Here is a 111,444-nt window from a genome sequence, read left to right as displayed (position 1 = left end):
CGGCTCCGTGGTGCTGCTCGGCGACTCGATCACGGACGGCGTGAAGTCGACGCCGGACGCCAACCGGCGCTGGCCGGACGTGCTGGCGGACCGGCTGCGGGACCAGACCGACGTGCCGCGCTACGGCGTGCTCAACCAGGGCATCTCCGCGAACCGCGTGATCGCCGACCGCTACCCGGGCGACGGCGTCTCCACCGACACGGGCGGCGTGAGCGCCCTGCACCGCCTGGACCGCGACGTCCTCGCCCAGACGTCGGCGCGCACCGTCGTCGTCTTCCAGGGGGTCAACGACGTGCGGTGGGGCGCCTCGGCGGAGCAGGTGATCGCCGGGCTGCGGGAGATCGCCGACCTGGCCCACGCACGCGGGCTGCGCGCGGTGGCCGCGACGATCACGCCGTGCGAGGGCGAGTCGCTCTGCACGGCGGCCGCGAACGGACAGCGGGAGGCCGTGAACGCCTCTCTGCGCGCGGGCGGCGCGTTCGACGCCGTGCTCGACTTCGACGCGGTCCTGCGGGACCCCGCGCACCCGGCGCGGCTGGCGCCCGCCTACGACAGCGGGGACCATCTGCACCCGGGCGACGCGGGGCTCGCGGCGCTCGCGGACTCGGTGGACCTGCGGAAGCTGGTCCCCTAGGGCCTGTCCGGTGCCCTACACGTCCAGGTCGACGACGACCGGGGCGTGGTCGGAGGCACCCTTGCCCTTGCGCTCCTCGCGGTCCACGTAGGCGTCCGAGACGGCCTTCCCGAAGCTCTCGTTCCCGTACACCAGGTCGATGCGCATGCCGCGGTTCTTGGGGAAGCCCAGCTGGCGGTAGTCCCAGTACGTGAACGGGTGGGCGTACTTCAGGGGGCGGGGGACGATGTCCGTGAGGCCCGTCTCCCGCAGCGCCGCGAGGGCGGCGCGCTCGGCCGGGGTGACGTGGGTGGCGCCCACGAAGAGCGAGGGGTCCCAGACGTCCTCGTCGGTCGGCGCGACGTTGAAGTCGCCGAGGACGGCGAAGGGGCGCGGGCCCGCCGCGTCCTCGGCCACCGCCGCCTTCAGGGCCTCGAACCACTGCAGCTTGTACGCGTAGTGGGCGTGGTCGACCTCGCGGCCGTTCGGCACGTACACCGACCAGACGCGGACCGGGCCGCAGGTCGCGGAGATCGCGCGCGGCTCGTCGGCACCCTCGTACCCCGGGCCGCCCGGCAGGCCCTTGACCACGTCGTCCAGGCCGACCTTGGAGACCACCGCGACGCCGTTCCACCTGCCCGTCGCGTTGACCACCGACTCGTAGCCCAGCTCGCGGAGCTCGGCCGCCGGGAACTGCTCGGCCGTCGTCTTGGTCTCCTGTATGCACAGCACGTCCGTGCCGGTGCTCTCCAGCCAGGCCAGAAGCCTCGGCAGACGGGCGGTGATCGAGTTCACGTTCCAGGTCGCAATGCGCATGTCCTCAAACCTACCGGGCGCCACCGACAGTCAGAGTTCGGCCGACTCCCCCGGTGTCAGCCTGACGTGCTCGGCGCCGCCCAGCGCGCCGATCTGGTGGTCGTAGATGGGCCGCGCGAGGTCGGTGAGGAGCGCGTCGTGGATGTCGTAGGCGCGCTGCGGCTTGACCTCCCGTACGTACTCGATCACCTCGGAGATCTTGTTCCACGGGGCCATGACCGGCAGCATCAGCGTCTCGACCGGCTGGTCGGGGACGGTCAGCGCGTCGCCCGGGTGGAAGACCGCGCCGTCCACCAGGTAGCCGACGTTGGTGATCCGCGGGATGTCCGGGTGGATGACCGCGTGCAGTTCGCCGTGGACCTGGACGTCGAAGCCGGCGGCCGTGAAGGTGTCGCCGTGCCCGACGGTGTGCACGCGCCCGGGGAAGGCCGCCGAGATCTGGTCGGCGACGGACTTGAGCGTCCAGATCTCGGCGCCGGGGCGCGCCTCCATGGCGGCCCGCAGCCGGTCCTCATGGAAGTGGTCGGGGTGCTCGTGCGTCACGAGGATCGCGTCGGCGCCGAGCGCGGCGTCCTCCTCGCTGAAGCCGCCGGGGTCGACGACGAGCACGCGCCCGTCCTTTTCGAGCCGCACGCACGCGTGGGACTTCTTCGTGAACGTCATGCGCTGCGCGCGCGGGGAGAGGTTTTCCGCAGAAGGCGTCATCCCCCCATCCTGCTACTCCTGGGGCGTGGTTTCCTCGCGGATCACGGCCTGGGCGACCTTGAAGGCCGAGTTCGCCGCGGGGACCCCGCAGTAGACGGCGGCCTGCAGCAGGACCTCCTTGATCTCCGCGGGGGTGAGGCCGTTGCGCAGCGCGGCGCGGGTGTGGAAGGCCAGCTCGTCGAGGTGGCCGCCCGCGACGAGCGCGGTGAGCGTGACGCAGCTGCGGGAGCGGCGGTCCAGGCCGGGCCGGTTCCACACCTCGCCCCAGGCGTAGCGCGTGATGAGGTCCTGGAAGTCCCCGGAGAAGTCGTCGGCGGCGGCGAGCACCCGGTCGACGTGCGCGTCGCCGAGGACCTCGCGGCGGACCTTCATCCCGGTTTCGTACAGGGCGGGCGGCGCGGCGTCCGGGACGGCCTCGGGCTGCTCCATGGGGGCGATCTCGCCGACCGGCGAGACGGGCCCGGCGGGCGGCGGGGCGAGGACGGGCTTGACGGGCGGCGCGCTGATGGCCGACTGGCCGAGGGTCGCGTCGGGCGCGGCCTGCCAGGCCGAGGAGAAGTGCCGTACGAGCAGGTCGGTAACGGCGGCCGGCTGCTCCACGGGGGCGAGGTGCGAGGCGCCCGGCACGACGGCGAGCCGCGCGTCGGGGATCCCCGCGACGAGCGTGCGGGCCTCGCCCTGCCCGGTGACCTGGTCCTCCGAGCCCACGAGCACCAGGGTGGGCACACCGATCCGGCCCAGCTCGGCGCGGATGTCGAAGGCGGCGAGCGCCTCGCAGGCGGCGATGTAGCACCCCGGGTCGGTGGTGCGGACCATCTGCACGGCCCATTCGGTGATGGCGGGCTGGGCGGCGGCGAAGCCGGGGGTGAACCAGCGCTCGGGGGCGGAGCGCGCGATGGGGTCGAGGCCGTTGCTGCGCACGATCACGCCGCGCTGGCGGAACTCGTCGGCGGTGCCGAACCGCGGCGAGGCGGCGATCAGCCCGAGCGAGGCGACGCGCTGCGGGTGCCGGAGGGCCAGCTCGGCCCCGATGGCGCCGCCGAAGGCGCAGCCCGCGTATCCGAAGCGGTGCACGCCGAGCTCGTCGAGCGTGGCGAGCAGCCGGTCGGCGAGTTCCCCGACGGACCCGCAGGGGTGCGCGGGCGCGCCCCCGTGGCCGGGCATGTCGAACCGGAAGACCCGCCACTGCTTGATCAGCTCGGGAATCTGGCGGTCCCACATGTGCCATGTGGTGCCGAGGGAGGAACCCAGGATGAGGACCGGGGCCTCTTCGGGCCCGTCAAAGCGGTATTGCAGGGTGTTCTTCGGTGGCTCACTCACCCGCCCGACCCTCTCATCTGTCACGAGAAGTCACTTCGTCGGGGTGAACCTATCGGGACTGGGCTCCTCGCGACGGCAGGCCAGTCGCTGCCGGAACGAGAGTGTAGTGGCACGGACGAGGCTCACCGGGATCATCTGGAGACCTTCCCAAGCCCGCCCTGGCCCGATCGGAAGACTTGGCCACAGTTGGTTGGATCCCCCGAGGATCACGGTTGCTCCTCCGCCGCAACCCCGTGCAAGCCCTCCCAGGTCGTGGCGGCTCCACGAAGATCCTCTACGTCCGGCTTGACGTACCACCGCTTGGTCGTCTTGACGGCCAGGTAGGTGAAGCACGCTGAGCGCGCGAGGTAGAGCCTGACGCGACGGAGCCCAAGAAGCTGCATCAGCCGATACGCGCGTCGGCGAAGCTGCTTGATCGTGAAGGCGACACCCGTCTCGTGCACCAGCACGTAGCCGGACGCCGCGTACGCCTCCCCCGGAGCGAGCCTCTCTTCGGTCTGGAGGGCCCGGAACGCCTTCAGGGCATCGAGCACCGGATCCGGCAGCGGCAGCACCCGTTCACCCCCGAGAGACTTGGTGTCCTTCTCCACCACGTCACGGTTTCCCATCTCACGCCCTGCGGGGAATGGTCACGTTTTCAGCGACATTGACGTACACCAGTCGCCGGGTAACCGTCCTCCTAAGGGCTGTCCCGCTATTCCGGCCCAGCGGTGGCAGGGGCGTGGGGGCTGGCATGATGACCTCCATGACTGCACAACGAAAGGCCGATGCCGCGTAGACGGCCGGGCGCCCTGCGCGCCGAACGATGTGGCCCACGTACCTGGGAGGCCCTGTCCTCCAACCGGATCCACGGGCTTTCTGCCCCCACCAGCCTTGCGATACATCGGGTGGAGTGGCGTTCCGGCGACTACTACGTCTACCCCGGCGCCACTGAACGCGCATTGCGGCGGTATCAAGAGTTCCTGGCACCGCAGCGACGCGGCCCTCTCTATCCGCAGTACGCGCGGTGCTCGTGCCGCGGTTGTTCCTTCGACGACGTGCGGCATGCACGCGACGTGCTGGAACAGGTCCTTCAGGAGCTGCCACCCCGACCTCGCCTGGAGCTGAAACGCCAAGTGGTCTTCCTGGACGCCGCATACCTCGGGCGCACGTTGCCCGATCCATTCGCCCATCATCGACAGTGGCGCTCTGATCTGTGGTGGCGTCGCTGTCTCGCCGACGGCGAGGAGGGCGGATGACGGCCTTCTGCCCACCCCGCCACAGTGAAATGATCACAGCGTGGCTGGTGTCATCACGGCGTCGCAGCCGTCCTGGATAGCCCCGTTCACCGGGCTGAACCCGCGCTGCTTTGGCAAGTTGGTGAGCACACTGCGCCGTGAAGGGGCGGACTCGGCCCGGCGGGGCCGGCCATGGGGTTTGCCGTTGGAGGACCGGGTGCTGCTGGTCGCGGCGTACTGGCGCACCAACTTGCGTCCTCCAGCGGAAGGCTCCACAGCCGGCCTTTGCGGGCCATGTCCGCTCCCGCGCGCCGCAGAACCGTCACCAGCTTTCCGAAGGCGCGAGGGCTCAGCCCGGAGAAAGGAGTTATCCAGGACGGCTCCGCCGCCGTGATCACGCTAGCCACGTCAAGATCATCACATCAGGGTCGGGCGGAGGGCCCAGCCCAATTCTCGGAGCGGACACGACCCCTGGTCGCCTACGCCGCCCAACGCACCCGCCGGAGGATCCCCGTCGCGCCGGTTGGCCATAGTGCCCTGGCCCGCGGTTCCGCGCGGGCCAGGGCACCGGCGCCGGTGGGCGGTCGGTCAGCTGTCGAGGAGAGCGATACGGATGGCTCGTTCGACGTGTGCGGCGGTGTTGGCGTATCCCATGCCGTTGGGGTGGACCAGGGTGACGCGCTTGTTGATGAGACCGCAGTTCAGCGCGGTGCCGGCGAGCTTGGTGGGCCAGTAGTCCTCGGCGTCGCCGCAGATTCCCTCGACCCACTTGGTGCCTGCGGACTGGCAGGCGTCGTGGCCCACGCTGGAGGAGTAGACGTCGACGTAGCGGTCACCGAAGAACGACGTGGTCCGCTGGATCGTGGCGTTCAGCGGCTTGAGGACGTCGTCACGGAGCCAGTCGATGTCGGCGTGCTTGGTCGAGCTCAGCTCAGTGAGGGAGAGGCGGTTACAGGAACCGCCCTCCTCCGGCAGGACGGCCGGGTAGCCGACGGTGATCACCTTGGCGTTGGGTGCGGCCTCGTGCACCTTGGCCAGCATGTCGATGTACTCGTCCTGGACGCGGGCGAGCTTGTCCTGGATGCTCTCCTCGCCCGCGGGCGGGTTGGTGTAGTGCTCGCGGCAGGACTTGCCGACCTTCGGGCCCAGTTCGAGGCACTTGAGGAGCATGCCGCCGAAGGGCAGGCTGTTGCCGCCGACGCCGATAGTGACGACGTCGGTTCCGTCGTTCAGGTGGGCCCGCTGGATCTGCGGGTCGACCGCTTTCCAGCCGCCGGCGGGGGGCTGGACCGGACTGATCGGCGTCTGCTTGGTGTTGGCGATGTTGTCGATGGTGGCGTTGCCGCAGCTGACGTTGGTCAGGTGGACGGGCTTTCCCGGCGGGAACTCGTCGAGTTCCCGCTCGACAAGACCGGGGTAGGCGCCGGTGGTGCGGTCGCAGCCGTCCCGCGAGGCACTACCGAGCGCGGGCTGTGGGTCCCCGACGAAACCGCCGGCGGTGTACGAGTCGCCTAACGCGGCCCACTGGTACTGATCAGCCGCACCAGCGGAGCCCGCGGGTACGAGGGCGGCCACAGTCAGGGCGAGCCCGACCGCCAGCGCGTGCGTGCGCAGACGGGAGACAGGGTGTCGCATCGATCCTCCAGAATCGGCAAAAGACGCCCCGGAGCCGCAGTTTGCCCCAAATTGGCAGGCGCCTTGCGCAAGATCATCCAGGCCGGCGGCCCACCGCTCGACCGAATTGGATCCATCGGACTCGATCGAGCTAAGTAATCGGATCGTCGTGCTGCCACCTGACAGCTGCCGACACAAGCGCGGGATCGGCGAGCCGGTCGCGCGGGCGACCAGGCGCTCGACACGGTTTGCAGATCATTTACGGGACAGCCCTTAGGCGGAGGCTCTGGGCGGTCTCATCGACGCCGTCGATCTGCAGCAGGCGGGTCTCAGTGCTGGAGGCGCCATGCAGCAGAGCGAGCATGCCGACCAGGGCCTCGTGAGGATGCACGGTCTCGTCCGTGGTCCAGCACCGGAAGAGGCCGCGCTGCTGGTCAAGGGTGAGGGTCACGCCTTCGTATCGGAGACACTCCGCGTGTACGTCTGCGCGTCTTCGTCCTCGTCACAATATTTCTCGTCGTCCGTCGGGATGCTGTGCTCCCGCCGCCGTCGAACCCTTGTTGATCAGGGCGCAAGCAAGAGGGAAAGACCGTGACGCTGTTCAGCGTCACGGCCGGAGGCTGACCAAGCGCCCCTTCCGCCTGGTCAATCTGGAGGTGCCGAGCGACATCTCCAGATTGATGCAAACAGGTCCAAGCGTCAGACCTGCCGGTGAAGCGTCCAAATGACGGCGTCGTCGGCTGCCGCGCCGATCAGCACCTCCGGCTTCGCCTTCGATCCCGCACAATTCGAGAGAAGCTGAACTGGATCGCCACCGTACGACAGCAAGATAGCGCTGTCTCCGAATGCCCAGGTGCCATTGAAGGTTCCAAGGTTGGTTTCGACGGTTGCGGTGTTGTCATCACGGAGTGTCAGCTCCGTTTCCCCGCCGGCCTGGCCGAGGTAGGTGCCGATGACGTTGGGCTTGCCGATGCCGCACAGCGGTCCGTCTGCCTGGGCGGAGGTGGACAGTGTGACCAGGGCCCCCGTCAGGGCCGCCAGCGCCATACCAGCAGCAGTCAGGGACTTCTTCTTCGCGTTCATCGGAGATTTGAGCAAAGCAGCTCCTCTCATCGTCCTGCCGAGATGCAGGACTTCCCCCGACCTCCACGCTGCCTGACACACACCCGGCAGACATGGCCAAGGCGGGCTAAACCCCACCATGGAGTGAGAGAAGAAGGCACTCAGTGGCCGTACTGGCGGCGGCAGGCGGAGTGGTTGAGGGTGAGGTAGGTGACGGCGCGGGCGCGTTCGGCGTCGGGGCAGCGGTAGCGGTCGGCCGCCTGGGCGAGCCAGCGGCACTGGTCGGTGGTCCAGAGTCGGCGGCCGGGGGCGCCGGCGGCGAAGCGGCCGTTGTCACGCAGGGCGTGGTGGGTGCCCTCGGCGACGAGATGATGCTCTTCGGCCCAGCGGTAGAAGGAGCGGACGGCGGAGCTGGCGAATGACGGCCACAGGTTCCGCTCTCCTTGGCGGGGCCGGGCCTGACCGAGCGTTGGAGCCGTTGCAGAATGCGGTCGAGGAACGGCTACCTCTGCCACACGGGCACACAGAGCTCTGAAATGCGGCGTTGAGGAAGAGAGACACCTACTGAGGTGGTGGCGGCGACCATCCGATCCGGTTACACCTTCCACACGCTGCCGACCGCCTGAGGTGAGGTGCTCGGCCGTTTCGACGCGAACGCGATGCGGCATGCGACCGCCCCCGTCACCCTGGATCTTATGGGGGCCGCGCCGCCGCAAATCCCCGGATTGCGCGGGTGCATTGGACGGATTGGACGCGTAAGCCGCCTGCCGTCAAACGACAGGCGGCTTCCCGCCGCTGACTGCGATATCCGGGCCCGGGGTGGCCGCTCACCTTTCGGGCAACGGAATTCGGGCGGCCTGCTGCGCGGGTTGTGCTAGGAGTCCAGGTGCGCTTCCGCCGGGTGGCCTCAACTGTTCTGGAGGGCGGGGTAGTCGGTGTAGCCAACTGCGTCGCCGCCGTATGCCTTGCTCATGTCGGCTTCGTTGAGGGGTGCTCCGGTGGCCAGGCGGTGGGGGAGGTCGGGGTTGGCCATGAAGAGCTGGCCGAAGGAGAGGATGTCGGCCGCTCCGTCCTGGACGAGCGGCAGTTGCTCAGCGCTGGTGCGTGAACCGGGGGTGACGGGGTTGAGCATAAAGGCGCCGTTCCACTGCTCTCGCAGGACCGGGGTGAGGTCGTGGGCCATGGTCTCCATGACGTGGAGGTAGGCCAGTCCCAGGGGCTTGATGGCTTCGAGGAGCAGCGGGTAGGTCTGGGTGTAGTCGTCCTCGACGATGTCATGGAAGGGGTTCGCCGGGGAGATGCGCAGCCCACCTACCAAGCACGTCGCGCCCCGCCTCCCCTCGCATGGAGGTCACCATCATGGTGTCTCCAACGCCACCAGAGTTACTCCAGGACGGCTTACAGCCGATACCAGTCGTCTCCGCTGTCGCGCAGCGAACGACCGAGGTAGTCCCGCAGGTTGTTGGCTACCCATCTACGGCTGTCGCTCTCGTGTTCCCAGACGAACACATCTGGCCGTTCGGGCTTCTGCACGAAGGCGAACTGGTCACCACCTCCGTTGTCCCCGAAGAACAGGAGGGCGTCGAAAGGCATATACAGCTGGGCGAAGGACTCGTCAGACCAGAAGAGCAGGTTCTGCTCGACGATCTGGTCCAAGGTCCAGACGGTGTCCACGTGGGTGCGCCCGATCACCCCGTTGCTTTCGAGAAGCAACTGCTGGAGTTCCGCTGGCAACGCCCGCCCCAGCCGCTTCTCGGCTTCGACGATCCCGGGCGCCTGAGCAGGCTCCCCGAAGCCTGCCTCGGGAAAGACCTCCTGGACGACTTGTCTCCACATGATCGAGAGCTTAGCCAGGCGCAGCCGCACCTTCTGCAGGCCGGAGTCTTTAACCGCGTGGTCAGGGTCGCGGGAGGTCTGCCAGGTCTTCAGGCGTTGAAGGGTGACGCCTTCCTCGCGGAGCAGGATGCGCAGGCCCTCGTGGCTGATGTCGTCGACCATCCCTCGACGACCGGGAAGTCGGCCGGCTTGACCAGTCCAGGTCGAGAACGGCAGCCGCGCTCGATCGGCCTGGACTTGGCGGTCTCACCGTCGCGCTCGGGTCTGTTGCGTCTTGTGGCGCGTCTGCTTTGGTGGTCTCAGCATCGGGGACGCCCTGGTCCTGCTCTTCTTCGTTCCTAATCAACTTGGCTTCCTTGGGGGGGGTCCTTGATGGCCAACCCGCATCTGGTTACAGCGGGGGGGCAGTTGAGCACACTCGGACCGTGCGTCCCGCACTGAGCTCGTGAGCAGCTGACGGTTAGCGTGCCGGGTGTGGATGGTCATACGGCACGCGAGCAGAGCATTGAGTGGCGGCAGATTGAGGACGCCTGGCAGCGTATTGAGTCCTGGCTTGAGCGGAACGCTCCGGCGACATTCGCGAGCCTGCTGCCCGGCGCTTCCGACGCGGAGCTCGACGAACTGCAGGCGTCTTTGGGTGTGCGTCTGCCCATGGGGCTGAGGGCGTTGTGGAGCCGGCGGGCAGGTGTGGGACCGGATTCGATACCCGGGTTCATGCCGCTGGACTGTGTGCTGATGTCGTTTTCCGTCGTCCGCCGCGTCTACCAGCGAAAGATGTTTCTGCGTCAGCAAGATCTAGAGGACCAGCGTAGGACGGGTAGCACAGAAGAGATCACGGTGTGGCGGCCCTCCTGGGTCCCCTTTGCCGCGATGGGTGCAGATGCTCTGTCCGGCCTGTGCGTGGACGCTGAGACCGGCAGGATCTGGTACTGGTGTAGATATGCGGAGCGCAGCATCCAGTTCGAGTCACTGACGGACTACATGGAGGAGATGGCTGACGTCCTCGAAATCCCGTCGCTCGCAGAAGAGGCGCGGGTCGGCCTGATGAACGGCTTCTTGGTGTGGGGTGTGCCGCAGGATGCGGCCGAGCGAGCGGCGTGGGAGCCGTTGGGCGGTTGACGGTGTGCGGTGAGCGTGCGCCACGCGCAGGTGCTGGTGGTGGTGCAGTGCTGGTGGTGGTGCAGTGCTGGTGGTGGTGCAGTGTTCGAAGCCAGGGTTACTGAGCCGGCCACTCGGAGGCGGCCGCGTCGCGGTTGGCCGCCGCGAACAAGGCGACGACCCTCTGCACCGCCTCGATGTCGATGCCGCCGATCCGGCAGGCCCGCACGGCGATGCGCGTGGTGCCCTGCACAGGCCCGTCGAATTGACGTCCCTACAACACCCTGAAGTCGTATCGGTGGGTGGCCGGCCGGTGGCCTGATCAGCACCGATGCTCTGGAATGGCGTCCAGCACCCACCAGACCCTGGCTGCGGTCTCTGACGACGAGGAACGCTGGGCGGCGATCAAGAATCCGAGGGTCTGACCCGTAAGACCCGGTCCGCAGGCGTCCGAGCGGTGGGCCGGGGTAGACGACTGACCGGTCCGCCCACCGGCGCGGCCGAAACCCGGGAGAGGACACGATCAGCGTGAGCGACGCCGAGCACCGGAAGCAGACCCCCGACGGAGCGGCCGAACTCCTGGTGCGCTGTCTGGAGAACGAGGGCGTCGAGGTGGTGTTCGGCGTGCCCGGCGAGGAGAACATCCGTTTCACCAACGCCCTCGCCCGCTCGGAGAAGATCCGCTACGTCCTCACCCGGCACGAGCAGGCCGCGTCCTTCATGGCGGAGATGCACGGCCGGCTCACCGGCTCGGCGGGTGTGATGTCCGCGACGCTGGGGCCCGGCGCGATCAACCTGATGCTGGGCGTGGCCGACGCCATGACGAACAGCACGCCCGTCGTCGCGATCAGCGCGCAGGTCGGCAAGGAGCGCAACTACAAGGAGTCCCACCAGTTCGTGGACCTGGTGAGCATGTTCGCCCCGGTCACGAAGTGGTCGGCGGACGTCCCGGCCACCCGGGCCATCCCGGAGATGGTGCGGCGCGCGTTCAAGACCGCGGAGTCCGAGCGGCCCGGCGCCGTCTACCTCGCCGTGCCCGAGGACGTCGACGAGGCGACGGACGGCTCGGATCTGCGCCCGCTGCGCAGGAACGTCGTGCAGCCCGAGGCGCCGTCCCCGGGGCAGATCAAGCGGGCGGCGGAGCTGCTGCGGGAGGCCCGCCGGCCGGTGATCCTCGCCGGGCACGGCGCGGCGCGCGGCGGCGCCGGGGAGTCGCTGGCGGCGTTCGCCACCGCACTCGACGTGTCGACGGCGACCACCTTCCACGGCAAGGGCGTCCTGCCCGACGACCACCCGTGCGCGACCGGCACGTTCGGCTTCATGCGGCGCGACTACACCAATTTCGGGTTCGAGGAGGCCGACGTCATCATCGCCGTCGGCTACGAGTTGCAGGAGTTCGACCCGTCCCGGATCAACCCGGACGGCGACAAGAAGATCATCCACATCCACCGCTTCCCGGCGGAGGTGGACGACAGCTACTCGGTCGATGTCGGCATCATCGGCGACATCTCCGCCTCCCTCGACGCCCTCGCCACCGCACTCGACGGCCTGCGCTGGAGCATCGACGACGAGGACACCACGGCCACCCGCGCGCTGCTGGCCAAGGAACTCGAGCAGGGCGCCGCGGACGAGCGCTACCCGCTCGCCCCGCAGCGCGTCATCGCCGACACCCGCGCCGCGCTCGGTCGCGACGACATCGTGCTGGTCGACACCGGCGCGCTGAAGATGTGGATGGCCCGGCTCTACCCGACGTACGCGCCGAACACCTGCCTCATCTCCAACGGCTTGTCCACCATGGGCTTCTCGCTGCCCGGCGCGCTCGCGGTCCAGCTCGCCAGGCCGCAGACGAAGGTGCTGGCGGCGGTCGGCGACGGTTCGTTCCTCATGCACTCCCAGGAGATCGAGACGGCGGTCCGCGAGAACATCCCGCTGACCGTGCTGATCTGGCAGGACAACGGCTACGGGCTCATCAAGTGGAAGATGGACCTGGAGGTCGGGGAGAACTCCAACACCGACTTCGGCAACCCGGACATCGTCCAGTACGCCCGCAGCTTCGGCGCGAAGGGCTACCACATCGAGTCCGCCGGGGACCTGCTGCCGACGCTCCGTGAGGCACTGGCGGACCCGGGCGTGTCGATCATCAACTGCCCGGTGGACTACGCCGAGAACATGAACCTCATCGAGCACCTCGGGCACCTCGACTCGGCGCTCTGACCCGCCCGGACGGCGCGGCCCGACTCCCGTACGGGCCGCGCCGTCCGGGCCGCTGTCACGCTCGGACCGCTGTCACGCCTCGCGCGCAGCGTCCCGCCCCGAGGACGCCCCGGACAGGACTGCGCAAACTCGTGACGTCGCGTGCTGATTAGGCGGCAGTCGTCCCTCCGCATACCCGACGAGGGGGCAAGGACGTGCTCAGGCAGTGAGCAGCTCGGTGATCTCATCGGCGAGCTCGGTGCCGAGCGAGCCCCAGCCGTCCTTGTAGCCGTAGACGCTCGCCAGGGTGCGGGCGTCGTAGTCGCCGTTGAGGATGTCGATGTCGGTGGGGGTGATGAGCGAGGGATGGGCGACGCCGACGGCGCCCGAGACCCTCAGCAACTCCCTGCGCAGGGTGCGCAGGTAGCCCGCGGCCCGGATGGCCTTCGAGGGTGCGTCGATGCCGCGCGTCAGCCACGGGTTCTGGGTGGCGATGCCGGTGGGGCATGCGTCGGTGTGGCACTTCTGCGCCTGGATGCAGCCGATGGACAACATCGCCTCACGGCCCACGTTGACCATGTCGACGCCGAGGGCGAACGCGACGACGGCGTTCTCGGGCAGGCCGAGCTTGCCGGAGCCGATGAAGGTGATGTCGTCGGTCAGCCCGCGCTCGGCGAACACGCTGTAGACGCGGGAGAAGCCCATGCGGAACGGCAGGGACACCGAGTCGGCGAAGATCAGGGGAGCAGCCCCGGTGCCGCCCTCGCCTCCGTCGACGGTCACGAAGTCGACCCCTCGATCACCTCGCTCCATCAGGGTGGCGAGTTCCTCCCAGAAACCCATTTCCCCGATGGCGCTCTTGATCCCGACGGGCAATCCGGTCTCCGTGGCGAGCAGTTCCACGAAGTCGAGCATCGAGTCCACGTCGTGGAACGCGGTGTGCCGCGACGGCGACGCGCAGTCCTTGCCCGCGGGGATGTCGCGGATCCCGGCGATCTCGTCGGTCACCTTCGCACCCGGCAGCATGCCGCCGAGCCCCGGCTTCGCGCCCTGCGAGAGTTTGATCTCGATCGCCTTCACGGGCCCGCTCGCGACCACGGACTTGAGCTTGTCCAGGTTGAACGTCCCGTCCTCGTTGCGGCACCCGAAGTACGACGTACCGATCTGGAGGACGAGGTCCCCGCCGTTGAGGTGGTAGGACGACAGGCCGCCCTCGCCGGTGTTGTGCATCGTCCCGGCCAGCGCCGCGCCCTTGTTGAGTGCTGTGACGGCCGCGCCGGACAGCGAGCCGAAGCTCATCGCCGAGATGTTGACGACACTCGCCGGACGGAACGCCTTCGCGCGGCCTCGTGGTCCGCCGAGCACCTTCGCCGAGGGCAACGGCGCCTGCGCGTCGCGCAGATCGGGCAGCCGACCGGCGAACGTGCGCTGCTTCACGTACGCGTGACCCTGCTCATGCTCGACGTCGTTGTCGGTGCCGAACCCGAAGTAGTTGTTCTCCTCCTTCGCCGACGCGTAGATCCAGCTGCGCTGGTCACGGCTGAAGGGCCGTTCCTCGTCGTTGGACGTCACGACGTACTGCCGCAGCTCGGGGCCGATCTTCTCCAGCAAGTACCTGGCGTGCCCCAGCACGGGGAAGGTCCTCAGCAGTGCGTGCTTCTTCTGCACGAGGTCGCGGGCTGCCACCAGCGCCAATGCTGTGGCGGCTGACGCGCCTATGTTCCGAGCACGCATGAAAGACGTTCCTCTCCTCGACTGGCCGAACCTCACCACGACCGGCTACCCCACGCCGGCGAAATGCCACGTGAGGGCGGCGAAGGCTCTCCTCTTGCGCGCGGTCGGGGAGGCGGGCGCAGTCGACTTCCCAACGGTGTCGGGAGGGGGCCCTGATCCAGATCGAGTTGAAGTCCACCACGCAGAGGACGGGCCGGACACCACCCGTCGTACAGATGGTGGACTGGATCCGTCGTCGCATCACTGTCGCTCAGCTGGAGGCAGGCGTGGATGAGCGCATGCCGAGTCAGGCCGGCCAGCTGTTCCCGCCGGGCCGGATCGGCCGTAACCAAGACCGCAGCACAGCCGCAACGTGAACATCGCGATGCGTATCGACCCCGAGCACCACCTCATTTAGCGGCTGAGAAAAGCCCATAAAGCGGCCGGGGTTTGATGACTCGACGGCCACTCCCTTTCCGTTGACCGTTGCCCGCAGATCGGACCGCCGGGCCGAAGGAGCGGTCGTCGTGTGCCAGATCATGCTTACTCCTCCGCCGCAGCCGGAAGCACCGCGGCGGCGCGCGGGGTCTTCATCGTCTTTGAGGACGAGGCCGGATTCTCGATGACGCCGCCCACCTTCAACTCGATGCCCCGCTCGTCCTCGTCCGGGACAACTTGAACGTGCACCGGGGCGCCCGCCTCCGCGCGTTCAGGATTGGTCCGCTCTATCGCGCCTTCTTCGGCCGCGCGTCGTGCCGGCGCTCGTTGTGGTGAATCCGGGGTCTACCGGGCTGCGGGGTGCGGCCGGGCGTGATGCGCTGGCGGAGTTGGGCCGGGAAGGCGTCCCGGGCCCCTGAGAGCCGGAGGGCATCGTGACTGACCACGTGGACCGTATCGTCCCCTGTGAGGATCAGAGCGCGGAGGAAGTCGCGGAGGTGCTGTCGCAGGCGGCGGCCGAGCAGGGCCTCGTGGCGGAGGTCGCGGTCGACGGGGAGGAGGTCATCGCTCCGCGCGGCCTCATGACCGGAGCCTCCCCCGTGGTGGGTGCCGGGTTTCCGCCGCCGCCCCAGAGGCCGACCGACGGATCCTCCACCAGCGGCCAGCTCTACAAGTTGCAAGGTCCGATCGCTCTGGGCTGAGCGGGATTCAGCCGGCGTGCTTCTACCCCCGCCGGGCCCGATGGCTGGAAACCTCTCACCCTGTTGACCTGCGCCTATAGCGTGATCAGCGGCGGCCGCGCGCCTTCCGCGCGACGACTTCACGCATCAGGACGGGAGCGACACGACCATGGGCAGTGTCACGGGCAAGTTCGAGATGACCAGCAGTGATGACAACTATGACGCCTACCTGAAGGCGATCGGCGTGGGCATGATCCAGCGCAACCTCGCGGCCAAGGCCAAGCCGACCGAGGAGATGACCGAGTCGGGCGGCCGGTACACGTTGAAGACCCTCACCGCGCTGAAGAACACGGAGATCAACTTTGTCCTCGGGGAGGAGTTCGACGAGGACACGTTCGACAACCGCAGGGCCCGCAGCACGGTGACCCAGGACGGGGCGAAGTTCATCCAGGTGCAGAAGTACGGCGAGGACGAGGCCACGATCGTGCGGGCCTTCGCGGACACGAGCATGGAGGTCACCTACTCGGCCAAGGGCGTGACCTCTGTCCGGACATTCCGCCGTCTCTGAAAGCCTGACCGTTTCGGGGCCGTCCTGACCGTGCCGGGAGCCGCCCATGCGCGCGCACGGGGCCTGGCTGCACACCCGCTCGTGCCGGCCTGGCCGATGACGTTGCGCCCGGCTGACCGGATGGACCCGAGACCGGAGAGCATCTCGGCGCCCACCCCGTCCGGCGAGCAGCACCTCCCCTGCCATACGTTGCCCCCGCGCGTCCCCTCGGACCGCGTCCAGCACGTCGCGGCCACCCCGGGCCGCGGCGAAGCGCACGCCGGTCCAGGGGTGGCCCGGGGCGTTCTGATCTTGGTCCAACCGCAGATCCGGTCAAGTAGCGCTGACCCAGGCTCTCGACCAGGACGCCTTCGACGCTGGCTCCGCCAGACCCCGAAACGCGAACAGGACCTCCAGCAGTCTCCTGCGTCCCCTGTAGAGGTGGTTGAGCGGCTCGCTCCCGTCGGCTTGCAGGATGTCGAAGGCCGAAGCGCGCAGGTTCGCACAATCCTGAAGCCAGAACGGTTGGAACCCGCACACCGGTCCCACTGTTTGACGGACCGGGTGCGGGTTCCTGGTGCGGGACTGGTCAGCCGCAGCAGGTGGACGCGGGAGCGGTCGTGCTCGCGGCGGTGTTGGCGTGCGTGGCCGGGTTGCCGCACCCCAGCGAGGCGGCGATGGCCTCGGCGGGCAGTTCCTGGTGCTCGGACTCCGAACGCCGGGGCACGTGGGTGTACTACCGGCTGCTCCCGGAGATGACCGACCGTCTCGCGGCCGTCCTGACCCGCCCCGCCGCCCCGGCCGAGCCCGTCGGGACCGCCTCGTGAACGAGACGCCCGCACCGGGTGCCGGGCCGGTCGCGGCGCGCCTGTCCTTCCTGGACCGCTACCTCGCCGTGTGGATCGTGGCCGCGATGGCCGCCGGCCTCGGTCTGGGACGGCTCGTGCCCGGCCTGGGCGACGCGCTCGCGAAGGTCACCGTCACCGGTGTCTCGCTGCCGATCGCGCTCGGCCTGCTTGTGATGATGTACCCGGTCCTGGCCAAAGTCCGCTACGACCGCCTCGGCACCGTCACCCGCGACCGGCGCCTGCTCATCCCGTCCCTGGTCCTGAACTGGATCGTCGGCCCGGCCCTGATGTTCGCGCTCGCCTGGGTCCTCCTGCCGGACCTGCCCGAGTACCGCACCGGCCTGATCATCGTCGGTCTGGCCCGCTGCATCGCGATGGTCATCATCTGGAACGACCTCGCCCGCGGCGACCGCGAAGCCGCCGCCGTCCTGGTCGCCCTCAATTCCGTGTTCCAGGTGATCGCGTTCGCCGGACTCGGCTGGTTCTACCTGAGCGTGCTGCCCGGCTGGCTCGGCCTGGAACAGACCGCGCTGGACGTCTCCGTGTGGGAGATCGCCCGCAGCGTGCTCATCTTCCTCGGCATCCCGCTGCTGGCCGGGTTCCTCACCCGCCGCCTGGGCGAGAAGGCCAAGGACCGCACCTGGTACGAGACCACGCTGATCCCGCGGATCGGGCCGTTCGCCCTGTACGGGCTGCTGTTCACCATCGTGGTGCTCTTCGCCCTCCAGGGCGACGCCATCACCTCCAAGCCCCTCGATGTTGCCCGCGTCGCGCTGCCCCTGCTCGTCTACTTCGCGATCATGTGGGCCGGATCCATGGCCGCGGGCCGCGCGGTCGGCCTCGACCACCCGCGCGCGACCACGCTGGCGTTCACCGCGGCGGGCAACAACTTCGAACTGGCCATCGCGGTCGCCATCGCCACCTTCGGCGCCACCTCCGGCCAGGCCCTCGCCGGAGTCGTCGGCCCCCTCATCGAGGTCCCCGTCCTCATCGGCCTCGTCTACGTCGCCCTCGCTGCCCGCCGCTACTTCCCCCCGCCCCAACCGGCGGCCACCCCGGCCGTCTTCCCGGAAGGCTCTGCCCATGGCTGACCTCCGGCCCAAGCCGTCGGCGCTGTTCGTGTGCGTCCACAACGCCGGCCGCTCGCAGATGGCCGCCGCCTTCCTCACCCACCTCGCCCAAGGCCGCGTTGAAGTCCGCTCCGCCGGGTCGACCCCGGCGGACACGGTGAACCCTGCCGCCGTCGCCGCGATGGCCGAAGTGGGCATCGACCTGTCCGCCCAGACCCCGAAGATCCTCACTGCGGAGGCCGTGCGGGCGTCCGACGTCGTGATCACCATGGGCTGCGGCGACACCTGCCCCGTATTCCCCGGCAAGCGGTACCTCGACTGGAAACTCGACGACCCGGCCGGACAAGGACTTGAAGCCGTCCGCCCGATCCGCGACGAGATCGAGCAGCGCGTCCGCGGCCTGCTCTCCGAACTCCTGACCGAGCACGCCTGACCGCCCCGCCGTTCCAGCCGCTCGTCGCTATTCTCATGTGGTGTGGTGCGAGGCACTTCGTCGACCGCACCGTGGCTGACGCCCTTCCGAGGTGGTGGACGTCTCGGTCAAGTCGCCGAAGGGAAGGGTGTCTTGGAGTCGAAGGGAAGGGCGTCTTGGATGGGACTCAGCATCCGAGGCCCCATCACCCTGCTGCCGGCCTCGTCGCCGGGTCGATCGCGTGGGGCGTGGTCGCCGACGGCTACCGGCCCGAGCGCTTCGACGTCATCGGGCGCGCTGGTCTGCCTCGCCGGGATGGCGGTCACCATGGACACCCCGCGCGGCCACTGAGCCGGCCGGGATCATGCCACGGCCTGGACGGCGTACACCGCGCCGAGGGCACCCGCGAGGACTCCGAGCAGGAGCCGGAGCGCGGTCTCGGGCAGGTGAGGCTGGAGCTGTGCGCCGAGGTAGCCGCCCATCAGGCCTCCGGCGCCGCAGGCCAGACCCAGCCACCAGTCGGGCGCGACGGTCCCGGGACTCGTCAGGGCCAGCGCGGCGTACGTGGCGGCTCCGGCGACGGAGGTGGTGAAGGTGGCGGCGAGGGTGGCCGGTGCGAGGCGGGCCATGGGCATGCCGCGGGCGGCGAGGACGGGGCCGAGGAGGGAACCGCCGCCGATGCCGTAGATTCCGCCGACCACCCCGACCGTCATGGCGAGCACGGCGAGTACACGCGCCGACGGTTCGGCCGCGTCCGGCCGCCGACGGGCGGGGCGCAGGGTGAGCAGGCACAGCCACGCGCCGAGCGGGAGGAGGAAGGCGGCGACCAGGAGGCGGAAGACGTCGGGGCCGGGGAAGGCGAAGACGCGGATGGTGGCGCCGCCGATGACGCCGGGCAGTGTCCAGGCGACCAGGCGCCGGGCCAGTGTGCCGCGCAGAGCCCCGTCGCGGCGGTAGCGCCACAGTGCGCCGGGGCCGGCCACCACGTTGAACAGCAGGTTCGTCGGCGTGACGGCGGGACTGGGGACGCCGAGAAGGCTGAGCTGGACCGGCAGGAGGAAGACCGCGCCGGACACGCCGACCGGCGCGGTCGCCGTCGAGATCAGCAGGCCGGCCGTAAACCCGGCCCAGATCGTCCACTCCACTGTTGCCCCCGCCGCTCCGTGATGGCCCGGTCAGTATCGACGGAGCACCCGGAGGGAGGGCGGGGAGGAAATGAGATGTTCACGAGCAGCAGGTGCAGCCCGGCTTGCGGCCGCATACGTCCGGCTTGGCCATCTCGTGGTCCCGGCACGCGACCGCCGGCTTGCGGGCCAGCGGCAGCGCATCGCGCCACGCCGCGAAGAACTCGCGCATCGCCCTCTGCGAGGGAGGCACCCGCAGGCCGAAGTCACCACGATGACGTGGCCGGTTGAACGGATCGGCCGGAGACTCCCCCGGGGTGGATCTCCGCCGGGGCGGCCGTCCTCCTCGCTCCGCCCTTGGGCGGCACCGTCTACGGCACACCCCGGCCCCGTGTTCCTCGCGGGGCCGGGCGGTGTCGGACGTCGGTCATGTGCGCGGACGGCGTCAACCGTGGTTCATGCCGGTCGAGTCGTGGAGCATGCCGCAACTCGCGGGGGCGGTGGCTTCCTGGGGGAGCTTGGGGTCGAGGTCGCTCTTGCCCTTGCTGAAGTCGTACATCCCGTTGCCGTTGGGGTCGATGCCGTGCTGCACCACGTGCAGGTTGGTGATGTGGGCGGCCACGGCCGGGGAGACGGTGATCGTGCGCGAGTAGGAGACGTTGCCGTTCCTGTCCGCGACCGGCATCCGGTCCACGACGAGGCCGCTCGCCTTGGATGTGTCTCCCTTGGTGGTCAGGGAAATGTTGATGTCTCCGTAGGCGGGCAGGCCCTCGGTGGTGCTGACGATGCCGTCGCCGTTCTTGTCCGCGCCGGCGTCGGGACAATGGAAGTCGTGCCCGGAGGTCGAGCCGTGGATGTGCTGGGCGTGCGGCTGGCCGGGGACCAGGCCCTGGGCGTTGATCGTCACCGTGAGCCGTTGTCCGTGGAGACTGAGGAGTGCGGTGCCGCCGGCACCGGAGTTGTTCAGCTGCCGCAGATCGAACCTGTAGTCCTGGCCGTGCCGTGCCGGGGAACTGCCGTCGTGCCCGTCGTGAGCCAGTACGGGGGCGGCCAGGGCAAAGGTGAAGGCCGCCGGCAGCGCCATGAGTGCGGCGATACGGGCTGAGCGCTTGACTGTCATCGCAATGCGTCCCCTTCCGGGGAGGTAGCGACCGGCCAGAGGTCGGCCTCTTGCGGGGCACTTGCCCCTTTTACCCGTTATTCGTCGCTGCTGCTGTGGCGGATTGGTCGACCGGCGATGACAGAACCCATCCGCCCCCCCCTTCTTCCGGCTGGGCAGGTCGCTCAGGCAGCCGATCGCGGCCTCAGCAACCCGACCGTCCCCAAGGCGGCCACGCGGCCGGAGACCATGATGAGCACGCGGGCTCCTCCCGGCTCTGCCGCCACTTCGAGCAGAGCTCCGCTCGCAGGCACCGGGGCACGCAGTTCCACACCCAGTCCTGCCACCCCCGCGGTGGTCATGCCGGAGGTCAGCATCGTGGCCTGTCGCACGGCTTCCAGCGCCGCCAGGGCGGGTAGTTGGGCCGGGCGGTCGGCGAGCAGGACGGGGTGGCCGGGGTCGCGGGGGACGAGGACCAGGCGCCCCTGCGGCGCTCGCGCCAGCATGACGTCGGTGTCGGCGGCCGCGCCCACCGCGGCAGGTGGAGGGCGCAAGAGAGCGGGTGGGGGCAGCGCGATGACGTCGCCCAGGTCCGCCGGGCAGCCCAACCGCATGGTGCACGATCCGAAGGGCACTCCTTCGTGCTCGAACTCGGCGGTGATGCGGTAGGAGGAGAGTGCACCGGACCGGGTCGCGAGGTCACTGACGCTCACCCGTGCTACCACGTCAGTGGCGCTGTTCTGTTCCCTCGGCTGCGCCCATGGACGCAGGCCGAGGCTGACCGAGACGGGCTGGAGCGGGGCAGGTCGGCCCGCGGACAGGTGGCAGCGTTCCAGTGCGAGGGCGAGCTGACGGGTGGACTCCGCCATGATCAGCGGATGGTGCGCTACGGGGATCGCGCGCTCGTTGAGTGGATGGAGACGGGGCCACTGGCACCGGGCGGTGAAGCCGCGGACGCCCAGGCGGTGCAGGGACAGGACGAGCAGGGACGCCATCGTGTCCAGGCCGAGCGCGCGCCAGGTCGGCGACGTGTCCGCCGGGCCGGGCTCCGGCCCTTGGCGGCCGACGGCCGACGCGACTTGGTGTCCGGTGGCCGACGCGACTTGATGTCCGGTGGCCCTCGCCTGCCCCCTCGCCACACTGTCCACTTGATCCTTCACCACACTGTCCATGAGTGTCTCCTACTCGAAGGTCGAAGGTCGAAGGAGGCGGCCACGTCACCCGTCGTCGGCCCGGCGGCCCGGCGGGAGGAATGAGCGCGTGAGAATGCGGCGTCATTCATGGCGGGAGCGCCAGTAGGGGTTGTCGTGGGGCAGGGTTCCGCTGACTCTGCCGTACATCCCCCCGACCATCAGCAGCAGCCCCACGGCGAAGCTGAACAGCACATTCTGCATGCGGAAGTTGAGGATGTTGTATCGGCCGTCCAGGGTGAAGAGGCCGACGAAGCCCGCGAGGAGGAAGGCGATGCCGAACGTCATGGTCAGGGCGGAAGCGGTGTTGCCTCCACGGACAGCCGCTGCCAGCAGGAGCGCACCCGCCGCGATGGACAGGATGCTCAGGGCTCCGTTGGTGCTGAGTCCGAAGGTGGTGTGGCTGCCGGTGTCGAGGAAGCCGATGCGATGGATGAGCCCGAGGATTCCGAAGGCCGGCAGAAAGAGGCCCATGAGTCCTGCGGTGAACCTGTAGATCTGGCTGAGGCGGTGGTCGACGGGCAGATGCTCGTCGAGCTTCACGTGCCCCAGCAGGTTCGGCCGGGTGTGGATGGTGGCCATGGAAGTGACCTCCTTGCCCCCCGAGGGCTGATGGATGCGCGGGCGGCTGATGGGTACGCGGGGCGACAGGCAGGCGGCTGCCACGCAGAGGTCTGGACGTAAGCGGCGCTGGGGTCACCGGTTCGGCAGAAGAGTCGGACGTGCGCGTCGGCGGTTGGCGCGGACGTCACCTCCGGCACGGCACCCTCGTCTTCTCGTCGTGGCGCGCTTGCCTCCTCCACAAGGGACGCTTACCTCCTCCACAAGGGATTCGTCACTGGAGGGGTTACGGATTGGAGCAGACCGTGGACCAATCCGGAAAGCGTCCGGCGACGAATCACCGGGGCGAAGGCTCGTGAGGGGCCCTCGCGACGAAGACGTGGCGGATGTCGGTGATCTCGGCCGAACGCGAGGCGACACTGCTCCTCGGCCCGGCTCCCGCCGTCCACGTCTTCGGTCGGTGGGTGGGCTGCCGCGCGTACGCCAGTACGCGCGGCAGCTTGACGTCGACCGGAGCGCGCCGCGCTTCGCTCCGGTCCCGCAAGGCGCTCCCATGGATGTCCAGCGAGGGGCGGCGACGGAGTTCCAGCGGCGGCGGAGTTCCAGGCACTACAGCCGGTGATGGTTCTCGCGGCGCAGGATCGTGCGGAGCTGCAGCGCTGCCGTGGAGGGCTGCACGCCGACAAGGTCCGCCGCCTGCCGGTAGGTGTGGCAACCGAAGAGCACCAGCCCCAACAAGGCTCGTTCCTGGTCGCAGGCGAAGGGATGAGCCCGGCGGCGCGACACACCGTCCTTCTGTGCCGCCCCCACCCGATCGTGAGCGCATCGACGCCACACGTCTGCCGCGAGGTGCCGGCGCTCGTCGTCCGCGGTCGCTTCTCCTTCGGCCTCGGTCGCGGATGCCTCGGCAATCGTGGTGGCCACCGCATCGACGGCACTGTCGGCATCCTGGCAAAGGAGCATCGCCAGGGAGTACAGGGCCTGACTGTGGCGGTCGCACAGATCGAATGGTCTGCCCTCCCCCACCTGTGCGTCCCGCGGCTTGTCAGGGCCTGGGTCCGCCTGAGTGGCGCTCGTAGGCGTCTGGGGAGCACTGCGGTACGCCATTGCCTTCACCTGCCTCGACCGTCGGTCAGGGACCGCCGGGGGCCAGGGCGCACTTTCCAGCGTAGACGTCCGCTTGGGCGACGGCTACGCGTGGACCGGGGCGACTCGCGGGTTCCCTGGGTGCCGGCCGCGCCGCATCACCGCAGGAAGGGGAACGGGCCGACCAATCCGGCGGTACCGCGCCCTACGAATTACCTGTGAAGCAAGCAGGTGATGGAGATGACAGACGAAGAGTTCGTCGAACTGATCGCCGAAGCCCGCAGGGAGGCCCGTCGGCAGCACTTCGCTCCGCCTCCTCCTCAGAGCGAGGCAGCGAAAGACGCGTACGCCGCACGTGCCCGGCACGCGGAGTTCGGGGCCTGCGCCCACTGATCCGTGTCCCCGTTCAACGGACCCGCCCCCGTAGCGCAAAAATAAAAGTCTCCCGCCTCCTCTTTTCCGGCTTCACCAATCCGGACGCTCATCGGCGACGAATCACTGGTGCTACCGCGACAAATGCCCGCCCTGAGTACATCCTCCTCAGGGCGGTCACGATGCCCATATGAAGCAAGTGGTGTTCATCGGCGGCAAGCCGGAGGACACACCAGATCTTGCCGCACTGGTGAAACGGGTCGCTGACGGGGACGAGCGGGCCTTCAGCCACCTCTATGAGTCGGTCGCGGGGCCTGTCTTCGCATTGGTGAGGGCTGTGGTGCGTGACGTGGCGCAGTCCGAGGAGGTCACACAGGAAGTGCTGGTGGAGGTTTGGCGTCACGCCGCCGCCTACCGGCCGGAACGGGGAGCAGTGATGAACTGGGTACTCACCATCGCGCATCGGCGGGCGGTGGACCGCGACCGCGCGGTCGTGGCCTCCACCGCCCGTGAAGGACCCGCCGCGCTGCGCGACCGGCTGCCGGAGTTCGACGTGACCGCGGCGGAGGCCGAGGCCCGTCAGGAACGCGAAGACGTCCTGCGCTGCCGGGAAACGCTCACCGAAATCCAGCGCGAATCGATCATCCTTGCCTACTACCAGGGCCTGACGTACCGCGAAGTGGCCGAGCGCCTGTCCGCGTCACTGGGCACCGTCAAGACCTGTATACGCCACGGCCTGATCCGGCTCCGCGACTGCCTGGGGGTGACGACATGAGCACGGTCGAACCCCACACCCTGGCCGGAGCCTACGCACTCGACGCCCTGGAACCCGATGAGCGGGCGACGTTCGAGGAGCATCTGGCCCTGTGCCCGGAGTGCCGCCAGGAGGTGGCGGAGTTCGCGGCCACGGCCGGCCGGCTGGCCCACGCGGTCAGCGCCACACCGCCTCCCGCGCTCAGACAGTCGGTCCTCGGCAAGATCCCCACCGTCCGCCAGAAGCCACCGCGCACCGGACGTCGGGCACGAGCAGTGGTCCGGTCCAGGAGGATGCCGTGGCTGCGCCGGTTCATGCTGGCTGCCTGTGTGGTGGCCGCCGCCTTGGGCGGAGTGGCGACCTGGCAGCATCAGGAAGTCCAGCAGGCCCGCGAGCAGGCGAGCCGGGCACGGACCAGCGTCGATCAGGCGGCATCCGTGCTCGCCGCCGGTGACGCGCAGACGCATGCCGCGTCCTTGCCCGGCGGCGCCCGTGGCGCCGTGGTCACCTCGGCGAGCCGGAATCGCGCGGTCTTCACGGCCTCCGGCCTCGACGCGCCTCCCAAGGGCAAGGTCTACGCACTCTGGTTCAACGACCGCGGCACCGTGCGTCCCGCAGGGCTCCTCGACCGCGACCGGAGCAATCAGATGACCCTCATGAAGGGCACGCTCGGCCGGGCCACCGGTATCGGCATCACTCTCGAACCGTCGGGCGGCTCCACATCACCGACCCTGCCGCCTGTCGGTCTGATCGACTTCCCCGCATGAGCACCGGGCCGCACCCCGATGCCAGACGGTCAATACGTGATAATTCAAGACAAATTTTCACCGCGCACGCCAATCCGCTGGCCGGGCCGCCTCGAATTACCAGTGTGATAGAGGCGATCCGGTCGCCGTGACTCTCTTCGGGGACGAGTCATCGTCTGGGTTCTCTCGCCCCTCAACCCACGAGCTCCTCCGGGGGCTCGCCCCGTCCCGAGGAGGAACTGATCATGACCACCCGGAACATGATCCGCACTGCCGCTGTCTCCGCCGCGGCGATCGCCCTGCCCGTATCCCTCGGGCTCCTCGCCCCAGCCGCTCACGCGGACGACGCCAAGCCCTTCGGACCGGCATGCTCGTCGGTTCCCAAAGAGGGCGCGGGCAGCCTGAAGGGCATGGCAAAGGACCCGGTAGCCACGGCGGCGTCCCACAACCCGGCGCTGTCGACGCTGGTGACCGCCGTCAAGAAGGCCGGCCTGGTCGACACGCTCAACAACGCGAAGGACATCACGGTCTTCGCTCCCTCCAACGACGCCTTCAAGAAGATCCCGAAGGCCGACCTGGACAAGGTCCTCGCCGACAAGGCACAGCTCACCAAGATCCTCACGTACCACGTGGTCGGTGAGAAGGCCGCCCCGAGCCAGCTCTCGATGGGTTCGTTCAAGACCCTTGAGGGCAGCAAGCTCACCACCAAGGGATCGGGTGAGAACTACAAGGTCAACGACATGGCCAAGGTCGTCTGCGGCAACGTCCAGACGGCCAACGCGACGGTGTACATCATCGACAGCGTCCTCATGCCGCCCAAGTAGGCCCCCTCGGGGATCGTTTCGGGCTGTGGTGTCGTTCATGAGGCCACAGCCCGCACCGCGTCGCACCGATTTCTGCGTTCTCGCCCTGCGCCGCGCCGAACAGGCGCACGCCTCAACCGATCTGGAGCCTTGCCTGGGTTCGTGCCACAGTGCCGGCCATGGATTGGACCGCGCCGGTCAGTACGGCCCTGGGTGGACTCATCAGCGTGATCTCGGTGTTGGTGGCGCAGCGAGCGCAGTGGGGGAAGGAGGCCAAGCAGCAGCAGCGGGAAGAACTGCGGGCTTCGTGCATCCAGTTCTTGTCGGCGGTGACACAGGCCAGGGAGCAGATACACCGCTGCGGCCGGGACAGGGGCGACGATGAGAAGGCACGACGAGCTCAGGACGCGCTGACCGACCACGAGGTGTTTCCGGCACGCATACAGCTGCACCTGGTGGCACCGCCGCACCTGGCGGAAATGTCCCGTGAGCTCGTGCATCTGCTGATCGGCTACCGGGACGCCGTGACCGGCGGAGAGCCACACCAAGAGGCTGAACTCGCCTTCACCAACCATCGCAACGCGGTAACGCAGGCGATGCAGAAGGTCTTGTACGAGGCCGGATAGGCGGTCTCGGAAGCAGGTGAGGGCGGCCGCTCGCGCGGTGTGCCGGTCCGCAGCCGCGACGCGGCCGGGTCGACACACACGGCTGTCCAGTCGACGGCATCGCATCGCTGCTGAACGGGTGCGAGAAGGCGGCCCCAGACTCGCTGTCCGTGGAGAGGGGACGGCTGTCGAATGTCAGACGTGACCAATCCGTACGCGCCCCTGCTCCGAATGACGGTTACAAGTGACCGAACTTGACCTCATGGAGCAGGAGTTGAGGTCACCGGAAGGGGATGCTGGATCGTGACAGCTCAGCGCACCGCCCGAATGACAGCGTTGTTGGCCGTGCCCGCGGCGCTCTCCCTGGCCGCGGCGACACCCGCGCTCGCCCACGACGGACACCACTCCGGAGCCTCGACAGCCGGCTCTGCCGATCAGACGTACCAGATCAACCTCGAAGCGCTGAACAACTCCGGCTCACAGGGCACCGCTCTGCTCAGCCTGGACGGCACACGACTGACCGTGAAGCTCGAGGCCAAGGGGCTGGTGCCCGGTCAGCCGCACGCTCAGCACATCCACGGCTCGACGGACGGGCACGACTTCCACTGCCCGGACGCGAGCGCGGACAAGAACGGCGACGGCATCGTCACGACCGCCGAAGGGATCCCGTCGTACGGGGACATCAACATTTCCCTGACGACCAGGGGAGACACGTCGAAGAAGAGCGGTCTGGCCGTGGACCGCATGCCGGCCGCGAAGAAGGACGGCACCCTTTCCTACTCGCGCACGATCACGGTCTCTCCCGACGTGGCCGAGCACATCAAGGATCTGCACGTGGTCCAGCACGGCATCGACCCGAACGACAACGGCACGTACGACTTCGGCAAGGGCAAGAGCGAGCTCGATCCCAAGCTCCCCCAGGAAGCCACCGCCCCCGCCGACTGCGGGATGGTCAAGGGGGCGGCCGTGGGCTCCATGCCCGTCGGCGGCGTCGAGACCGGTACGGGCAGTACGCAGGGCTTGGAGTCGCCGGGCCTGATAGCGGGTGGCACGGCCGCTCTGCTGGCTGCCGGCGGTCTCTTCGCCGTGCGTCGCACCGCGGCTGGCCGCCGGCGGGTGCGCGAGAACGGCTGACCCGAAGGCACTCGGGGCGGGCTCATGACACGGCGTGCGAAGGCGGGGCGGTCCATGGACGACGCGGGGCGGTTCAGGCATGGTGACGCGGCGCAGCGTGTGCGACGGCGGCGCGTCAGCACGGCCATCGCCGTGTTCGTCCTGGTCCTCGTAGGTGGTCTCCTGCTGGCGGTCGGCTGCAGCCGGCAGGAGCCCGCCCCTCCCGGGCGAGCGGAGGCAGGCGGTGGCCCGGCGACAGCATCGAGCCGGGCCACCGCGCCCCCGCCGAAGGGCGATTCGGGACCGGGCGAGACGCGACGGCCCCTGGCACCCTCCGATCCCGTGCGGGTGTCGATCCCCTCCCTCAAGGTCTCCTCGACGCTCGAGAGGCTCGGCCTGGACGCGCAGAAGGCGATGGAGACGCCCCGCGATCCCGCGAAGGCGGGCTGGTACGCGCCAGGACCCGCACCCGGCGCGAGGGGCCCCGCCGTCATCGCGGGCCATGTGACATGGAACGGCACCCCCTCGGTCTTCTTCAAGCTCGCCGAGCTGAAAGCGGGGGACACCATCGGTGTCCGACGCGCGGACGGGGTGACCGCGGAGTTCACCGTCGACCGTGTCGCGCAGTACCCCAAGGACCGGTTCCCCACGGTCGACGTCTACCGCAACCTCGACCACGCCGGCCTTCGGCTCATCACCTGCGGAGGCGACTACTCCCGGGCGGGACGACGCTACGCCGACAACATCGTCGTCTACGCGACCCTCACCGGGACCCTTTCCTGACCCGGCTTCAGCAGCCGACTTGCGTCAGTCGACGGTGACGACGACGGACGGCCAGCCGCTGGCTCCGTCAGGGACCGTACCGGTGCGCTTCTCGGTCTGCACCTGCCCGCCGCGTTCGGTGGCACGGACCGTCAGGGTGTGGCTTCCGGAGGTCGCCTTCCAGGCATAGGACCACTGCCGCCAGGTGTCGATGTTCGCTTCGTCGGCGAGCTCGGCGTTTTCCCACGGCCCCTCGTCGATACGCACCTGGACCCGGTCGATGCCGCGGTGCTGGGCCCAGGCCACCCCGGCGACCATCACCCTGCCGGCCTTCAGCCGGGCCAGCGGTGTGGGGGTGTCGATGCGGCTCTGCGTCTTGATCGGCGCCTTCTGGGCCCAGTCCCGCTTGACCCAGTACGAGTCGTAGTCATCGAACGTCGTGAGCTCGATGTCCTGGATCCACTTGCACGCCGAGACGTACCCGTAGAGGCCCGGAACGAGCATCCGGACCGGAAAGCCGTGGGTGAACGGCAAGGGTTCCCCGTTCATTCCCACGGCCAGCATCGCGTCCCGGCCGTCCATGACCGCCTCGACCGGGGTGCCCAGCGTCATGCCGTCCACGGAACGTGCCACGATCTGGTCCGCGGGGCCACCCTTGGACGGAGGGCGTACGCCGGCTTCGGCGAGGATGTCGGACAGGCGCGCGCCGAGCCACCGCGCGTTGCCGACGTAGGGGCCGCCGACCTCGTTGGAGACGCACGTCAGCGTGATGTCACGCTCGATCAGTTCACGTTGCAGCAGATCGTCGAACGTCAGGTCGATGGGGCGGGCGACGCCCTTTCCGTGGATGCGCAGACGCCAGGTGTTCGCGTTGACCTTCGGCACGACCAAGGCGGTGTCGACACGGTAGAACGCCTTGTTCGACGTCGTGAACGAGCTGATGCCCGGAACTCTCAGCTGCGTTCCGGCCGGTAGCGCCGTAGCGGGTGATGCGGGAGCAGGCAGGCGCACCGCTGTGCGGGATGCGACCGCCGCCTCCGAAGCGTTGCCGTTGAGGTAGCGGCCCAGCGCACCCACGCCGAGCGACACGGCACCGGCCGCGGCTGCGGTGATGACGAAACCTCGGCGGTCCCACCCGGCCCTCTCGTCCGGTCCCGCTGCCGCGCGGGCGGGCCGCGCGGAAGCGGTCAACCGCCCGATGAGGAAGTAGAGCAGGGCCGCGCCCACGACCGCACCGGCCACCGAAGGCAGAGCGTCGGCGAATCCTGACGAGTCCGGCCGCGTCACGGCGGCGACCCCGCCGATCACCCCGAACAGCAGTACCCCCGCGGCGCCGACCCGCCGAAACCGCAGCGCCACGATGCCCAGCACCAGGGCCAACAACGCCAAGGTGCCGAGGATCCCCAGCTGCAGCACCAGCTTGTCGTCCTCGCCGAAGTGGCGGATCGCCCAGTCCTTGACCGGGGTGGGCGTGCGGTCGATGGCCGCGCCACCGACGGCGGTGATCGGCCCGGCCTCGGGACGAACCGCAGCCGAAACCAGCTCCGCCACGGCCAGCGCCGCGAACCCCGCCAGCAGACCGCTCAACGCGCTCAGCGGCAATCGCACCCACAACTTCGGAGATGTCGTCACCTCTCGATTCGACCCCAGGCCGTGCGGCCTCCCCGCTGGCGACGTCCTGACGCGCCGTCATCCCCACTCGCATGCACCACCGCGTACCGCCCGTGCGACGGGTGCACCTCCACGCCCTCGGTCAGGTGGGTGCCGACGCACACCGGTCAGGGCTTGGAAGCCGCAGCCTTCTCGGCTGGGCACGGCGCGAGCTTCGCTTGTCGGAGCGTGCGGAGCCCGTACCCAGGCGCCGGGTAAATCCGTTTGCGTCCCCGGCTGGCTGACCTACTCTGTCGGAGGTCATGTGCGGCGAAACCCCTGCCGCACCAGTCGGCGCGTTCGGCGTCGACGCGTATCGCGTGCCCGGCCGGGAGGAGGTGGGAAACATGGACTGGAACTGGACAACGAGTGTTGCGGCCATAGTTGCCCCCGGCCGTGTGCCCCCGATCGGCGCGCGGTAGGACTCTCTCCCCCCTTAGCGACACCTCATGGTGGTGTGCGCTGCTCTCGCGATCCCTTGTATCGCGTCCCGGGGTGTAGGACCGCGCGTCTGCTCCTCCACCTCCGACACAGAATGTGATCGCCTTGACCAAGCAGTCCTCCCCCGGGGACACCGCGCCCACGCCGGTCCCCCACACCACCGCGAACGCGGCCGAGCTGCCCGATCCGAAGCGGTGGTGGGCTCTCGCCGTCATCGCAGGCGCCCAGCTCATGGTGATTCTCGACGGCACGATCGTGAACATCGCCCTGCCCTCCGTCCAGAGCGGACTGGGCATGTCGGATGCGAACCGGCAATGGGTGATCACCGCATACTCCCTGGCCTTCGGCGGCCTGCTCCTCCTCGGCGGCCGGATCGCCGACCTGGTCGGCCGCAAACGCACCTTCATGATCGGCCTGGTCGGATTCGCCGCCGCCTCCGCGCTCGGCGGCGCGGCCGACGGCCCCGGGACGCTGTTCGCGGCGCGGGCCCTGCAAGGCGCCTGCGCCGCCGTCCTGGCCCCCTCCGCACTGTCACTGCTGACGACGACGTTCACCGACCCCGCCGAGCGCGGCAGAGCGTTCGGGATCTACGGCGCGCTCGCCGGGGGCGGCAGCGCCATCGGGCTGCTGGTGGGCGGCCTGCTCACCGAGTACGCGACCTGGCGCTGGTGCCTGTACGTCAACGTCCCCATCGCGCTGGCCGCCCTCGGCGGCGCGCCGGCCCTCCTCAAGGACAGCCCCGGCCGGCGCGGGGTGCGCCTCGACGTCCCCGGCGCGCTGCTCGCCTCCGGCGGGCTCGTGGCGATCGTGTACGGCTCCAGCGACGCCGAATCCGCCGGCTGGGCGGACCCGTTGGTCCTGACCCTGTTCGCGGCCGGTGTGGTCCTGCTCGCCCTCTTCGTGTGGTGGCAGTCCCACGCCAAGCATCCGATGCTGCCGCTGCACATCGTCAGGGTCAGAACCCGTGCGGCGGCGCTGGCGACGATGGGCCTGGCCACCGTCGCCATGTTCGGCGCCTTCCTGTTCCTGACCTACTACCTCCAGGCCGTCCTCGACTACTCACCCCTACGGACCGGACTGGCGTTCCTGCCGATGTCCGCCACGATCGTCATCGGCGCGACACAGATCGCCGCCCGACTCCTGCCCCACACCGCTCCCCGCACCCTGATGGCCCCCGGCATGCTCCTCGCGGCCGTCGGCATGCTGCTCCTGACCCGCCTGAGTACGAACTCCGCCTACACCACCGGGGTGCTGCCCGCGCTGGTGCTGCTCGGCCTGGGCATGGGACTGACGTTCATGCCGGTCTACGCGACGGCGACCGCCGGGGTCGCACCGAAGGACGCCGGAGTGACGTCCGCGACCGTCTCCACCTTCCAGCAGATCGGCGGCTCCCTGGGCACCGTCCTGTTGAACACGATCGCGTCGTCCGCCGCCACCCGCCACACCGACGCCCACCCGTCCCGAGGCCGGGGCCTGGGGGCGGGAGAGGGTATGGTGCACGGCTTCACCGTCGCGGCCTGGTGGTCGGCGGGCGTCCTGCTCGTTGCAGCGCTGGTCGCGGCCATGGCCAAGACGCCGGAGAAACCCTGACGAAGTGATCCCCGAGGCCGTTGGACCACTCCGGCCCGGATGGTGCTCCTGGGCATCCCGTTCGCGCTCCACACCGGGATCGCCCGGGAGCACCTGCCGCAGGGGGCGACGGATCTCCCGCTCCCGCGTTGAAGGGCGAGCCAGGACCGGACGAGGTCCCGTCGCCCGGGGCGGGACGGGCAGCAAACATCACCTGATGCGCCCGACGCCCTATCGGCGGCTTTCCGGTGGGGAGTCGAGGTGAGCAGGTCTGTCCCACCCCGAGCGCGGGGTGGGGAAGTTCAAGGCTGTGGCCCACATTTCGTGACGGTCACGTAGGAGTGTCGGTGTTCGAGTCATGCGCAGCAGATCTTGTGGGCGAGACCGCCTACAGCTGCGGGCGGCTCGACGGCTGGAGGGCATGTTCCGTCATGGCGGCTGGGCGAGTACGAGGGTCCGCAGCAGCGAGAAGGATGCTCGTCCGTATGACCTGCGCCTGATCAGCTTGATTCGTGTGACCTGCCGTTCAACTACCCTGGAACTCCAGGGGAGGCTGAGTCCGTTGGCTACCGCGTCCCAGTCGGGTTGGAGGAATACGGCGAAGGACTGGATCGGCTTCGGTCCGTCGGCCAGGGCCCGGGTCATCCACTGCGCCAGTTCGGTGCCCCGCCGATCACGTGCTATGGCGTTGAAGGCAACCCAGTGAGGCACCCAGGATCAGGACAGGAGCGTCCCCTGTCCCGTCAAAACGGCTATTGCAGGGTGTTCGAGGGTGTCTCACGCCCCAGTCCCCCTTACGTCTCACGAGCTCTCATAGAGGCGGGGGGAAGGACGCGGCCTGGCGCCGCGCGCCAGCGCCGCTCTGCCGACGGCAGAACACCGGCCGGACCGGGCTCGACGATCATTACAGTCCGGTCGCATGGCGACGATGACAACGCGTACGGTCGAGTACCCGGCCGACGGTCTGACGATGACCGGGCACCTCGCGCTCCCGGCCGGTGCCGGCCGCCGGCCCGCGGTGCTGCTCGGACCGGAGGGCATGGGGCTCGGCGACGTCGAGCGCCGCCGGGCCGATGCTCTCGCCGAGCTGGGATATGTGGCGCTGGCCTTCGACCTGCACGGCGGGCGCTATCTGGGTGAGCCCGAGGAGATGCTGGCCCGTTGCCTGCCACTGCTCGCCGACCCCGACCGGATGCGAGGCATCGGCCACGCGGCGCTCGACGTGCTGCGCACCGAGCCCCGGACCGACCCCGACCGGATCGCCGCCGTCGGCTACGGCACCGGGGGCGCCATCGCGCTGGAACTCGGGCGCGACGGGGTCAGCCTGCGCGCGATCGGGACAGTCAACGCGACCACCACGGGCCGACCGGGCGAGGCGGCGCGCATTCGCTGCCCGGTGTGGGCCGGGGTCGGATCGGAAGACCCGATCATGTCGCCCGCGCAACGGAACGCGTTCACCGCCGAGATGCAGGCCGCGGGCGTCGACTGGCGCCTCACGGTCTACGGCGGCGCCCTGCACGCCTTCCACCACCCGCCGGTCGACCACCCCACGGTGCCCGGCGTCGGCTACCACCCACGACACGCGCGACGAGCCTGGCGCGACGTCGTCGACCTGCTCGCCGAGTGCCTGCCCGTGACGGAGGAGTGAGGCTCGGACGGGTCGCCGGGGAACGGCAGGGGTTGGGTAACTCCCCGGAGAAGTGACACGTCGGCAGGTCCCAACAGCGACTGCTGGCTACTGCCCCCTTCTGCGACGAAGGAAGTCCCGGAAACCCTCCGACTGCATCCAACCGGCGAGAACCACCACAGCGACGGCCACCACTACGAGAATTACCTGCACCGGAGTACTCACTTCTGCCTCCCGTCCCTGGCCATGGAGTTCACCGTGCACCCGGGCCCGCGGTTGACGCCCGTGTCCGCACCGTACCGCCCACCCGCTCACCGAGGACGCCCCGAGGTGATGTGCGAGGGGCCGCACGAGGAGCCGCTCGCGCTGGACCGCGACAGGGGCGGCGCCCGTTGCGGACGCCGCCCCTCACCTGCCTTGCGTGACTGACTGCGAGTTACTTGACGTTGACGCCGGTCCAGGCGGCGGCCACGCGCTTGTACTCGGTGGAGTTCGCGCCGTACAGGTCCTTCGCGGCGCTCAGCGTGCCCTTGCGGGCCGCCTTGTAGTTCGTGGTCGAGGTGAAGTACGTCGACAGGGCCTTGTACCAGATCTTCTCGGCCTTGGCGCGTCCGATGCCCAGCACCTTGGAACCGTCGGCGGTGGGCGAGTTGTAGTCGACGCCGTTGATCCGCTTCTTGCCGCTGCCCTCGGACAGCAGGTAGAAGAAGTGGTTGGCGATGCCCGAGGAGTAGTGGACGTCCACGTTGCCGGCGTTCGCGCTCCACTTGTCCAGGGAGCCGCCGTCCTTGGAGGGCTTGTCCATGTAACGCAGCGGGCTGCCGTCGCCGTTGATGTCGATCTTCTCGCCGATGAGGTAGTCGCCGACGTCCTTGGGGTTCTTGGCCTTGAACTCCACGGCGGTCGCGAAGATGTCCGAGGTGGCCTCGTTCAGGCCGCCGGACTCACCGGAGTACTCCATGTTGCCGGTGGCCGAGGTGACGCCGTGCGTCATCTCGTGGGCGGCGACGTCGATGGAGGTGAGGGGCTTCTTGTTGCCCTCGCCGTCGCCGTACGTCATGCAGAAGCAGCTGTCGTCCCAGAAGGCGTTGACGTAGTTGTTGCTGAAGTGGACGCGCGAGGTCGCGCCCTTGCCGTCGCCGTTGATGCCCTTGCGGCCGTGGACGGACTTGTAGTAGTCCCAGGTGAGCTGGGCGCCGTAGGCGGCGTCGACGGCGGCGGTCTGCGTACTGGTGGGCTTGCCGTTGCCCCAGACGTCGTTGGCGTCCTTGAACAGCTTGCCGGTGCCGCTCTCCGCGTGCTTCAGGTCGTAGGTGCGGTGGCTGCCCCGGGCCGTGTCGGTCAGCTCGTAGCCGCTCGTCACCTTCTTGGAGCCGACCGTGACCTTGCCGCTGTACTGGCTGTTGCCCGTGCCGTTCTCAATGGCCTGGTACTGGTACAGCTTCTTGCCGGTGGCGGCGTCGGTGATGACGTGGAGCCTGCTGGGCGTGCCGTCCTTCTGCACCCCGGTGACGACCGTCTCGTAGGCGAGGACCGGCTTGCCCTCGGCCGCCCAGATCACCTTGCGCGGCGACTGCGCGTCGGCCTTGGCGGTCTTCGCCTTCGCGGCCGTCGACTCGGCCGACTTGGCGACGGAGGACGTGCCGAGCTTCGCGTCGGTGGAGGCGACCTTCACCGCGGCCTCGGTCGCCTTGGTGACGCCCTTCAGTTCACCGCTCTTGGCGGTGTGCACGACGAGGTCGCCGCCGAGGACGGGCAGACCGTCGTAGGTGCGCTCGTAGCGGGTGTGGGTGGTGCCGTCGGCGTCCTTGACGACGTCACGGACGACGAGCTTCTCCTTGGCGCCGAGGCCGATCTTCTCGGCGGTCTCCGCTCTCTCGGCGCTCGCGTCCCGAAGCAGGTCCGCGCGGGCCGACGTCGAGAGGGCGACGGGAGCGCCGGACGGCCCGTTGCCCTCGTCCGGCTGGGCGGAGGCGCCAGTGGTCAGTCCGGCGGTGAGCAGCGCTCCGGCCGCGACGGCGGTGGCGATCGCGAGCGTCGAACGCTTGCTGAATATGTCAGAGGTCACGCGGGCTCCATCTGTGGGGGTCCGGGAGGCCTGGGTGGTCGCCCGGAGCAGAGAAAGACGCGATGCGGGCGTGCAGCGTGGTGCTGTACGTGCAGCGTGTTGCGGGGAAGAGTGCCATTCCAACCAGGTACATGTCAGCATTTTGGTTAAATGTTGGCCGGATAAAGTCCGTTGAACGATGGTCGACATACGCAATGCGAACAGATCGTGAACGGGGGCGGCTTCGCCAACGCGCCTGCCACGCGGACGAGTTGATCGACTGCGGCGACGCCGCGACTCGGCGGGGGCGGGCACGGTCCGCCGCCCCCTCGGGCCGGAAGGCGGGGCCGCGGCCTACGGGGCCAGCGCCCCGCGCTGGTACGACTCCGGCACGAAGGCCCGCGCGCCGTGCAGCGGGAGGTCCACGGCGACGACGCGGTGCCCGAGCAGGGTCAACTCCTGGGCGATCGGCATCCAGTACGCCCCCGCGCTGTGCGTGCCGTGCACGAGTACGTACGTACACACGCCGCGCGGGGAGCCGGGCCGGGGCGGCGCGGAAGCCGCTGCCGGGGCGGCGACGACCGTGCCCGCCGCCGCCGTGCCGAGTCCCAGGAGGACGCCTCTGCGGGTCTCCGTGCCCCTGCCCGACGCCGGGCCGTCGCGCCGGACGCGGTCTTCGCCGCACTCTTCGGTCGCTGTCATGACCAGCACGGTAGAGACGCCGGTTCGCCGCGCGGAATGGGGCCGGACACCCGGTCGACGGTGTGCCCAGTACCCCTACGGGAAGGGGGTGCCGAACCCCGTCGGAGGGCCCTGCACGGGGTACGGCACCCCCGCCCGCACGCGAAACTCTGCTGCCCCGCCCGGTGCGCTTCCTACACCGGGTGCGCGGTGACGGTGCGCGGGTCGCCGCTGCCGGTGAAGATCTCCACCATCATCAGCAGCTGCTCGACGATCGGCTCGGGCACCGCCGCCGCGGCGCCGGCGCCGGAGAAGTAGCACCAGACCGCCTTGCCGTACAGGCCCGGCGCCGTCCAGCCCCACACGTCACCGGCCGCCTCCACGATGCGCAGCCCGACTCCCCTGGCGGACAGGCGCGGTGTCGCCGTGCCGGGGTCGAAGACGGCGCAGGCGAGGTCGCGGCCGTCGCGGATCAGGCTCACCATGCCGACGCTCGGGGAGGGTTCCGCGCATATCTGCTGCTGGCCGTGGGTGAGGGCGTTGCCGACCAGTTCGTCGACGGTCGCGCGGACGCGCGGGAGCTGGTCCAGCAGCTCCCACTTCTCCAGCGTCGACGTGACGAAGTCCAGTGAGCCTTCACGGGACTTGATGTCGTCCACCAGTAAGCAGCAGGCGGAGTAGGCCAGAACGTCGTACTCAAGAGCCGGCGCGCCGGCCCAACCCACGGTTTCCGTCATCTGAACTCCCACACCTGTGCCGGAACTTGGAGGAATGGGCCCCCACGCCCCATGGTGATGTGGCGCACTTACATCTGCAAGCACATCCGCAAGTACAATCGTAAGTACGCCTGCACGTGCAGATGTACTTGCATCCGGAACGGCCTCCCCCCGCCAGGTGCGGGCTCGGGGCGAGGTCAGGGAGCCCTCATGCCACCTGAGAATGACCACGACACGGAATATGACAACGGCATTCCTGCTGTGAACATTCTCGGAGCCGGCTGGCGGAAAAGCGGCCGCAGCAATCCCAACGGCGAATGCGTGGAACTCGCCGAACTGGGCGGCGAACAGGTCGCGGTGCGCAACTCCCGCTTCCCCGCGGGGCCGGCGCTCATCTACACCCGGGCGGAAATCGCGGCATTCATCCAGGGCGCCAAGGACGGCGATTTCGACGACCTGCAGCCGCCCGCGAGCTGATCGGATCGCTGTACAGGCGGACCGGGCCGATGCCACACTGACGCGACGAACGGGCGGTTGACCAGGATAGGGCGGGACGGCGCAATGTCCTCTGCAGCAGAAGGCGTTACGCCGAACGGCGAGTCCCTGGCGAACCGGCGGGGCGGCCCGACCGTGCTGCGCATCGTGCTCGGCACCCAGCTGCGCCGGCTGCGCGAGAGCCGCGGCATCAGCAGGGAGGACGCGGGCGAGGCCATCCGCGCCTCGCACGCGAAGATCAGCCGGCTGGAACTGGGACGGGTGGCGCAGAAGGAACGTGACGTCGCCGACCTCCTGACCCTGTACGGCGTCGCCGATCCCGCGGAGCGCGCCGGCTACATAGGCCTGGCGAAGCGCGCCGGGACGCCCGGCTGGTGGCAGCAGTACAGCGATGTGATGCCCAGCTGGCTGGAGACCATCCTCGGCCTGGAGGAAGCCGCCTCCGTCATACGCAGCTACCAGGTGCAGTTCGTCCCGGGCCTGCTGCAGACCGCCGAATACGCGACCGCGGTGGCGAGCCTCGGCGAGGCTTCGGGCTCCCTGCGCGAGATCACCCGCAAGGTCGAACTGCGCCTGCGACGCCAGGAGTTGATCACCCGGCCCGGCGGCCCGAAGCTGTGGTTCGTGGTGGACGAGGCGGCGCTGCTCCGCCCGATGGGCGGCCGCGCGGCGATGCGGGCGCAGATACAGCACCTCATCGAGATGTCCCGGCTGCCCGACATCACCCTCCAGGTGGCCCCCCTGGAGGCGGGCGCGGCCACCGCCGTCGGCGGCCCGGTGACGATCCTGCGCTTCCTCGAACCCGACCTGCCGGACATCGTCTACCTCGAACAACTGACCAGCGCGCTGTACCTGGACAAGCGCTCCGACGTCGAGCACTACATGCTGGTGATGGACCGGGTGTGCACCGCCGCACCGAACGCGGAGGACAGCATCGCCATCCTGGAGCGGCTGCGCGACTCGTACTAGCGGTGGCGCGGCTCGTACTGCCCCCGGCACCGAGCCCTCCGGACAAGGAACCGCATGAGCACATCGCCCCCCTCCCCCGCCGCCCCGCCCCACCTCGACGCCGCCACCATGGCCCGGCTCGTCCCGATGTCCGCCGCCGTGGACGCCCTGGAGGCGGTCCTGGCCGCCGGGCTCGACCCCGCGGCCGAGGCGCCCCGCTCCGTCGTCGACGTGCCCGGGGGCCAGCTGCTCCTGATGCCGTCGGCCACGGCGTCGTACACCGGCGTGAAGGTCGCCACGGTCACGCCGGACAACGCGGAGCGCGGCCTGCCCCGCGTCCAGGGCCTGTATCTGCTCCTGGACGGCGTGACGCACGCGCCCCTGGCCCTCCTGGACGGGATCGCGCTGACCTCACTGCGCACCCCCGCGGTGTCCGGCGTGGCGATCCGGCACCTGGCGGTGCCCGACGCCGGACGGCTGGTCGTCTTCGGGACGGGGCCGCAGGCGTGGGGGCACGTCGAGGCGGTACGGGCGGTGCGTCCCGCGCTGCGCCACGTCGACGTGGTCGCGCGGAACGCCGGGCGGGTCGCTGCCTTCGTCGAACGCTGCCGCGCCGCCGGACTCTCGGCCGCCGCGGCCGACGCTCAGGCGGTGGCGCGCGCCGACGTGGTCTGCTGCTGCACCACGGCCCGCGAGCCGCTCTTCGACGGTTCCCTGCCGCCCGGCCACGCGACGGTCGCGGCGGTCGGCTCGCACGAGCCGGACGCCCGCGAGGTGGACGCCCGGCTCGTGGGCCGCGCCACGGTCGTGGCGGAGTCCCGCGCGGTGGCCGAGCGCGAGTGCGGCGACCTGCTCCTCGCGTCCGCCGACGGCACCTTCGCCCCGGCCGAACTGCACACCCTCGACGCCCTGGTGCGCGGCGAGGTGCCCCTGGCGCAGGGCCGGCCCCGGCTGTTCAAGTCGGCCGGCATGGCCTGGGAGGACCTGGCGGTGGCGGCGGCGGTGTACGAGCGGTGGCATCGCCTCGGCTGAGCGCGCCGCGGCGGTTGTTGTCACCCGCAGTGCGTGGCGCCGGCCGTACCCGGCGCGGTCAGCGTGACGTCCTCGAGCCTGACGCTCATGGCCACCCAAGTGCCCTCATCCCCGTTCGCGGAGCCCACGCCCACGGAGCCCCTGGGATTTCCGGTGTTCGTAGCCCGCTGCTGGTAGCCCCACAGCCAGATACGTTCCCCCGTACTGCCGAAGGACAGGACGGGGCGGTCCGTCACGAGTGGGCCGTTGTAGACGGCGATGTCCTCGGACAGCGGCTTCGCACACATGAGCGTCCCGTGCAGGCCGTAGTAACCGGGCGGGTTGTGGCCGCTCCTGATGGCGGCGGCCGCGTCATCCCGGGCCGAAGCAGCCGAGATCAGGCCGACGAGCAGGGCCGTCACCACGTACAGCGTCGCGACGACAGGGAGGACGAACCCCGGGATACCGTCGCCCGGAACACGTCCCCAGTACGTATGGCGTGCCCATCCGGCGATCGCCACGAAGACGAGCGCGAAGGCTGCGGCGAGGCCGATCGGCTTCAGGGCCGCGTACGTCAGGGAGTACGTGGTGACCGGCACCCCCTCGACGGGTATGCCGAAGCCCGTCGTCAAGTAGAGGGTGTACAGGAGTCGTCCGAACCACGGCACGATGAAAAAGAGCGGCGCCGCGACCACCGGCACGATCCAATGAGCGTTCCTGCTGAACCAGGAAGGGACCAGAGCCCACCAGACTCCGGCCGCGGTCAGGGCCGCGCCCACAACACCCAGCACCGTCAACGAGGTCGCCCACAGCACGTCCTTGCCCTCGACAGGCAGCGCGAGCATCAGTTGGTGGCCGAGGAAGAGGAACATCGCCGCCATCGCCGTGCCCAGAGCGAGCCGCCGTGCACGTGTGAGATGGCGCCCCGCGACGAACCATCCGAGCGCGTCTCCGAGAACCAGGCCCGGCGCCAGCAAGGCCCATCGCCACGGGGTGTCGAGACGCTGCAGGGTACCGCCGATCGCCAGGCAGACCAGGGCTCCCGTGCAGAGGCCCACCACGCTGAGGCAGAGAGCGAGCAGGCCACTCGCTGTCGTGGGATCGAGGATCCGAGGTGCCTCGTCGGAATGCTCCGGCGGATCCGGGGGGCCGTGCACCTCCTCTGTGGACGCGTCGAACAGCGGGTCGCCGAAGCGGCTGGCGGTCAGCTCGGCGACGGCGGCGGCATGGTCCGGCGGGCCGGGTAGGGAGACCGCCCGCTGGTCGTGCGCGCCGTTCAAGTACCTCGCCAGGCGCAGCACCCGCTGTGCGACGGCGCCACCCTCCGCGGGCGGTCGGAGCCGGACGTGGTAGCGCGTGCGCCTTTCGTGGGGTGGGCTGCACAGCTTCGATTCCCGTACCCACAACGCGAGCGAACGCCGCGCGGCCAGGCGCTCGACGCGATGCACCGCTGCCTTGCGGGCACCACGGCGGGCACCTCGCAGCCTCACCTCGACGACGAGGCCCGCACGTCGAGGTCCGACGCGCGCCGCCTCCTGGCCGTTGGCTGCCCTGACCAGACACCCCTCGGCCAGGAGCAGTTGTTCGGCCAGCGTCAACTCGTCCGGATGGTCCAGCACTTCGACGAGCAGGCGAACTCGGCGATTGAAGTCGGCAACTCCGATGGTTTCGATGACCGTGTGGCCCTCTCGATGACGGGGGGTGAATGCGGAGCTCCGATCATCGCAAGGACCGCTGACAACGGCAGCCGCCGATGCACCACCGCGCGTCTCAAGGGCACACCGCCGCACGCCTCAGACGAGCGTCACCACGTGCCGCACCACCGCGTCGAAGAGGTACCCCTGGGTGTTGGGGACCGTCGTCTCCGGCTGGGTGCGACCCGTGGAGTCCGTGGCGCGGGAGAGGAGTTCGGCGGGGCCCGGCTTGCCGGGGGTCCACGGGGCCGACCAGCGGGTCCACGAGCCGCGGCGTGCGGGGTCGTGCAGGCGGGCCCGCCGCCAGGAGGCGCCGCCGTCCGTGCTGACCTCGACCCGGGTGACGCCGCCGTGGGCGGACCAGGCGCGGCCGGTGAGGCGGTGCCGGGTGCGCGCGGACAGGGTCGCGTTCCACGGGAGTTCGAAGGCCGACTTGAGGGTCTGGCGAGTGAGCGGGGCGCTGCCCCCGGGCGGGTACGCGTCGCCGTACAGCCGGTAGAACTCGGTGTTCCAGGGCGAGTAGAGCGGCGTGGTCGACACCTCGATGTCGCCGAGCCACTTGATGGAGGAGATGCCGACCCAGGACGGGGCGAGGAGCCGGACCGGGTGTCCGTGGTCGGGAGGCAGAGGTGCGCCGTTCATCTCATACGCGAGGATGACGTCGTCCAGGGCCTTGGAGAGCGGCATCGGGCGGCGTACGCGGCCGTAGTTCGTGCCGTCGGGCGTGACGTACTCGTCGTCGAGGCCGCGCGGCATCACGTCCACCGCGCGGGGGGACAGGCCCGCGCGGTGCAGGACGTCGGCGAGGCGGACGCCGCGCCAGCGGGCCGTGCCGATCGCTCCCGTCGTCCAGGGGGTGCCCGACGCCGGCTGGTTCTGCTGGGTCTTGAAGAAGTTCCGCGCGTTGCCCGCGCACTCGACGAACGCCGTACGGGTCACCGAGGGCAGGCTCTTCAGCTCCGCGAGGCCGAACTGCCGCTGCCCGCGCGTCAGTCCGTCGCCCCAGACGTTCAGCCGCCAGGCCGCGGCGTCCAGGCGCGGGGTCGTCGTGTGGTTGCGGACGAAGAAGTGCGAGACGGGGGTGAGGTATCCGGTGCCGGCGAGGGCCTCGAAGCGGGTCTCGGCGTTGGTGCCGTGCACGATGAACCGCTCCGGGGGCAGCGGTTTGACGATGCCCTCCCCCGCCGATGCCGCCGTCCACGGCGAGCCCGCCGCCGCGCTCGCCGTGGCGGCCGGCAGGGTCACCGGCACCGCCGTGACGAGGCCCGCGGCGGCCAGGAGCCGCAGCATGTCGCGGCGCCCGACCCCCTCGGCGCGGGCCTGCCCGGCCAGCCACTGGTTCCGTCTGCGCCGGTCGTAGGCCGTCTCTGCTTCCGGGATCCTGGTCATGGCCACACGCTAGGAGGCAGTGCGGCGGCTCGCCGGGGAACGCCCGCATTCTTCACACGGACGAAAGACTTCCGGACATCGGCGGGTCCCGGCGCCGCCGGGCCGTCAGGGCGTCGTCGTCGACACCACGTAGACCATCGGATGCCGCGGGTTGGAGCGGTCCACGACCACGTCCTGCGTCGGCGTGGGGTTCTTCCGCGCGTGGGTGAGGCCCGACCAGGGGCCGGGGCCGGTGAACTCCCAGCCGACGACGTTCCGGTCGCGCGCGCTGATGGTGATGTCGTTCGGCTTCAGCTTGTCCTCGGTGGTGCCGATCTGCTTGAGGAACCGCTTCAGGCCCGCGTTGCTGGTGAGGAACTGGACGTAGAGACGGCTGGTGCGCCAGTTGTTCGTCTCGTAGTAGGCGACCTCTTCGGAGTACGGCTGCACCGGCACGTCGTACAGGCGGCGCTGCACCTTGGAGGGCCAGCCCGCGGTGAGGCCGGTCGCGGAGTACTTGTCCTCCTTGTCGCGGCCGCTGTTGCGGCTCTGGTTCGCGGAGATCACCAGATAGCCGGCGGGCACGCCGATGAGCAGCACGATGATGATCGCCGTCAGCCAGCGGCGGCGGATCATGTGGCTGCGGTCCTCCGTCTTGCCGGCCCCGCCGGTGGCGCGGTCCGGCGGTTCGGGGGCGCCGGGGCGGTCCGGGGACGAGGGCTGGCGGGGCACGGTCATCTACTGGGTTCCCTGGGACGTGCGGTCATTGGTGCGGCGCGCCTCTGCGTAGCGCTCGTAACGTTCGTAGCGCTCCACGCGGCGCCGGTTGGCGCGGCGGAAGCGGCGGGCGACCAGGCGGGCCAGGTCGGCGGCGCCCACCATGCCGGCCTCGGGGCCGAGCTGGGCGCGGGCGATGCGGGCCTCGGGGCGGTAGCCGCGGCCGGTGAGGTGGCGGCGGAAGGCGTCGCGGGCGGGGCCGATCAGGAGGTCGTCGGCGGCGCTGACGCCGCCGCCGATGACGAAGCAGGAGGGGTCGAGGGCGGCGGCGAGGTTGGCGATGCCGACGCCGAGCCACTGGCCGATGTCCTGGAGGAGCTCGACGCACATCGCGTCGCCCTCGCGGGCGAGCTCGGTGATGAGCGGGCCCGTGATGTCGGGGACGTTGCCCTTGACCCGGTCGATGATGCCGTACGCGACCGGGGAGTCGGCGGCGGCGAGCTCGCGGGCCTCGCGGACCAGGGCGTTGCCGGAGCTGTACTGCTCCCAGCAGCCGCGGTTGCCGCACGGGCAGCGGTGGCCGCCGGGGACGACCTGCATGTGGCCGAACTCGCCGGCCACGCCGAACTTGCCGCGCTTGACCGCGCCGTCCTCCAGGATCGCGCCGCCGATGCCGGTGCCGAGGGTGATCATCACGAGGTGGTCCTCGCCGCGGCCCGCGCCGAAGCGCCACTCCGCCCAGGCGGCGGTGTTGGCGTCGTTGTCCACCATGACCGGGACCGCGAGGCGGCCGGAGATGCGGTCGCGCAGGGGTTCGTTGCGCCAGGACAGGTGGGGGGCGAAGAGCACGCGGTTGCGGTCCGCGTCGACCCAGCCGGCGGCGCCGATGCCGACGGCATGCACGTCGTGCCGGTCGGACAGGTCGAGGACGAGCTCGATGATGGTGTCCTCGACGACGCGCGGGCTCTTGGACTTGTCCGGCGTCTCCGTGCGGAGGGTCTCCAGGATGTTGCCGTCCGGGTCGACGACACCCGCCATCACCTTGGTGCCGCCGATGTCGATGCCGACGGTGTTGACGCGGGGCGCCGTCAGATGGGATCGGCGTTCGCGGGTGCCCACGGTCCGCAGGACGGTGGCTCGTGCGGAGCCGCGGTGCGCGAGGTCGCGGTAGGTGCTCATTGCGGCGATTCTGCCTCACGCTCGCGGGGGCGCGCACAACGGGACCCCGGCGCCGGGGTCGTCTCCCGGTGGCCCGGGGCCCGGTGACCTCAAGGGCGCGGGGACCTCCGCGCCCCGCCCGAAAAAAGCCGCAGACGCGTCTGCCGGGTCACCACTCCGGCGCGGCTGCGGCCCGTACGGGGCTGGCCGCGCAGTTCCCCGCGCCCCTTACGGGGCGCGCCCGGCGACGCAGGGCCACCACCCCAGGGGCGCGAGGAACTGCGCGCTCAGCCCGCAAAAAGCCGCAGACGCGTCCGCAGGGACACCCGGCATGCGTCCGCGGCCCGCATGTGGCCGCTCGCGCAGTTCCCCGCGCCCCTCACGCGGGCCGGAACCCGATGACCTCAAGGGCGCGGGGACCTCCGCGCCCCGCCCAAGAAAAGCCGCAGACGCGTCTGCCGGGTCACCACGCCGGCGCGACTGCGGCCCGTACGGGGCTGGCCGCGCAGTTCCCCGCGCCCCTTACGGGCCCCGGCCCCGGGCGGCACCCCGACGGTGACCGCAACCAACGCCCCCCCAAGCCCCCCGCTAAGGGGCCCCGCGGCCCTCGAGCTCGTGGCGGAGGTCGTCCAGTTCGCTGCCGCCCGCCATCTGGCGGGTCAGCTCGTCCAGGGTGATCTCGTCGCGCGCGTACGAGCCGGACATCACGCCCCGCTTCAGGAGGACGAAACGGTTGCCGACCAGGTACGCGTGGTGCGGGTTGTGGGTGATCAGGACCACACCCAGGCCCTGGTCCCGCGCAGCGGCCACGTACTTCAGGACCACACCCGACTGCTTCACGCCGAGCGCCGCGGTCGGCTCGTCGAGGACCAGGACCTTCGCCCCGAAGTGGACCGCGCGGGCGATCGCCACGCACTGGCGCTCGCCGCCCGACAGCGTGCCGATCGGCTGGTCCACGTCGCGCAGGTCGATGCCCATGCGCAGCAGCTCCGCGCGGGTCGTCCTGCGCATGAGGTCGACGTCCATGCGGCGGAACGGGCCCGTGCCCTTCGTCGGCTCCGAGCCGAGGAAGAAGTTCCGCCAGACCGGCATCAGGGGGACCACGGCGAGGTCCTGGTAGACCGTGGCGATGCCCAGGTCCAGCGCCTCGCGCGGCGAGCCGAGCCGCGTCTCCTCCCCCTCGATGCGGAAGCCGCCCGCGTCATGCCGGTGCAGACCGGCGATGATCTTGATGAGGGTGGACTTGCCCGCGCCGTTGTCGCCGAGCACGCAGGAGATCTCCCCCGCGTGCACCTCCAGGGAGACCCCTTCGAGGGCGCGGATGTTGCCGTAGTACTTGCTGACGCCGTCGAGCTCGACGAGCGGCGTGCGCTCCTCGCCCTCCGGCGCCGCCGCCGGCTTCGTCATGTCCGTGGTCACTTCGTCGCCTCCGCGCGCTTGCGGACCCAGTGGTTGAGCAGCGTCGCCAGGAGCAGCATCACGCCGAGGAAGAACTTGAACCAGTCGGAGTTCCACTCGGCGAAGACGATGCCCTTGCTGACCATGCCGAAGATCAGCGCCCCGACGGCCGCGCCGACCGCGGAGCCGTAGCCGCCCGTGATGAGGCAGCCGCCGATGACGGCGGCGACGATGTAGATGAGCTCGTTGCCGACGCCCTCGCCGGACTGCACGGTGTCGTAGCTGAAGAGCAGGTGCTGGCCGGAGATCCAGGCGCCGAAGGCGACGCCCATATAGAGGCCGATCTTCGTCGCGGCGACCGGGACGCCGACTGCGCGGGCCGCGTCCTCGCCGCCGCCCACCGCGAAGATCCAGTTGCCGACACGGGTGCGCAGCAGCACCCAGGTGGCGACCGCGATCAGGGCGAGCCACCAGACGATGGTGATCTTGAAGTCGACGCCGCCGACGGTGAGGGTGGAGGCGAAGACGTCCTTGGCGGACTCGAAGCCCTCCATGTCGGCGATCGACTTGGTGGAGACCGTGCCGCTGATCAGCTTGGTGAAGCCGAGGTTCATGCCGGTCAGCATCAGGAAGGTGCCGAGCGTGATGATGAAGCTCGGCGGGTCCGTACGGGTCAGCATGACGCCGTTGAAGACGCCGACGGCGAGCGTGACGAGGAGCGAGACGCCGACGCCCACCCAGACGTTCGCCGTCATCTGGTAGCTGAACATCGACGACACGAGCGCGGACGTCGTCACGAGCACGCCCGCCGACAGGTCGAACTCCCCGCCGATCATGAGCAGCGCGACCGGCACCGCCATGATGCCGAGCGTGGAGGCCGCGTACAGGACCGTCGCGAGGCTGGTGGCCTGGAGGAAGCTGTCCGCGACGATCGCGAAGAAGATGAAGACGGCGACGGCGCCGACGACCGAGCCGAGCTCGGGGCGGCCCATCAGCTTCTTCAGCGGCGAGGTCTTGACCAGGCGCTCGTCCGCCTCGGCGTCGGGGGCGGGCGCGGGTGCTGTGGCGGTCATCGGGTCCCTCGCTTCGCGTAGTCCTCCAGCTCGGAAGCCTGGTCCTTGGTGATGATCTGCGGTCCCGTGAGGACGGGGCGGCCGCCGCCGAGGACGTCGGCGTTGTACTTGTACAGCCAGAGCAGGTCGACGGCCTCGTACCCCTGGAGGTAGGGCTGCTGGTCGACGGCGAACCCGAGGGAGCCGGACTTCAGCCCGGCGGCGACCTTCTCGTTGAGGTCGAACGTGTCGACCTCGGCCTTGCTGCCCGCGCTGTCCGCGGCCTGCACGGCGGTGTCCGCGAACGGCGCGCCGAGCGTGACGACCGCGTCGACCGACTTGTCGGACTGCAGCTTGGCCTCGATGGAGGACTGCACGTCGGGCATGTTGGTGCCGGTCACGTACAGGTTCTGCAGCGTGCCCTTGAAGGTCTTCTTGGCGCCGGCGCAGCGCTGCTCGTGGCCGACGTTGCCCTGCTCGTGCAGGATGCAGAGCGCCTTCTTCTTGCCGCGCTTGTTGAGCTCCTCGCCGACGGCCTCGCCCGCGATGGTCTCGTCCTGGCCGATGTGTGTGAGGGCGCCGAACTTCTTGGACTCCGCGGAGCCGGAGTTCACCGTGATCACCGGGATGCCGGCCTTCTCGGCGCGGGCCAGGGCGCCCTTCATCGCGTCCGGCTTGGCCAGCGTGACGATGATCCCGTCGACCTTCTTGTCGATGTAGGAGTCGACGAGCTGGGCCTGCTGCTGGGCCTCGTCGTCGTGGGAGTACAGGAACTTGATGTTGTCCTTGACGGCGGCCTGCTTGGCGCCGCTCTGGACGATGTCCCAGAAGGTGTCGCCGTCGCCCGAGTGGGTGACCATGCCGAAGGTCCAGCGGGGCGTGTCGACCGCCGCCCTGCCCCCTGCGGCGGCGGCCTTGCGGGCGTCCTCCGCGCGCTTGCCGCCGGTGCTGCTGCATCCGGTCAGTCCCGCGGTGACGCCGAGCACCGCCACCAGCACGGCGCCCACCGTACGTACCCCTGTCTTCACCCTTGCCACGACGCCGTGCCCTTCTTGCTCTGCTGCTCTGTGCGGCCGGTCCGGATCCCCGGCCCCAGCCGCCCAAGTATCGACCACGCGGATCACGCGTGTGTTCATCGGGTACCGCGAGCGGTGTACTTCTCCAGCTTCGGCACGTCCTTCCCGGTGACGATCGCGGGCCCGGTGAGGACGGGCCTGCCGCCGCCCAGCACGTTGGCGTTGGTCCGGTACAGCCACAGTTCGTCGACCGAGAGGTACCCCTGCAGGTAGGGCTGCTGGTCGACGGCGAAGCCGACCTCCTCGGCCTTCAGCCGCTTGACGACCTCGGCGTTCAGGTCGAAGGTGTCGACCTCGGCCTCGCTGCCCGCCTCGTCCTTGGCCTTTACGGAGTACGCGGCGATCGGCGCGCCGAGCGTGACGACGGCGTCGATGTCCTTGGTGGCCTGGAGCTTCGCGCTGATGGAGGACTGCGCGCCGGGCGCGTTGGTGCCCTCGACGTTCAGGTTCTCGACCGAACCGTCGAAGGTCTTCTTCACGCCGGCGCAGCGCTGTTCGAGGGAGACGTTGCCCTGTTCGTGGATCACGCAGAGGACCTTCTTCCTTCCGCGCGTGTTCAGCTCATCGCCGACCGCCTCGCCGGCCACGGACTCGTCCTGGCCGATGTGGCCGAGCGCGCCGAACCGCGAGGAGAACTCCCCGCCCGAGTTGATGGTGACGACCGGGATCCCGGCGCTCCTCGCCTTGGCGAGCACGGCCCGCATCGCCTCGGGCTTGGCCAGGGTCACCACGAGCCCGTCGACCTTCTTGTCGACGAAGGACTGGACGAGTTCCGCCTGCCCCTTGGCCTCCTTGTCGCCCGCGTAGAGGAAGTCGACGTTGTCCTTGCGGGCGGCCTGCTTGGCGCCGCTGCGGACGATGTCCCAGAAGGTGTCGCCCTCGCCGGAGTGGGTGACCATCGCGATCTTGAGGCGGGGCGTGGTCACGCCCTTGCCGCCACCGCCGTCCCCGGACCCGTCCTCGTCGTCCTTGCCGCCGGAGCTGCTGCAGCCGGCGGCGAGCGCGATCACCGCCAGACAGGCCGTGACGCCCCTCGCCGTACGGGATGTGCGCATGATGGACCACCCCTTTGCCTTCCGGCCGCCTCGGTGCGGCTGGAGGAGTTCTAGCGGGGGGCGCGCGGGAGCGTCAATGGATTTGTCAGAACATTCTGACGACTGTTACTGACCGCCGGTCCCGCCGGTCCCGCCGGTCCCGGTCCTGACGACGGTCGTGTCGCGGCGGCAGGAGTCACGGCCGTACGAGGAGCTGGAACTCGAAGGAGTAGCGCGCGGCCCGGTAGACGTGCGAGCCGAACTCCACCGCCCGGCCCGTGTCGTCGAAGGTGGTGCGCCGCATGGTGAGCAGCGGGGCGCCGACGGGTTCGGCGAGCAGTTCGCCCTCGTCGGCGGTGGCGGCGCGGGCACCGACGGACTGGCGCGCGCTGTGCAGGGTGTGGCCCGCGGCGCGCATCAGACGGTAGAGGCCGGTGGCCTCCAGGCGCGCGGTGTCGAGGTCGAGGAGTCCGGTCGGCAGGTGGTTGCGGAGATGGGCCACGGGTTCGCCGTGGGCGAGCCGGAGCCGCTCCACACGGTGCACCTCGTCGCCCTCGCCGATGCCGAGCGCCGCCGCGACCTCGGCGGAGGCGGGTTCGAGGGTGTTGCGCAGGACGCGGGTCTCGGGGCGCTGGCCCGCGGCCTCCAGGTCGTCGAAGAGGCTGCTGAGCTCCAGCGGGCGCTTCACCTGGCTGTGCACGACCTGGGTGCCGACGCCCCGGCGCCGCACGAGGAGCCCCTTGTCCACGAGGGTCTGGATGGCCTGGCGGACGGTGGGCCGGGACAGACCGAGCCGGCCGGCGAGCTCGATCTCGTTGCCGAGGAGGCTGCCCGGGGTCAGGGCGCCGCGCTCGATCGCCGCCTCCAGCTGCTGGGCGAGCTGGAAGTAGAGCGGGACGGGGCTGCTGCGGTCGACGCCGAGCCGGAGGTCCACCGTGGGGTCCTTGACCGGCTTGTCCTGAGCTGCTTTGGCGACTGGTTTGGACACGGGGCGAGCGTAGCCCCAGGAGAGGATGACGGGAAGTTCTTAAGTTCTGTTGTCAGGACAAAGGATTGACAGGAGGGTCCGGCCTCGCGAGGGTGGATCCATGCGCATCGGACTGATCGGAACGGGCCGCATCGGCACCTTTCACTCCACGGCCCTCGTCCGCAACGCGGAGGTGTCGTCCCTGGTGATCGCCGACGTGGACGCCGCGAGAGCGGCGGACCTCGCGGCACGGACCGGCGTGACGGCCGTGTCCTCGGTGGACGAGGTCTTCGCGGCCGGGGTGGACGCCGTGGTGATCACGGCGGCGACGTCGGCGCACGCCGCGCTCATCGGCCGGGCCGCGCGGGCCGGGCTGCCGGTCTTCTGCGAGAAGCCCATCGCCCTCGACCTGCCGGGCACGCTGGCCGCCCTGGCCGAGGTCGAGGCCGCGGGGACGGTGCTGCAACTCGGCTTCCAGCGGCGCTTCGACGCGGGATACACGGCGGCGCGCGAGGCGGTGCGGGCGGGCCGGCTCGGCCGGCTGCACACCGTACGGGCGGTCACCTCGGACCCGGCGCCGCCGCCGGCCGCGTACCTCCCGCTCTCCGGCGGCCTTTACCGCGACTGCCTGGTCCACGACTTCGACATCCTGCGCTGGGTCACCGGCCGCGAGGTGACGGAGGTCTACGCGACCGGCTCCGACCTCGGCCCCGTCATGTTCCGCGAGGCGGGCGACATCGACACGGCGGCCGCGGTCCTCACCCTCGACGACGGCACCCTCGCCACGGCGACCGCGACCCGCTGCAACGGCGCGGGGTACGACGTCCGGATGGAACTGGCCGGAGAACTGGACCAGTTGGGGGTCGGCACGGACGAGCGCACGCCGCTCACCTCGGCGGAGCCGGCCGGCCCGGCCGCGCCGGTCAAGCCCTGGCCCGGCTTCCTGGAGCGCTTCGCCCCGGCGTACGAGGCGGAGCTCGCCGCCTTCGTCGACGTCGTCCGCGGGGAGCGCACGAACCCCTGCGACGGGCGCGAGGCGCTGCACGCGCTGCGGATCGCGGAGGCGTGCGAACTCTCCCGCCGCGAGCGGCGGTTGGTGCGCATGGCCGAGATCCCGGAGTCCCCGGAGGAGGAGTAGCCGCTCAGGCCGTGGAGAGCACCGTGCCCTGGGCGATGGCGCAGAGCGTCTCCGCGTCGTCGGCCCCCACGGCGTACAGCTCGCAGCGCACCGTCGCCTGGCGGCGGCCCGTGTGCACGACCACGGCGCGCGCGACCAGCCGGACGCCGGTCGCGGGCCGTACGTACTGGATGGAGAAACCCGAGGTCAGCACGGCGGGGCCGAGCGTGGTGCCGGCCGCGAAGGTGATGCCGTTGTCGGCCGCGTAGGCGAGCACACCCCCGTGCACGAACCCGTTCTGCTGCTGGAGTTCGGCCCGGACGTCGATCTCCAGCGTGGCCGCGCCCTCGCCGAAGCGGGTGATGCAGGCCCGGACGAGACGGCTGAACGGCTGGGCGTCCAGGACCTTCCGGGCCATGGCCAGATCGATGGGGTCGGCGACGGGATCGGCGGGCGGCTCGCCGAACCGGGCCTGTTCACCGGGCTGTTGGCCCGCGGGCGGCTCGACCGCGGAGACCTGGTCCGCGGAGGGCTCGGTCATGACCGCCTGCGCGCGGAGCGGGATCGAACGTCCATGTGCCCACCGTACGCGGCCGTCCACCGCCGCAGGGCCTCATTCCGCCGAGGGATCACGCGGCCACGGTGAGCGCCCGGAGAGGAAGGAGCGGACCGTCTCCAGCGTCGCCGTCGCGTCGAACCCCGGCGTGTTCCACAGGGCCGAGCGCATCGTGCCCCGGTCGCGGTACGAGCGCATGATGCGCAGGTGGTCGTGGCGGGCCACGAAGCCCTTCAGGTCCTTCTCGTCCCGCCAGACCGAGACCGAGCCCGACCGGGGGCGGCGCAGGTCCGGGTCCACCCACAGCCAGAGTCCGACGGCGCCGGTGACCTCGCTCCAGGATCTGCGCAGGGCCACGCCGGTGATGTTGACGCCCACCGCGGTCCAGGGCCGGTGCGGGGCGAACTCGGTGACGCTGACGACCGCCGCGCCCGTGACGTCCTGTTCGCGGACGGCTTCCGCCGCGGGTCCGGGCGTCCATGGCGCGAACCAGATGGTGGACGGCATCGCGTTCCCCTCGTGAGCGCCGGGGCCCGAGGACCCGTGGCGGTGGACTCTCGGACGCATGTGGACGAACTCCACACTAAAAGCACGGACGGTCGTGCTAATATACCACGTTCCTGTTGCCGCCGACCGAGGAGTACTGGACATGGGCCCCACAGAGACCGTTGTGAGTACGACCATCAATGCCGTCTCCCGCGTCTCGGGGCGGCTCGCCGGCGCCGGCGCCTACGCGCTGTTCCACATGCCGCTGGCCCGGAGCAAGATGCGCTCCACGGAGCGCGAACTGTTCGCGTCGGCGCACCGCGGGCGCATCAGCGTCAACGGCAAGTCCGCGGTGACCTACCGGTGGGGCACCGGCGAGCGCCCCGTGCTGCTCGTCCACGGCTGGCAGTCACGCGGCTCGCGCTTCGGCGACTTCATCCCCGGCCTGCTCGAGCGCGGCCACAGCGTCATCACCTTCGACGCCCCCGGCCACGGCGACGCCACGGGCCGCAGCACCACCATCCTGGAGTACCGGACGATCCTCGCCGAACTGCACGACCAGTACGGCACGTTCGAGGCCCTCGTCGCGCACTCCCTGGGCGCGCTCGGCTCCTTCCACGCGCTCACCAAGGGAGTGAAGGCCGAGCGGATCGTCGCCATCAGCGGGGTCTGCGACTTCGCCTACCTGGTCGACGCGTTCTGCACGGACCTCAGACTCCGGCCCTCCCTCAAGGACGAGTTGCTGGCCCGGATCGGCGAGAACCTCTTCCCCGGCGTACCCGCCGACCGCATGCCCTTCTCCGTCGCGCACGCCACCGAGGCCGTCACGGCGCCGGTCCTGGTGGTGCACGACGAGGACGACGGCCGGATCGGCGTGGACCAGGGGCGCGGGATCGCGGCCGCCTTCGGCGACCGGGCGCGGATGATCACTACGCGGGGTCTCGGGCACCGCAGGATCCTCGGCGACCCCGACGTGGTGCGCGCCGTCCTCGACTTCGTCGAGCACGGACCCACCGCCGAAGGGCGGGCGGCGGCGCTGCCCGGCGCCGTTCCCGCGGCGGACTGAGCGTCGCCCTGCGTCAACATCGGAGCACGCACGGTCGTGCCGTTACCGCCCCCACACGCTGACCGCACGATCGTCCACTTAATCGGTACACTGGTCACCTATCGGGCACCGCGAGCACCCGGCCCCAGGAGACAGGTAGGCACCACCATGGCAGCGACACACATCGACGGACGGGTCGCCCGCGGGAATCAGACCCGGCAGCTGGTCCTCAAGCGCGCCATGCAGGTCGCATCGGTCGAAGGCCTCGAAGGCCTCTCCCTCGGCCGGCTCGCGGGCGAGCTCAAGCTCAGTAAGAGCGGTGTGTTCGCGCTGTTCGGCTCCAAGGAAGACCTTCAGCTGGCCACGGTGCGCGCGGCGATCAAGGTCTATCTGGAGCACGTGGTCCAGCCGGCCCGGGAACTCCCGCCGGGGATCACCCGGCTGTGGTGCGTGTGCACCAGCTGGCTCACGTACTCGCGCGAGCGCGTCTTCCCGGGCGGCTGCTTCTTCTACTCGACGTCGGCGGAGTACGACGCCCGTCCCGGCAAGGTGCACGACACCCTCGCCGCGGCCCGTACCAACTGGTCGACGTATCTGGAGCAGACCATCTGGGAGGCACAGCAGACGGAGGAGATCCAGGAGGGCGTCGACGTCCCCCAACTCGCCTTCGAGCTGGTCGCCTTCCTGGAGATGGCCAACGCCGAGTCCGTGCTGCACGACGAGTTCGGGTGCTACGACAAGGCGGCCACCGCCATCCTGACCCGGCTGCGCGGCGTGGCCACCGATCCGTCCCTGCTGCCCGAGGGCATCGCGGCGCCGGCGGACAGTTAAAGCCACGGCCGCCGCCGGGACGGGGCGCGCCGCCGGGACGGACATGAGCGCCGTGCGAGGGCCCGCCCGGGGGTGACGGGCTCTCGCACGGCGCGTTCTGGGGGCGGGGTCAGGCCCCGATGGCGTGCACTCCGCCGTCGACGTGAACGATCTCGCCCGTGGTGCGCGGGAACCAGTCCGAGAGCAGCGCGACCACCGCGCGGGCCGCGGGCTCGGGGTCGGACAGGTCCCAGCCGATGGGCGCGCGCGTGCGCCACACCTCGCGGAACGTCTCGAACCCGGGGATGGACTTGGCCGCCATCGTCTTGATGGGGCCCGCCGCGACGAGATTGCAGCGGATGCCGCGCGGCCCCAGGTCCCGCGCCACATAGCGCGAGGTGGACTCCAGCGCGGCCTTGGCCACGCCCATCCAGTCGTACGCGGGCCACGCGGTCCGCGCGTCGAAGTCCAGGCCCACCACGGCGCCGCCCCGCTCCTCCATCAGCGGCAGGCACGCCATGGCCAGCGCCTTGAGGGAGTACGCGGAGACCTCGACCGCGGTCGCCACGGAGTCCCAGCCGGTCTCGAGGAAGTTGCCGCCGAGCGCGTCCTGCGGGGCGAAGGCGATGGAGTGCACCACGCCGTCGAGGCGCGCGTCCCCGCCCACGCTCTCCCTGATGCGGTCGGCGAGGCTGTCGAGGTGGCCCTTGTCCTGCACGTCGAGCTCGACCAGCGGCGCGGGGCGCGGCAGCCGCTTGGCGATGCGCTCGACCAGGCTCAGCCTGCCGTACCCGGTCAGCACCACCTCGGCGCCCTGTTCCTGGGCGATCCTCGCCGCGTGGAACGCGATCGAGGACTCCATGAGCACCCCGGTCACGAGCACGCGCTTGCCCGCCAGTATGCCGCTCATCCGGCCACCACCTCGGTCTTCCTGCCGGGCTCCGTGGCGCCGGCCGCGACGAACTCCGTTACGTGCCCGACGACTTCGGGTGCGCCGAGGATGCGCAGATGCCCGAACCGCCGCGTGGTGACCAGGCGTGCCCCGAAGAACTCGGCCATGCGCGCCCCCTGGCCGGGGTCCACCGCGCGGTCGTCCTCGTCGTGGACGACGAGGAGCGGTATGTGCAGCCCGGCGGTGCCGTGGAAGACGGAGAAGCGCGTCCACATGTCCGGCTCGCCCGGGTACACCTCGCGCTCGATGCGGCCCCGCAGTTCCTCGTCGGCCTGCGCGGACAGCCGGGCCGCCCGGGAGAAGCTGTCGACCAGGTATCCGAAGTCGGGGACCGGGCTGATCGCCACGATCCGGCCGGCGCGCACCCCGTGCTGGAGGGCGACGTAGGTCGCGGTCACCCCGAAGGAGTGCCCGATGATCGCCTCGAAGTCGCCGTGCGCGCGGTGGAGTTCGACGATGATGTCGCGGTACTCCAGCAGGGTCGTGCCGTCCCCGGTGGCCTCGCCGTGGCCGGGCGCGTCGAAGGCGACCGGGCTGTAGCCGAGTTCGACGAGCCGGGCGACGGTCTTGGCGTAGCGCGAGGCGCGCGATTCCCAGCCGTGCACCAGGAGCACCGGCCTCGCACCGTCACCCCACCGGTAGACGACGGCCGTCCTGCCGGCGACCGGCAGCTGTGAGGTCCGTGCGCTCTCGACGACGGTCCGCTCGTCGGGCCGGGTCCTGCTGCGGCCCTGAGGGCGGCGGAAGAGGTCGAACATCGCCTCGCCCCGGTCGCTCGGGGCAGCGTGTGCGGCTGCTGTAGCGGGATTCATCCCACGCCCTCCAGATGATCAGGAATGCCGAGATGTTAGCACGACCGTTCGCTCATATTGATTCCCGAGCACGGAGAAACGGTTCCTCGGGAGAAAAGTGAACGGACGGTCGTGCTAATGTTTGCCGCGTCAGCTCTCCCCTGCTTGGAGGACGCCATGACGCTCCCGCACCACGTGACGCAGCGCTCCGCCGACACGGACGCGACGGCAGGCAGCCACCCGGGGCCGAACCAGTCGTTCAAGGACGACTTGGACCGGCTGATCGACTCGGTCCTCCTGTCCGGCCGCACCGAGCTCGCCGACACCACCGACCAGCCAGGGAAGGGACGCAATGACTGACGCAGGCGCCACGGAGCGCATAGGCATCGCCGTCGCGTCGGGGATGCTCAAAGGGGTCTACGGCCACGGCGTACTGGCCGCGTTCGAGGAACGCGGGCTGCGCGCAGACGTCTACGGCACCGCGTCGTCCTCCGCGCTGTCCGGCGGACTCGCCGCGGTCGGCAGGGCTCGGCGCACCGGTGTGGACTACTGGCTCAAGGCCGCCGCGGCCGCCACGGAGAAGGGCATGAGCGCGGTCGTCCTGGACAGCATCGCGGAGTACGGCCCCGTCCTGCGCGAGGGCCTCTTCCGGGCGGACGCGCCGGAGTTCCTGCTGGCCACCGGGAAGGTCACCGATCCGGCCGCCGCGGAGGTCACGCAGGGGCCCGGCGCGAAGGCGCTGGGCAGGGAGCTGCTGCGCAACGTCTTCACCGGGGACCGGAGCTGGGTCGAGGAGAACCTCGCCACCGTCGTCTTCTCCTCGCGGGCCGAGCCCGGTGGCGCCGAGCCGCAGCTGACCCCGGAGAACTACGACGCCGTCTCCTACGCCTCGACGCGCATGCTGCACGCCTGGACCGTCCCGGCGGAGATCGACGGAGAGGCCTACGTCGACGCCTCGTACACCTGCTCCTGTCCCGCGCGTGAGGTCGCCGCCAAGGGCGTCGACGTGCTCATCGCGATCGGCTGCGATCCCTTCCCCCTCTTCCGTGACCTCTACGCGTCCGAGGAGATCGTCGACGGCTCCGTCGTCGGGCAGGCCCGGGTCCTGGTGATCAAGCCGGCGGACGACCTCAAGAACCTCGGCGTCGACTACGCGTCGGCGACGGCGGACGGGCTCGTCAAGGCCTACGAGCTCGGACTCGACGCGGGGCACCGCTTCGTGGACGGCCACGGCGAGCTGCTCCCGGCGCACGCCCCGGCGACGGCCGTCAGCGGCAGCGGAGTTCAGGAGGAGGGCGCGTGACACACGTGGTCACCGAGCAGTGCGTGCACTGCAAGTTCGCGGAGTGCATCACCTACTGTCCCGTCGCCTGCTTTCGGGAGGCCGGCACCTTCCTGGTGATCGACCCCGCGGACTGCATCGACTGCGGCAACTGCGTCGAGGCCTGCCCCGCCGACGCGATCTACCCCGAGGACGAGCTGCCGCCCGAACTCGCGCCCGCGCTCGAATGGAACGCCCGGCTCGCCACCGAACTCCCCCTGGCCACCACCCGCGTCGAGCCGCTGCCCGACGGCGAGCAGTGGCGGGACCGGCCCGGCAAGTGGGCCACCCTCCCCGTGGAACAGGCGCCGCGTGTCAGCTGTCCCTGATCCCGGCCGTTTCGAGGGATTCGACTTCGCGCGTCTCCTGCACGAGCGGGCGCGGCAGGCGCCGGACGTCGTCGCCCACCGGTTCGTGCACGAGGACGAGTCCGCCGACGAGCTCACCCACGCCGCGCTCGACGCCCGCGCACGCGCCGTCGCGGCGGGGCTCCTCGCGGCCACCGACGGGCGCCCGGAACCGGTGCTGCTCCTGTTCGCGCCGGGACCCGACTACCTCGCCGCGCTGTTCGGCTGCTTCTACGCGGGCGTGCCGGCGGTGCCCGCCTTCCCGCCGGACCCGACCCGGCTCGCGCGCACCCTGCCCCGGCTCGCCGCCATCATCGAGGACGCCGGGGCGAGCACCGTCCTGACCACGTCGGACATCGCGCCGCTCATGGCGGACTGGCTCACCGCCACCCTCGGCGGCCGGGCCCCGCGCCTGCTGGCCACCGACACGCTCGACGCGACGGGCCCCGGGGTGGCGCCGCTCGGGCCCAGGCCCGGCGTGCCCGCGCTGCTCCAGTACACCTCCGGTTCGACGGCGCTGCCGCGGGGCGTCGTCCTCGACCAGGCCAGGCTGCGGGCCAACTGCGAGGAGATCGCACGCGGCTTCGGGATCCACCCCGGCAGCTCCGGCGGTCTGTGGCTGCCGCCCTACCACGACATGGGCCTGGTCGGCGGCATCCTCACCCCGCTCGCCACCGGCATCCCGGTGACCCTCATGTCACCGGTGACGTTCCTGCGCCGCCCGCTGTCCTGGCTGCGGATGGTCTCCCGGTACCGCGCGACGATCATCGGCGCGCCGAACTTCGCGTACGACCTCTGTGTGCGCCGCGCGACGGACGCGGAGGTCGACGGGCTCGACCTGTCCGGGGTCGAACTCGCCTTCACCGGCGCGGAGCCCGTGCGGGCCGAGACGATGGAGCGGTTCGCGGCGCGCTTCGGGCCCGCCGGCTTCCGGGCCGCCTCGTTCCTGCCGTGTTACGGGCTGGCCGAGGCGACGCTGTACGTGACGGGCGGCAAGCCGCTGGGCGGCTGGCAGACGGTCTCGGTGGACCGCGAGGCGCTGGAGACGCACGGCGCGGCCCGGTCCGCGCGGCCGGGGCAGCCGTCGCGGTCGCTGGTGAGCTGCGGCAGGCCGGGGCCCGGCACCCGTCTCCTGATCGCCGATCCGGTCACCCGCGAGCCCCTCGCCAACGGGGCCGTCGGCGAGATCTGGGTGGACTCGCCGAGCGTCACCGACGGGTACTGGCGGCGCCCCGACGAGACGGCCGAGACGTTCGGCGCGCGGACCGCGACCGGCGAAGGACCGTATCTGCGCACCGGCGATCTCGGGTTCGTCCTGGACGACGAGCTCTTCGTCGCCGGGCGGCTCAAGGACCTCGTCGTCATCAACGGCCGCAATCTCCATCCGGTCGACGTCGAGCGGGCCTGCGAGGCCGCGGTCCCCGGCATCCGGCGCAACTGCGGCGCGGTGTTCGCGGTCGAGGGCGCGGCGGGCGGCACCGAGCGGCTCGTCGTGGTGTACGAGGCCGACGTCGCCGACGAGGAACGGTACGCCGAGACGATCGACGGCATCCGCAGGGCCGTGTCGAGGGAGCTGACCATCCGGCCGGGCGCCGTCGTCCTGGTGCGCCCCCGCACCATCCCCAAGACCTCCAGCGGAAAGGTCCAGCGCTGGCTGGCCCGCCGGCACTACCTCGCCGGCGAACTCGCGGAACTCGCAAGCACCGACGAAAGGGCCCGGCGATGATCGTCAAGGTCAGGGGCGTCCTGCTCCGCTTCACCGACTACGAGAACGAGATCGAGGTCGGCGGCGCCACCGTGCGCGCCGGCCTCACCGGGCTGACCGAGCGCTACCCGCGGCTGAGCGAGGTGCTGCTCGACCGGGACGGGACCGTACGTCCGACCCACCTCATCGCCCTCAACGGCGAGCGGCTCACCCAGGGCGAGCTGGACCGCGAGGCCGGCGAGGACGACCGGGTGGACATCGTCACCGCGATCTCCGGGGGCTAGCCGATGCCCCGTACCTCGTCCTACGAGACCGTGCTCGACGCCGGCCAGTTCACGCCCACGCAGCTGGGCACCACCGCCGTCGGCCGGCTCGCCTTCCAGGCCGGCGCACGCTGGATGCGCGACCACGTGCGCAGCCACCGCGCCCTGGTGACCGAGCATCAGGTCGGCTTCGTGCTGTGGTCCTGGCAGTTGGAGTACGTGTCGCCCCTCGGCTTCCTCGACGCCGACGCGGCGCTGGTGGACGTACGGGCACGGCTGCGCGGCCCCGCCTCCTCGCAGCTGGAGGTGGAGATGACGCTCCGCGGCCCGGCCGGTGTCGCGGTGCGTACGCGCGGCGCCTCGGTGCCGTTGCGGCTCGGCGGCGACCAGGCGCTCTCCGGCACGCCCGCGCCGCTGCCCGACACGCTCGTCGCCGCCTTCGAGGAGGACGAGTTCGAGCGCTCCCCGCACCGCTCCGCCGTACGCGCGCTGCGCGCCCGGTTCGAGCGGGACGGGGAGCGGCTCGCCGCCGGCACGACGTCGTACCGGGTGCACCGCCACCACTGCGAGGTGGCCGACCAGTGGTACTGGGCCGAGACCCTCGGGTTCGCCGCGGGCGCCCGGGAGGAACTCGTGCTCCGGCACGGCCGTTCGGCGCCCGAGCTGCGCCGCGCGCCGGCCGAGGGGATCCGCGCGGTGGACGTGACCTGGCTGCGCTCGGGTCAGCTGTGGGACCTCCTGGAGATCCGCAGCGCCGCGTACCGGCTCGGTGACGAGCTCGCCTTCGTCCATGAGATCGGGCTCGCCGATGACGACGGTGGGCCCTGCGCCCTCGTGGTGGAACGCATATGACCGCCACCGCCGGGGTCACGCCGCCCGCCTTCGAGGACGCGGCGCGCCTGGAGCTGGCGCTCGGCTGCCCGTTTGACCCCGGGAGCGGCATATCGCTGGCCGGCGGCATGCGCGCCGACGAACAGGAGAGCGCACCAACCGCCGCCTACGAGGCGGCCTGGGCGGCCGGACTCCACCGGCAGCTGGTGCCCGTCTCCGAGGGCGGCGCGCTCGCCTCCTTCGAGGCGTTCGCGGCCGTCGCGCGCGCGGTGTCACGCCGCGATCTCGCGGTCTCCGTGGGGTTCGGCTCGACGCTGCTCGCCGCGACGCCGGTCTGGGTCTGGGGCGCGCAGGAGCAGCGGCGCCGCGTCGCCGAGCTGGTGCTCGGGCGGGCCTGGGGGACGGCGGGCATCAGCGAGGAGGCGGCGGGCAGCGACCTGCTCGCCACCGCGACCCGCGCCGTCCCGAGCGCCGGAGGACATGTGCTGGACGGCAGGAAGTGGCTGGTGGGCAACGGCGGCAGGTCCGCCTTCGCCACCGTGCTCGCCGCCTGCGACCCGTCGTACGGCCTGTTCCTGCTCGACTTCGAGGCCATCGGCGGCCACGGCGTGCGGCGACTGCCGAAGGTCCGCACGCACGGGCTCCGCGGGCACGATCTGAGCGGCTTCGAGCTGGACGGGTGCCGGGTCGGCGCCGACGCCGTGCTCGGGCGGCCGGGGCGCGGCATCGAGATGGTCTCGGGGATGCTGCAGTTCACCCGGACCCTGGTCGGCGCGAGCAGCCTCGGCGCGGCCGACACGGCCCTGCGCACAGCGCTGCGGCACGCCCGCGACCGCGTCCTGTACGGGCAGCCCGCGCTCGCCCTGCCGCCGGTGCGCTCGCTGCTCGCCCAGGGCTTCACCGATCTGCTCGTCGCCGAGTGCACGGAGCTCGCGGCGGCGCGCGGACTGGATGTGGCGCGCCGCCGGATGGCGCTGTGGTCCGCGGTGGCGAAGTACGCGGTGCCGCAGCTGTGCGTGGACGCCGTGCACGCCTGCGGCGAGGTGCTCTCCGCCCGGGCCCATCTGCGCGAGGGCGTCGCGGGCGGCGCGTTCCAGAAGCTGTTGCGCGACGTGTCCGTCACGCCGGTGTTCGAGGGCACCGAACTCGTCCAGCTCGACACCGTGCGCGCCCAGTTGGCGGCGGCGGCGCGGCGTCCGCGGGGGCCCGCTCAGGTGCCGCTCCCGCTGCTCTTCGGGTTCGGCGACCCCGCGCCGTCCCCGGCCCCGCGCGAGCTGCGGCCCGCGCTGACCTTCGGCGGCGCCGACGAGATCGTCGACTGCCTCGACGAGGCCGTCCAGGACCTGGCCGACGATCCCGAACTTGAGCCCCTGGCCCGTACGTTGCTGACGGTCCGCGACGAGAACCGGGCAGCGTTCCGCGCCCTCGGCACCCGGCGCACGACTGAGGCGTACGCGGCGGCCCGCGCGCACTGCCTGGTGCACACGGCCGCCTGTGTCCTGCACACCTGGCGCCGGCGCGGTGAGAGTTTCGGCGGGCTCGCCGCCGAGCGGCACTGGGTCTCGCTCGCTCTGCGCCGTGTCCTGACCCGGCTCGGCCGTCCGGTCGCGCCGGACCCCGAGGCCGAGGACCTGCTGGTGCGCGATCTCGTCCAACTGGACGACGGGGACCGGGCGTTCTCGCTCGTACCGCTGCGGATCGCACCCCAATACCGCGGCTGACCCGTGGCCGGCCGCCGGCCGGCTTCGGCACGAATCCTGGGAGTACGCCATCACCACCATTGACCACGCCCATGCCGCCCCCGGCGCCGCGGGAGCCTGGCTCCCCGCGCTGATCGGGGAACTGCTCGGCATCGACGACGAGTTCGCCTCCGACCGGCCGCTCGGCGAACTCGGCATCGACTCGCTCACCGCGGCCCAGCTCTCCGTGGAGGTCGAGGAGCGGGTCGGCGCCGTCATCCCCCTCGACCGGTTCCTCGGCGACGAGACCCTCGACGACCTGGTGCGCGCGCTGAGCGCCGACGCGGGCCCCGGAGCTCCCGGCGGGACGGCGTGACGCGCCGGGCCCACGCGGTGGACGTGATGAACCGCGGGGACCGGGCCCACGTCACGCTCGACGACGAGGTGGAGCGGGTCAGGCTGGAGGCCCGGCACCGGTTCGGGGGCTTCGTCCTCGACCGGGTCAATCCGGGCTCGTACTTCCTCAACCACCGGCGTGAGCCGCTCGACCGACGCCTCTTCGAGGAGGCGGGCGAGCTCGGTCTGCTGCGCTTCTCGCTGCCGGTGGAGGCGGGCGGCGACGGCCGGGACAAGCTCGCCTGGGGCGTGGTGGTCGAGGAGGTGGCCCGGCTCTCGCGCGATCCCGGCTTCGCCGTGCTGCTCGACATCACCGTCGAGATCACCGAGTTGATCCTGTCCAGCGGCAGGCCGGAACTGATCGAGGCCTACGTCCCCGACCTGCTGGCCGGGCGGCGCTTCGGGGTGCAGGGCGCCTACGAGAACCGGGACCCGTACGACTACCGGTCCACCGCGCGCCTGGAGGGCGACACCTGGGTGCTGAACGGCGCCAAGCGGTTCCTCGCGGGCGCCCGGTTCGCCGATCTGTTCATCCTGTTCCTGCGCGACGAGGCGTCCAACGACATGCTCGCCTTCGCCGTCGAGAAGGACGACCCGGGGGTGAGCGCCCTGCACATGGACACCATGGGCCTGCACACGATGGGTCTCGGCCAGGTCGTCCTGCACGACGTGCGGCTGCCCGCGTGGCGTCTGGTGTGGCGGGCCGACGCGCTCAGCGAACTCAACACGTACGCCCGCATCCGCCGCACGATGAGCGCCTGCGGCGTGCTCGGCGCCCTGGACGGGGTCGTCGACGCCTGCGTGGAGTCGCTCGGCTCGCGCAGGCGCGGCGGCCGTCCCGTGCTGGACCACAGCAACGTGGAGCGGACGGTCGGCGAGATGCGCATGCTGCTGCAGAGCGCACGCGCGACCGTCCACCGCGCCCTCGACGGGACCCGCTCGCCCGGACGCGACCCGCACTTCGACGAGTTCGCGACCGTCGCCAAGCACCGGACCGCCGAGTGCGCGCTGCGGGTGGGCCGGCTCGTGATGGGTCTGCAGGGCGGCGAGGCGTACATGTCCGCTTTCCCCTGGGAGCGGTTCATGCGCGACATCCTCGGGCTGATCTCCGGCCAGGGGTCCCAGGAGACGCTCCTCATCCAGCTCGGGCAGCGCGCGATCGTCGACCTGGAGGGCAGACGGGCCCGCGAGGACGCCGCCGAGCGTTCCGTCGCCCGGTGCGCCGACGCCTGGTGGGCGCTGCACGCCGTCGAACAGCGGCACGCCCTGGGCACACCGGGAAGGGGGGCGCCCGCCGACGCGGTCCGCGAGGTGCTCACCGCCGCGGGTCTCGGCGCGGACAGCGCGCCCGGCCCGCTGGACGCGCTGTCCGCGCTGCTCGACCGCGCCCACGCCCTCCTTGCCGCCGTACGGTCCGGGCAGCGGCCCGACGCGCTGCCCCCGGGGCCCGCGGGCCTGTTCGAGGGGCGGCTCGCCGAGGTCGCGGAGCGGGCCTGGGCCCTGGTGGCGTGCGCGGTGGCGTACGAGACGGGGCTCCTGAACCGCCTCGTACGGCCCGCGACGACCGAGGAGGCGGCCGACGGCCTCGGCGAGGACCTGGCCGGGGGGCTCCTGCGGATCCTCGCCGACGCCTCGCTGACACACCGGGACGACACGGGGCGCCATGTCGTCACCCCCGGTCTGCGGCGGGTCCTCGTCGGCGGGCCGCGCGCGGCGGCGTTCGCGGCGCGGCTGCGGCGCACGGCCGTCGCGGGAGCCCGGCTGCGCGCCGGGACCCCGGACCCGGTCCGCACGATGGTGCCGGGCTGCGGCGGCGAAGCGCCGGTACTCGTCGACGCGCTCGTCGACACCCTGCTCGGGCGGCTCGAAGGGCTGCCCTGGGCGCTGGACGGGTCCGGCGCGCGGGTGGGCTGCGCGGCCGGCGACGGGGGCCGCACCGCCGCGCACCTCGCCCGGCACATCCCGTTCGTGCCGGTGCTCGCGCTGGAGCCGGAGCCGGGGCGGGTGGCGGTGGACTCGGCGGCCCGGGACGGTGTCCTCGCGCGGGTCGACGTGCGGTCCGGGGACCGGGCGCGCTTCGCCGCGGGCGACGGGCTCGCCCTGGCCTGGCTGCCCGCGGGCGGCCGTTCGGCCGATGGACTGCGGCGGGAGGTGGCCGACGCCGCGCGGGCGCTCCTGCCGGGCGGCTGGCTCGTCGTGCCGTGCCCGCTCCCGCCCGGGCGCCGGCTGGGCGCCGCGGCCGCGCGGCTCGAACTGACCGTCGTGGGCGGCGCGTTGGCGCCCGGCACCGACGTCGAGGAGTCGCTGAGGGCCGCCGGGTTGGGTCAGGTGCGCGCGGAGTGGGCGGACTCGACGCTCGGGCTGCGCCTCGTCGTGGGACGCCGGCCGTAGACCGTACGCAGGCGGTACGCGGGCCTTACGCGAAGTGCGGCGGGGGCGGGGTGAGGCGGGAACCGTCCCGCCTCACCCCGCCCCCGCCGCGGTCCCGTCTCCGTCCCCTCTCAGTCCCGGCCGAAGAGAGTGCGGGCGAAGTACTGGGTGTCGAAGTACTCGCGCATGCTCGTGATGCGGCCGTCCTCCACCGTGAACTGGGCGCTGATCTCCAGGGCGTAGGGCGCGCCGTCCCGGGTCGTGGCCCGGGTGACGCACTCGACCGACACCTCACCGCCCTCGGCGATGACATGACGGACGTCGACCGTGTAGTCCGCCGTCGGGTCGAAGCGCTCCCCCATGGGCAGCAGGAACTTCTCGGCGATCTCCGCGAGGCCCTTCCAGGTGCCCGCCACCGGGTGGTCGCCCGGTATGTGGAAGACGGCGTCGGCGGCGACGAGCCGCGGGAGGGCCGCGGCGTCACGCTCGCGCAGCGCCGTGAGGTAGCCGCGTACGACGTCCTTGGCCCGGGCGGCGGAATCGGGGTGGTGCATGGTGGCTGCTCCCGTGGGTCGGTGGGTCATGCGTCGAGCAATTGGGGGGTCAGGGCGCGCTGGAACGGCTTGAAGAGCACGGACTGGGGGGCGTAGCGCAGATAGAGGTCGCGCACGGCGCGCAGGGCGGGGTTCTCCAGCTGCTCGAAGCCGCCGAACTTGCGGGAGACCTCCACCATTTCCCTGGTGCGCTCGCGCCGCAGCCCCTCGTACGTGCGCAGGGCCGTGACCGGGTCCTTGCGCGAGGCCAGGCACTGCGCGAGGACGACGGCGTCCTCGATGGCGGTGCTGCCGCCCTGGCCGAGGCTGGGCAGCATGGGGTGGGCGGCGTCCCCGAGGAGCGTCACGGGTCCGTCGCCCCAGTTCTCCAGGAACGGCCGGTCCTGCGCCGGCACGGCGACGATGTCCTCGGCCGGCGTGGTCCTGATCGCCTCGCGCACCTCGTCCGCCCAGCCCGCGTAGGCGCGCGTGATGCGGTCCTTGTCGCCGTCCCAGGTGCGGGCGGCCTCGGCCGGCATGTTCACGGTGCCCCACCAGTAGGCGCGGCCCTTGCCCACGTCGTGGATGCCGAACCTGCGGCCGAGCCCCCAGTAATGGGCGTTGAACCCCTTGGTGATCTTCGGGTGGGAGAACGGGGTCACCGAGAGCCAGCACAGGAAGCCGCCGTAGGTCGGTGCCTGCGCGCCGCCGGTGATCCGGGCGCGGATCGCGGAGTTGATGCCGTCGGCGCCGATCAGGAGGGAGCCGGTGGCCTCCCTGCCGTCCTCGAAGGTGACGCGTACGCCGTCGCCGGTGGTGGTGTAGCCGGTGGCCACCGCGCCCGTGTGCACGGGCAGGCCGCCGAGCGCGTCGAGCAGGGCCTCCTGGAGGTCGCCCCGGTACATGGCGACGCTCGGGGCGCCGAGCCGGTCGCCCGCCGTCTCGACCGGCAGCGAGCGGAGCGTGCGGCCCTTGTCGGTCATGATCCCGGTGTGCAGGATCGTCTGCCCGCGCTTCTCCAGGCCGAGGTCGATGTCCAGGGCGCGCAGCGCGGCCACCGCGTTGCTCATCACGGAGATGCCGAAGCCCGCGGGGCGCAGTTCGGGCGCGCGCTCGTAGACCTCCACCTCCACGCCCACGCGGCGCAGGGTCAGCGCGGTCGCGAGGCCTCCGATGCCGGCTCCGATCACGATGGCGCGGGGGGCGGTGCGTTCAGACACGTCGGTGTCCCTTCTCGGCGGTGCTTTCTGAGGTGCTCTCGGCGGTGCGCGGCCCGGCCGGTCCGGCGATCGCGGCGGCCACGTCGGCCACGTGCGGCTCCTCCATGATCGAAAGATGGTCGCCGGGTACGTGGACGACCTTCACGTGACCGGTGGTCATGGAGCGCCACCCGTTCACGGGGTCGGTGTGCTGGGTGCCGCCCGCGCCGTGCATCGCCCGCAGCACCCGCGGCAGCGGCTCGACGGCCCGGATGAGGGTGATGTCGTCGGCGCCCGGTCCGGGGCGGTAGTCCTGGGTGGCGCGCCAGTTGGCCTCGTACACCCGGAACAGCCTTCCGACGAGCGAACCGTCGCTGTCCGCGGGCAGGATGCCCTCGTCCGCGGCCGTCCTCGCGATGAAGTCGAACTTCTCCTTCAGCGTGGTGAGTTCGGCGGGAATGGCCTCCAGCGGCGAGTCGCCGCCGCGGCCGAGCAGAAGCAGCTCCCAGAAGAACCAGCCGAGCAGCGCCTCGTCGGTGTACCCCTGCCGTTCCTCGACGGGGCCGAGGGCCACGGTGTCCAGGAGGATCGTCTCCGCCACCTCGTGTCCAGCGGCCCGCAGTTGGCGCGCCATCTCGAAGGCCACGAAGCCGCCGAAGGACCAGCCGCCGACGGTGTACGGGCCCTCGGGGCGCACCCTGCGCATCGCCTCGATGTAGCTCGCGGCGATGGCGGGGACGGAGCGCAGCGGCTCGGTGCCCGGGTCGCCGCCGGACGCCTGGAACGCGAAGAGGGGGCGCCCGTCGGGCAGATGGCGGGCCAGCGGCAGGTAGCAGAGGACGTTGCCGCCCATGGGGTGGACGAGGAACAGGGGTGCCCCGTCGCCTTCGCCGCGGATCGGCACCAGGGGGTCGAAGGAGAGTCTGGCTCCCCCGGCCCGCAGGATCTCCGCGAGCGCCGCCGCGGTCGGCGCCGTGACGAACCGGGAGATGGGGATGGAGACGCCGTAGCGCTGCTCGATGAGGACCACGAGCCGCATGGTGGTGAGCGAGGTGGCGCCCAGCGCGAAGATGTCGTCGTGGAGGCCGACGCCGTCGACGCCGAGCAGGCCCTCCAGCAGCTCCACCAGGGTCCGTTCGTACCCGTCCCTCGGCGCGGGACCGTCCGCCGTGCCTGCCCGGCCGAGGGGCAGGCTCCGCAGCGCCTTGTCGTCCCTCTTGCCGCTCGGTGTCAGCGGAAGTGCGGGCAGCCACGCGAAGTGCCGGGGCACCATGAACTCCGGCAGGAGCCCGCGTAGAGCGCCGCTCAGCGCCCCCACGTCGGTGGCGGCGGCGTCGCCGACCAGGAAGGCCACGAGTTCGGTGGCCCCGTCCGCGTCGGCGCGGGCGACCACGGCCGCTTCCTCGACGCCGGCGCCCGAGGGCCCGGACGCGAGGCGCACGAGGGCGAGCTCGGCCTCGGCCGGCTCGACGCGGTAGCCGCGGACCTTCACCTGGGTGTCGGCCCGGCCCGCGTACACGAGGGCGCCGCCCGGCAGCCTGAGCCCCAGGTCACCGGTCCGGTAGGCGCCGACCTCGCCGCCGGGCCGCGCGAGGCGTACGAAACGTTCCTCGGTCAGCGCCGGTTCGCCGAGGTATCCGTCGGCGAGCGCGGCACCGGTGAGGTACAGCTCGCCCTTCACTCCGGTCGCCACGGGGCGGCCCGACGGGTCGAGCACCAGCACGTCCGTGCCCGGCAGGGGGGTGCCGATCGGGACGACGGCGGGGAAGGCCGCCGGGTCGCCGGCCAGGGTGTGGGCGGACACCACGTGCGACTCGGTCGGTCCGTACTGGTTCTCCAGGATCGCCCCCGGCAGCGCGGCGAGCAGCGTCCGGATCTCGTCGGTGACCCGCAGCTGCTCCCCCGCGGAGCAGATCACCCGCAGCCCGCGCGGTACGACACCGAGCGCGGCCGACGCCTCGGCGAGCCGCTGCAGGACGACGTAGGGCAGGAAGATCCGCGCCACGCCCTCGCGGTCGAGCAGCCTGAGCAGCGCGGGCATGTCCCGCCGTTCGTCCTCCGGAACCAGGCGCAGGGTGCCGCCCGAGCAGAGCGTGGAGTAGATCTCCTGGAAGGAGACGTCGAAGCTGAGCGGCGCGTACTGCGCGGTGGGCTCGCCCGCGGCCGAACTGACCGCCCTGATCTGCCAGCCGATCAGGTTGGCGAGCGAGCGGTGCGGCATCACCACGCCCTTGGGGCGTCCGGTGGAGCCTGAGGTGAACAGGATGTACGCGGTGCTGTCCGGGTCGAGGCGGCCGGCGGGGGGTTCCGCGCGGGAGTCTTCCGGCGTCGCGGGGCTCTCGGATGCCCCGGGCGTCTCGGATGTCCCGGTCCCCTCGGGTGTCCGGGTGTCGAACAGCGACTCCGCCGTCAGCAGCAGCGCGGGGTCGCCGAGCGAACCGGCGTCCGCCCGGCGGGCGATGATCCGCAGCGGCCGCGCCTGCGCCACCATGGCGGCGATCCTGGCCGCCGGGTAGCCGGTGTCCAGCGGCACGCACGCGGCGCCGGCCATGGCGGTGCCGAGGATGGCGGCGATCGTCTCCGGGGAGCGCTCCATCGCGATGGCGATGCGTTCCCCGGGGCGGGCGCCGAGGGCGGCGAGGCGTCGCGCCACCCGTTCGGCGCGGTCCCTCAACTCGCGGTAGGTCCAGGTGGTTTCGCCGTCGGACAGGGCCGGCGCGCCGGGGGTGCGGTCGGCCTGCCGGCTGAAGAGGAGCACCACGTCCTCGTCGTGGGCGTCGTCGTCCGTCGCGCCGGCCCGCGTGTGCTCCGGGGCCCCGGCGAGGAAGCCGAAGTCGGGCCGCGCGTCCGGCTCGTCGACGATGCGGCGCAGCACCTCGGCGCAGGTGTCGCCGAAGAGCTCGGCCTGGGCCGGGGTGATGCCGCGCCCGTCGCCGTCGACGCGCAGGGTCACCGTGCCGTCGACGGGGTGCGTGAAGGCGTTGACTAGGAGCTGGAAGTCGGTCTCCTCCCAGGCCGTGAACTCCTTGAGGCGCAGGCCGGGCAGGCTGAGCACGTCGGAGAGGACGTGGAAGTGCACGTAGTTGAACGCCGTGTGCAGCACCGGGGCGCCGTGGTCCTCCTGGATGGCGCTGAGCGGATAGCGCTGGTGGGGGTGGCCGGCGCGCTCCTGCCGGAACAGCTCCCGTACGACGTCGAGCCAACTGCCCGCGCTGCCCTGCCCGGTTCCGTCCGGCGAGGGGCCGCCGACCCTGATGGGCACGGTGTTGAGGAAGAGCCCCGCCATCCGCTCCGCCCCCGCGCGCTCCGGCCGGTTGTGGGTGATCAGACCGGTGGTGAAGTCGTCCGCGCCGGAGAACAGCCGCAGCGTCAGGGCGTACGCGCCGAACAGCAGGGACTTGAGCGGCAGGGCCTGCTCCCGGGCCAGGGCGCGGGCGCGGTGCACGACGTCGTCGGGAAGGGCGACGAGGTGGACCACCGGCTCCTGCCCGCGCGGGGGTTCGGCGAGCGCGAAGCCGTCGAGCCGCAGCGCCTCGGCCCCCGCCGTGACCGCCTTCCAGTGCGCGCGCGCCGCCGTGTCGGCCAGCGCGTCGCGCTCGCCCCGCACGTGATGGGCGGCGGCGGGCGGATCGTCGTCCGTGACGGGTCCGATGCCCCCGCCGGGCGCGTGCAGGTAGTCCTGGAGGAGTTCCCTGATGAGGTTCGCGACGCTGCCGCCGTCGAGCAGCGCGTGGTGGAAGCTCAGGACCAGGTCGACGCCGTCCTCGCGGACATGGGCCCGGAACAGGTACAGCGGGGCGTGCCCGAAGTCGTAGGAGTGGAAGCGCCGTTGCTCGACGTGCGCGAGGATCTCGGCCTCGGCGTCGCGCGCGGTGCGGCCGCGCAGGTCGGCCACTTCCAGGCCGCCGGCCGCGTCCGCGTGGACGATCTGCAGGGGCTCGGTGAAGCCGCCGAGGTCGAAGGAGGAGCGCAGCGCGGGGTGCCGGGCGACGAGCCGTTCGAAGGCGGCGCGAAAGCGTGTCTCGTCCCAGGCCGTCGCCAGCTGATAGCGGAAGACGTCGTGATAGACGGCGGACCGCTCGCTCTGCCGGCTGTGGTAGACGAGGCCCAGCTGGAGGCGGCTGAGGGGAAAGGCGTCGACCGCGTCCCCGAGGCGGGCCCGGTCCACGCGGGAGACGAGCCCGAAGGGCGGCAGCTCGGCGACAGGCCCCGCGGGCCTCGTGGTGGCGTGGGCGGCGAGACCCGCGACCGTGGGGTGGTTCACGAGGTCGTTCAGCGCGAAGTGGACGCCCTGCCGCTCGGCGTCGGCGCGCAGACGCAGCATCAGGAGCGAGTCGCCGCCGAGCGCGTGGTAGTCGTCGTGGATGCCGACTCGTGCCACGCCGAGTACGTCCGCCCAGATGCCGGCGAGGACGCGCTCGGTCTCGGTGCGGGGCCGGGCGCCCGGCTCGCGGCGGCCCGCGTCCGGTGCCGGCAGTGCGCGCCGGTCCAGCTTGCCGTTGGGGGTCAGGGGTATCGCGTCGATCCGCAGGAGGTGAGCGGGAAGCATGAAGTCGGGCAGTTCGACGGCGAGTTGGCGCCTGGTCTCCGCCGGATCGAGGTCGTGGTCGCCCGTGTAGTAGCCGACGAGGTAGGTGCCGCGCCGCTCCGAGGCGCGGTCCACGACGGCGGCGTCCCGCACGCCGGGTATCCGGGCCAGGGCGTCCCGCACCTCGCCGGTCTCGACGCGGTTGCCGCGGATCTTCACCTGGCCGTCGATGCGGCCGAGGTATTCCAGGGTGCCGTCGGCGAGCCAGCGGGCGAGGTCCCCGGTGCGGTAGAGCCTGCCGCCCTCGACGAACGGCGCGGGAACGAACTTGTCCCGGGTCAGCTCGGGGCGTCCGAGGTAGCCGCGGGCGAGCCCGACCCCTCCGATGCACAGTTCACCGGGTACGCCGACGGGCTGGGGCGCGCCTCCGGTGTCGACCACGTACAACTCGGTGTTGTCGATGGGGCGTCCGATGGGGACCCGGGCGACGGGCCGCTCCGGGTCGGCCGGGCAGGTGTGGGCGCTGACGTCGACGGTCGCCTCGGTCGGCCCGTACAGATTGCTCAGCGTCGGCGCCCCGGCGAGACCGGCGAAGACGCGGTTGAAGCGGTCGACACGGCCCGGGGGCAGCGCCTCCCCGCTGCACACCACGTGGCGCAGCGAACCCGCCAGCTCGCGGTGGCGGGGCGACTCCTCAAGGAGGTCGAGGAAGGGGCCCAGCATGGAGGGCACGAAGTGCACGACGCTGACCCGGTGCCGGGCGATGGTCCGCAGGAGCAGGCGGGGGTCCTTCTCCGCGCCCGGCGGCGGCAGCGCCACCCGGGCGCCTTCGACCGCCCACCAGAACAGCTCCCACACCGAGACGTCGAAGGAGATGGGGGTCTTCTGGAGGAGGACGTCGTCCGGGCCGATCGGCAGGGCGCGCTGCATCCACGCGAGGCGGTTGACCACCGACCGGTGCTCGACCATCACGCCCTTGGGGCGGCCCGTCGAGCCCGAGGTGTAGATGACGTAGGCCAGATCGCGGGGGCCCGACACGGGTTCGAGCCGGTCCGCGGGGCCCCGCGTCAGGTCGTCGACGGGGCACACGGGCGTCCCGGCGGGCACCGGCAGGCCGTCGGAGGCGCCGGTATCGGTGACCACGACCTTGGCGGCGCTGTCCCGCAGGATGTGTCCGATGCGTGCCGCGGGGTGTCCTTGGTCGACGGGGACGTACGCGCCTCCGGCCTTGAGGACGCCGAGGAGGGTGGCGAGCATCCGCGGGCCGCGTTCCATCAGCACGGCGACCCGGTCGTCGCGGCCCACGCCGCGCGAGCGCAGCGACCGGCCCACTTGGTTGGACAGGGCGTCGAGTTCGGCGTAACCCATGCTCTCCCGGCCGTCGGCGGTGAGCACGGCCGTACGGCCGGGGTGGCGGGCGGCCCGCTCCTCGAAGAGGGCGTGCAGGGTCGTGTCGTCGGCGAACGGGACGCTCGGGCCCCGGGCGAAGCGCTGGAGGTCCTCCTGCTCGCGGGCGCCGAGCATGTGCAGCTCGTCCGCGGCCAGTTCGGGTTTGTCGAGGCCGTGCGCGATCAGCGCCGTCAGGTGCTCGACGAACGAGGAGACGCTCAGGTCGCCGTCGAACACGTCGGTGGCGTACCGCACTTCGACCCGCAGGTCCGAGCTGCCCCGGGCGCCGACGACGGCGACCGCGAGCGCCTCCTGGTCGTGCGGCGGAGCCGTGAAGGACACTCCGCCGCGCCGCACGCCGTCCAGCGGCAGCGGGTTGCGCAGCGTCATGTAGGAGAGGGTGACGTCGAAGAGCCTGCGCTCCCTGGAGCCGTCCGCCGGCAGTTCCCGCAGCAGGTCCCCGATCGGCAGCCGCTGGTGCTGCTGGAGCTTGTCCACCGACTCCTGGACGCTCGCGGCGACACCCGCGAGCGGCTTTCCCCCGGGCACCTCGACGCGCAGCGGCAGGGTGTTGGCGTACTGCGCGACGGCCGTCAGCTCGGCCCGGGTGCGCCGGTTGAGCAGGGGTACGCCGATCACGGCCTGCGTGGACCGGTGCACGCGGGCGAGCCAGGTGCCGAGTGCGGCCGCGAGGTAGGCGAAGGGGGTGCTGCCGCTCTCCTTGATGCTCTCGACCACGGTGCCCGGCAGTGTGAAGGAGTGCAGCCCGAAGGAGGAGCCGCCGGTCGGGACGCGCCGGGTGAAGAAGTCCGGCTCCATCAGGGCCAGTTCGGCGCGGTGATGGGCCCGGTCGTCCGCGTACTCCTGGCCGGTGAAGTAGTCGTCGCGGCCGGTGACGGCGGCGAGCACGGACGGGGCGGGGCCGCGGTCCCGCGGCTCCTGCCCCCGGGCCCGGCGCGCGTAGTCCTCGATCAGCTCGGTGTGCAGGACCTCCGCGCCCCGCCCGTCGAGCAGCAGGTGGTGCCCCTTCAGGAAGAGCTGGACCGCGTCGGCCCCTTCGCGCAGCAGCGTCGCCCGGAACAGGCGCCGGCCGCGCAGCTCGAACGGGGTGGCCATGGCCCGCTCGCGCCAGGCGCGGCAGGCCGCCTCGGGGTCGGGTTCCGCGGAGAGGTCGACGAGGTCGACGGCGGGTCCGCCGTCGTCGGTCAGGGCGTCGGCGAGCCACTGGCGCGGCACGCCGTCGGGATCGTCGAACCGCAGCCGGAAGGCGTCGTGCCGCTCCAGGACGCGGGTGAAGCACGCGCGCAGGAGCTCACCGTCGACGGCACCGGAGAACCGTTCGTAGACGGCACCGTTGAACTGCGGGCTGCCGGGCGCCCGGGATTCCGCGAACCAGATGTCTCGCTGGTACGGGGACAGCTGAACTCGGTCGGTACTGATGAGCTTGTCCTGTTCGCCGGTTGGTGCCGTCACGGAGGGTTCTCAGGAGTGCGGGGTTCTCGGGGGTGCGGGTCCGCGGGAGCGCGGGGCTCCCCTCAAGAGGCCAGGGCGGCCGCCCGCTTGGCACGGGAGGCCCGGATGCCCTCACGCCGGTCGGTGAAGGAGGTGGCCTGGGCGTCCAGCTTCGCCAGGAAGGCGGCGAGCTCCTCGCGGGCCGCCTCGCCCGCCGGGCCGAGCCCGTCGCGCTCGAAGACGCGCAGTTTGCGCAGGATCGGCATGACCACGCTGTCGTGGTGCAGCCGCAGGTCGTAGATGCCCGCGATGGCGATCTCCGCGGACTTGCGCCCGAAGTCCTTGATCGTGGAGCCGGGCATCTCGAATCCGGTGACGACGTCCCTGACCACCTCCATGGCGGTGTCGGGCGCCAGCTCGAACGTGGCCTCGACGAGGTTGCGGTAGAAGACCATGTGGAGGTTCTCGTCCGCGGCGATCCGGGCGAGCAGGGCGTCGCAGACCGGATCGGTGCTCACCTGGCCGGTGTTGCGGTGCGAGATGCGGGTGGCGAGCTCCTGGAAGGCGGCGTACGCGATCGCGTGCACGGCGCTGAAGTTGTCGGGGCGGTCGTAGCCCACCTCCATGTGCGCCATCCGGGCCCGCTCCAGGGCGCGCGGGTCGACGGCCCGGGTGACCAGGAGGTAGTCGCGCAGCGCGGTGCCGTGTCTGGCCTCCTCGGCCGTCCAGCGGTTGACCCAGTTGCCCCAGGCCCCGTCCCTGCCGAACTCGGCCACCGCGAAGTGGTAGCCAGGCAGGTTGTCCTCGGTCAGCAGGTTCACCACGAGCGAGGTGCGGGCGACGTCCGGGAGGGTCGCCTCCTGGGGCTCCCACGCGGCGCCGCCGAGCGGGCCCTCGAAGGTACGGCCCTCGCTCCAGGGGATGTACTCGTGCGGGAACCACTCCTTGGCGACCCCGTGGTGGCGGTGCAGGTTCTCCTCCACCACCGGCTGCAGGTCGGCGAGGAGTGAGTGCTCCACGCGCGCGGCGGCTCGGTCGGACCGGTCGATGGGTGGCATCGCTCTCTCTTCACGTCGTCGTTCTGGTCTTCGGGGAACGGGGCGGGTGGCCGGCCCGGGCGGGCCGGCCACCCGTACGGTCACTGCGCGCGGGCACGGATCCAGGGGGTCGCCAGCGCTGCCGCGACGGAGCCGACGGCGCAGGCGAGGAACACCTGCAAGTACCCGGTGTCGTCGAGGACGTCGTGGCCCTCGAGGATCACCGCGAGCGCCGCGATGCCGAGCGCGCCGCCGATCTGGCGCGTCGTCATCAGCAGGCCGGTGCCGGACGCGAAGCGGCGCGGTTCGAGCGCGGCGGTGGCGGCGTTGGAGATGGCGGTCAGCGCGGCACCGATGCCGAGGCCGCCCAGGACGCCGATGGGCAGCCAGACGGCCGCGTACTGCCGCTCGGTGCCGAGCAGCAGGTACATCGCGGCGCAGGAGGCGCCGAAGAGGAGGGAGCCGCCGGCCACCGCGGCCCACTGGGAGCGCGCGCCGACCCTGCGGCCCACCACGATCGCGCCGAGCGCCGCGCTGAAGGCGCCGGGCGTGACGGCGAGGCCCGCCTTCAGCTCGGAGTAGCCCCAGACGGCGTTGAGGAAGAGCAGCGAGCTGAGCAGGTAGGAGTACATCGCCGCGCCGAAGAGCAGCGAGGAGACGTTCGTGGCGGCGAAGGTGCGGTTGCGCCACAGATCCAGCTCGAGGGCGGGCGCGGTCCGGCGCGCGGAGAGCAGCAGCGCGACGGCGACGAGCACGAGGCCGCCGACGATCAGCGTGAGGACGGAGCCGCTGCCCCAGCCCCACTCCGTGCCCTGCGTGACGCCGAAGACGACACCGCCGATGCCCAGGGCCAGGGCCAGCGTGCCGACCGGGTCGGGCAGTTTGCGGCCGCTCGGGGTGTCACCGGCGAGGCGGAGGGAGATCGCCACGATGGCGAGGCCGATCGGCAGGTTGATCAGGAAGACGCTGCGCCATCCCCACACGTCCACGAGGAGTCCGCCGAGGCTCGGCCCGACGGCCGCCGCCATGGAGCCGACCGCGCCCCAGACGCCGACGGCGACCTGCCGGCGGGCCGGCGGGGTGTGCTGGAGGACCAGGCCGAGCGCCGAGGGGATCATGCCCGCGGCGCCGACGCCCTGCAGCGCCCGCGCCCCGACGAGCATCGGCACGCCGCCCGCGAACCCGCTGAGCACCGAGGCGACGGTGAAGAGGACCGTGGACCACAGGAACAGCTGCTTGCGCCCGATCACGTCGGCGACGCGGCCCGCGACCGCGAGCAGCGCGGCGAACACGACGGTGTACGCCGTGACGACCCAGGTCAGCTGGGACAGCGAGGCGTCGGTGAAGTCGCGGCGCAGGTCGGAGAAGGCGATGTTGACGACGGTGGTGTCGAGCACCGCGAGGAAGGTGGCACCGGAGGCGACGAACAGCGCGAGCTTCGCGGACGCCGACGCGCCGGCCGCGGCCTCGTGCGCCCGCTCGTCGCCGACACCTGCGACGTCCCTCTGCCCCGCCCCGGGCGAGGGAGGTGAACTGGTGGTCATGGGTGGTTCCCTTCGTGGTCGGACCGCAGCCGCATCGGATGCCCGATAAAACTAAACGACCGTGCGTTCATTTAAAAGGCCGTACCGGCTCGGACCGCGGTCGACCGGACTACCGGGCGATGAACTCCAGGGCGGTGTCGACGATCGCCGGCTCCCCGAGGATCTTCCGGTGGCCGAGCCCGTCGGTGATCACCAGCTCCGCCCGCTCCCCGTGGGCCGCCTGCAGCGCGCGGGCCTGTGCCACCGGCACCATGTCGTCGTCCGCGTCATGGATGACCAGCATCGGTACGCCGATCTCCTCCGGCCGGCGCGTGGCGTCGAACTCCTCCCAGGGGTGGGGCACTTCGGCGAACAGACGGTGCTCGATGCGGTCGCGCAGGTCCTCGCGCAGGCCTCCGCCGAGCCCCAGGATCCGGGCGAAGGCGTCGGGGAAGTGCCCGAAGTCCTTCACCGCGGCGACCGTGACCAGGCGCCCGGCCTCCACCTCGCCGCGCAGCGCCAGGAGCGCGCCGGTGGCGCCGAGGGAGTGCGCGACGACCGAGTGGAACGCGCCGTACGTCCGCTGGAGCCGGCCGATGATCTCGCGGTACTCGAGGATCGTCGTGGAACGGCCGCCCGAACTCCCGTGCCCCGGCGCGTCGAAGGAGATCGGTGTGAACCCGAGCGCCTCCAGGCGCGGCACGAACGCGGCGTAGCGCGAAGCCCTCGACTGCCAGCCGTGCACCAGGAGGACGGGGCGCTCGCCGGTGCCCCAGCGGTACACCCGCACCCGCTTGCCGTTGACCGACAACTCCTCGGTGGTGGCGCGCTCGTGGACGGCACGCTCCACGGGCAGGACCTTGCCGCGCCGCACCGGATTGCGGAAGAGGGCGAAGGCCATGCGGCCCGCGAGGGCGGGGGCCGGTCGCGCCACCGCGTTCAGCAGGGAGCCGGCGAACAGCTCGGCGCCGCTCATACGTCCCCCTCCCCCGCCCCTGCCGGGGCGGCGAGTGCGGCCCGCAGCCGCAGGGCCTCGTGCGCCAACTCCGCTGCGGCGCCCGTGTATCCGGCCGGGTCCAGGAGCTCGTCGAGCCTCCCGCCATCGAAGCGCGCGGCGACCTCCGGCTCCCCGGCGAGCACCTCCGGCAGGGAGCGGCCGGAGGCGGCGCACTCGCGGGCGGCCCGGCTCATGACGTCCTTGGCGGCCGCCTTGCCGAGGACGGGCGCGAGCACGGCCGCGAGCCGCTCGGAGACGATCAGCCCGCCGGTGATGCCGAGGTTCTCCCGCATCCGCTCCGGGTGCACCTCCAGACCCGCCACCAGCTCGCGCGCGGTGTGCGCGGCGCCGCCGGCCAGCCGCAGACACTCGCGCAGCGGCTGCCACTCGGCGTGCCAGGCACCGGCCGAGCGCTCGTCCTCCGACAGCATCGCGTGCGTCAGCACACCGGCGTACGCGGGGACTTGCAGGGCGGCCGAGCGGATCAGGGTGGCGAGCGCGGGGTTGCGCTTCTGCGGCATCGCCGACGAGACGCCCCGGCCCGCCGCGGCGGGCTCCGCGACCTCGGCGACCTCGGTGCGGGCCAGGGACTGCACGTCCACCGCGATCTTCCCGAGCACCCCGGTGACCAGGGCGAGTTCACCGGCCAGGGCGGCGACCGGCAGCCGGTTGCTGTGCCAGGGCAGGGCCGGGGCGCGCAGGCCGGTCTCCGCGGCGAACCGTTCGGTCAGGCGCCGCGCGTACCCCGCGCTCCCCTGTCCGCCGTGCCGGAGCCTCTCGTACTCGACGTAGCCGGCCAAGGTGCCCGCCGCGCCGCCCAGTTGCACCACGAGGCCGCCGTCCCGCAGCGCCCTCAGCCGGTCCGTCGCCTCGCCCACCGCGGTCAGCCAGCCCGCCGTCTTGAGCCCGAACGTCGTCGGCACCGCGTGCAGCGCGAGGGTGCGCCCCGCCATGAGCGCGTCCCTGTGCTTTTCGGTCAGCGCGCGCAGCGAACCGGCGATGTGCTCCAGGTCCGCCAGCAGGATGGCGAGAGTGCGGTCCGCGACCAGCATCAGGGCGGTGTCGAAGATGTCCTGGCTGGTGGAGCCGCGGTGCACGTAGTCGGCGGCCGCCGGGTCCTTGTCGGCCACCAGCCGGGTGAACGCCTGCACCAGGGCGACGACCGGGTTGGCGGCGCCCCTGCCGAGCCGGGCCAGCTCGCGCAGGTCGAGGAGGTCGGCGCGGGCCAGCTCGGTGATGGTCCCGGCCGCCGCCGACGGGACGGTGCCCAGCGTGGCCTGGGCCCGGACGAGGGCCGTCTCGGCGTCGAGCATGGCCTGCAGCCAGGCGCCGTCGGACGTCGCGGCCTCGGCGGGCGTTCCCGCGCGGACGGGGCTGAGCAGTCCCGCGTCGATGACGGGTGGGATGGGGGTCACCTCGTCAGCTCTCCGATCATCTCGCTGGGCCTGTGGGCGCCCGGGACCAGACCGAGGACGGCGAGGGCGACGGCGTCGGAGTCCTGCAGCGTCACGGAGTTCACGCCGGGCCGGATGCCCGCCGCGGTCGCCCAGTGCACGGACTCGGTGGGCACGCCGAAGACGAAGCGCCGCGGATGCGGCCTGCCGTCCGCGTCGATCAGGTGGAACGGCGCGTCGGTGACGGCGACTCCGCCCGTCTCGTACACGGACCCGTCGGGGTCCGTCACCTCGTACGGGCGGCACTGGCCGTCCTGAAGGAGCCGCAGCAGCAGTGGATCGGCGGTCGCCCGCAGGTCGATCTCCGGCAGGCGTGCCTCGATCAGGGTGGTCGCCCGGGTCAGCGAGCCGGGCACCGCGGCCGACTCGACGGTGAACGCCCGCAGCGACTCGTCCGCCGCCGCCCGCGTGTCGGGTCCGAGCACGCGCAGCACACCGGCCTCGATCAGGGCGATGGCCTCCTCGATGCGCCGGGCGGGCGGGCCGATGGAGAGGAAGGCGTTCAGCGGCGTGTACCAGGCGTCCAGGTCCTCGCGGTGCGAACGGCCCGTCAGACCGCCGTGATCGATGATCATGCGGAGTTCGTTGCGCAGGTCCCGCAGGACGTCGAGCGCGGCCTTGAGCGGCCCCGCCACGTTCCCCGCCCGGGCCGCCCTGAGGTCCTCGCGCAGGTGGCCGAGGAGCCACTCGGTGAACTCCTCGGGCGCGCCGAACTCCCGCCCCGCGTAAGGCCGTGCGACCCGGTCCCAGTCCCACCGGTCCGCCGCCGGGATGCCGTAGGCGTCCAGGACCTCCCGCTCCTCGGCGCTGCCCGGCCCGGCCGCCAGATAGCGGGCGCGCAGCCGTCCGGCGTCGAGGGGGCGTCCCTCGCCGGCGAGCAGGGCGGTGTAGTAGACGGTCTCGACCTCCTTGGCGACCAGCGGCCACAGCGCCTCGCGGAAGTCGACGCCGCCCTCGCGCCGGGACCGCTCGCACAGCTCCCCGATCACGTCGGGGGTCAGTACGGCCGGCTCGTGGCGGCCGTGCGCGCCCTTCTGGTTCTCACCGCGCGAGTGGAAGGGCAGGCCCCGCCGGGACCCCGCGACCAGGCGCGGCTCGCGGCCCGACGGCCGGTACACGAGCCCGGCCCCGGGCCCCTCGCCGCGGCGCTCGAACCGGCCGCCCCTGCCGAGCGTCAGGAGCGCCATGTAGTCGAAGAAGTTCAGGCCGAGCCCGAGCAGCGCGACCGTCTCGCCCGGCTGTACGGGTGCGAGGTCCACGTCGGCGGGGTTGGCGGGCGCCACGTAACCGAGGCCGTGCGCCCTGGCGAAAGCGCCGAGTTCGCGCTGGCGGGGTGAGCGGCGCACCGCCAGATGTCCCTGGGCGAGGACGACGGCGTCGAGCCCCTCGATCAGCGTCCCGTCGTCGAGCAGGACGCTCTGGCCGGCGCCGTCCGGCCCGCCGGCCGTGTCCGCCTCGTCGGCCAGGGAGACCGCACGGGCCTGGTGCACGACGGTGGTCAGCCGGCCCGCCGCCGTCGTCGCGACGCGCTGGAAGACCCACTGGAGGTAGTGGCCGTAGAAGGCCCGGGAGGGGTAGGAGTCGGGTCCGAGCGCGCGGGCCTCGGCGAGCACGCGCTCGTCGTGGTGCCGGTCGTCCATCGGGCCGATGAGGACGAGGAAGCGCGCCCATTCGTACAGGCTGGGTCCCGGCGCGAGCTGCCCGCGGAGCTGCACGCTCTCGTCGGTGAACATCGTGACCTGGGAGGCCACCGTGTTCATCAGCAGGTGTGCGGACTGGTCACTGCGCCACACCTGTCCGGCACCGGGCGGGAAGGGGTCGACCACGTGCACGGTGATCGCCGTCTCCGGCGCGGCCGACGCGGCGTTCGCACACAGCCGTTCCAGGACCGAGAGCCCGCGGGGCCCGGCACCGATGAGGCAGACGTCGAGCCGTCGGCTGGTCATAGTCAGTCTCTCCACTGAATCGGAAGTCGTCTGGGCCCTGCCGCTCGGCCGGGCTTCGGCACCTGGGTCGCCGCCATCTCAGGTACCGGCCGCCACACCGGTCAGGCGCGGTCCGCCCGAGGCGACCCCCGGGATCAGGCCGCGTCCCTGCACCCCGCGTACCAGGGCCGAGGTCAGGTGCGTCCTGCTGCTGCCGTACCGCTCGGGCGGCACGGCCGGCGAGGCCGCGCCCATGTCGCGCAGCGCGTCCACGAGCGTGCCGAGGTCGAGGGCGACCTCGGCGAGGACCTCCGCGACCGCCGTGGCGTTGGAGCCGAGGATGTCGGTCCACAGCTCCGCGTCGCCGCCGGCGATCCGCGTCACGTCGCGCAGCCCCTGCCCGGCGAGCTGGAGCTGCGAGGTGTCCCCGTCGAGGAGGCGGGCGGCCACCAGGCTCGCCACCACGTGCGGGGCGTGCGAGGTGAGGGCCACCGCCCTGTCGTGCGCGGCGTGGGCCATCACCAGGGGTCGCGCCCCGCAGAGCGCGGCCAGTTCCCGCACCCGCCGCACGGTCGGCTCGCCGGTCTGCGCCGTCGGCGTGAGCACCCACGGTCTGCCGCGGAACAGGTCGCCCTGCGCCGCGAGCGGCCCCGACTGCTCCCGGCCCGCCATGGGGTGGCCGCCGAGGTAGCGGGTCAGGTCGCAGCCGAGCTCCGCCGCCTCCTCCTGCGGCCGCACCTTGACGCTCGCCACGTCGGTGAAGTCCTGTGCCAGCTCGCGCAGTTGGTATTCGTGCAGGGTCGCCGCGACGTGCTGCGGGGGTACGGCGATGACGGCGAGGTCCACCGGCGTGCGCGGGAATCCGACCACGCCGGCCCCGAGCCCGGCCGCGACCCCCGCCACCTCGGGGTCACGGTCGATGAGGTGGACGTGCACGCCCCGGCCCCGCAGGGCCAGGGCGACGGACGTACCGATCAGACCGGTTCCGACCACCGCGGCACTGCGCATCAGCGGCTGCTCCACAGCAAGGGCAGGTACTCGGGGTCGCTGTAGTCCGGCGTGCCCGCGGCGGTCCTGCGCACCAGCACGTCGTGGTTGTAGGCGACCTCGGCGCCGTCCGAGCGGCGGAACTCGCGGTAGCGGTTCTCGCCGTCCTGCAGGTGGAAGGAGATGGCGCGGCGCGGGCGGTCGCTGACGTTCGCACCGCTGCCGTGGTAGGTGCGGCAGTGGTGGAAGTTGACGTGGCCCTTGGGGATGTGGACCGGGATCTTGCGGACCTCGACGCCGTTGTAGCGCGCGTTCTCCTCCAGCATGACGTCGAGTTCGCTGCGGTCGCGCTCGGCGAAGTGCAGCGACGTCGCGTCGTTCTCCGCGATCTCCTTCCACAGGTGGCTGCCGTCCACCATGGTGATCGTGCCCATCTCCTCGCCGCAGTCGTGGAAGGGGATGAACGCCGTCAGCATCCGCTCGGAGGTGCAGGTGGCCCAGTAGTGCCGGTCGAAGTGCCAGGGCACGATGTTCGACTGCTCCTCGGCCACCGGCGGCTTGAAGATCAGGGTGGACTGGAACACCCGGATCTGCTCGGCCTCGGCGATCCTCGCGGCCACCGCGCCGAGCAGCGGCTTGCGCAGGATGCGGCCGATCGTGTCGTCCTCGTAGTGGACGTAGTCGTTGTGGCGCTGGACCGGGCCGTGCTCCGGCTCCCAGTAGGCCAGCTTGGGCGGGCGCACCGGCAGGGTGCGGTCGCGGTGGCCGGCGTAGAAGTTCTCGCTCGCCGCCTCCAGGAGGTCGATCTCCTCGTCCGTGAAGAGCTTCTTGGAGAGGTACCAGCCGTGCTCGGCGTAGAAGTGGACGTCCTCGTCGGTGGGGAGGAGTTCGCGCTCCTCCTCCGTCAGGGCGAACAGCGTGGGGTCAGATACGGTCACGGGTCTTCCTTCGGTACGAGTGCTGCGGTGCGGATGAGGGGCCCCGGCGGTCAGGCGGTCGCCTTCTCGCGGGCCACGGCCTCGTAGAGGGCCTTGATGTTGCCGCTCCCGAACGTCTTGGCACCGTGGCGGTCGATGACCTCCCAGAAGAAGGTCTTCCTGACGTGCGGGGACTGGGTGAAGATCTGGAAGACCTGGCCCCAGTGGTCCTGGTCGACCAGGACGTTGGTGCGCCGCAGGTCCTCGGTCTTGAGGTCCGGGCGCCCCATGCGCTCTTCCAGCTCGTCGTAGTAGGCGTCGGGGGTCTCCAGGAACCGCACGCCGCGCGCCTCCAGGGCGGGCACCGCGGAGACGATGTCGTCGGCCAGGAGCGCGAGGTGCTGTACGCCGGCGCCGCCGTGCCGGGCGAGGAAGCCGTCGATCTGGCCCGGCTTGCGGTCGGTCACCGGCTCGATGAGGGTGAAGGTCACCTGCTCGGAGGGGCTCTGCACCACCTTGGAGTCCATGGCCTGCTCGCCGACCTCGATGAACTCCTCGAAGATTTGCCGGAATCCGAAGACCTTCTCGTAGAAGGCGACGGTGGGCCGCAGCTGGCCGGCGGGCAGGCAGATCGCCGCGTGGTCCACGGTGTTCAGCAGGTGCGCGCCCTCGTCCGGGTCCTCGGCGATGATGTCCATCACGCCGGGCAGGAACTCCGAGCGGTCGCCGGTGCGCTGCACGAAGCGGTGGGCGACGTCGCCGAAGCCGAGCACGGAGGCGGTGACCACCTCGGTGCCGTCCTTCTCGTGGGTGCGGGGCTCCTCGACGGCGGTGGCGCCGCGCTCCACGGCGAGGGCGAACGCCTTGGCCGCGTCGGCGACTTCGAACGCGATGTTGGCCACGCCGTCACCGTGCCGGGCCACGTACGCGGCCGCGGGGTGCTCGGGGGTCAGCGCGGAGGTGAGCACGATCTCGATGCCGCCCTGGCGCAGCAGCAGCGAGCGCCGGTCGGCCTGGCCCGTCTCGGGGCCCGCCTGCCCGCACACCCGGAAGCCGAACGCGGTGCACAGGTAGAACGCCGACTGCTGGGCGTCCCCGACGTAGAACTCGATGTGGTCGACAGCTCCGATGTCCACGATTGCCTTTCCTCTAGTTCCTCTAGCGCTTCTTGCGGCTGCTGGCCGTGCCGAGCAGCAGGCTGACGTTGTGCCCGCCGAAGGCGAACGAGTTGGAGATCACGGCGTCCACCCGCTGCTGCCGTGCCTCGCCCCGCACGTGGTCGAGGTCGCAGTGGGGATCCACCTCGTCGAGGTTGTGGGTCGGCGGCAGGACGCCCCGGGAGACGGCCAGGGCGCTGAAGGCCGCCTCCACCGCGCCGGATCCGCCCAGGAGGTGGCCCGTCATCGACTTCGTGCTGCTGATGGCGGGGGTGTTCGCCCCGAACACGGCCCGTACGGCCTTCGTCTCGGCGACGTCGCCGAGCTTGGTGGCCGTGCCGTGTGCGTTGATGTAGCCGATGTCCTCGGGGGCGAGGCCCGCGGTGCCGAGCGCGCCGCGCATGCTGTGCGCGGCTCCGTCGCCGTCGGGGCGCGGTGCGGTGGGCCGGTGGGCGTCGGTGGTGGCGCCCCAGCCGAGCAGGTCGGCGTAGCCCGCGGCGCCCCGGGCGTCGGCGTGCTCGACGCGTTCGACGACGAGCACGCCGGCGCCCTCGGCGAGCACGAAGCCGTTGCGGCGCCGGTCGAAGGGGCGGCTCGCGGCCTCGGGGTCCTCGCCCCAGCCTTGGGCCAGCGCCCTGGCGTGGGCGAAGGCGAGGGCCGACGTCGGGTTGAGCGGGGCCTCCGCGCCGCCGCAGACCACCACGTCGGCCTCGCCGTAGCGGATCAGCCGGGCGGCCTCCGCGACGGCGTGGGCACCGGCGGCGCAGGCCGTGGCGATGGCCGAACTCCAGCCGCGTATCCCGTGTTTGATGGCGATGCGGGCGGCCGCCATGTTCGGCAGCATGCCGGGCAGCAGGTACGGGCTGACCGCGGTCGGGCCGCGCTCCGCCCTGGCCTGCGTCTGCGCCTCGTACGTCGAGAGTCCGCCCGCGCCGCTGGAGACGACCACGGCGACCCGGTGCGGGTCGACGTCACGGCCGACGACCAGGCCCGCGTCGGCGAGCGCGTCGTCCGCGGCGGCCAGGGCCATCAGGGCGTAGCGGTCGACGAGCCGGCCCTCGCTGGGCGGCAGCACCTCGCGCGCCTCGATGCCCGGCGCGATGCCCGCGACGTCGATGCTGCCCGCGAGGAGGTGGTCCTCGGGCGGTCTGCGCAGCCCCGACTTGCCGTGGCACAGCGCGTCGAAGTTCTGCGCGGCGCCGCGGCCGAGCGGGGTGAAGGCGCCGAGGCCCGTGACGACGGCGCCGGGTCCCGTGGTGGGAGGTGTCATGCCGCCACCCCCGCGGAGGCCGGGGCGGTGAGCAGTTCACCGTCGAGGAAGCGCCGGCGCAGCAGGATCTTGCGGACCTTGCCGGTCGCGCCGAGGGGGATGCGGTCCGGGCTGACGACGACCACGCGCTCGACGGTGGCGGCCACCTCGGGGTCCAGGGCGGCGAGCACCTCGGGGGTGCGGTCGGCGTCCTGGTCGGCCTGCGGGTCGAGCAGGAGCAGCACGGAGGTGGCGACCCGCTCGTCGGTTCTTACCGCGACGACGGTGCATTCGAGGACGTCGGCGCACGCGGCGAGCACCTGCTCCTCGCAGAGCATGGTGAAGAGCTTCTTGCCGTCGCCCAGATCGACCGAGTCGACCATGCGGTCGACGTGGTAGTAGTAGCCGGCCTCGTCGCGGAAGACCAGGTCGCCGGTGAGGAAGTAGCCGTCCCTGCGGGTGCGGTAGGTGGTCACCGAGTCGTTCCAGTAGCCGAGTGAGAGCGTCGGCGCGCTGATGGCGAGCTGGCCCACCTGCCCGGTGCCGAGCTTCTCGCCGTCGTCGTCGACGACCGCCACGTCGGAGAAGGCGTGCGGTTTGCCGATGCAGCGGCCGTAGCGGCCGGTGTCGGGCGTGTGGGTGATGTGGAACTGGGAGTGCCCCATCTCCGTGGAGCCGAGGCCGTCGACGAAGAACGAGCCCCGGGTGCGGACCCGGCCCTCGCTGGTGACGGACTCCCGGGTGCCGACGGCGATGAGCTTGCGGATGTGCGCCTCGTGGGCGCAGTCCCCGGTGTTCCACCAGGTCCGTACGGAGTCCATGGCGCGGGCCGAGAGGTCGTGGCCCGCCAGCTCCGACCAGGTGGTGGCGAAGCCGAGGACGGCGTGCGGCTGCCAGGACTCGATGGCGTCGAGCACCGGGCCGCCGGACTGCTGGGAGAGCAGGGCGAGTTGGGTGCGGTTGGTCAGCGCGAGGTTGACCGCGATGACGGTGGCCGCGTGCGCCGAGGGCAGTGCGCCCAGCATCCGGTCGATGCCCTGGCCCTTGGGCAGCGAGAGCCGGTGGCGGATGGCGGCGAAGAGGCTGTGGTGCGAGTGGGTGACGGCCTTGGGCAGGCCGGTGGTGCCCGAGGAGTGGGTGATGACCACGGGTTCGTTGCCGTGGTGGCGGTAGGCCTTGGGGGCGTCGGCCGGGTCGCCCTCGCCGAGGCCGGCCGGCTCGGCGAGGAGCGGTGTGCCGATGCCCAGGTCCTTGAGGGAGTCCCAGTGCGCCGTGTCGGCGATGACGCCGACCGCCCGCAGCCGCTTGATGTACTCGCCGGCCTGCTCGGCCGGGACCCGTCCGTTGACCAGAGCGGGGATCGCGCCGAGGCGCGTCAGGGCGAGGTAGCCGAGCACCTGGTCGGCGGCCGCCGTCACGAAGACGGCGACCACGTCGCGGGGCCTGACCCCGAGGGCGTGCAGGGCCGCGGCGCGGGCCGCGACCCGCTCGCCCAGCTCGGCGAGGGTGAGGGCCCGCCAGGCGGGGTGCCCGTCGACCTCGGTGTCGAAGGTGATGCTCGGGGCGTCGAGGCCGGTGCCCCGCTCGAGCAGCGTGGTCAGCACGTTGCCGACGCCGAGACCTTGGTCACCGGCGAGCTCTGCGCGCTCGTTCTTGGGATGCATTCCCCGTTGTCTCCGCTCTCTGGATCGTGCTCTCGGCGTACGTCCGGCGTCCGGGACGGCTGTCGGACTCAGCCGGCCGTCGCAGCGGACGCGGACGCCCGCTCGACGATCTCCTTGACCAGGCCGGAGACGGTCAGGAGCGCGACGGTCTCCATCTCGTCCTCCTCGAACTTCACGCCGTACGTGTCCTCGACCTGGATGGCTATCTCCGCGACGGAGAGGGACTCGAGGTCCAGGCCGGCCGGGCCGAGCGGGGTCTCGCCGGTTACGTCGGAAACGTCGTAGTTCATGTTCTGGAGGGCCTCGATGATGAACTTCTCAACCTCAGCGGACATTTGATTGACTCCCTGTTCATGGACAGGCATCCAGGCGGTTCCCCGGACGCGGTGACGGTGCTGTGGTGCGCCACGGACGGCGACGAGCGGCGCAGGGCGCACACCTTGGTGGTGCGGGCCGCGGCCGGTCTGATCGGTGTCGCGCCGTCCGAGATCTGGTTGGAACACGAGGCCGGGGGCCGTCCCGTACTGGGCGGTGCCGGCACGTCGTTGCACGTGAGCGTCGCTCACGGGCGTGGGGCGCTGGCCGTCGCGGTGACCGGCCTCGCCCCCGTGGGTGTGGACGTGGAGGTGGTACGGCGGCTGCGTGCCGCGGCGATGGCCCGGGCGTGGCTGGACCCCGCCGAGGCGGCGTGGGTCGCGGCACTGCCCGAGGACGATCAGTCGGTGGCGTTCTTGTGGCTGTGGACGCAGAAGGAGGCGGTCGGCAAGGCGCTCGGCCAGGGGCTGCGGCGCGGCGGCATGAGCCGCCGGATGCCGCTGCCCCGTCGGTGGCCGCCGGGTGACGACGCTCCTCCGGCGCCGCTGCGGCTGCCCGGTGATCCGGATGTCGTCTCCACGGCTGTCCTCGTGGACGGCGGGCGGCGCGTCATCGGTGTCGCGCTGCACGGGGGCGGCGGCGACGTGCGCCTCGATGTCCGCGAGGTGTCGGCGACGGAGTCGGGCTGAGTCGGGGTCGGGCCGAGGGGAGGTCGGGCCGCGCGGGTCACACCCCGGCGGCCGACCGCGCGGCGGCGCGGAGCACGTCGGCGTTGCGCACGGGCTTTCCGGTCGCGGTGCGGGGCAGTTCGGACAGCACGTGCAGGGTGCGCGGCCGCTTGTAGGGGGCGAGCCGGCCGGCCAGACAGTCGGCGAGGCCGTCGAACACGGCCCGTTCCTCGACCATCACGAAGGCTTCGATGCCGGTGCCCTGGACGACCACGGCCTCGGTGATGCCGGGCAGCGCGCTGATGGATGCCTCGATCTCCGAGAGGTCCACCTTGAGTCCGCCGACGGACACCTGCGAGTCGAGCCGGCCGAGCACCGTGAGGAGCCCGGTGGCCTCGTCGTGGCTGCCCGCGTCCTTGGTGTGCAGCCAGCCGTCCACGAAACGGGTCGGGTCGGACGGTCCCACGTAAGGGGATTCGGGCAGGCCCAGCAGGATCTGGCCGTCCTCGACCCGTACCCGCATGCCGGGCGCGGGTGTCAGGCCCGGCAGGGTGGCTCCGGTCAGGTCGGTGGCGATGACGCCGGCCTCGGTCATGCCGTACATGACGCCGAGTTCGGCGTCGTAGCCGCGGGTGAACCGCTCCCGCACGTCCGGCCTGACCAGCTCGCCGCCGGTGATCATGCGGCGCAGCTGGGGCAGCCGGGGCGGGTTCTGCGCGGCGGCGAGGACCGTGGCCTGCGAGGGGACCCCGAGGATGGTCGTCGGTGCGTCTCCGGCGGCGACCGCCTTGAGGATCCCGTCGACCGTCTGGCGGGCGGGCAGGACCACTTGGGCGCCGCACGCGAGGCCGTACAGCAGTCCGCCGACCAGGCCGAGCACGTGCACGATCGAGGCGAGGACGACGGTGCGCTCGCCCCGGCGGGGGAAGCCGTCGAGCCTGCCGTACCGGTCGATCTCCGCGAGCAGGCTGCCCGCGGTGCGTCCGATGACCTTGGAGGGGCCCGTGGAGCCGGAGCTGAGCTGGAGCAGGATGTGCGGCGTGGCCGCCGGGCGGCCGGTGCGCAGGGGGGTGATCCGGGAGGTGACGTCGAAGAAGCCGCGGAGCGTTCCGCTGACGTCGGCGACCGGCTCGACGACCAGCTGCGGTGTCAGCCGCGCGATCGCCTTGCCCACCTCATGGGTGGTCAACCGGTAGTCGAGAAGGGCCACTTGGGCGCCGGCCCGCCAGCCGGCGAGCATCGCGACGATACAGCTGAGCGAGGGCGGCAGCCGCACCGCGACCACGCCTCCCGCGGCCAGTCCCGCCGCTTCGAAACGTGCCTGTTCGGCGGCGACGAGTTCGCGCAGTTCCGCGCGGCTCACCGCTTCGCCCAGCTGAAGGGCGACATCCCTCCCGTCGCCCTGGAGCAATATGTCATCGACCCAGGCGCCCTCGGTGCACCGTTTCGGTGCCGTTCCCCCCATTGGAATCCCCACCCATCTGAAAACCTGCGAAAAACCCGAATGCCTTTGTGACGACATTGTCCATGTACATGTCGGGCAGGTAGTCGCCGCAACCCCCGGTGCCAGAGCCACCGAATCCCCTGGGCGACACCTCCATCGTTACTCACTACCATCGAGTAATCAAGAGATGATTTCTGTTAAATCACTACTTCCAAGTAGGTTCCTGTTCCATGGCATGCCGAATTCCCCGGCCACCCGGAAAAAGGGCGAACGGGAATCGACTCAATCAGTCAAGACAAAGGACCCGCATCAATGATGAAGAATTCCTGAATTCCCGAAGTCCCCCACTCGTGGCGCCCCCATGAGCGCCATCACTTCCTCGAACTCGTCCATCAGGACCCGGAGCACGCCGGCGACGCCCGCGCTCCCGGAATGCGCGAGCCCCCAGAGCACGGGACGCCCCACGAACACCGCGTCGGCACCGAGGCAGAGCGCCTTCGCGATGTCCGCGCCGTGCCGGACCGCCCCGTCGAGGATCACCCGGCAGCGCCCGCCCACCGCCTCGACGATCCCTTCGAGGGCGTCGGCGGCCGGGACCGCGAAATCGAGCTGCCGGCCCCCGTGATTCGAGACGACGAGCGCGTCCACACCGTATTTCACGGCGAGTTCGGCGTCCTCGGACGCGAGAACACCCTTCAATACCAGCGGCAGAGAGGTGCGCTCACGGAGCCAGGCGAGATCTCTCCAGGTAATGGAAGGATCGAACTGCTCCCGCGAATGCCGGGCAATGGCGGACTCGCCCGCCACACCCCCGTGGGAGGCGGACATGACGGCCGGGTCGACGTTCACCGCGCGTATGTCCGCGGGCACGGCGAAACCGTTGCGCGCGTCCCGCGGGCGATGCGCCACGCGCGGCGCGTCCACGGTCAGCACCAGCGCCTCGTAGCCGGCTTGCTCGGCCCGCCGGACGAGCTTGGCCAGCGCCTCGCGCCGCCTGAGCCAGTACAGCTGCAGCCACAGCGGACCGCTCGCCGCCGCGGCGATGTCCTCCAGGGTGCGGCTCGCGAACATGCTGACGGTGAGCGGCACACCCGCCGCACCTGCGGCCCGCGCGGTCGCCACCTCGCCCTCGGCATGCGCCAGTCGGTGGTACGCCATGGGCGCGATGCCCAGCGGTGCGGCCCACCGCGAACCCAGCAGGGTCACGCCCGGGTCGCACGCGGAGACGTCGACGAGACAGCGCGGGCGGAGCCGGATCCGGTCGAGCGCGGCACGCCCCGCCGAGAGCATCGACTCGGTGCCGCTGCCCCCTTCGAGGAAGTCCCACACGGGCCCCGGGAGGCGCCCCTCGGCCTCGGTCCGGTACTCGCGCAACGTCAGCGCCGCCACTGTTCGTCTCCCCCGCATCTCCTCGACCGTGCGCCAAACTAAACGCACGGCCGTACAGTAACTGTACTCTTGCACAAAGCCCGCACGGTCGTCCACTTAGTGGCGTGAGCTGTCCGGCCGTTGGGACACGGACCCCCCGAACAGGGAGATTGAGGAGGTGTTGGGTGACCACGACCCGCACCGATGGGCGGATCGCACGCGGAAACCAGACCCGGCAGTCGATTCTGCGACGCGCCGTGGAGATCGCATCGGTGGAAGGCCTCGAAGGGCTGTCCCTGGGGCGTCTGGCAGGTGAACTGGGGCTCAGCAAGAGCGGAGTCTTCGCCCTCTTCGGCTCGAAGGAAGAGCTGCAACTGGCCACCGTGCGCGCCGCCATCAAGATCTACATCGAATACGTCGTGCAGCCCAACCGCGAACTCCCCTCGGGAATACACCGGTTGTGGAGCCTGTGCATCAGCTGGCTCACCTACTCCGAACAGCGGGTCTTCCCCGGCGGCTGCTTCTTCTACTCGGTCTCGGCGGAGTACGACGCACGCGAGGGCAAGGTCCACGACACGGTCGCGGGCGCCCACGGCAGCTGGTTCACCTATCTCGAGCAGTCGATCGCGGAGGCGAGGGACGCCGGTGAGGTCCGCGCCGACACCGACATCCCCCAACTGGCTTTCGAGCTGGTCGCCTTGCTGGAGATGGCCAACTCCGAATCCGTACTGCACGCCAACTTCACCTGCTACGCGCGAGCGGCCGAGGGCATCCTCAACCGGCTGCGCGCCGCCGCGACAGAACCGTCGCTGCTGCCCGACACACCTTGACACTCAGCGCGGTCCCGGCGGACCGCGGCTCTGGCCCGGAGGCACCATGGCATTCGATCCACAACTCCAGGCGCTGTACGACCAGCGCGCGGCACAGGGGGTACGCCCCCTGTACACCATGACCCTTCAGGAGGCGCGGGCTGCCGACCTCGCCGCCATCCAGGCCGACTCGGGGACCCCCGAGCCGGTGGCGCGGGTGACCGACGAGACGATTCCGGGACCGCGGGGCCCGCTGCCCGTGCGCGTCTACCGGCCCGCGGACGACGGCCCGTTGCCGGTGCTCGTCTACTTCTTCGGCGGCGGCTGGACGCTCGGCTCCATCGAGACCAGTGACGCGATCTGCCGGAGCCTCGCCAACGCCGCCGGCTGCCTCACCGTCGCGGTGGGCTACCGCCTGGCGCCCGAGCACAAGTTCCCCGCCGCGCCGGAGGACTGCCTCGCCGGCCTGCGCTGGGCGGTCGAGCACGCCGGGCGGCTCGGCGGCGATCCCGCCCGGGTGGCCGTCGGCGGCGACAGCGCGGGCGGCAACCTCGCCGCGGTGGTCTCGCTCATGGCGCGCGACGCCGGGGGCCCGGACATCCTGGCCCAACTGCTCGTCTACCCCAACACCGACCACCGCGCGGACACCGCATCGCGCCGCGAGAACACCGACCCGCTGCTCTTCAACGACAAGTCGGTGCAGTGGTATTGGGACAACTACCTGACCTCACCCGAGGACGGTCTGAACCCCCTCGTCTCCCCGCTGCGGGCGCCCGACCACTCCGGTCTCCCGCAGGCTCTGGTGATCACCGCCGAGTACGACCCGCTGCGCGACGAGGGCGAGCTGTACGCGGAGCGCCTGCGCGACAGCGGCGTCCCCGTCGTGGCCGCCCGGTACCCGGGCGTGGCCCACGGCTTCTTCGCCATGGCGGGAACCCTGGACGCGGGGCGCCGCGCCATCGAGCAGGCCGCCGGGTATCTGCGCACCGCCTTCGCCGCAGCACCGAACGCCGCCGCACCGGACAAGGACTGACCCCATGGCAGACACCACGGCTCCCGCAGCCGCCACGCCGGCGCCCGCGTCGGCGGCGCTCGACCTCGGCGAGCTGCACGGCTCGCTCACCGATCCGGTGCTCGACGCGATGAACTTCCTCAACGAGGTCGTCGCACGCTTCCCCGACGCCGTCTCCTTCGCGCCCGGCAGACCCTCCGAGGGCACGTTCGAGCCCGAGGACCTCGCACGCCATCTCCGGTCCTACACCGACCACTTGGAGCAGGAGCGCGGCTGGACGCGCGAGCAGGTGCGCACGGTGCTCTTCCAGTACGGGCGCACCAACGGCATCATCCACGACCTCATCGCCCGCACCCTCGCCAACGACGAGGGCATCGTCGTGAGCCCGGAGTCGGTGGTCGTGACGACCGGCTGCCAGGAGGCGATGCTGCTCACCCTGCGGGCCCTCTTCGCGCGGCCCGAGGACACCCTGCTCGTCAGCTCGCCCTGCTATGTGGGCGTCACCGGCGCGGCACGCCTGCTCGACATCGCCGTGCGTCCCGTCGCCGAGGGCGCCGCGGGACCGGACCCCGACGCGGTCCTGGCCGCCGTGCGGGAGACCAGGGCGGAGGGGCGGCGGCCGCGCGCCCTGTACGTGGTCCCGGACTTCGCCAACCCGTCCGGCGCCAGCATGACCGTCGCCGCCCGCGAACGGCTCCTGGAGATCGCCGGCCAGGAGGATCTGCTGATCCTCGAGGACGACCCGTACGGGTTCTTCGTCCGGGAGGGTTCGGCGCGGCCCACCCTCAAGGCCATGGACCGCGGGCGCCGGGTCCTGCACCTGGGATCGTTCGCGAAGACCGCGCTGCCCGGCGCACGCGTCGGATATGTGGTGGCCGACCAGGAGGTGGTGGGCCCGGCGGGCGAGCGGACGCTGCTCGCCGACCAGCTCTCGAAGATCAAGAGCATGACGACGGTGAACACGTCGGCCATCGGCCAGGCCGTCATCGGCGGGTTCCTGGTCGAGTCCGGCTGCCGGCTCCGCGAGGCCAACGCGGAGGCGATCGCGTACTACCGCACCAACCTCAACACCCTTCTCGCGGAGCTCGAACGGCACTTCCCGGCCGGCCGCAGGCAGCAGCTCGGGGTCGAGTGGAACCGGCCCGACGGCGGCTTCTTCCTCGTCGTACGCGTCCCGTTCGTGGCGGACACCAAGGCCCTGGAGCACTCCGCACGCGCCTTCGGTGTGCTCTGGACACCGATGAGCGACTTCTATCTGGCCGGCGGCGGTGACCGGCAACTCCGCCTGTCCTGCAGCGCTCTGACGCCGCAGCAGATCCGCGAGGGCGTGGGCAGGCTGGCCGCGTTCATCACCGAACAGGCCGCCGAGACGGCTGCCGGTTAGACGGCACGCCGCCGCACGGCGCGAAACAGCCGCCGCCCGGGTGCGGCACCGAGGGCCCGGTCCATGAGGACCGGGCCCTCGGCCTTTCTCCCCCACTAACTAAACGTACGGTCGTGCTATTGTTTTTTCTGCCCGGGCACCGTGGGGACACGGCGACGTGCGCCGCGGTCGCTCTCCTGGGCACCCCACTCGCCGAGAGGATCCTCATGGATGTCCGGAAGCTCGACAGGACGGCCGTACTGGAGAGCGTCCGCATCCTGGAGCAGGCGGCACCCGCGGACTGGGCGGCGCCGACACCCTGCGCGGACTGGAACCTGCGGGAACTGGTCGCGCACATGGCGGGTCAACACCGCGGCTTCGCGGCCGCCGCGGCGGGCGAGGGCGCGGACCTCGCCGTGTGGCGGCCCGCCGAACTCGGCGACGACCCGGTGCGGACCTACCGCGCCGCCGCCCACGAAGTCCTCGACGCCTTCGCCCACCCCGCCGTGCTCACCCGCGAGTTCACCCTGCCGGAGATCAGCACGACGCTCACCTTCCCCGCCTCGGTCGCCATCGGCTTCCACTTCCTCGACCACGTCGTACACGGCTGGGACGTGGCGCGGACCATCGGCCTCGACCCGGGTACCGACGACGACGTCGCCGAGGCCGCCCTCGTCTTCGCGCTGCGGGTGCCCGACGACGAGCGCAGGCTCGGGCCCGACGCGCAGTTCCGCCCCGGGCTGACCCCGGCCAGGGGAGCCCGCACGCTCGACCTCGTCCTCGCGGCGCTCGGGCGCTCGCCCGACTGGAGCGCTCCGGCCGCCCCCGCGCCATCACCGCAGCACTGACCCACAGGGAGACATCCATGCTTGCTGACCTCAGGACCCACGTCGCACGCCGGCTCGGCCTGCCGCAGGAGGAGGTCTTCGACGGGCGGCCGCTCTCCGCCGTCCTGGTCGCCTCGCCGGACGCCATCAACTCCATCGACCTGCTCGACGCGTTCGCGGGCGCCCTCGCCGACACCGGGGTCGACGACGACGTGGAGCTGCCGACGATGACGCTCGACCACACCGCCGAGGACGTCGTCACGGCGCTGGGCAAGCAGCTCGCCACCACCACCTCCTGACCGGAAGGCGTCCCGACCCATGCTGATCATGACCGACATCGTCAAGGAGCTCCGCGCGGGAGCCACCGTCAGCGATGTGCTGCGCGTCCAGCAGAGCTACCACGAGCAGCGCCGCTGGGGCACCGACACCCTCTTCGACGGCCGCAAGCTGTCCCGGCCCGCCCCGGGCGACAAGGCGGCGCTCTGGCACGCCTCGCGCGCCGAGCTCACCACCCAGCCCGCCGGCATCCGGCTCGCCGTGGACGGCGTCAAGCTCGCGAACGACCTGCGCGAGACCAACCCGCTCGGCGCCAACGTCCTGCACATCGCCGCGGCCTGGTCGGCCCGGTACTGGCTGGAGGAGGAGGCGCACCACGAGGTCGCCTTCGGCCGGCTCATGGAGATGGCGGGCGTCGACCCGATCGACGAGGACGAGGTGATCGAGCACCGGGGCGCCTTCCCCACCGACAACTACGCCCGGGTCTGCATCCTCCAGGCCTGCGTCGAGATCGAGGCCTGCGTCTCGTACGGCTGGCAGTCCCGCACGACCGAGGACGGCCTGGTGCGGGACGTCTTCCACACGATCATGAAGGACGAGGTGCAGCACCGGCAGTACTTCGCCTCCTTCGCCAAGGCCCTCGTCGAGTCCGGGGTCTACCCCATCAAGGACGTGCTCTCGATGGCGTACACCTGGGTCCGCCCCGACGGCGGCGAGACGTTCGGCTCGGCCCGTGCGGCGCAGACCGAGCGCGAGGGCTTCGTCAACTGGTGGGAGCGGACCCGCACCGCCGAGGAGGAGTTCGGCCTCGGCGACGACGCGCTGCACGAGGGCTCGGTCCACATGAAGAAGCTGACCAGCGTGTTCGCCCTGGTCCGCGAGGTGACCGGCATCCACACCCAGTCGTACGAGGACCTCAAGCGTGCCTACTTCGCCAGCCTGCGGACCAACGATGTCGACCGGATTCGATCTGCAGTCCGTGACGGAGCTGCGCGAGAAGCGGCACTTGCTCGCTAGCGGCGCCCTGTTCACCGAGGGCGAGCGCGCGCACTGCCGCTCCCGCCCGAGCCCGGACGCCTCGCTGGCCGGCCTCTTCGCGGCCAAGGAGGCGTTCGTGAAGGCACTCAGCTCCCTGGGCGGCGGGCCCGCGCACACCTTCCCCGAGGTCGAGGTCGTGCACGGTCCCGCGGGCCAGCCCCGGATACGCCTGCACGGAGGGATCGCCGCGTGGTGCCGGAAGCGGCTGGTCGACGTCGAGCTGTCGATCAGCCACACCGGCGACCTGGCGGGCGCGGTCGTGGTGCTCCTGGCCCGGTCGCCGGGCGACGGAAGGGACACCGCATGACCGAGGCACACACCGTGACCACCGCCCCGTCGCCGACGCCGACGCTGGAGCACGCCTGCGAAGTCGCGCTGCGCCCCAACGACTTCGACTGGGCCGGGCACCTCAACAACAGCGTGTACGTACAGCTCCTGGAGACGGGGCGCTGGGAGTGGGGCCGGGCCTGGGGCGGTGACCTGCGCGAGGACGCGCCCGTCGCCGTGGTCCTACAGCTCCGCCTCGACTACCTGGAGGCGGTCGACTGGGATCCGGTCGGCCGGCTCGTCGTGCGCACCTCGCTGGCGGAGCGGACCGCGTACAGCTTCACACTCGTCCAGGACGTCGAGCGGACCGACGGCTCCGTGGTGGCCAGGGGACGGGTCCGGCTCGGGCTCGTGGACCGCGCCACCAAGCGGATCCGGCGGGCCGACCTCGACGCCCTGCTCGACCTCCCGAGGAGCACGCCATGATCGCGACCACCCTGCAGGAGGCCCTCGCGGGGCAGGCCCACCGGGCGGCGGCCACCGTCACCTTCGGCACCTCCGCCCGCCGGGAGCGCCTGACCTACCCCGAGTTCGCCGCACAGATCGCCGCGGCGGCCGGTGGCTTCGCGGACCAGGGCGTGCGCCGCGGGGACCGGGTGATGCTGCGCGTCGGCAGCTCCCGGGAGGGGGTGCTCGCCCTGCTCGGCCTGATCCATCTGGGCGCGGTGCCGGTCTCCGTCAAGCCGCACGTCCCCGGGACGGTCATCGAGCGGTACTTCGCCACGGTGGCGCGTCAGCAGGGTGCGCGCCACGGCTTCCGCGTGCCCGGGCCCGGCCTGACCGAGCTCCGTCTCGTGCTGCGGCCCCAGGACGCGCCGGGGCCCGCGCCGGGCGGCCCGGAGGACGTGGCCTTCGTCCAGTACACCAGCGGCTCCACCGGCATGCCGCGGCCCATCCCGCTCAGCCACCGGGCCGTCCTCGGCAACATCGAGGCGATCAGTGACGTCGCCGGCATGAAGCCGGGCCACGCGGGTCTCATCGCCCTGCCGCTCCACCACGACATGGGCCTCATCGGGGTGCTGACCTCGCTGGTACGGGGCATCGACCTGGTCGTCGAAGAGCCGGGCACCTTCCTGCGCAGGCCGCTCGCCGCGCTGCGCCTGGTCCGTGACGCGGAGTCGGTGCACAGCGCCTTCCCGGACTTCATGCTGCGCTACCTGGCGGCGCGGATCGGTGAGGCGGCGGGGCAGGAGGCGCCCGACCCGGGTCTGTTCGCCGCCTGGCGCACGGTCTTCTGCGGGGCCGAGCCCATCCGCAAGCCGTCCGTGGACACCTTCGTCGGCGCGGCCCGTGGCTGGGGCTTCGATCCGACGGCGCTGGTGTTCTGCTACGGCCTCGCCGAGGCCGCCCTGATGGCCACCTCGCACCGTTACACGGACGCGGAGACCGGCTTTCGCACCGAAGGGCCCGTCACCACCGCGTGCCTGGGCACCACGATGCCGCGACTCGACCTGCGCATCGTCGACGAGTCGGGCCGGGAGTGCCCGGAGGCCGAGGTCGGCGCCGTACAACTGCGCGGCGCGACCCTCTTCAACGGCTACGACGGAAACACCGATCACCGTGTCGCCTGGTTCGACACGGGCGACGTGGGGTGCCTGCGGTCCGGCCGGCTCTATCTGAGCGGCCGCAGGAGCGACCGCATCAGCGTCAACGGCGTGAACGTGTTCGCCGCGGACGTCGAGCAGTCGGCGACGGAGCTGCCCGGCGTCGCCGAGTGCGTGGCACTGCCGCACGGGGAGTCGTTCGCCCTGGCCGTGGTGGCCGGGCGGGGCGAGCACATCGACCCGGCCGGCGTCGCCCAGCGGGTGGCGGCCGACTTCGGCATCGCCCCGCGGTCCGTGGTCGAGGTCGCGCACAGCGCCGTCGCGCGCACCGCGAGCGGCAAGCCCGCCCGCAACCACATGGCGGCGCTGCTCGACCAGGGGGTCCTGGGCCACCGGCCCTAGGGCTTCCGTTCGGAGCGGGCCGGGCCCCCCAGCCGCTACCACCGGACGGGGAGCCGCCGCACTCCTCTGATCAGGGTCCCCGGCAGCCACTCCCCCGGCGGACCGTCCGGGGCGAGGTCCGGGCAGCGTTCGAGCAGCGAGCCGAGCGCGATCCTCGCCTCCAGCCGGGCCAGCGGGGCGCCCAGGCAGTGGTGCAGGCCGTGCCCGAAGGCGAGGTGGCCCTGCGGGGCGCGGCGGATGTCGAAGCGGTCGGGGCCGGGGAAGCGGTCGGGGTCGCGGTCGGCCCCGGCCAGCGAGACCCGGACGACGGCGCCCGCGGGGATGACGGTGCCGCCCAGCTCGGTGGGCTCGGTGGCGAAGCGGTACGTGGCGCCCTCCACCGGCCCCTCGAAGCGCAACGCCTCCTCGATCGCCCCGTCGAGCAGGCTCATGTCGGCGCGCAGCGCGGCCAGTTGGCCGGGGTGGGTGAACAGGGCGTGCACGGCGTTGCCGATCAGGTTGACCGTCGTCTCGTGCCCGGCGATCAGCAGGATGAAGGCCATGGCGCGCAGCTCGGCGGGTGAGAGGCGGTCCCCGTCCGCGTCGTCCGTGGTGCGGATCAGCGAGCCCAGCAGGTCGTCGCCCGGCCCCGAACTCCGCTTCTGTTCGATCAACTCCCTCAAGTACCCCGAGAGTTCGACGAACGCCGCGCGCTCCGCCGCTTGGTCCGGCGACGCCACGACCCCGTTCGACATGCGGCGGAAGGCGGCGCGGTCGATGTCGGGCACGCCGAGCAGCTCGCAGATGACGGTGATGGGGAGCGGAAAGGCCAGCGCCTCGTGCAGGTCGGCGCGCCGGGTGCGCGCCGCGTCGCCCCCGGCGAGCATGGTGTCCAGGAGGTCGTCGGTGACGCGCTGGATCCGCGGGCGCAGGGACTCGACCCGGCGGGCGGTGAACTCGCGGGCGACGAGTTTGCGCAGCCGGGTGTGGTGGGGCGGGTCGGCGATCAGCAGATGGCTGCCGATCAGCTCCTCCTCGTGGAAGGCGAAGCCCGCGGCGGCCGAGGACTTGGCGAAGCGCGGGTCGGTGAGCGCGGCCCTGCACTCGGCGTACCCCACCACCAGGTAGGTGTCGAAGGCCTCTTCGGGAGGCGGCAGGCGGACGCGGTGGACGGGGCCGCGCGCGCGGAGCTCCGCGTAGACGGAGTGCGGGTCGTCCCTGAACCGCCTGCCGTACGGCGCCAGGTCGACGGTCTCCGTCGTGTCCGCCTTCGTCATACGGGCCTCCTCCGGGGTGCTCACGCCGGGTTCAACGTGCCGGCGCAGACGTTCGGTTCCCCTCAGAGGTCCCGGTCCAGCAGACCCGCGTCGTGCGCCAGCAGGGCGATCTGCACCCGGTTGTTGAGGTCCAGTTTCGTCAGGATCCGCGAGACGTGCGCCTTGACGGTGGCGACGCTCAGATACAGCTCGGCGGCGATGTCCGCGTTGGAGCCGCCGCGGCCGACCGCGACGGCCACCTCGCGCTCGCGCTCCCCCAGCGTCGCCAGCCGCTCCAAGGCCCGGCGTCTGCGGTCCAGTTGCGGATCCACCCCGGTCACCCGGGTGATCAGCTGCTGGGTCACCGTCGGCGAGAGCACCGGTTCGCCCGCGGCCACCGCGCGGACCGCCGCGACGATCTCGGCCGGCGCGGTGTCCTTGAGGACGAAGCCCGCCGCGCCCGCGCGCAGCGCACGCAGCACCTGCTCGTCGGCGTGGAACGTGGTGAGGACGATGACCTCCGGCGCGCCGGGACGCCGCCGCAGGGCCTCCGTGGCCGCGAGACCGTCCATCGTGGGCATGCGGATGTCCATCAGGACGACGTCCGGGCGGAGTTCGGCGACGAGCGGGGCGACCTCGGTGCCGTCGCCCGCCTCGCCGACGATCTCGATGTCGTCCGCGCCGCCGAGCATGAAGGACAGGCCGGCGCGCACCAGCGGATCGTCGTCCACGAGCAGCAGCTTGATCGGTTTCATGACGCCCACGGTAGCCAGGCCTCCAGGTGGAATCCGCCGTCGGGCCCGCGGGCGTGCGAGAGCCTGCCGCCGGCGAGCGAGGCCCGCTCGGCGAGCCCGATCAGGCCCTGCCCGGAGCCGGGCACCGCGGGCACGTCGCCGGGCGGCGCGGGGTTGCGCACGGTCAGGGTCAGGCCCGCGTCGGGCGTGCCGTCGACGGTCACGGTCACCTCGGCGCCGGGGGCGTGTTTGCGGGCGTTGGTGAGGCCTTCCTGCGCGATGCGGTAGGCGGTGCGGCCGAGGGCGGCGGGCACGGCCGCGGGGTCCTCGACGCGGCTGTCGAGGACGACCTTCATGCCCGCGTCGCGGGATTCGGCGACCAGCGTCTCCAGCGCGGCCAGCGTCGGCTGGGGGCGGCCCGCGACATCCGTCTCGCCGCCCCGCAGGACGCCGATCACCTGCCGCAGGTCCTGCAGCGCCTCGTGCGCGCTCTCCCGGATGACGCCCGCCGCCCGGGCGATCTCCGCGCGGGGCGCGTCGGGACGGAACTCCAGGGCCCCGGCGTGCACGCTGAGCAGGGTGAGGCGGTGCGCGAGCACGTCGTGCATCTCGCGGGCGATGTCCTCGCGGGCCAGGCGCTGGGCCTGCTCGGCGCGGAGCGCGGCCTCGTTCTCGGCGCGGACGGCGCGGTCGCGCAGGCTGAGCAGGAGCTCGCGGCGGGAGCGTACGAACATGCCCCAGCCGGTGACCGCCGCGCTCGCCACGACGCCGAACCCGACGGCGACGCCGTAGGGCATGTCGCGGTCGGGCCGCAGCCAAAAGGTCAGCGGGACCACCGCGATCGAGGCGCCGCCGATCCACGCGACGTACCGGAACGGCCGGTGCACGGCGAGCGTGAAGAGGGCCACGGCGGCCGCGCCGCCCGCCGTGTCCGAGGCCATGCCGACCGGCACCAGCGCGAGCGCGAGCCCGGCCGGCCACCGCCTGCGCAGCCAGACGGCGGCACACGCGAGCGCGCCGAGGACCTGGTCGAACTCGGCGTATCCCGGGGAGACATGCGGATTGGCGCTGACGGCGTCGGCGCCGATCATGCCGATGAGGACGGCGGCGCAGAAGCAGCTGAAGTCGACGAGCCAGTCGCGCGCGGTCCGCCTGGACCTGCGCCCCGCGCGGCCCGGATCGAACTCCCGGGCGACGGCCGAGGGCAGCGTCCAGGGACGGCTGCCGGGCAGGGGGCGGCCGTGGTCCAGGTGCCCGCCTCCCGGCGTGGACCCGTCGCCGTCCCGGGGGCCGCTCGCGGGCGCTCCGGGTTCGGGGCGCCGCGTGGGATCAGTGCCGCTCATGGTCGACAAATCTACGCACCCCTGGCGGTCCCGCCCGCGTCCCGCGCATGATCGTCGACCAAAGTCGCGCAGGTCACCGACTTTCGGACCGCCCGTGCACCGGATCCTCGCCCCGCGGCCGACGCCCGTGGCCGGGACGCGGGGCGAGGATCGCCTCATGAAGCAGCTACTGGAGTTTCTCGGTGTGATCCTGCTGGTCCAGGGCGTGGTCGGCCTGGTCAACAGGTTCTCCGGCGGACTGCGCGGCTGGGGTCTCGTCCAGCGCCTCGGCTTCCTCGACGGCTACGAGATCTACGCGAGCGTGGCCCTGATCGTGCTGGCGTGCGCGCTGTTCGCGGCCGTGCGGAGCGAAGGGACGGACTGAGTCCCCGTCCGAGACTCCCGTCCGAGACCCCGTCCGGCCGTTCAGCAGCCGCGGTCGACCAGGTCGAACGACGCGTAGTGGTCGGCGGTGTAGTAGTCCTCCTGGCTCTTCTCGCCGGTGACGACGCGGCGGGCGCCACGGTCCTGGGAGCCCGGCGTGATGACCGTGTACTCGTGGTAGTAGCCGGAGCCCTGCCGCGGCAGCACGTTCTCACGGTTCTGGAAGACGGTGCCGTCCTGCGGGAACGGGTAGGGGCCGCCCTTGTCGATCAGATCGAGCGTGTCGTGCGCCTGAGAGGGCAGCGCGGAGTAACAGATGTGACCGACCGCGGTGATCGCGTACGAGACCGGGGCGGTCGGGGCCGCGGTCGCGGTGGCCGCGGCGGGGCCGCCGAGGAGAAGGGCGGCGGCGAGAGCGGTGGCGCCGAGGAATCGGCTTCGTGGGGGGATTCGCATGGGTCCAGTGTGACGCGCGTAGAGGTTGGCGTGTCAACGTCAAGTCCGTGAAGTTTTCCGGGAGTTAACCGGCCACCACCACCCCCGCCACCCGCTGGACGGCGGCACGGCGGCCCCGCGGAGAACCATGTCCGATGGCCGCCAGCCGACGCCCCTCCAAACGACTTTCATTGAACCCGCAACCACTGGAAGTCCATCGGAAGAGGTTCGGACATGTCATCTCTCAACGGCAGGACGGCTCTGGTCACCGGCGGCAGCCGCGGCATCGGCGCGGCAATCGCCCTGCGGCTGGCCGCGGACGGCGCCGACGTCGCGATCACCTTCGTACGGAACGAGGACGCGGCCCGCGAAGTCGTCGCGAAGATCGAGTCGATGGGGCGGCGCGGGTTCGCCCTCCGTGCGGACGCGGCCGACGCGGGGGACGCGGCGGGCGCCGTGGAGCGCGCGGCCGACGATCTGGGGCGCCTGGACATCCTGGTCAACAACGCCGGCATCGGCGTGCTCGGCCCGATCGGCGATCTGACGCTCGGCGACGTCGACCGGGTGCTCGCGGTCAACGTGCGCTCGGCGTACCTCGCCTCGCAGGCGGCCGCGGGGCTGCTGCGCGACGGCGGCCGCATCGTCTCCGTCGGCACGGCGCTCACCCGGTACGCGGGCGGGCCCGGCGGCACCCTGTACGCGCTGAGCAAGTCGGCGCTGACCGGCATGACCAAGGCGTTGGCGCACGAGCTCGGCGGTCGCGGCATCACCGTGAACCTGATCCACCCGGGCCCGATCGACACCGAACTGAACCCGGCGGACGGGCCGTTCGCGGAGCCGCAGAGGAACAACACCGCGCTCGGCCGGTTCGGTTCGGCCGACGAGGTGGCCTCGCTGGTCGGTTATCTCGCCGGTGACGACGCCGCGTACCTCACCGGCGCCGAACTCGCCGTGGACGGCGGCCACTCGGCGTAACGCGGCACATGTGCCGTGTCGTGCCGTGCCGTGTCGGTGCTGTGTCGTGTCGCGGACAGGAGGGCCGCGGACGTGAGAGTGGGGCGCACCGGGGCTGTCCACCCGGTACGCCCCACGTTCGGGGGGGGCGGGTCAGCCGCCCAGCTCCTGGTGACGCGCGGCCAGCCTGGCCGAGCCGTCCTCGGTCAGCGAACCGAACAGGCGCAGCCGGGAGATGCCGCCGTCCGGGAAGATGTCGACGCGCACGTGCGTGCCGACGACCGGTGCGGCGAGGACGAAGCGGTGGTTGGTGTCGGGCTGCAGCCGGGTGCGGGGCAGCGCCTCGGTCCACTCGCCGCTCTCGCCGTCCCGGACGGAGAGGGCGGCCCAGCCGGCGGAGTTGCCCTTGAGGTAGGCGGTGTCGATCTCGACGACACGGACCTCGGCCTGCTGGACGAGCCGGTAGCGGATCCAGTCGTTGCCGTTGTCGCGGCGGCGGCGGGTCTCCCAGCCGTCGTCCATCTTGCGGGAGCGGCCCGGCTGGATGGTGTTGGTGGCCGGCGAGTAGAAGCGGTCGGAGGCGTCCTCGACCTGGCCGCCGTTCTCCAGGGCGACGACGTCGAACGTGCCGAGCGCGGCGAGCCACGCGGGGTCGGCGACGACCTCGCCGTAGACGCGCAGGCGGGCGATGCCGCCGTCCGGGTGCTGGTTGACGCGCAGGTGCGTGAAGCGCTGCTCGGCGTCGACGGCGAAGCCGTTGGCCGCGTGGCCGCCGACCGGCGTGCGCGGGACGACGGTCGTCCACTTCACGTCGTCGGCGAGGAGCTCCTCCGGGGTCGGCGAGCCGTCCACGCTGGTGCCCTCGACGGACACGGCCTGCGGGTAGTTGCCGCGGAAGTGGGCGGTGTCGATGACGATGCCGCGGATGACGCCCGGGGCGCCGAGCCGTACGAGCGCCCAGTCGTGGTCGTCCACCGTGGGCCAGGGGTGCTCGCCCGAGACGCCGCGTCGGCGGCGGGTCTCCCAGCCGTCCATGACCTTGCCCTTGTGGCCGAAGTGCTCGGGGTCGAACACGGCGGGGTGGGCGAGCAGCAGGTTCTCGCGCATCGCGAAGAACTCGTCGTTGGCGGCGATCACACCGGCGCCGAGCTGACGGTCGGCGAGGTTGGCGTACTGGGTGAAGGGGAAGTCGGCCGTGCGGTAGTCGGCGTAGGGCTCGCCGCCGCCGTAGGGGCTCGCGTCGCCGGTGAAGGAGGGTATCGCCGTCACGTTCAGTTGTTCCTTTCCAGAAGACGGCCTGCGGGTTCGCTGAACTCGCCGCCGTGCAAGATGCGTTCGCCGCGCAGCCAGGTCGACTTCACGACGCCGCTGAGGGTCTTGCCCGCGTACGCCGTGACCCGGTTCCGGTGCTGCAGCTCCGCGGGGTCCACGGTGAAGGTCTCGTCGGGCGCGAGGACCGCGAAGTCGGCGTCCCGGCCGGCCTCGATGGCGCCCTTCTGGTCGAGTCCGACCAGCTGTGCGGTGCGCGCCGACATCCAGCGCACCACGTCCTCGAGGGTGTGGCCGCGCTTCCTGGCCTCGGTCCAGACGGCGGGCAGGCTCAGCTGGAGCCCGGAGATGCCGCCCCACGCGGTCGCGAAGTCGTCGGTCTTCAGGTCGGCGGTGGAGGGCGAGTGGTCGGTGACGACGCAGTCGATGGTGCCGTCGGCCAGCGCCTGCCACAGCAGGTCCCGGTTGCCCTCCTCACGGATGGGCGGGCAGCACTTGAACTCGCTGGCCCCGTCCGGGACTTCCTCGGCGGTGAGGGTCAGGTAGTGCGGGCACGTCTCGACGGTCAGCTCGACGCCCTCGCGCTTGGCGGCGGCGATGAGCGGCAGCGCGTCGGAGGAGGACAGGTGCAGGACGTGGATCCGCGCGCCGATCCGCTTGGCGACGGCGATGAGCCCCTCGATCGCGGTGTCCTCCGAGATACGGGGCCGGGTCTGGAGGTAGTCCGCGTACTTGGGGCCGCTCTTGTGCGGGGCGGCGTCCAGCTCGTGCGGGTCCTCGGCGTGCACGATGAGGAGTCCGCCGAATCCGGCGATCTCGGCCATCGAGGCGGCGAGCTGGTCCTGGTCCAGCTCGGGGAACTCGTCCACGCCGGAGGGCGAGAGGAAGCACTTGAAGCCGTAGACGCCGGCGTCGTGCAGCGGCTTGAGGTCCTGCACGTTGTCGGGCAGGGCCCCGCCCCAGAAGCCGACGTCGATGTGCGCCTTGCTGCGGGCGACGTCCTGCTTGGTGCGCAGGTTGTCCACCGTCGTCGTGGGCGGCAGGGAGTTGAGGGGCATGTCGACGAGGGTGGTGATGCCGCCGGCGGCCGCGGCGCGGGTGGCGGTCCAGAAGCCCTCCCACTCGGTGCGGCCCGGGTCGTTCACGTGGACGTGCGTGTCGACGAGGCCGGGCAGCAGGACGTCGTCGCCGAGGTCCTCGAGCCGGGCGCCGGCCGGCACCGCGGCGTCGTACGCGGCGACGGCCACGATCTTCCCGCCGGAGACGGCGACCGAGGCGGCCCGCGTCCCGTCCGGGGTGACGACACGGGTCGAGCGGAGCACCAGCTCCACCGTCGCATCCAGCGCCGCGTCCACGTCCACGTCCTTGTCGGACACCCGCGTCCCCTCTCTGCTCTCTTCTCTTCCGCTACACAGACCTTTTGGTTCCGCTTAACGGAATTCAACGTTCTGTTGAAGGAGTTTTCACGCTTGCGTCCTCGGCGTCAAGGGTCGACTTCGCCACCCCGGAGATGGCACTCCTTGATTCCGGTACGGACTGGACGTTTCCACAACGTGGAATTAGAATTCCGCTCACCAGAACGTAGCTACGCACAACGCGAGCGCCGAGGGGTCGCGGGACAAGCGGGCGGAGACACGGACAAAGGCCCCCTGACCGGTGATGACGGCCCGCCGCGCGAGACCCTGCGCGAAGAACCGAACGGTAGGCTGCTTCCTTGCCCGCCAGCACCGAAAGGAACGCGCCGTGCCGACGTCAAGCGCCAGCGACGCCCCTGCTGAAATCGCCGCCACCAAGACCCCCGCCAGCGGTGGTGTCCAGTCCCTCGAGCGCGCCTTCGACCTGCTCGAGCGGATGGCGGACGCGGGGGGCGAGGTCGGTCTCAGCGAGCTCTCCGCCAGCAGCGGCCTTCCGCTCCCCACCATCCACCGCCTCATGCGCACGCTGGTCGCCTGCGGGTACGTGCGCCAGCAGGCCAACCGCCGCTACTCGCTCGGCCCCCGCCTCATCCGCCTCGGCGAGTCCGCGTCCCGGTTGCTCGGCACGTGGGCGCGGCCCTATCTCGCCCGGCTCGTCGAGGAGACCGGCGAGACGGCGAACATGGCGCTGCTCGACGGCGACGAGATCGTGTACGTGGCGCAGGTGCCGTCCAAGCACTCCATGCGCATGTTCACCGAGGTCGGCCGGCGGGTCCTGCCGCACTCCACGGGCGTCGGCAAGGCCCTGCTCGCGAACACCTCGCCGGACGAGGTACGGGCCCTGCTCGCCCGCACCGGCATGCCGGCCGCCACGGAGAAGACGATCACCACGCCGGAGGGCTTCCTCGACGCGCTGGAGGACGTGCGCCGCACGGGATACGCGGTGGACGACAACGAACAGGAAATCGGCGTCCGCTGCCTCGCGGTGCCGGTCCCGAACTCCCCCACGGCGGCGGCGATCTCCATCTCCGGCCCCGCGGGCCGCGTCACGGAGGCGGCGACGGACAAGATCGTTCCGGTGCTGCAGCAGGTGGCGGTGGAGTTGTCGGCGGCTTTGGTCAGCGCGGGGCCCGGCTCCTGAGCCTCGGGCGGTGTGCGGGCGGGCCCCCACCCGGCGCCCAGCGCACCGCCCCACGCCCAGCGCACCGCCCCACGCCCGGCGCGGCGCCCCCGCGCCGGGGTCAGTGGCTTGCCAGGGCGAAGTCTTGCGGGGTCATCCTGCGGAGGGTCCGGCGGAAGCCCTTCGGGGCGCGAGGGGCCGGGACCGTGAGGACCGCGCAGGACGCGTGCGTACGGACGTGACGCTGGGTCTGGCCCGTGCCGAGACGGCCGGCCCGCGCGCCCAGGACCAGGAGGTCGTCCGGGCGCGAGGCGAGCTCGCACAGCGCGGTGCCCGGGCGGGAACGGACCACTCGGCGCTCGACCCTGACGCCGGGCGGCGGGCCGCCGAACGCGGCGTCGAAGGCCCCGTCGAGGCGGGCCCGCGCCTCGCCGCACCAGTGCCGGGCCCACTCCGGGTCCGGATGGCGCAGATACAGCGCCTCCCCCTCCGGCGGCTCCCACGCGAGCAGCGCGACCAGAACCCGGTCCCCGCGCCGTGCCTGCTCCGCGGCGGCCCGCAGGGCCGCGAGGCTCGCGGGTGAACCGCTGACCCCCACCACGACGCGCCCGCCGCCCGCGCCCGATGGCGCAGCCGTCAGCTCCCTCTTCGACCGTTCCCTCTCGGCGTCCGCTTTCCTTCCGTGCCCTGACATCGGTGCCCCTCCCCAGGCCAAACAGTCGACTGAAGCTCTCCGGAACGGAGTCTGTACTCTGATTGGCCTGGGGAGCAGGGCCAATCGGCGGGAGTTGGCATGGGTGGGGTACATGTGGTCCAGACCGTGGACAGACGGCTCGGCAGCCGTCAGCTGGCCGGGTTGCTGACCGGTGTCTCCGGGGAGCGCCCCGGCTACCGCGCCCTCGCTCAGGGTGTCCGCACCCTGTTGCTCGACGGCCGCATCCCGCTGCGCACCCGGCTGCCCGCCGAGCGCGAGCTCGCCTCGGCGCTGGGGATCAGCCGGGCCACCGTCACGGCTGCGTACGACGTGCTGCGCGAGGGCGGTTACGCGCGCAGCCGCCGCGGGGCCGGCACCTGGACCGAGCTCCCGGAGGGAGGCCGGCCGTCCAACGTCGCGGCGTTCCCGGCCGGGGACGACATGCTGGACCTCGCGTCCGCCGCCCCCGGCGCACCCGAGGCGGAACTCTCCGAGGCGCTCGCGGCGGCCGGCGCGATGCTGGTCCGGCACGCGCCGACGCCGGGCTACCACCCGTACGGGATACCGGAGTTGCGGGCCGCCGTCGCCGACCGCTTCACACGGCGCGGGCTCCCGACCCTCCCCGACCAGATCCTGATCACCACCGGCGCGCAGCACGCCCTGTCCCTGACGCTGTCCCTGCTGGGCGGACAGGGCGACCGGGTGCTGGTCGAGAATCCGTCGTACCCGAACGCCGTCGACGCGATCCGCGACGCGCAGTTGCGGGCGGTCCCCGTGCCGGTCACGGAGGACGGCTGGGACAGCGGGCTCGTCGAGTCGTCGCTGCGGCAGGCGGCGCCCCGTATCGCCTACCTGGTACCGGACTTCCACAATCCGACGGGCAGTCTGATGCCGCGCGAGCAGCGGGTCCGCATCCTGGAGACGGCGCGCGCGACGGGTACGTGGCTGCTGATCGACGAGACCGTCGCGGACATCGCGCTGGACGTCCCTGCGCCGCCTCCGTTCGCGTCGCTCGCGCCGCACGGGACGGGCGAACAGATCGTGACCGTCGGCTCGTTGAGCAAGACGCACTGGGGCGGGCTGCGCATCGGCTGGGTGCGGGCGGGGTCGGGGGTCATCACCGAACTGGCGACCAAGCGCGTGCCGAGCGACATGGCGACGCCTGTCATCGAGCAGCTGGTCGCGCTCCATCTGCTGCGCGGCATGGACGGCGTGCTGCGCGAGCGACTGGCGCGACTGCGGGTGCAGCGGGACGCGCTCGCCGCGTCGCTGGCCCGCCATGTGCCGGAGTGGCGCTGGCAGTTGCCGCCGGGCGGGCTCTCGCTCTGGGTGGACCTGGGCCGCCCGATCGCGTCCTCCCTGGCGCGGGCGGCGCCGGCGCAGGGCGTACGGATCGAGGGCGGCTCACGCTTCGGCGCGGACCCGGGAACGCACGAGCACCGGCTCCGTGTTCCCTATGTGCTGCCACCGGAACGCCTGGATGAGGCGGTACGGCGCCTGGCGACCGCACTGGCCGGTGACCTGCGGAGCACCGGCGGCCCCACCGTCACCGGCCCCCGCCACTGGGTGGCCTGACCTGGAACAGCGCGTCGCGGGCCGCCCGGTCCAGCCCGTCCCCGAGGCGGCTAGCGCTCCGTCTCCCCGAACGTCTCCACCGCGCCCCGCACCCCCGCGAGGCCCGCGGCCAGCGCGCTGACGGAGCCGATCGCGCCGGCCACCAGGAGCAGGGACCTGCGCATCCGGGGGATCTCGGGGGCGCCGCCGTAGGCCATCTCCGCGAGCGCGGCCAGTTCGTCCTCGGCGATGCCGCGGTCGGTGAACTCCGCCGGGTGCGCGGCGAGTTCACGGCGCAGGCGGGACACGGCGGAGCGCAGCTCCGCCACTCTCGGGTCCTCGTCCTCGCCGTTCACTCGCCTCTGCTCCACACTCCGCAACACGGTTCTCCCCCTCGCACGTCTGGCGTGCGGCTGTTCTCGTGCATGTCCTTGCCGGTCCATCCGGTGCTGGTCGGGCACCTGAGGACCGCGGGTCAGTAAACCGTTCCCGATAGCGATGCGCCACTTTGCGAATGCTGTGACCGCTGTGACTTTTGTGGCGTCGCCGAAGGACGTGATCTCCGTCTCGAACACGGCGCCGCCGTTGGGTGTATCCAGGAGGCATGACGACTGAAGCGACGGACGCGCGGGCCGACGGGGCGGGAGAGACGGGAGGGGCGGGCGACGTCGTGGGGCTGCTGCTCGCCGCCGGTGGCGGGCGGCGTCTCGGGGGGCGCCCGAAGGCTCTGCTGGAGCACCGGGGGCGGCCCCTCGTGGAGCACGCGGTGCGGGTGCTGCGCGAGGCCGGGTGCGAGCGGATCCATGTCGTGCTCGGCGCCTCCGCCGACATCGTCCGCGCCCGCGCCTCGCTGCCGGGCTGCGTCCTGGTCGACAACCCGGACTGGGAGGAGGGCATGGGGTCCTCGCTGCGGGCCGGGCTCGTCTCGCTCCGGGACGCGGGCGCGCACACCGGCCCGGGGGGCGCCGCCCTCGTCTCGCTCGTCGACCAGCCGGGCATCGGCGCCGCGGCCACCGCGCGCGTGCGCGCCGCGTACCGCTCCCCCATGACGCTCGCGGCCGCCTCGTACGAGGGCCGGCGGGGCCATCCGGTCCTCTTCGGCTCCGGGCACTGGGCCGGGATCGCGGCGCGTGCGGTCGGTGACCGCGGGGCACGCGACTATCTGCGCGAGCACGCGGCGGAGATCGAGCTCGTGCCGTGCGGGGACGTCGCCGAGGAGTACGACATCGACACGGCGGAGGACCTCGTCCGGCTGGAGCGCGCCCCCAAAATCCTGGGCTCCGACCCGCCGGAGGCCCCGGCCCACGTGGAGTGACCGGCATGGCACTCAGCGACACGTTCTGTCGACGAAGAGAATCTCGACATCAACAAACCATTGAACTTCCACTATGAGGAAACTAGTATCCACTGACCAGAAGGCCCGTTCCCTCGGACGGGGCCCGCAGCCGTACCTCGGCTCCCGTGGCACCCAGTGCCACTGTGTCTGCCCGGCGGCTGGCCCGGCACCCGTCCGTGCAGCTCTCTGAAGGAAGTGACAGGACATGTCCGCACTAGCGCCGTCGCCGCTGGCCATCGTCGACGCAGAGCCCCTGCCCCGGCAGGAAGAGGTGCTCACCGACGCGGCCCTCGCCTTTGTGGCCGAGCTGCACCGGCTGTTCACGCCCCGGCGTGACGAGCTCCTCGCCCGGCGTGCCGAGCGCCGTGCCGAGATCGCCCGCACCTCCACCCTGGACTTCCTCCCGGAGACCGCCGCGATCCGCGAGGACGACTCCTGGAAGGTCGCCCCGGCCCCGGCCGCGCTGAACGACCGCCGCGTGGAGATCACGGGTCCGACCGACCGCAAGATGACCATCAACGCCCTGAACTCGGGCGCCAAGGTCTGGCTCGCCGACTTCGAGGACGCCTCCGCCCCCACCTGGGAGAACGTGGTCCTCGGTCAGCTCAACCTCACCGACGCCTACGAGCGCCGCATCGACTTCACGGACGAGCGCACCGGCAAGTCGTACGCCCTGAAGGACGCCGGCGAGCTGGCGACGGTCGTCATGCGGCCGCGCGGCTGGCACCTGGACGAGCGCCACCTCCAGGTCGACGGCAAGCCGGTCCCCGGCGCCCTCGTCGACTTCGGTCTCTACTTCTTCCACAACGCCAAGCGCCTCATCGAGCTCGGCAAGGGCCCGTACTTCTACCTGCCGAAGACGGAGTCGTACCT

General features: G+C 71.6%; 109 protein-coding genes and 6 pseudogenes (2 of these 115 only partly in view). 53 read left to right on the top strand and 62 right to left on the bottom strand.

Going from position 1 to position 111,444, the window contains the following annotated elements:
* Positions 1–634 carry the final stretch of an SGNH/GDSL hydrolase family protein gene (locus ACZ6B8_RS09855; RefSeq protein WP_471606857.1) on the top strand. Its footprint begins 1,148 nt before the window's first position, so only the last 634 of its 1,782 coding nucleotides appear in the window; the start codon falls outside the window, past its left edge; its stop codon occupies positions 632–634.
* 15 nt (positions 635–649) lie between these two features.
* Here ACZ6B8_RS09855 and ACZ6B8_RS09850 read toward each other — a convergent pair whose 3' ends face one another.
* The 4 genes from ACZ6B8_RS09850 to ACZ6B8_RS09835 all read right to left on the bottom strand — a co-directional run bounded on the left by ACZ6B8_RS09850 (position 650) and on the right by ACZ6B8_RS09835 (position 4,044).
* On the bottom strand, positions 650–1,429 hold the full coding sequence (locus tag ACZ6B8_RS09850) for an exodeoxyribonuclease III (protein ID WP_471078286.1): 780 nt from the start codon (positions 1,427–1,429) through the stop codon (positions 650–652).
* A 30-nt stretch (positions 1,430–1,459) separates the two neighbouring features.
* Positions 1,460–2,092, bottom strand: coding sequence for an MBL fold metallo-hydrolase (locus ACZ6B8_RS09845; protein ID WP_471607183.1), 633 nt, complete (start codon positions 2,090–2,092; stop codon positions 1,460–1,462).
* A 54-nt stretch (positions 2,093–2,146) separates the two neighbouring features.
* Positions 2,147–3,454: a bifunctional 3-oxoadipate enol-lactonase/4-carboxymuconolactone decarboxylase PcaDC gene (gene pcaDC / locus ACZ6B8_RS09840; protein WP_471606856.1), complete on the bottom strand. Its 1,308-nt coding sequence runs from the start codon at positions 3,452–3,454 to the stop codon at positions 2,147–2,149.
* Between the two features lie 206 nt (positions 3,455–3,660).
* The gene (locus ACZ6B8_RS09835) at positions 3,661–4,044 is read right to left on the bottom strand and encodes a hypothetical protein (RefSeq protein WP_471078280.1); all 384 of its coding nucleotides are present in this window, start codon (positions 4,042–4,044) and stop codon (positions 3,661–3,663) included.
* Between the two features lie 297 nt (positions 4,045–4,341).
* Here ACZ6B8_RS09835 and ACZ6B8_RS09830 point away from each other — a divergent pair, with 297 nt between their 5' ends.
* Both ACZ6B8_RS09830 and ACZ6B8_RS09825 read left to right on the top strand, forming a co-directional pair.
* Entirely contained in the window at positions 4,342–4,692 is a 351-nt protein-coding gene (locus ACZ6B8_RS09830) for a hypothetical protein (protein WP_471606855.1), read from the top strand.
* A gap of 40 nt (positions 4,693–4,732) precedes the next feature.
* Positions 4,733–4,924 (top strand): annotated as a pseudogene (locus ACZ6B8_RS09825) (IS5/IS1182 family transposase); the annotation flags it as partial.
* A 1-nt stretch (position 4,925) separates the two neighbouring features.
* Here the strand turns inward: ACZ6B8_RS09825 and ACZ6B8_RS09820 are convergent.
* The 7 genes and pseudogenes from ACZ6B8_RS09820 to ACZ6B8_RS09790 form a co-directional block, all read right to left on the bottom strand.
* Positions 4,926–5,078, bottom strand: a pseudogene (locus ACZ6B8_RS09820) (IS5/IS1182 family transposase); the annotation flags it as partial.
* 181 nt (positions 5,079–5,259) lie between these two features.
* Positions 5,260–6,306 (bottom strand): SGNH/GDSL hydrolase family protein, encoded by a 1,047-nt coding sequence (locus ACZ6B8_RS09815; RefSeq protein ID WP_471606854.1) that lies wholly within the window; start codon positions 6,304–6,306, stop codon positions 5,260–5,262.
* Positions 6,307–6,544: 238 nt separating this feature from the next.
* Entirely contained in the window at positions 6,545–6,736 is a 192-nt protein-coding gene (locus ACZ6B8_RS09810) for a hypothetical protein (RefSeq protein WP_471606853.1), read from the bottom strand.
* A 248-nt stretch (positions 6,737–6,984) separates the two neighbouring features.
* Complete coding sequence (locus ACZ6B8_RS09805; protein WP_471606852.1) at positions 6,985–7,368, bottom strand: hypothetical protein; 384 nt, start codon at positions 7,366–7,368, stop codon at positions 6,985–6,987.
* Between the two features lie 140 nt (positions 7,369–7,508).
* Complete coding sequence (locus ACZ6B8_RS09800) at positions 7,509–7,862, bottom strand: hypothetical protein (RefSeq protein WP_471606851.1); 354 nt, start codon at positions 7,860–7,862, stop codon at positions 7,509–7,511.
* Between the two features lie 392 nt (positions 7,863–8,254).
* A complete protein-coding gene (locus tag ACZ6B8_RS09795) occupies positions 8,255–8,665 on the bottom strand; it encodes a hypothetical protein (RefSeq protein ID WP_471606850.1) in 411 nt (136 codons plus the stop codon).
* 80 nt (positions 8,666–8,745) lie between these two features.
* Complete coding sequence (locus tag ACZ6B8_RS09790; RefSeq protein WP_471606849.1) at positions 8,746–9,345, bottom strand: SMI1/KNR4 family protein; 600 nt, start codon at positions 9,343–9,345, stop codon at positions 8,746–8,748.
* Positions 9,346–9,657: 312 nt separating this feature from the next.
* On the opposite strand from ACZ6B8_RS09790, the gene ACZ6B8_RS09785 reads away from it, so the two are divergent.
* Positions 9,658–10,302: an SMI1/KNR4 family protein gene (locus tag ACZ6B8_RS09785; RefSeq protein ID WP_471606848.1), complete on the top strand. Its 645-nt coding sequence runs from the start codon at positions 9,658–9,660 to the stop codon at positions 10,300–10,302.
* A gap of 97 nt (positions 10,303–10,399) precedes the next feature.
* On the opposite strand, the gene ACZ6B8_RS09780 is transcribed toward ACZ6B8_RS09785, so the two are convergent.
* Entirely contained in the window at positions 10,400–10,534 is a 135-nt protein-coding gene (locus ACZ6B8_RS09780) for a hypothetical protein (RefSeq protein WP_471606847.1), read from the bottom strand.
* A gap of 49 nt (positions 10,535–10,583) precedes the next feature.
* Here ACZ6B8_RS09780 and ACZ6B8_RS09775 point away from each other — a divergent pair, with 49 nt between their 5' ends.
* Positions 10,584–10,706: a DUF6192 family protein gene (locus ACZ6B8_RS09775; RefSeq protein WP_471078268.1), complete on the top strand. Its 123-nt coding sequence runs from the start codon at positions 10,584–10,586 to the stop codon at positions 10,704–10,706.
* Between the two features lie 103 nt (positions 10,707–10,809).
* Entirely contained in the window at positions 10,810–12,495 is a 1,686-nt protein-coding gene (locus ACZ6B8_RS09770) for an acetolactate synthase large subunit (protein WP_471606846.1), read from the top strand.
* A 198-nt stretch (positions 12,496–12,693) separates the two neighbouring features.
* Here ACZ6B8_RS09770 and ACZ6B8_RS09765 read toward each other — a convergent pair whose 3' ends face one another.
* Positions 12,694–14,208 carry a glutamate synthase-related protein gene (locus tag ACZ6B8_RS09765; RefSeq protein ID WP_471606845.1) on the bottom strand — a complete coding sequence of 505 codons (1,515 nt, stop codon included), beginning with the start codon at positions 14,206–14,208 and terminating at the stop codon, positions 12,694–12,696.
* 286 nt (positions 14,209–14,494) lie between these two features.
* A complete protein-coding gene (locus tag ACZ6B8_RS09760) occupies positions 14,495–14,728 on the bottom strand; it encodes a hypothetical protein (RefSeq protein ID WP_471606844.1) in 234 nt (77 codons plus the stop codon).
* Between ACZ6B8_RS09760 and ACZ6B8_RS09755 the strand changes: the two are divergent.
* The 7 genes and pseudogenes from ACZ6B8_RS09755 to ACZ6B8_RS09725 form a co-directional block, all read left to right on the top strand.
* Positions 14,693–14,821, top strand: a pseudogene (locus ACZ6B8_RS09755) (IS630 family transposase); the annotation flags it as partial. The gene ACZ6B8_RS09760 and the pseudogene ACZ6B8_RS09755 sit on opposite strands and share 36 nt — an antisense overlap.
* 238 nt (positions 14,822–15,059) lie before the next feature.
* Complete coding sequence (locus ACZ6B8_RS09750) at positions 15,060–15,326, top strand: hypothetical protein (protein WP_471078257.1); 267 nt, start codon at positions 15,060–15,062, stop codon at positions 15,324–15,326.
* Positions 15,327–15,474: 148 nt separating this feature from the next.
* Positions 15,475–15,873, top strand: a complete 399-nt coding sequence (locus ACZ6B8_RS09745) for a lipocalin/fatty-acid binding family protein (protein WP_471078253.1) — start codon at positions 15,475–15,477, stop codon at positions 15,871–15,873.
* A 686-nt stretch (positions 15,874–16,559) separates the two neighbouring features.
* Positions 16,560–16,679, top strand: a pseudogene (locus ACZ6B8_RS09740) (transcriptional regulator); the annotation flags it as partial.
* The gene (gene arsB, locus ACZ6B8_RS09735; protein ID WP_471606843.1) at positions 16,676–17,791 is read left to right on the top strand and encodes an ACR3 family arsenite efflux transporter; all 1,116 of its coding nucleotides are present in this window, start codon (positions 16,676–16,678) and stop codon (positions 17,789–17,791) included. The pseudogene ACZ6B8_RS09740 and the gene arsB, both read left to right, overlap by 4 nt.
* The gene (locus ACZ6B8_RS09730) at positions 17,784–18,203 is read left to right on the top strand and encodes an arsenate reductase ArsC (protein WP_471078247.1); all 420 of its coding nucleotides are present in this window, start codon (positions 17,784–17,786) and stop codon (positions 18,201–18,203) included. The genes arsB and ACZ6B8_RS09730 overlap by 8 nt, the downstream gene beginning before the upstream one ends.
* 203 nt (positions 18,204–18,406) lie before the next feature.
* Positions 18,407–18,533, top strand: a pseudogene (locus ACZ6B8_RS09725) (YnfA family protein); the annotation flags it as partial.
* Positions 18,534–18,544: 11 nt separating this feature from the next.
* On the opposite strand, the gene ACZ6B8_RS09720 reads toward ACZ6B8_RS09725, so the two are convergent.
* The 6 genes from ACZ6B8_RS09720 to ACZ6B8_RS09695 form a co-directional block, all read right to left on the bottom strand.
* The gene (locus ACZ6B8_RS09720; RefSeq protein ID WP_471606842.1) at positions 18,545–19,327 is read right to left on the bottom strand and encodes a sulfite exporter TauE/SafE family protein; all 783 of its coding nucleotides are present in this window, start codon (positions 19,325–19,327) and stop codon (positions 18,545–18,547) included.
* A gap of 79 nt (positions 19,328–19,406) precedes the next feature.
* On the bottom strand, positions 19,407–19,538 hold the full coding sequence (locus ACZ6B8_RS09715; RefSeq protein WP_471606841.1) for a hypothetical protein: 132 nt from the start codon (positions 19,536–19,538) through the stop codon (positions 19,407–19,409).
* Between the two features lie 213 nt (positions 19,539–19,751).
* Positions 19,752–20,426: a hypothetical protein gene (locus ACZ6B8_RS09710; protein ID WP_471606840.1), complete on the bottom strand. Its 675-nt coding sequence runs from the start codon at positions 20,424–20,426 to the stop codon at positions 19,752–19,754.
* A 164-nt stretch (positions 20,427–20,590) separates the two neighbouring features.
* Positions 20,591–21,577, bottom strand: coding sequence for a hypothetical protein (locus ACZ6B8_RS09705; RefSeq protein ID WP_471606839.1), 987 nt, complete (start codon positions 21,575–21,577; stop codon positions 20,591–20,593).
* A 102-nt stretch (positions 21,578–21,679) separates the two neighbouring features.
* Positions 21,680–22,177, bottom strand: coding sequence for a DUF4383 domain-containing protein (locus ACZ6B8_RS09700; protein WP_471078232.1), 498 nt, complete (start codon positions 22,175–22,177; stop codon positions 21,680–21,682).
* Positions 22,178–22,765: 588 nt separating this feature from the next.
* The gene (locus ACZ6B8_RS09695; RefSeq protein WP_471606838.1) at positions 22,766–23,119 is read right to left on the bottom strand and encodes a hypothetical protein; all 354 of its coding nucleotides are present in this window, start codon (positions 23,117–23,119) and stop codon (positions 22,766–22,768) included.
* Positions 23,120–23,482: 363 nt separating this feature from the next.
* Between ACZ6B8_RS09695 and ACZ6B8_RS09690 the strand changes: the two genes are divergently transcribed.
* The 7 genes from ACZ6B8_RS09690 to ACZ6B8_RS09660 all read left to right on the top strand — a co-directional run bounded on the left by ACZ6B8_RS09690 (position 23,483) and on the right by ACZ6B8_RS09660 (position 28,418).
* Entirely contained in the window at positions 23,483–23,635 is a 153-nt protein-coding gene (locus ACZ6B8_RS09690) for a hypothetical protein (protein WP_471606837.1), read from the top strand.
* Between the two features lie 169 nt (positions 23,636–23,804).
* Positions 23,805–24,389, top strand: coding sequence for an ECF RNA polymerase sigma factor SigK (gene sigK, locus ACZ6B8_RS09685; RefSeq protein ID WP_471606836.1), 585 nt, complete (start codon positions 23,805–23,807; stop codon positions 24,387–24,389).
* Positions 24,386–25,135 (top strand): anti-sigma factor, encoded by a 750-nt coding sequence (locus tag ACZ6B8_RS09680; RefSeq protein ID WP_471606835.1) that lies wholly within the window; start codon positions 24,386–24,388, stop codon positions 25,133–25,135. Before sigK ends, ACZ6B8_RS09680 begins: the two co-directional genes overlap by 4 nt.
* A gap of 224 nt (positions 25,136–25,359) precedes the next feature.
* Positions 25,360–25,938, top strand: a complete 579-nt coding sequence (locus ACZ6B8_RS09675) for a fasciclin domain-containing protein (RefSeq protein WP_471606834.1) — start codon at positions 25,360–25,362, stop codon at positions 25,936–25,938.
* Between the two features lie 158 nt (positions 25,939–26,096).
* Complete coding sequence (locus ACZ6B8_RS09670) at positions 26,097–26,543, top strand: hypothetical protein (RefSeq protein WP_471606833.1); 447 nt, start codon at positions 26,097–26,099, stop codon at positions 26,541–26,543.
* Positions 26,544–26,825: 282 nt separating this feature from the next.
* Positions 26,826–27,656, top strand: coding sequence for a hypothetical protein (locus ACZ6B8_RS09665; RefSeq protein ID WP_471078209.1), 831 nt, complete (start codon positions 26,826–26,828; stop codon positions 27,654–27,656).
* Positions 27,657–27,680: 24 nt separating this feature from the next.
* A complete protein-coding gene (locus ACZ6B8_RS09660) occupies positions 27,681–28,418 on the top strand; it encodes a class F sortase (RefSeq protein ID WP_471606832.1) in 738 nt (245 codons plus the stop codon).
* A 24-nt stretch (positions 28,419–28,442) separates the two neighbouring features.
* Here the strand turns inward: ACZ6B8_RS09660 and ACZ6B8_RS09655 are convergent, their stop codons facing one another.
* Positions 28,443–30,029, bottom strand: a complete 1,587-nt coding sequence (locus ACZ6B8_RS09655) for a molybdopterin-dependent oxidoreductase (RefSeq protein WP_471606831.1) — start codon at positions 30,027–30,029, stop codon at positions 28,443–28,445.
* A 690-nt stretch (positions 30,030–30,719) separates the two neighbouring features.
* Between ACZ6B8_RS09655 and ACZ6B8_RS09650 the strand changes: the two genes are divergently transcribed.
* A complete protein-coding gene (locus ACZ6B8_RS09650; protein ID WP_471607182.1) occupies positions 30,720–32,078 on the top strand; it encodes an MFS transporter in 1,359 nt (452 codons plus the stop codon).
* 408 nt (positions 32,079–32,486) lie between these two features.
* On the opposite strand, the gene ACZ6B8_RS09645 is transcribed toward ACZ6B8_RS09650, so the two are convergent.
* Positions 32,487–32,768 (bottom strand): transposase, encoded by a 282-nt coding sequence (locus tag ACZ6B8_RS09645; RefSeq protein WP_471606830.1) that lies wholly within the window; start codon positions 32,766–32,768, stop codon positions 32,487–32,489.
* Positions 32,769–32,976: 208 nt separating this feature from the next.
* On the opposite strand from ACZ6B8_RS09645, the gene ACZ6B8_RS09640 reads away from it, so the two are divergent.
* Entirely contained in the window at positions 32,977–33,705 is a 729-nt protein-coding gene (locus ACZ6B8_RS09640; protein ID WP_471078197.1) for a dienelactone hydrolase family protein, read from the top strand.
* A 415-nt stretch (positions 33,706–34,120) separates the two neighbouring features.
* Here ACZ6B8_RS09640 and ACZ6B8_RS09635 read toward each other — a convergent pair whose 3' ends face one another.
* The 3 genes and pseudogenes from ACZ6B8_RS09635 to ACZ6B8_RS09625 form a co-directional block, all read right to left on the bottom strand.
* Positions 34,121–35,752 carry a M4 family metallopeptidase gene (locus ACZ6B8_RS09635; RefSeq protein WP_471606829.1) on the bottom strand — a complete coding sequence of 544 codons (1,632 nt, stop codon included), beginning with the start codon at positions 35,750–35,752 and terminating at the stop codon, positions 34,121–34,123.
* 339 nt (positions 35,753–36,091) lie between these two features.
* Positions 36,092–36,256 (bottom strand): annotated as a pseudogene (locus ACZ6B8_RS09630) (alpha/beta hydrolase); the annotation flags it as partial.
* A 350-nt stretch (positions 36,257–36,606) separates the two neighbouring features.
* On the bottom strand, positions 36,607–37,149 hold the full coding sequence (locus ACZ6B8_RS09625; RefSeq protein WP_471078192.1) for an ATP-binding protein: 543 nt from the start codon (positions 37,147–37,149) through the stop codon (positions 36,607–36,609).
* 189 nt (positions 37,150–37,338) lie between these two features.
* On the opposite strand from ACZ6B8_RS09625, the gene ACZ6B8_RS09620 reads away from it, so the two are divergent.
* The 3 genes from ACZ6B8_RS09620 to ACZ6B8_RS09610 all read left to right on the top strand — a co-directional run bounded on the left by ACZ6B8_RS09620 (position 37,339) and on the right by ACZ6B8_RS09610 (position 39,603).
* On the top strand, positions 37,339–37,605 hold the full coding sequence (locus ACZ6B8_RS09620; RefSeq protein WP_471078189.1) for a DUF397 domain-containing protein: 267 nt from the start codon (positions 37,339–37,341) through the stop codon (positions 37,603–37,605).
* Between the two features lie 84 nt (positions 37,606–37,689).
* Positions 37,690–38,592 carry a helix-turn-helix domain-containing protein gene (locus tag ACZ6B8_RS09615; protein ID WP_471606828.1) on the top strand — a complete coding sequence of 301 codons (903 nt, stop codon included), beginning with the start codon at positions 37,690–37,692 and terminating at the stop codon, positions 38,590–38,592.
* Between the two features lie 54 nt (positions 38,593–38,646).
* Positions 38,647–39,603, top strand: coding sequence for an ornithine cyclodeaminase family protein (locus tag ACZ6B8_RS09610; RefSeq protein WP_471606827.1), 957 nt, complete (start codon positions 38,647–38,649; stop codon positions 39,601–39,603).
* Between the two features lie 20 nt (positions 39,604–39,623).
* On the opposite strand, the gene ACZ6B8_RS09605 is transcribed toward ACZ6B8_RS09610, so the two are convergent.
* The 9 genes from ACZ6B8_RS09605 to ACZ6B8_RS09565 form a co-directional block, all read right to left on the bottom strand.
* Positions 39,624–41,372 (bottom strand): hypothetical protein, encoded by a 1,749-nt coding sequence (locus tag ACZ6B8_RS09605; RefSeq protein ID WP_471606826.1) that lies wholly within the window; start codon positions 41,370–41,372, stop codon positions 39,624–39,626.
* Positions 41,373–41,375: 3 nt separating this feature from the next.
* Complete coding sequence (locus tag ACZ6B8_RS09600; protein ID WP_471606825.1) at positions 41,376–42,665, bottom strand: sulfite oxidase; 1,290 nt, start codon at positions 42,663–42,665, stop codon at positions 41,376–41,378.
* A 105-nt stretch (positions 42,666–42,770) separates the two neighbouring features.
* On the bottom strand, positions 42,771–43,382 hold the full coding sequence (locus ACZ6B8_RS09595; protein WP_471078177.1) for a sugar kinase: 612 nt from the start codon (positions 43,380–43,382) through the stop codon (positions 42,771–42,773).
* Positions 43,383–44,540 (bottom strand): ROK family glucokinase, encoded by a 1,158-nt coding sequence (locus tag ACZ6B8_RS09590; RefSeq protein ID WP_355805918.1) that lies wholly within the window; start codon positions 44,538–44,540, stop codon positions 43,383–43,385.
* Between the two features lie 567 nt (positions 44,541–45,107).
* On the bottom strand, positions 45,108–45,926 hold the full coding sequence (locus ACZ6B8_RS09585) for an ATP-binding cassette domain-containing protein (protein ID WP_471078511.1): 819 nt from the start codon (positions 45,924–45,926) through the stop codon (positions 45,108–45,110).
* 8 nt (positions 45,927–45,934) lie between these two features.
* Positions 45,935–46,990, bottom strand: coding sequence for an ABC transporter permease (locus ACZ6B8_RS09580; protein WP_471078174.1), 1,056 nt, complete (start codon positions 46,988–46,990; stop codon positions 45,935–45,937).
* A complete protein-coding gene (locus tag ACZ6B8_RS09575) occupies positions 46,987–48,006 on the bottom strand; it encodes a sugar ABC transporter substrate-binding protein (RefSeq protein ID WP_471078171.1) in 1,020 nt (339 codons plus the stop codon). Before ACZ6B8_RS09575 ends, ACZ6B8_RS09580 begins: the two co-directional genes overlap by 4 nt.
* 95 nt (positions 48,007–48,101) lie before the next feature.
* The gene (locus tag ACZ6B8_RS09570; protein WP_471606824.1) at positions 48,102–49,100 is read right to left on the bottom strand and encodes a sugar ABC transporter substrate-binding protein; all 999 of its coding nucleotides are present in this window, start codon (positions 49,098–49,100) and stop codon (positions 48,102–48,104) included.
* A 175-nt stretch (positions 49,101–49,275) separates the two neighbouring features.
* The gene (locus ACZ6B8_RS09565) at positions 49,276–50,067 is read right to left on the bottom strand and encodes a GntR family transcriptional regulator (RefSeq protein WP_471078165.1); all 792 of its coding nucleotides are present in this window, start codon (positions 50,065–50,067) and stop codon (positions 49,276–49,278) included.
* A 100-nt stretch (positions 50,068–50,167) separates the two neighbouring features.
* Between ACZ6B8_RS09565 and ACZ6B8_RS09560 the strand changes: the two genes are divergently transcribed.
* Positions 50,168–51,184, top strand: a complete 1,017-nt coding sequence (locus ACZ6B8_RS09560; RefSeq protein WP_471606823.1) for a Gfo/Idh/MocA family protein — start codon at positions 50,168–50,170, stop codon at positions 51,182–51,184.
* 4 nt (positions 51,185–51,188) lie between these two features.
* Here ACZ6B8_RS09560 and ACZ6B8_RS09555 read toward each other — a convergent pair whose 3' ends face one another.
* Complete coding sequence (locus ACZ6B8_RS09555; protein WP_471607181.1) at positions 51,189–51,581, bottom strand: PaaI family thioesterase; 393 nt, start codon at positions 51,579–51,581, stop codon at positions 51,189–51,191.
* 195 nt (positions 51,582–51,776) lie between these two features.
* Positions 51,777–52,226 carry a hypothetical protein gene (locus ACZ6B8_RS09550; protein ID WP_471606822.1) on the bottom strand — a complete coding sequence of 150 codons (450 nt, stop codon included), beginning with the start codon at positions 52,224–52,226 and terminating at the stop codon, positions 51,777–51,779.
* A gap of 142 nt (positions 52,227–52,368) precedes the next feature.
* Here ACZ6B8_RS09550 and ACZ6B8_RS09545 point away from each other — a divergent pair, with 142 nt between their 5' ends.
* On the top strand, positions 52,369–53,271 hold the full coding sequence (locus ACZ6B8_RS09545) for an alpha/beta fold hydrolase (protein ID WP_471606821.1): 903 nt from the start codon (positions 52,369–52,371) through the stop codon (positions 53,269–53,271).
* A gap of 147 nt (positions 53,272–53,418) precedes the next feature.
* Positions 53,419–54,081 (top strand): TetR/AcrR family transcriptional regulator, encoded by a 663-nt coding sequence (locus ACZ6B8_RS09540; RefSeq protein WP_471078154.1) that lies wholly within the window; start codon positions 53,419–53,421, stop codon positions 54,079–54,081.
* A gap of 109 nt (positions 54,082–54,190) precedes the next feature.
* Here ACZ6B8_RS09540 and fabI read toward each other — a convergent pair whose 3' ends face one another.
* Complete coding sequence (fabI, locus tag ACZ6B8_RS09535; RefSeq protein WP_471078151.1) at positions 54,191–54,970, bottom strand: enoyl-ACP reductase FabI; 780 nt, start codon at positions 54,968–54,970, stop codon at positions 54,191–54,193.
* Positions 54,967–55,824: an alpha/beta fold hydrolase gene (locus ACZ6B8_RS09530; RefSeq protein WP_471606820.1), complete on the bottom strand. Its 858-nt coding sequence runs from the start codon at positions 55,822–55,824 to the stop codon at positions 54,967–54,969. The genes fabI and ACZ6B8_RS09530 overlap by 4 nt, the downstream gene beginning before the upstream one ends.
* 156 nt (positions 55,825–55,980) lie before the next feature.
* On the opposite strand from ACZ6B8_RS09530, the gene ACZ6B8_RS09525 reads away from it, so the two are divergent.
* From ACZ6B8_RS09525 to ACZ6B8_RS09485, 9 genes are read left to right on the top strand one after another with little or no spacing between them, the layout of a single operon-like run.
* A complete protein-coding gene (locus tag ACZ6B8_RS09525) occupies positions 55,981–56,163 on the top strand; it encodes a hypothetical protein (RefSeq protein WP_471078145.1) in 183 nt (60 codons plus the stop codon).
* Complete coding sequence (locus ACZ6B8_RS09520) at positions 56,156–57,106, top strand: patatin-like phospholipase family protein (protein WP_471606819.1); 951 nt, start codon at positions 56,156–56,158, stop codon at positions 57,104–57,106. Before ACZ6B8_RS09525 ends, ACZ6B8_RS09520 begins: the two co-directional genes overlap by 8 nt.
* Positions 57,103–57,453 (top strand): 4Fe-4S dicluster domain-containing protein, encoded by a 351-nt coding sequence (locus ACZ6B8_RS09515; protein ID WP_471078140.1) that lies wholly within the window; start codon positions 57,103–57,105, stop codon positions 57,451–57,453. The genes ACZ6B8_RS09520 and ACZ6B8_RS09515 overlap by 4 nt, the downstream gene beginning before the upstream one ends.
* The gene (locus ACZ6B8_RS09510; RefSeq protein WP_471606818.1) at positions 57,437–59,197 is read left to right on the top strand and encodes a fatty acyl-AMP ligase; all 1,761 of its coding nucleotides are present in this window, start codon (positions 57,437–57,439) and stop codon (positions 59,195–59,197) included. Before ACZ6B8_RS09515 ends, ACZ6B8_RS09510 begins: the two co-directional genes overlap by 17 nt.
* Entirely contained in the window at positions 59,194–59,460 is a 267-nt protein-coding gene (locus ACZ6B8_RS09505; RefSeq protein WP_471078134.1) for a MoaD/ThiS family protein, read from the top strand. Before ACZ6B8_RS09510 ends, ACZ6B8_RS09505 begins: the two co-directional genes overlap by 4 nt.
* Before the next feature lie 3 nt (positions 59,461–59,463).
* Positions 59,464–60,291 (top strand): acyl-CoA thioesterase, encoded by an 828-nt coding sequence (locus ACZ6B8_RS09500; RefSeq protein ID WP_471606817.1) that lies wholly within the window; start codon positions 59,464–59,466, stop codon positions 60,289–60,291.
* Positions 60,288–61,991: an acyl-CoA dehydrogenase family protein gene (locus ACZ6B8_RS09495; protein ID WP_471606816.1), complete on the top strand. Its 1,704-nt coding sequence runs from the start codon at positions 60,288–60,290 to the stop codon at positions 61,989–61,991. The genes ACZ6B8_RS09500 and ACZ6B8_RS09495 overlap by 4 nt, the downstream gene beginning before the upstream one ends.
* The gene (locus tag ACZ6B8_RS09490; RefSeq protein WP_471078505.1) at positions 61,915–62,325 is read left to right on the top strand and encodes an acyl carrier protein; all 411 of its coding nucleotides are present in this window, start codon (positions 61,915–61,917) and stop codon (positions 62,323–62,325) included. The genes ACZ6B8_RS09495 and ACZ6B8_RS09490 overlap by 77 nt, the downstream gene beginning before the upstream one ends.
* Before the next feature lie 26 nt (positions 62,326–62,351).
* A complete protein-coding gene (locus tag ACZ6B8_RS09485; RefSeq protein WP_471606815.1) occupies positions 62,352–64,736 on the top strand; it encodes an acyl-CoA dehydrogenase family protein in 2,385 nt (794 codons plus the stop codon).
* A gap of 110 nt (positions 64,737–64,846) precedes the next feature.
* Here ACZ6B8_RS09485 and ACZ6B8_RS09480 read toward each other — a convergent pair whose 3' ends face one another.
* The 14 genes from ACZ6B8_RS09480 to ACZ6B8_RS09415 all read right to left on the bottom strand — a co-directional run bounded on the left by ACZ6B8_RS09480 (position 64,847) and on the right by ACZ6B8_RS09415 (position 87,061).
* Positions 64,847–65,269 (bottom strand): nuclear transport factor 2 family protein, encoded by a 423-nt coding sequence (locus ACZ6B8_RS09480; RefSeq protein WP_471078122.1) that lies wholly within the window; start codon positions 65,267–65,269, stop codon positions 64,847–64,849.
* Positions 65,270–65,295: 26 nt separating this feature from the next.
* Positions 65,296–66,468, bottom strand: coding sequence for an FAD-dependent monooxygenase (locus ACZ6B8_RS09475; protein ID WP_471606814.1), 1,173 nt, complete (start codon positions 66,466–66,468; stop codon positions 65,296–65,298).
* Entirely contained in the window at positions 66,461–73,837 is a 7,377-nt protein-coding gene (locus tag ACZ6B8_RS09470; RefSeq protein ID WP_471606813.1) for an amino acid adenylation domain-containing protein, read from the bottom strand. The genes ACZ6B8_RS09475 and ACZ6B8_RS09470 overlap by 8 nt, the downstream gene beginning before the upstream one ends.
* A 62-nt stretch (positions 73,838–73,899) precedes the next feature.
* The gene (locus tag ACZ6B8_RS09465; RefSeq protein WP_471078113.1) at positions 73,900–74,874 is read right to left on the bottom strand and encodes an acyl-ACP desaturase; all 975 of its coding nucleotides are present in this window, start codon (positions 74,872–74,874) and stop codon (positions 73,900–73,902) included.
* 80 nt (positions 74,875–74,954) lie between these two features.
* Positions 74,955–76,397 carry a DHA2 family efflux MFS transporter permease subunit gene (locus tag ACZ6B8_RS09460; protein ID WP_471606812.1) on the bottom strand — a complete coding sequence of 481 codons (1,443 nt, stop codon included), beginning with the start codon at positions 76,395–76,397 and terminating at the stop codon, positions 74,955–74,957.
* A gap of 109 nt (positions 76,398–76,506) precedes the next feature.
* Complete coding sequence (locus tag ACZ6B8_RS09455) at positions 76,507–77,352, bottom strand: alpha/beta hydrolase (RefSeq protein WP_471078107.1); 846 nt, start codon at positions 77,350–77,352, stop codon at positions 76,507–76,509.
* Positions 77,349–78,788: a nitrosuccinate lyase gene (locus tag ACZ6B8_RS09450; RefSeq protein WP_471606811.1), complete on the bottom strand. Its 1,440-nt coding sequence runs from the start codon at positions 78,786–78,788 to the stop codon at positions 77,349–77,351. The genes ACZ6B8_RS09455 and ACZ6B8_RS09450 overlap by 4 nt, the downstream gene beginning before the upstream one ends.
* Positions 78,785–80,773: an FAD/NAD(P)-binding protein gene (locus tag ACZ6B8_RS09445; protein ID WP_471606810.1), complete on the bottom strand. Its 1,989-nt coding sequence runs from the start codon at positions 80,771–80,773 to the stop codon at positions 78,785–78,787. Before ACZ6B8_RS09445 ends, ACZ6B8_RS09450 begins: the two co-directional genes overlap by 4 nt.
* A gap of 78 nt (positions 80,774–80,851) precedes the next feature.
* Complete coding sequence (locus tag ACZ6B8_RS09440) at positions 80,852–81,760, bottom strand: prephenate dehydrogenase (RefSeq protein WP_471078098.1); 909 nt, start codon at positions 81,758–81,760, stop codon at positions 80,852–80,854.
* Positions 81,760–82,677, bottom strand: coding sequence for a phytanoyl-CoA dioxygenase family protein (locus tag ACZ6B8_RS09435; RefSeq protein WP_471606809.1), 918 nt, complete (start codon positions 82,675–82,677; stop codon positions 81,760–81,762). The genes ACZ6B8_RS09440 and ACZ6B8_RS09435 overlap by 1 nt, the downstream gene beginning before the upstream one ends.
* A 50-nt stretch (positions 82,678–82,727) precedes the next feature.
* Positions 82,728–83,792: a 4-hydroxyphenylpyruvate dioxygenase gene (gene hppD / locus ACZ6B8_RS09430; RefSeq protein WP_471606808.1), complete on the bottom strand. Its 1,065-nt coding sequence runs from the start codon at positions 83,790–83,792 to the stop codon at positions 82,728–82,730.
* A gap of 22 nt (positions 83,793–83,814) precedes the next feature.
* Complete coding sequence (locus ACZ6B8_RS09425) at positions 83,815–85,083, bottom strand: beta-ketoacyl-[acyl-carrier-protein] synthase family protein (protein WP_471606807.1); 1,269 nt, start codon at positions 85,081–85,083, stop codon at positions 83,815–83,817.
* Positions 85,080–86,726 carry a class I adenylate-forming enzyme family protein gene (locus tag ACZ6B8_RS09420; RefSeq protein ID WP_471078086.1) on the bottom strand — a complete coding sequence of 549 codons (1,647 nt, stop codon included), beginning with the start codon at positions 86,724–86,726 and terminating at the stop codon, positions 85,080–85,082. The genes ACZ6B8_RS09425 and ACZ6B8_RS09420 overlap by 4 nt, the downstream gene beginning before the upstream one ends.
* 68 nt (positions 86,727–86,794) lie before the next feature.
* On the bottom strand, positions 86,795–87,061 hold the full coding sequence (locus ACZ6B8_RS09415; protein WP_098245803.1) for an acyl carrier protein: 267 nt from the start codon (positions 87,059–87,061) through the stop codon (positions 86,795–86,797).
* Between the two features lie 18 nt (positions 87,062–87,079).
* Between ACZ6B8_RS09415 and ACZ6B8_RS09410 the strand changes: the two genes are divergently transcribed.
* On the top strand, positions 87,080–87,730 hold the full coding sequence (locus ACZ6B8_RS09410) for a 4'-phosphopantetheinyl transferase family protein (protein ID WP_471078083.1): 651 nt from the start codon (positions 87,080–87,082) through the stop codon (positions 87,728–87,730).
* Positions 87,731–87,767: 37 nt separating this feature from the next.
* Here ACZ6B8_RS09410 and ACZ6B8_RS09405 read toward each other — a convergent pair whose 3' ends face one another.
* Positions 87,768–89,174, bottom strand: a complete 1,407-nt coding sequence (locus tag ACZ6B8_RS09405; RefSeq protein WP_471078080.1) for a class I adenylate-forming enzyme family protein — start codon at positions 89,172–89,174, stop codon at positions 87,768–87,770.
* Between the two features lie 288 nt (positions 89,175–89,462).
* The gene (locus ACZ6B8_RS09400; protein WP_471606806.1) at positions 89,463–90,638 is read right to left on the bottom strand and encodes an alpha-hydroxy acid oxidase; all 1,176 of its coding nucleotides are present in this window, start codon (positions 90,636–90,638) and stop codon (positions 89,463–89,465) included.
* A gap of 68 nt (positions 90,639–90,706) precedes the next feature.
* On the opposite strand from ACZ6B8_RS09400, the gene ACZ6B8_RS09395 reads away from it, so the two are divergent.
* The 9 genes from ACZ6B8_RS09395 to ACZ6B8_RS09355 all read left to right on the top strand — a co-directional run bounded on the left by ACZ6B8_RS09395 (position 90,707) and on the right by ACZ6B8_RS09355 (position 98,119).
* Positions 90,707–91,351: a TetR/AcrR family transcriptional regulator gene (locus ACZ6B8_RS09395; protein ID WP_471078073.1), complete on the top strand. Its 645-nt coding sequence runs from the start codon at positions 90,707–90,709 to the stop codon at positions 91,349–91,351.
* A gap of 46 nt (positions 91,352–91,397) precedes the next feature.
* A complete protein-coding gene (locus tag ACZ6B8_RS09390; protein WP_471606805.1) occupies positions 91,398–92,363 on the top strand; it encodes an alpha/beta hydrolase in 966 nt (321 codons plus the stop codon).
* Between the two features lie 4 nt (positions 92,364–92,367).
* Entirely contained in the window at positions 92,368–93,726 is a 1,359-nt protein-coding gene (locus tag ACZ6B8_RS09385; RefSeq protein ID WP_471606804.1) for an aminotransferase-like domain-containing protein, read from the top strand.
* Positions 93,727–93,932: 206 nt separating this feature from the next.
* A complete protein-coding gene (locus ACZ6B8_RS09380) occupies positions 93,933–94,553 on the top strand; it encodes a TIGR03086 family metal-binding protein (protein WP_471606803.1) in 621 nt (206 codons plus the stop codon).
* A gap of 17 nt (positions 94,554–94,570) precedes the next feature.
* On the top strand, positions 94,571–94,831 hold the full coding sequence (locus ACZ6B8_RS09375; protein ID WP_471078060.1) for a hypothetical protein: 261 nt from the start codon (positions 94,571–94,573) through the stop codon (positions 94,829–94,831).
* A 19-nt stretch (positions 94,832–94,850) separates the two neighbouring features.
* Positions 94,851–95,825: a ferritin family protein gene (locus ACZ6B8_RS09370; protein ID WP_471606802.1), complete on the top strand. Its 975-nt coding sequence runs from the start codon at positions 94,851–94,853 to the stop codon at positions 95,823–95,825.
* Entirely contained in the window at positions 95,815–96,153 is a 339-nt protein-coding gene (locus ACZ6B8_RS09365; protein WP_471606801.1) for a holo-ACP synthase, read from the top strand. Before ACZ6B8_RS09370 ends, ACZ6B8_RS09365 begins: the two co-directional genes overlap by 11 nt.
* The gene (locus ACZ6B8_RS09360; protein WP_471078049.1) at positions 96,150–96,599 is read left to right on the top strand and encodes an acyl-CoA thioesterase; all 450 of its coding nucleotides are present in this window, start codon (positions 96,150–96,152) and stop codon (positions 96,597–96,599) included. The genes ACZ6B8_RS09365 and ACZ6B8_RS09360 overlap by 4 nt, the downstream gene beginning before the upstream one ends.
* Entirely contained in the window at positions 96,596–98,119 is a 1,524-nt protein-coding gene (locus ACZ6B8_RS09355) for an AMP-binding protein (RefSeq protein ID WP_471606800.1), read from the top strand. The genes ACZ6B8_RS09360 and ACZ6B8_RS09355 overlap by 4 nt, the downstream gene beginning before the upstream one ends.
* 35 nt (positions 98,120–98,154) lie before the next feature.
* Here the strand turns inward: ACZ6B8_RS09355 and ACZ6B8_RS09350 are convergent, their stop codons facing one another.
* From ACZ6B8_RS09350 to ACZ6B8_RS09340, 3 genes are all read right to left on the bottom strand, one after another.
* Entirely contained in the window at positions 98,155–99,375 is a 1,221-nt protein-coding gene (locus tag ACZ6B8_RS09350) for a cytochrome P450 family protein (RefSeq protein ID WP_471078043.1), read from the bottom strand.
* Between the two features lie 62 nt (positions 99,376–99,437).
* Positions 99,438–100,109 (bottom strand): response regulator, encoded by a 672-nt coding sequence (locus tag ACZ6B8_RS09345; RefSeq protein WP_471606799.1) that lies wholly within the window; start codon positions 100,107–100,109, stop codon positions 99,438–99,440.
* Positions 100,106–101,431 carry a sensor histidine kinase gene (locus tag ACZ6B8_RS09340; protein ID WP_471606798.1) on the bottom strand — a complete coding sequence of 442 codons (1,326 nt, stop codon included), beginning with the start codon at positions 101,429–101,431 and terminating at the stop codon, positions 100,106–100,108. The genes ACZ6B8_RS09345 and ACZ6B8_RS09340 overlap by 4 nt, the downstream gene beginning before the upstream one ends.
* Positions 101,432–101,588: 157 nt before the next feature.
* On the opposite strand from ACZ6B8_RS09340, the gene ACZ6B8_RS09335 reads away from it, so the two are divergent.
* Positions 101,589–101,795, top strand: coding sequence for a hypothetical protein (locus ACZ6B8_RS09335; protein WP_471606797.1), 207 nt, complete (start codon positions 101,589–101,591; stop codon positions 101,793–101,795).
* Between the two features lie 41 nt (positions 101,796–101,836).
* Here the strand turns inward: ACZ6B8_RS09335 and ACZ6B8_RS09330 are convergent, their stop codons facing one another.
* Positions 101,837–102,250: a guanyl-specific ribonuclease gene (locus tag ACZ6B8_RS09330; protein ID WP_471078031.1), complete on the bottom strand. Its 414-nt coding sequence runs from the start codon at positions 102,248–102,250 to the stop codon at positions 101,837–101,839.
* Positions 102,251–102,463: 213 nt separating this feature from the next.
* On the opposite strand from ACZ6B8_RS09330, the gene ACZ6B8_RS09325 reads away from it, so the two are divergent.
* On the top strand, positions 102,464–103,204 hold the full coding sequence (locus tag ACZ6B8_RS09325; protein ID WP_471078028.1) for an SDR family NAD(P)-dependent oxidoreductase: 741 nt from the start codon (positions 102,464–102,466) through the stop codon (positions 103,202–103,204).
* A gap of 132 nt (positions 103,205–103,336) precedes the next feature.
* Here ACZ6B8_RS09325 and alc read toward each other — a convergent pair whose 3' ends face one another.
* Both alc and allB read right to left on the bottom strand, forming a co-directional pair.
* Complete coding sequence (gene alc, locus ACZ6B8_RS09320; RefSeq protein WP_471606796.1) at positions 103,337–104,452, bottom strand: allantoicase; 1,116 nt, start codon at positions 104,450–104,452, stop codon at positions 103,337–103,339.
* A gap of 2 nt (positions 104,453–104,454) precedes the next feature.
* Complete coding sequence (gene allB / locus ACZ6B8_RS09315; protein ID WP_471606795.1) at positions 104,455–105,828, bottom strand: allantoinase AllB; 1,374 nt, start codon at positions 105,826–105,828, stop codon at positions 104,455–104,457.
* Between the two features lie 367 nt (positions 105,829–106,195).
* Here allB and ACZ6B8_RS09310 point away from each other — a divergent pair, with 367 nt between their 5' ends.
* Positions 106,196–107,008 carry an IclR family transcriptional regulator gene (locus ACZ6B8_RS09310; protein WP_471078020.1) on the top strand — a complete coding sequence of 271 codons (813 nt, stop codon included), beginning with the start codon at positions 106,196–106,198 and terminating at the stop codon, positions 107,006–107,008.
* 100 nt (positions 107,009–107,108) lie between these two features.
* On the opposite strand, the gene ACZ6B8_RS09305 is transcribed toward ACZ6B8_RS09310, so the two are convergent.
* A complete protein-coding gene (locus ACZ6B8_RS09305; protein ID WP_471606794.1) occupies positions 107,109–107,681 on the bottom strand; it encodes a universal stress protein in 573 nt (190 codons plus the stop codon).
* Between the two features lie 99 nt (positions 107,682–107,780).
* On the opposite strand from ACZ6B8_RS09305, the gene yczR reads away from it, so the two are divergent.
* Positions 107,781–109,256, top strand: coding sequence for a MocR-like transcription factor YczR (yczR, locus tag ACZ6B8_RS09300; RefSeq protein ID WP_471606793.1), 1,476 nt, complete (start codon positions 107,781–107,783; stop codon positions 109,254–109,256).
* 50 nt (positions 109,257–109,306) lie between these two features.
* Here the strand turns inward: yczR and ACZ6B8_RS09295 are convergent, their stop codons facing one another.
* Complete coding sequence (locus tag ACZ6B8_RS09295) at positions 109,307–109,618, bottom strand: DUF5955 family protein (protein ID WP_471078012.1); 312 nt, start codon at positions 109,616–109,618, stop codon at positions 109,307–109,309.
* A gap of 221 nt (positions 109,619–109,839) precedes the next feature.
* Here ACZ6B8_RS09295 and ACZ6B8_RS09290 point away from each other — a divergent pair, with 221 nt between their 5' ends.
* Positions 109,840–110,550 carry a nucleotidyltransferase family protein gene (locus tag ACZ6B8_RS09290; RefSeq protein ID WP_471606792.1) on the top strand — a complete coding sequence of 237 codons (711 nt, stop codon included), beginning with the start codon at positions 109,840–109,842 and terminating at the stop codon, positions 110,548–110,550.
* 226 nt (positions 110,551–110,776) lie between these two features.
* Positions 110,777–111,444, top strand: the 5' portion of a protein-coding gene (gene aceB, locus ACZ6B8_RS09285) for a malate synthase A (protein ID WP_471078006.1). Its footprint extends 952 nt past the window's final position; only the first 668 of its 1,620 coding nucleotides appear in the window; the start codon lies at positions 110,777–110,779; its stop codon lies beyond the right edge, outside the window.

The sequence above is a fragment of the Streptomyces sp. NPDC041122 genome (genome assembly GCF_055592445.1).
The sequence above is the reverse complement of the archived record's forward strand: the minus strand, read 5'-3'. Positions and strand labels throughout refer to the sequence as shown.

Coding starts and splice junctions, on each gene's coding strand:
- ACZ6B8_RS09460 (WP_471606812.1), bottom strand. CDS start 76,397: ATGACCACCAGTTCACCTCCCTCGCCCGGGGCGGGGCAGAGGGACGTC.
- ACZ6B8_RS09675 (WP_471606834.1), top strand. CDS start 25,360: ATGACCACCCGGAACATGATCCGCACTGCCGCTGTCTCCGCCGCGGCG.
- ACZ6B8_RS09700 (WP_471078232.1), bottom strand. CDS start 22,177: ATGGCCACCATCCACACCCGGCCGAACCTGCTGGGGCACGTGAAGCTC.
- ACZ6B8_RS09520 (WP_471606819.1), top strand. CDS start 56,156: ATGACTGACGCAGGCGCCACGGAGCGCATAGGCATCGCCGTCGCGTCG.
- ACZ6B8_RS09745 (WP_471078253.1), top strand. CDS start 15,475: ATGGGCAGTGTCACGGGCAAGTTCGAGATGACCAGCAGTGATGACAAC.
- ACZ6B8_RS09555 (WP_471607181.1), bottom strand. CDS start 51,581: ATGGCCCGGAAGGTCCTGGACGCCCAGCCGTTCAGCCGTCTCGTCCGG.
- ACZ6B8_RS09570 (WP_471606824.1), bottom strand. CDS start 49,100: ATGCGCACATCCCGTACGGCGAGGGGCGTCACGGCCTGTCTGGCGGTG.
- ACZ6B8_RS09455 (WP_471078107.1), bottom strand. CDS start 77,352: ATGAGCGGCGCCGAGCTGTTCGCCGGCTCCCTGCTGAACGCGGTGGCG.
- ACZ6B8_RS09480 (WP_471078122.1), bottom strand. CDS start 65,269: ATGCACCACCCCGATTCCGCCGCCCGGGCCAAGGACGTCGTACGCGGC.
- ACZ6B8_RS09850 (WP_471078286.1), bottom strand. CDS start 1,429: ATGCGCATTGCGACCTGGAACGTGAACTCGATCACCGCCCGTCTGCCG.
- ACZ6B8_RS09350 (WP_471078043.1), bottom strand. CDS start 99,375: ATGACGAAGGCGGACACGACGGAGACCGTCGACCTGGCGCCGTACGGC.
- yczR (WP_471606793.1), top strand. CDS start 107,781: ATGGGTGGGGTACATGTGGTCCAGACCGTGGACAGACGGCTCGGCAGC.
- ACZ6B8_RS09705 (WP_471606839.1), bottom strand. CDS start 21,577: ATGGACAGTGTGGTGAAGGATCAAGTGGACAGTGTGGCGAGGGGGCAG.
- ACZ6B8_RS09500 (WP_471606817.1), top strand. CDS start 59,464: ATGCCCCGTACCTCGTCCTACGAGACCGTGCTCGACGCCGGCCAGTTC.
- ACZ6B8_RS09370 (WP_471606802.1), top strand. CDS start 94,851: ATGCTGATCATGACCGACATCGTCAAGGAGCTCCGCGCGGGAGCCACC.
- ACZ6B8_RS09360 (WP_471078049.1), top strand. CDS start 96,150: ATGACCGAGGCACACACCGTGACCACCGCCCCGTCGCCGACGCCGACG.
- ACZ6B8_RS09815 (WP_471606854.1), bottom strand. CDS start 6,306: ATGCGACACCCTGTCTCCCGTCTGCGCACGCACGCGCTGGCGGTCGGG.
- ACZ6B8_RS09525 (WP_471078145.1), top strand. CDS start 55,981: ATGACGCTCCCGCACCACGTGACGCAGCGCTCCGCCGACACGGACGCG.
- ACZ6B8_RS09580 (WP_471078174.1), bottom strand. CDS start 46,990: ATGACCGCCACAGCACCCGCGCCCGCCCCCGACGCCGAGGCGGACGAG.
- ACZ6B8_RS09405 (WP_471078080.1), bottom strand. CDS start 89,174: ATGGGGGGAACGGCACCGAAACGGTGCACCGAGGGCGCCTGGGTCGAT.
- ACZ6B8_RS09325 (WP_471078028.1), top strand. CDS start 102,464: ATGTCATCTCTCAACGGCAGGACGGCTCTGGTCACCGGCGGCAGCCGC.
- ACZ6B8_RS09670 (WP_471606833.1), top strand. CDS start 26,097: ATGGATTGGACCGCGCCGGTCAGTACGGCCCTGGGTGGACTCATCAGC.
- ACZ6B8_RS09625 (WP_471078192.1), bottom strand. CDS start 37,149: ATGACGGAAACCGTGGGTTGGGCCGGCGCGCCGGCTCTTGAGTACGAC.
- ACZ6B8_RS09425 (WP_471606807.1), bottom strand. CDS start 85,083: ATGACACCTCCCACCACGGGACCCGGCGCCGTCGTCACGGGCCTCGGC.
- ACZ6B8_RS09730 (WP_471078247.1), top strand. CDS start 17,784: ATGGCTGACCTCCGGCCCAAGCCGTCGGCGCTGTTCGTGTGCGTCCAC.
- ACZ6B8_RS09660 (WP_471606832.1), top strand. CDS start 27,681: ATGACACGGCGTGCGAAGGCGGGGCGGTCCATGGACGACGCGGGGCGG.
- ACZ6B8_RS09415 (WP_098245803.1), bottom strand. CDS start 87,061: ATGTCCGCTGAGGTTGAGAAGTTCATCATCGAGGCCCTCCAGAACATG.
- ACZ6B8_RS09390 (WP_471606805.1), top strand. CDS start 91,398: ATGGCATTCGATCCACAACTCCAGGCGCTGTACGACCAGCGCGCGGCA.
- ACZ6B8_RS09485 (WP_471606815.1), top strand. CDS start 62,352: ATGAACCGCGGGGACCGGGCCCACGTCACGCTCGACGACGAGGTGGAG.
- ACZ6B8_RS09805 (WP_471606852.1), bottom strand. CDS start 7,368: ATGAACGCGAAGAAGAAGTCCCTGACTGCTGCTGGTATGGCGCTGGCG.
- ACZ6B8_RS09765 (WP_471606845.1), bottom strand. CDS start 14,208: ATGCGTGCTCGGAACATAGGCGCGTCAGCCGCCACAGCATTGGCGCTG.
- ACZ6B8_RS09380 (WP_471606803.1), top strand. CDS start 93,933: ATGGATGTCCGGAAGCTCGACAGGACGGCCGTACTGGAGAGCGTCCGC.
- ACZ6B8_RS09340 (WP_471606798.1), bottom strand. CDS start 101,431: ATGAGCGGCACTGATCCCACGCGGCGCCCCGAACCCGGAGCGCCCGCG.
- sigK (WP_471606836.1), top strand. CDS start 23,805: ATGAAGCAAGTGGTGTTCATCGGCGGCAAGCCGGAGGACACACCAGAT.
- ACZ6B8_RS09650 (WP_471607182.1), top strand. CDS start 30,720: ATGGTGATTCTCGACGGCACGATCGTGAACATCGCCCTGCCCTCCGTC.
- ACZ6B8_RS09290 (WP_471606792.1), top strand. CDS start 109,840: ATGACGACTGAAGCGACGGACGCGCGGGCCGACGGGGCGGGAGAGACG.
- ACZ6B8_RS09640 (WP_471078197.1), top strand. CDS start 32,977: ATGGCGACGATGACAACGCGTACGGTCGAGTACCCGGCCGACGGTCTG.
- ACZ6B8_RS09680 (WP_471606835.1), top strand. CDS start 24,386: ATGAGCACGGTCGAACCCCACACCCTGGCCGGAGCCTACGCACTCGAC.
- ACZ6B8_RS09445 (WP_471606810.1), bottom strand. CDS start 80,773: ATGACCAGCCGACGGCTCGACGTCTGCCTCATCGGTGCCGGGCCCCGC.
- ACZ6B8_RS09465 (WP_471078113.1), bottom strand. CDS start 74,874: ATGCCACCCATCGACCGGTCCGACCGAGCCGCCGCGCGCGTGGAGCAC.
- ACZ6B8_RS09615 (WP_471606828.1), top strand. CDS start 37,690: ATGTCCTCTGCAGCAGAAGGCGTTACGCCGAACGGCGAGTCCCTGGCG.
- ACZ6B8_RS09610 (WP_471606827.1), top strand. CDS start 38,647: ATGAGCACATCGCCCCCCTCCCCCGCCGCCCCGCCCCACCTCGACGCC.
- ACZ6B8_RS09375 (WP_471078060.1), top strand. CDS start 94,571: ATGCTTGCTGACCTCAGGACCCACGTCGCACGCCGGCTCGGCCTGCCG.
- ACZ6B8_RS09385 (WP_471606804.1), top strand. CDS start 92,368: ATGGCAGACACCACGGCTCCCGCAGCCGCCACGCCGGCGCCCGCGTCG.
- ACZ6B8_RS09345 (WP_471606799.1), bottom strand. CDS start 100,109: ATGAAACCGATCAAGCTGCTGCTCGTGGACGACGATCCGCTGGTGCGC.
- ACZ6B8_RS09440 (WP_471078098.1), bottom strand. CDS start 81,760: ATGCGCAGTGCCGCGGTGGTCGGAACCGGTCTGATCGGTACGTCCGTC.
- fabI (WP_471078151.1), bottom strand. CDS start 54,970: ATGAGCGGCATACTGGCGGGCAAGCGCGTGCTCGTGACCGGGGTGCTC.
- ACZ6B8_RS09545 (WP_471606821.1), top strand. CDS start 52,369: ATGGGCCCCACAGAGACCGTTGTGAGTACGACCATCAATGCCGTCTCC.
- ACZ6B8_RS09715 (WP_471606841.1), bottom strand. CDS start 19,538: ATGCGCGAGTTCTTCGCGGCGTGGCGCGATGCGCTGCCGCTGGCCCGC.
- ACZ6B8_RS09690 (WP_471606837.1), top strand. CDS start 23,483: ATGACAGACGAAGAGTTCGTCGAACTGATCGCCGAAGCCCGCAGGGAG.
- ACZ6B8_RS09600 (WP_471606825.1), bottom strand. CDS start 42,665: ATGACCAGGATCCCGGAAGCAGAGACGGCCTACGACCGGCGCAGACGG.
- ACZ6B8_RS09495 (WP_471606816.1), top strand. CDS start 60,288: ATGACCGCCACCGCCGGGGTCACGCCGCCCGCCTTCGAGGACGCGGCG.
- ACZ6B8_RS09760 (WP_471606844.1), bottom strand. CDS start 14,728: ATGATCTGGCACACGACGACCGCTCCTTCGGCCCGGCGGTCCGATCTG.
- ACZ6B8_RS09420 (WP_471078086.1), bottom strand. CDS start 86,726: ATGCATCCCAAGAACGAGCGCGCAGAGCTCGCCGGTGACCAAGGTCTC.
- ACZ6B8_RS09330 (WP_471078031.1), bottom strand. CDS start 102,250: ATGCGAATCCCCCCACGAAGCCGATTCCTCGGCGCCACCGCTCTCGCC.
- ACZ6B8_RS09410 (WP_471078083.1), top strand. CDS start 87,080: ATGGACAGGCATCCAGGCGGTTCCCCGGACGCGGTGACGGTGCTGTGG.
- ACZ6B8_RS09790 (WP_471606849.1), bottom strand. CDS start 9,345: ATGGTCGACGACATCAGCCACGAGGGCCTGCGCATCCTGCTCCGCGAG.
- ACZ6B8_RS09355 (WP_471606800.1), top strand. CDS start 96,596: ATGATCGCGACCACCCTGCAGGAGGCCCTCGCGGGGCAGGCCCACCGG.
- ACZ6B8_RS09505 (WP_471078134.1), top strand. CDS start 59,194: ATGATCGTCAAGGTCAGGGGCGTCCTGCTCCGCTTCACCGACTACGAG.
- ACZ6B8_RS09560 (WP_471606823.1), top strand. CDS start 50,168: ATGCGCATCGGACTGATCGGAACGGGCCGCATCGGCACCTTTCACTCC.
- ACZ6B8_RS09585 (WP_471078511.1), bottom strand. CDS start 45,926: ATGACGAAGCCGGCGGCGGCGCCGGAGGGCGAGGAGCGCACGCCGCTC.
- ACZ6B8_RS09695 (WP_471606838.1), bottom strand. CDS start 23,119: ATGCTCCTTTGCCAGGATGCCGACAGTGCCGTCGATGCGGTGGCCACC.
- ACZ6B8_RS09550 (WP_471606822.1), bottom strand. CDS start 52,226: ATGCCGTCCACCATCTGGTTCGCGCCATGGACGCCCGGACCCGCGGCG.
- ACZ6B8_RS09710 (WP_471606840.1), bottom strand. CDS start 20,426: ATGACAGTCAAGCGCTCAGCCCGTATCGCCGCACTCATGGCGCTGCCG.
- ACZ6B8_RS09845 (WP_471607183.1), bottom strand. CDS start 2,092: ATGACGTTCACGAAGAAGTCCCACGCGTGCGTGCGGCTCGAAAAGGAC.
- ACZ6B8_RS09595 (WP_471078177.1), bottom strand. CDS start 43,382: ATGACCGTGCCCCGCCAGCCCTCGTCCCCGGACCGCCCCGGCGCCCCC.
- ACZ6B8_RS09590 (WP_355805918.1), bottom strand. CDS start 44,540: ATGAGCACCTACCGCGACCTCGCGCACCGCGGCTCCGCACGAGCCACC.
- ACZ6B8_RS09305 (WP_471606794.1), bottom strand. CDS start 107,681: ATGTCAGGGCACGGAAGGAAAGCGGACGCCGAGAGGGAACGGTCGAAG.
- ACZ6B8_RS09335 (WP_471606797.1), top strand. CDS start 101,589: ATGAAGCAGCTACTGGAGTTTCTCGGTGTGATCCTGCTGGTCCAGGGC.
- ACZ6B8_RS09540 (WP_471078154.1), top strand. CDS start 53,419: ATGGCAGCGACACACATCGACGGACGGGTCGCCCGCGGGAATCAGACC.
- ACZ6B8_RS09530 (WP_471606820.1), bottom strand. CDS start 55,824: ATGAATCCCGCTACAGCAGCCGCACACGCTGCCCCGAGCGACCGGGGC.
- ACZ6B8_RS09620 (WP_471078189.1), top strand. CDS start 37,339: ATGCCACCTGAGAATGACCACGACACGGAATATGACAACGGCATTCCT.